Origin of the sequence: Cohnella abietis (genome assembly GCF_004295585.1) — a bacterium.
GTDB lineage: Bacteria > Bacillota > Bacilli > Paenibacillales > Paenibacillaceae > Cohnella > Cohnella abietis.
Map to the genome: position 1 here is coordinate 6,884,558 of NZ_AP019400.1, position 115,343 is coordinate 6,999,900.

Sequence of the window (115,343 nt, forward strand, 5' to 3'; positions counted from 1 at the left end):
ACGGAATCATTCCCCGAGGTCTGGGCCAAGGTTTCAAAGTACCACATTGGATACATGAATTTATCTCCACCGCCAAAAGAAATAGGTGCAATCCCATTCTCATTAAAGACCTTCGAAACGGCTGTAAGCTCTTCAAAGGTAGTTGGTACCTTCAAATTATATTTCTCGAAAAGAGCTTTATTGTAATACATAGCGCTTGTTGTAGCGCCGCTCCAAGGCAATGCGTAGAGCTTTCCACCGTAAGTATAAGTATCTAAAGCGCTTTGGTTAAAGCGGTCTGCCGGTGCTGTAATATCATTCGTTATATCAGCTATTAAGCCTTTAGAGTAGAAATTACGAATGAATTGTCCGTTTGTAAATAACACATCTATGGATTCATTGCCTTGAGCTGAAATCGTAAACTTCTGTAAAAAGTCACTGGATTTAATCGAGACGATTTGCAGATCGACATTATTTTCTTTTTTGAAATCACCGAACAGCTGATTAGCTTTCGTTTCATCGCCGAACACATTCTGATCATCCTGTGCGTATACAATTAATGTTTGTTTCTTACCGGTGGCTGGTGCTGTTGTTCCCGCGGTTTCTGATGTTGCTTTATCCCCACTTCCACAAGCTGTTAATGCCATCACACATACGCCCAACATTATAATCATTCCATTGCGCTTTACTAATTTAAACATGGATTGACCCCCAGTGATGTTTTTTTGTTATAAGCGCTTACATTGCGGCTTACGTGTTTATCTTACTCGTAAAATCGCGATTTGGAAATTAACTATACTGCCGACTAATTACAGTTATCTTGCTATTCCCCGTTGTAGGATGAAATACAATCAAAGTCTTAAGTAGTTAAAGTTTTTACCTTTCTTTACCTCGACACAAAAAAACCACAGCCGAAAATCTCCGTGTGGTTTATGATAAAAAATATAAGGCTTACTCGTCTTGGGGCTCCCAGTTGAAAGGAAGATGCAAAATGAATGACTTCGATCCTATTCGCCTACTTAAAAATTTGTTTTTCACCTCCATCCACATCTACCATTATCGAGCCAACGCTGACAATGTGTTGAGCAAGAAAACACTCCATACCTATGCGCTATGTAGTGTGACCAATGGCAATGGTGTGATTTCAATAAACGGAGTTGTTTACCAAGCTGGGCAAGGGGACTTATTTTTGCTGCTTCCAGGGATGATCGTAGAGGGCAAATCATATTCTGCAGACCCTATTCAATACACCGTTATCCTATTTTCCTGTATTCAGTTAGACAAGCAATTAACAGGGTGGCGGGCCATCCCTCCCCTTTTTCCTACCATAGGTAAACCAACCCTTACTTCCGGCACCTCTTCCATTAAGGAACTGATAGATCCGCTATTAGATCTCAATAAGAATAAGCGAGTACACGATAAAATCACGCTGAAGTATACACTCTCCAGATTGTTGCTCATCGTCATGAAGGACTGGAATACCCACGAATATAAGCCTGAAGAAGTCGGAATGGAGCATACCCTTGCTTATATGAACGAAAATTACATGAAAGATATTAAGATTGCTCAATTAGCCAAGATGGCTGGCTTTAGCAAAAATCATTTTACAAAAAGATTTAAATCTCAGATGAACATGACGCCCACCGAATATTTTCTAATGCAACGTATGGCAAAAGCCAAGCAGCTATTGTTTTCCTCTGACAAAATCAAGGAAGTCGCTCAACAAGTGGGCTATAAGGATGAACATTATTTCAGCCGGGTTTTCAAAAAATCCGAGGGCGTAGCACCCACTTTTTATATGAAAGATAAATGCCATCGTATTGCTACCTTATACTACGGACTAGACGATCATTTAATTACCCTGGGTCTAGAGCCTATTGCCGCCCTTTCCTATGCCGAGAGGGTATCACATACTTACCCTATACCCGATCTTAGCGAGCATAGTCGACAAGATTTGAAGTTCGACGGTCTAACCCGAAATTATTATGATAAGCTGATCAAAATAAAACCAGATCTCATCATTACAAGCGACCGTATGGTACCTGATGACACCTTAAATCAAATTGCACCTACTGCCGTACTTAAGCATTCCAACCACTACGGTCACACTCTGGAGCATTTGGCGAAAATATTGGGTAGAGAGCAGCAAGCGACAATGTGGATGAACAAGTATGCGGAGTGCAAGGAAACGCTGAAGAAGAAAATTAATAGGCGTTGGGGGAAGCAAACTGCCTATTTTATCAGAGTCAGTCCGAGCTTTTACCGAGTATATGGAAGAATGAATCAAACAGGCTATCTCCTTTATGATGATCTTGGCTTAAGCCTCCCAAGGGATTATCCTACGAATCAGTGGGCTGTGGATATTCAACTCGAGGACTTACTACTATATAATGCGGATCACATTTTTCTAATGGCCGATCCAACGAAAGGTTCAAGACAACGGCTGCAAGATCTACTGCACTCTGAACAATGGGCTACATTAAATGCAGTTCGAGACCATCATGTCTATGACGCAAGCGATCTATTATTCAAAACGTTGGGCTCAACGGGGAGAATGTAGGCAATGAATCATGTTGCCAAACAGCTGGGGATATAGCATGGGGTAATTATCCACCAGAAAAGAAGGGAATAATCCATTGCTAAGCGAATCACGTTTCTCTATCATTAATTGATGAGAATGATTATTATTCTTATCATTATAGAGAAAAGAGGAATCATACAGATGTTTAAGAACCGAGGAATAGTATTCCTATTCACTACCATCATGCTGCTTATCTTGGTAGCTTGCGGCGACAAAAAAGAACAAACGACACAACCAGCACCAACCCAATCAGGAAGTACCCAAGAAACCAATGAACCCGCCAATGCAACAACACGAGAAATCACCCATCTACAAGGCGTGGCTACCGTTCCTGTAAAAATTGAAAGAATCGTCGTCCTATCGGCTGCATATATTGATCATCTGCTTACCATTGGCGAAAAACCATTTGGAGTAAACGTAGAAGTACGGTATGGTAGCGATTATATTCCCTATTTAGTGAACGAACTGGAAGGTGTTCATCTTGTAGGGTCTGCGGACAGCCCAAATCTTGAAGCCATCGCGCAGCTTGATCCGGATGCCATTCTCGTCGAGAGTCGAACAGCAGAAAAGACCTACGCCGAGCTGTCGAAGATTGCGCCGACGATTGTACTTGGCAAAGAATGGCTTGAATACGGAGACGATACGACTGCTTGGACCCAGGATTTATTAACGGTTGCAGAGCTGTATGACAAAGTAGACTTAGCGAAAGCAAAAATCGCTGAATTGGAATTGAAGACAGCCGAAGCGAAAGCAAAAATCACAGCTTTACCCGATAATCGTCTTGCCTACATACGGGTAAGAGATAAAGCTCTTCAGATTTATGCAAAAAAAGGGCATCCAACGAACTCACTGCTATATAATGATCTTGGATTTACCCCAACAGCACTCACTCCCGAGGAACAGCGGGCTGATCTATCCTTAGAGGTTGCCCCCGATCTAAATGCAGATTATATCGTAATGGAAGTTGATTCTAATGGCCACGACAATCTGAAGATGATCAATGAAAGTACACTGTGGAATTCAGTTGCTGCCGTGAAGAACAAGCAGGTCTTCGAGACGGATTCTTTCTGGTTATTTAAAGGCTGGGGTGTTATTGGGCGTGGACAAATTATAGATGATAAGATGATATATTGAAAATTATTCAGTAGGCGCGAATCTAGTAATGATGATTAATAAGGCTACGACTACTTCCTATTTGCTTCAAAATTTTTGTATTTCCCTCCGAGAGCCTGAGGATTTGCCCTATCCTTATGCTATTGAAGAGTTAATGGGCAAGACTTCGCATTTGCCCATTATCGACCTACAGTCATCTCAATTAGGTAATCCGGAGTGGAGCGTTGTTGGCACATTATTTGCAAAACGCTATTCCGTATTTTCTATGGGATTGTTCTCGGCAGCTAGTCTCTTTGATTATCAGTTAGCTTCTTCCCCCGGCATTGTGCGCTTTCGTGTGACACATGCTGCGGCGATGGAGTACCAGACGCAGCTTGCTGTTTCCAATCTATTATCAACAGTAGATTTAGAACAGCGCAGAGAACAGTTGATTGCTTATGCAAAGCATCTGCTGCAACAGCTGGAACAGATTTTTCAATCGGTATCCGCACATACAGGAGCAAGTATTCCCGTCATGTGGTCATTGACCTCGAACAATCTGCAAAACATGTATGCTCGACTCATCGTTAATCGGAGTGCCTGGCAGACAGAGGAACGTCTGCGACTTATCATGGCTGATCATGCTGCGTTGTTTGAACCGTGGAGTGGAAATAAGATAGCGATGAAGCTTAAACCCTTTCAGCATCCACAGGTTCAAGGGGGTTTCTTTTATTTACGCAGACATTGCTGCTTAGCTTACAAGATAAAGTATGCAGGAATGCCCGCTCAAGAAGACTACTGCAGCACCTGCCCCAAATTGAGCCAATCAGAAAGGTTAGTAATACTTTCTCAGGAAAGTGGCCTATGACTGGCTTTTGGATAACAAGCTTGATAACCGCAAGTAGGGCTGTCCCAATGGGGCAGCCCCTTCTTTTTGGGACAGAATTAGTCGGTACCTCCGCTTAACTCTGTCCCTTTCTCATAAGCCACCCTAATTAGCTTGCGGAGTGGGTCGCAATAGTCGGTTTTTTCTACTATGGGAGGAGTCTTTGCTTTCTCCTTCCGACCGCCGCTATCAACACCAGTTGCTCGAAAAATTCGAACATCTCTCTTACTAATCCATTTCGAGGCCATTTTCTCGTAAAACCGCACTTATGATCAAACTATTAGCTTTTTTTCCACAATCAGCAACCCATACAACGAGTGACTTGTCTAATAATGAGGAATCAAAGTAGCTTCTAAATGTTTCATCCATACTACTGTTGTCCTCATGACATAGCAATATCTTCCGAAATTTAATTAACTGTGGTATATCGGTTGTAATAACAGCACGATTGACTTCCCTCCTGTTCAAAAATACAAATTTTCAAATATTAAATGGCACCCTATTCAATGGGTGCCATTAAGTCATGCTCATACGGTTTAGCTGGAGGCTTAATGCCCCCGACGCTTTTCTTTTGCTTTTTCCACCTTTAATTTCCTTATATAGGCCCTTTTTTCTTCTTCATGTTGCTTTGAATATGCATGCTTTTGTAGCTTACGCTTTTCATACTCCAGCTTAAGGGCGGCCTGTGCGAAAGAAGAAGTCCCTTTACTGCTCAATTCAAACGCTACTTGCCTGGCCAGTCGTTTCGGACTAACCTTCCTCTCACCTGGATGTTTGATCTCAACCTCTTCAGTGAGCCTGCTTAGAAGCTCTAAAATTTTACATCTTATAAATTCTAGAACTTCCTCATTTTTCGGTTCTGTGCCAAAAATAAATCTGGCAGCTTTTAATTTCCCTTGATTCTGCTCTTCAACAACTCCAACCCAATACTGACCATCATGAAATACTGTTAACTTCATTCTGACTCCCCCTCTTAATAAAACAAAACGATGGACATCCCGAGGGGGGAAGGTTACTGACATAGCTATCTTGCAATAGCCCATGCGCCTGGACTACCAACCAGACTGTGTTTTTTCGTTTCATGTAAAAGTATAAATCCAAGAAGATAAATCTTCAAGTTAAATCCAAACTTGCCATTACTTGTTGCGTGTTTTCCATTCTAAACCTCTCACAATCGGCTCGATTTAAAGTTCCGGATCTTGGATCACTCTTTATCTTACTTAGCGAATGCCTGTCCCTTTAGTAATGAAATCTTTGTAGGCTGCAATTTTGTCTTTCAGCACCTTCTCTGTGGCTGTTAAGTTTCTGATTTGACTCTGAACAGAGATTCTATGATCTTCGAGAAGATTCAAACGGGCTTGGGCCGTATGCTCTCCTTCTAAATATAAATGCGCATATTCTCTGATTTGTGAGATCGGCATTTGGGTTTGTTTCAACCTCATCACAAATCGCAGCCATGCAAGATTGGAGTCATCATATACTCGTTCTCCATTCGCATTACGTATCGGAGCAATAATCTTTTCCTTTTCATAATATCTCAGTGTGTGTGCAGTTATCCCCAATAATTTGGCTACATCGCTGATCGTATACATACAAGCCCCCGAATCTATCTTAATTTTAAGAGTCCCCCATAATAATAATAATAATAATAATAAACATTTGACTTAGAGTAAACTCTAACCTGTATAATCAAATCGTAGTTGGTACACCATACATTCTCGTAGAAAATGGAGGAAATCAGATGAAATATACTGTAGTTACAGGCGCCAGTTCAGGTATAGGTTATGAAACCGCTCTAGCTTTTGCTGCTCGCGGCAAAAACCTAATTATTGCAGCCCGCAGAAAGGAACAGCTGGAGGAATTAAAGTCTGAAATCACTCGTATCTCCCCCGATGTAGATGTCGTCATTCGAACGACTGACTTATCCGTTTCCGAGAATGCTTATAAGCTTTATGAAGGTCTACAAGGGTTCCAAATCGAAACTTGGATCAACAATGCGGGATTTGGCAACTTTGCTTCAGCCGCCCAGCAAGATTTAGATAAAATATCTGCAATGCTGCATCTGAACATTGAATCGTTGACGATACTTTCCTCTCTTTTCGTTCGTGATTACTCCAATGTTGAAGGAACACAATTAATCAACGTTTCATCCGGTGGCGGCTATACGATTGTGGGAAATGCCATTACGTATTGCGCAACTAAGTTCTATGTGAGTGCCTTTACTGAAGGACTCTCTCATGAATTGAACAGTCAAAGCGCACATATGCGGGTTAAAGTGTTGGCACCTGCCGCAACAGAAACAGAATTCGCGAAGCGATCTTTCGATATCTCGGAATTCGAATATCTCGGTACTGTGCCGAAGTTCCATACCGCGAAGGAAATGGCTGGATTCATGCTTGACCTATATGACAGCGACCGCGTTGTAGGAATCGTGAATGGTTTAACGTACGAGTTTCAATTGAGAGATACCATTTTTAATTATGTGGCGAGCACGCGATAGGAATGGCACGTTACGAAACATGGCCATTCTTCAAAGAATGGCCATCCTCCCCCCGATTTTCCCGACATATCGGTATATCTATTGCGCCAATTGCTCCAGATCCGGCTGCAGTTTATTCCGTAGTACATAGAGCATAACCGCCCCGACAAGGAAAGCAACAGCATCCGCTATGACGAGCGACCAGACAACACCATGGAAGCCATTCATGCGATTCGCGAGATACAGGACAGGGATAAGCGTCATCCCTTGCACGATTGACATAACGAAAGCGGCTGTTCCTTGACCCGTCGCTTGGAAAATTCCTGTGAAGAGCGTTGTCGTCCCCGAAATGAACAGGGATAAGAATGTGACATGCAGAATATAGCTACCTAGTTCAATCAATTGAGGATCATTCGTGAAGAAACCAATCAAATGATCCGAAGTTAAATACACGATGTCACTACGCCGGGATATAAAAAAGAGAAAGTGCCTTTAGAGAAGCACTTCCTCTTTTGACAGAGCATATTAGTTTGCTTTAATACTTTTCCCCGGCGTGATCGTGTAGTGGGTCAGTTGTGATATAACCCAATAAGTAACTCCTCTTATCCGGCACCGGGTCTAGTTCCGTTGATATTGAACATATGGAATCTATAAGGAGAAACGTTACTCACGTTTCTATATTCGAGCAACAACGTTGTCCATGCAATCATGTGGTAAACACATCATTTATTCAACCTCTACCCACGCTAGATCTTCTTCTTAATAACCACAAAGCGACGACAATAAATACCGCTCCTGCAACATAAAATAAAGTTTTACTTTCCTCACCCGTTTTAGGAAGGACTTTTATTTCTACCTTTTCGATTGTCGGTTCAATTGGCGTTGGTGTTGGCTCTTCTACCAGTTCTGGTTCTTCTATTGGTGTCGGTGTTGGCTCTTCTACCAGTTCTAGTTCTTCTGTTGGCGTCGGTGTTGGCTCTTCTACCAGTTCTGGTTCTTCTGTTGGCGTTGGTGTCGGTGTTGGCGTCGGTGTTGGCGTCGGTGTTGGCTGCACGGGATTATTAAATTTCAATAGCACATTTCTTTGCACATCCAATACATTGACTGCGACCGCGCCTAAATCTTGAATATCAGCGACATATCTTGCTGACGAAGTGATGAACACATCGTTGACAGATTGACGCAGCATAAATTGGAGTCCAATATCTACATCCGAAGCCGTATCATCATAATCGCCATTAGCGATTGTTATCGTGAACGCCCTACTGTCAAGACTTACATTGGTGTATGTTGATTCAACTACAGACGCATTTGGATATCTAGCCTTCGTAGCACTATCAAGCTGGACTGATGGTACAATGACAGTTCCATCATAGTTCTTTTCTTTTGCTTTATAGGATACCGATACAACAAGGTTATCATTCGCATCAAGTGATAATTGCTGATCAAATACATCCACATCCGTTTCTGTATACGTTGGCCCTATAGGATTTAAACTGATGTAGTAATTAAACAAATCCTCTCCCGCTGGTGTTGGGGGATAATGCTGATTACGCCAGTTATCCAAATCCGCTCCATTAGTGTAATGCCAAAGTTACTACTTAGGTCGTGCTAAATCGGAATTGTCCGCGGAGTGCAGATACGAGCGAAGCATGTAGGGGAAGTTGCTGTTTTAGAAGTGTGGAAATAAACCCGCGTATGCTGGCAAAGCGTTGTCCGCCTTCGTTGGTACGGAAGCAGCCGGATATTTTTTGCTTCACCTTGGACATGCGGATGTCGCGTTCAGCCTGGTTGTTGTCAAACGGTATTCGGGCATCTCGAAGAAAGCGAAGAATCGACACCTTGTGCTGTTCGAATCGCTGTCCCTGATTGGCTGCTTTGCTTTTGCATTTTCGCCCTTTTGGCCCCGTTTTGGCGCGAACGGCATCTTTTACCCACTCGGTTTTCCCAAGTGCCAGAATGGCGTCGTAGCGCACATCGATTTCGGTGAGGACTTCTTCCGTCAAAGCGACGCCAGCCGCGCGAGACTCTTTAGCCAGCACCCAGCTTCGTTGGAGTAACTCCTTCATCTGGGTCGCCCATCTGTGGCGGTCGTGCTCCGCAATGCCTTGGCACTCTCGAAGCAAATGCGCGTTGCACAGTGCGTGAGAAAACTTAAACACCGGTTTGAAGTACGCCAAGCAGCAATCATGCACGAGCACGCCATCATAAACAGGAAGTACGCCCATGTCTACCAAAGTCTGCCCGCACCGTTTCTCCGTCAATGAGAGTAGCGTCCATTGGTCATCGGAGAGTGTGTGGAGCCATTGTTTTTTGCCGGTTGTACGCATCCCCGTTTCATCGGCGTGCAAAACCGGTTGCTTCACCAATTGTTCACGAATGGCAGGCTCCATTCGCAACGCAACGTCCGCCATCGTGCTCAATTGCGTGATCAAACTCATTTCGCTAGGACGCTGTCCTGTCAAATCAGCAAACAACCGCGAAATGCGATCTAACGGCAAGAGCTGGTACACGTTCAAATACGCCGTCCAAGCCGTAAAACTATCTCCGTACTGAACGGGCGCGTTGACGCGTGTCGGAAAAGCTGCAGATTGACGCGTCCGGCATGTAGGGCAACATTTCTCTTCCGCACGATGTTCAGTAACAACCAAACGAGGTAGCGGTAAATCGAATACTTGCCGTTTAATATAGCGCGTAGCCGGCACGGACGCTAATGAGGAAGCGCAATTCGAACAAGAGGAAACCGAATGGACGACAATCTCATCTGGGTCGGCGCTAAAGCGAAGCGTATGTCCGTCATGCCCTTTAGGCGCCCCCTTTTTACCGCCGGGTTGACGTAGATTGGTCGGTTTTCGGAATCCATCGCTCGAAGGCGGTTTACTACTGTTGTTACTATTCTGACCGAGTTGGCGTTCTAATTCATGAACCCGTTTCTCGAGTTTCTCAATTTGTTTTTCTTGCTTATCTATCACGGTGAGAAGCGCGTTGAAGTAACCCGCAATCTCCTGATCTCCTTTGCAAATCGTGTTCACTTGTTGCGGCGTTAGCATCTTGGTCACGCTCCTCCTTGTTGAAGATGGCATAATAATGAATTCTACACGGACGGAAGAAATCCTTTAAAGGGACGAAAAAAACTCCCACAATATGTGGGAGTCCTAAGTAGTAACTAAACAGTTTCACTATTGTGATGAATACTATGATCCTAACAAGAATGAGGTCACTTATGGTAAGTTTCAGCATAACGGGTCTATCGGCGCAAAATGCTAAAGGAGCGACCGCGGACCTACTCCTTCGTTGATGTTCTTATGAATATCTGTTTTCATGATCTGCACGACAGCCTGACGATTCGGTGCCAGGCTCTTCGAAAAGTCCACTTTGTCTATTGATTAGCCTTACAGAGTTGACCGGCCTTCAGGTCGATTAGCGAAATTTGGGATATACAAATAACAACAGAACGAAAATCATAATCGGGAGATACAGATGAACAAGCAGATTAATTTATAATCCGAATTGCTGATAAACGATCTGCCTCGGTTATTCCCCTCGATGTTTACGGCTAGTGGGATACGAATTATGATTACCGATCATTTAACTGATTGCCTGTAAACTAATCCAAAGTGGAACAAACCACCTATAAACTCATTTACAATAATCAAAAGCTGCCTACACTGCTATATACTTTTATACTTACCCATGTCAGACGAAAGGTGACTCCAATAATTTCGCCCTATTTGTAGTACGGTTCACCGCGTTTTCTATAACGGCATGTTGCTTTTGAGCATTAAGAATAAACATCAATGCATCTTATCCCATTAATATTTTAATTCCGGTATAGAAGTTTTGAATTGAATATTCTTATACCTAATCTTCATCAGTATGTCGGTTAACTCATCTTAATGAAATCCGTTATGAACGATATCTGAAACGATATTTTCATTTTTATACAAACCTACGATAAGCAAATATCCTCTTTAATGAGAACATCTGGTAATCTTAACAACACAAATTGATAATCAATATGAAGTAGAGCCTGAGCCATAATAATTTAGTAAATCCGATAAACCTTCCTTATCAAAATCAAAGTATTAATGTATCTGCATTCTGGTTTGATTAATCGTGTTTGGTAAAAATCGATAGCATCCTTCACGAATGGCATCTGATGATTCCTTGGCGATTTCGATTCTTTCTGGAGTATCGTATATGTTCGCTTAAACACCTACGAGTCCTTACGCCCTCTGTTGGAAAGTTCGCCTCTTCTGCTGACCAAACAGCAGAAGGGGCTTTTTCTTTTTCCGATAATAAAACCTCATTAATAATAAAGTTTTAGACAGCAGCTGGTTTATTCACTCCTTATGTCACAACTATCATTTACAGATCTTGCATTGACACCCCCTCTAAAGAAAGATATAGTTATTGAGGTTGATAATCATTATCATTTAATGAAAAGGGGATACATATGAACACAAACCGTAAGTTCACACTAATAACATTATTAATCTCGGCTATGCTAATAATAGCGCTAGTAGGTTGTTCTAGTAAGGAATCAACTCCGACAACGTCTCCAGCTGCGACTGAATCGTCGGCAAATACTGAAACACCGGCCCCCCAAGATGAAAATACTGAATATCCGATCGTAATCAAGCATGCTTTTGGTGAAACTGTAATTAAGAGCAAGCCAGAACGTGTGGCTACCGTTCAATGGGCCAATCACGATGTTGTTCTAGCACTTGGCGTTGTTCCTGTAGGATTCTCAGCAGCGAATTTCGGCGTTCAAGATGGCAGTGGACTTTTGCCTTGGACAGCTAAAAAGCTCGAGGAACTTGGCGTAAAGAACCCAAATGTTTTCAAAGATACAGACGGTCTTGATTTTGAAGCTATTTCAGATTCTAACCCCGATGTTATTCTTGCAGCTTACTCTGGTATAACTCAGGAAGACTACAATCTTCTTAGTAAAATCGCTCCAGTGATAGCCTATCCGAATGCTCCTTGGGCTACTACATGGCGTGAACAAGTTCTGCTGAATGCAACGGGAATGGGCATGAAAGCAGAAGGCGAACAACTTATTAAGGACACAGAGAGCTTGGTTAACGACAAGCTAAGCCAATATCCGCAGATTAAAGGCAAAAAAGTGGTTTGGGTGAACTTCTCGGGTAAAGATATGTCTAAATTACACATTTATACCCCTGTAGACTCTCGCGTCTCTTTCCTGTTTGAACTGGGGATGGTTTATCCTGAAAGTATTTCGAAGCAGATTACGGATCCTACCAGCTACTCATTGAATTTAAGCGCCGAGAATGCTGCAGACCTTTATGATGCAGATCTCATTATTGGATATGGTAATGAAGAGCTGTATCAAGCCGTTAAAGCCGATTCCTTGCTTGGCAAAATTCCTGCGATCCAAAGAGGATCTGTTGTGTTTATTGATAGCGATACGCCTCTAGTAGCTGCTGGAACCCCAAATCCACTTTCCATTTCTTATACCATCGACGAATACCTGAAATTAATCGGTGGAGCTATTAACAAAATAAATGAATAGTACATCGGTTTCGAATAAAAATACGTTAAACTTGCACATCCCTAAAAATTTCACCTTGGTTCTGATCATTTGCTTGATCTTACTAGGCATATGCGTGATTGCCTCACTGGTCTTCGGTTCTCGGCCAGTGAGTTTTCATGAACTAATAGATGGTTTATTTCACCCGGACGTAGAATCCTACGGTGCGAACGTGGTTCGTAAGAGGGTTTCCCGAACCATTTTCAGTTTGCTGTGTGGGGCAGGACTTGGCGTTTCCGGAGCACTTATGCAGGCCGTCACTCGCAACCCCATTGCCGACCCGAGCATACTGGGAGTGAACACAGGTGCATCATTATTTGTGGTTTGCGGCATTGCGTTCTTGAACATCAGCACCGCGAATCAATATATATGGTTAGCTTTAGCCGGGGCTGCGATTACTGCAGTGTTCGTATTCGGAGTCGGCTCAATGGGACGTGGCGGAGCCACGCCCATTAAGCTTGTTTTGGCCGGAGCCGCTACAAGCGCTGCTCTTTCTTCTGTCGTCACCGCCATAATGATTCCACGCTCTTATGTCATGGATCAGTTCCGGTTTTGGCAAGTAGGAAGCGTCGGCTCGGCAACTTGGAGTGCTATTACTACGTTCATTCCATTTCTGGTCATCGGAATGCTAATCGCTTTTATTACTGCTCCGGCACTAAACGCGCTGGCACTAGGAGACGATGTTGCCACGGGACTGGGCGTTCGAACAGGAACACTGCGGCTTATTGCGGCTCTTGCAGGTGTTCTATTGTGCGGCGCTACTACTGCCCTGGCTGGACCTATTGGCTTTGTCGGATTGTTAGCCACTCACGTCATACGCCTTATTATTGGACCTGATCTACGTTTTGTTATACCCATGTCAGCTATTACTGGAGCTATCATTCTGACGATATCAGATGTAGGCGGTAGGCTCATCCTTAGTCCTGGAGAGCTTGAAGTCGGTGTAGTTACAGCGTTCATTGGAGCTCCAATACTAATAATATTAGCTATGCGATCGAAAGTGCGTTCATTATGAGAAATCAATCTATTGAATTTATTATGGCGGGAAGACGTCAAAGACGCCGCCGATGGATACTTGTCACTAGTCTCCTTGCAGCACTTGCATTCACTCTTTGCTGCGCCATGCTTTTACTCGGAAACACCATCTATCCCGTTAAAGATGTCATTCGAGCACTTTCGGGAGAACAGCTCAAAGGCGTCTCTTTTGCCGTTAATACAATACGTCTACCGAGAATGCTAGCGGGTCTCTTTGCCGGGTTTGCTTTTGGTCTTGCAGGTCACACCTTCCAGACCATGCTGCGCAATCCCCTTGCGAACCCAAATGTCATTGGTGTTACGTCCGGCTCAAGCGTGGTAGCTGTTTATTGCATAGTTGTCCTTCATACAAGCGCAGCTATGGTTTCCATTGCTTCAGTGATTGCTGGTCTTGCCACGGTTATATTTATTTATATACTTTCCAGAGGAAAGACATTTTCAATCGGGCGATTAATCCTTGTAGGGATAGGCATACAGGCAATGCTTGACGCTGTAATCTCCTATCTTCTACTGGTTAGCGCCCAACAAGATGTTCCCTCTGCTCTTAGATGGCTGACTGGCAGTCTTAACGGCTCTCAAATGCATCAGCTGCCGCCTCTTGTCATCATCGTGATTATCTGTTCGCCTATCGTAATCTTACTGGGCAAGCATCTAAGTATATTGGAGCTTGGAGAACAATCGGCTTCTTCACTAGGCGTGAACACGGACAAAACAAGAATTGTTCTTATTGTGAGCTCCGTATTCATGGTTGCTATTGCTACCGCTACCACGGGTCCGATCGCCTTTGTATCCTTCCTTTCGGGACCAATCGCGAAAAGACTCGTCGGTGCAGGCTCCTCGAACATAATTCCGGCAGGCCTTGTTGGCATTAATTTGGTCCTGGCAGCAGATCTAATTGGACAATTTGCTTTTGAGTACAGATTCCCCGTAGGCATCATTACTGGATTACTCGGAGCACCTTATCTAATCTTCTTGTTAATCCGAATGAATCGAAAGGGAGAATTATAATGAAACCGACGCATATTTTTCAAGCCGAGCAAGTAATAGCAGGCTATGAAAATAAAACGGTTATCCACGGTGTAGACCTTGTTATTCCTAGCAATAAAATAAGCGTTATTATTGGATCAAACGGCTGCGGGAAGTCTACGCTTCTTAAAACAATGGCTAGACTTATAAAACCCGCAGCTGGCAGCATCACTCTAGACGGCAGGTCAATTTCTAAAATACCACCCAAACCATTGGCTCGAGTGATAGGATTGCTACCACAGTCCCCTATTGTTCCGGAAGGAATTTCTGTTGCAGATTTGGTCGGACGAGGAAGGTTTCCGCATCAATCCTTGCTCAGTGGATGGACAAAAAAGGATTATGAAGCCGTTGCCGATGCTATGGAAATTATGGATATAACCGAGTTTGCCAATCATAATATTGACGAGCTGTCAGGAGGTCAGCGACAGCGCGTCTGGATTGCAATGGCTCTGGCGCAACAAACCGATATCTTATTTCTCGATGAACCGACAACCTTTTTAGATATCACCTATCAAGTCGAGATTCTTGACCTGCTCACAGACCTTAACCGAAAACACGGAACTACGATTGTAATGGTGCTTCATGATATCAACTTGTCCGCGCGTTATGCAGATCATATTTTTGCGCTTCATCAAGGAAAGCTTGTCGCTGAGGGAGAACCCGCAAAGGTTATTACAAGCACACTAGTTAAAGATATTTTCGGACTTAACTGTATTGTGATAGACGATCCCATTTCGGGATCTCCTTTGGTGGTACCAAAAGGACGATATCATGTTCAAGATGCTTAAATTAAAAGAAGAACCTCTCCTGACTCAAGGAGTGGTTCTTCGAAAATGGTTCCCTGATTGATCAATTCTTTTCAAACCCCTTAATCAATTCCTCGGATTTATTCATCGCTTCGTCTCTATACCTTCAATAAATGATACCAGTCCTCGGGGAATCCAATAAGTCCTTTGTCTACTTCGGTATACTCATCTATAAGCGCTCTTAGTCGCTCGACCCAGCTGTTCCAATATGTTTTGTCATTGATCATATATTTAACTACATACACCGGAGTAAATACCTTGTAGTTATCTTTGATAACCTTATGATCACGAACAAATAACTTCGGAGGGATAGAGAAGTTCCTATTATAAGTGCGTCCATAATGGGCACATATATTTCTAAGATTACTTAGTGCATGAAGCCAACTTGCCAAATAATCACCATTAACTCTAGCGTAATATTTTCTTCCTAGTTCGTTCTTATCCTGCTTCTTCATATTTTTAAACATTTTCGAAAGCACGCCAAGAGTTATTACTTCGTTTACAACCCATATTGGAAATTCTCCATCATACTTATAAAAATAGTGCTTAACAAAAACATCCTTAGATTGCTTTAATAATTGATCTAAGTCTGCAATAAACTTTGCATGTTTAGATGCATCATCAAAGTTTTCGCTATCTATATATCCCATACCATCATACTTATCAGCTAATACTAGAGCGATATAAGTTCTCATCGACACTTCTACAACTTCAATGATTTCCAATAATAATAACCTGAACTTTAAGTCAAAATCGTATAATCTAAATATCTGCTTAAAAGTAACTCCAGCATGAAATACGTCATCCGTCTTTAGCGATAATGTGTATGCTGTAAACCTATAATAGCTTACTCGCTTCAGAATTCCTTTAGCCCATAGTTCATCCTCTATAATTAGTCCCCTGGATTTGAATATATCCAATTGTTCATCAATTGTCTTTGAGGGTTTAAACGAGTGCGAAATTCGGATCATTGGATATCTCCATATAAAAAAATGTCTCGCCCTGGTGCGCAACCTTTACAGGTATGCGTGGCGAGATCTGTTACGAATATCATATGTCAGCAGTTAATATTTGTCAATAAAATTATCTGACAGAAAATCATCTGAGCTTGATAGTGCTCGGCTTTAATGCCAAGACTACGGTGCTTGTGCGCAATCTGTTTCACAACCGGTAAAATCGTCTCCAACTTATCGATATTCTGAGCAGCTTTGGATGGCTGGTAAACAGCAACTGATAGAATCGTTTAGCTGAATATCAGACTAAAAGTCGATCCAATCCAATTGCACTGATTAATAATCGCTCCTTCTTAGCTCCGAGCATTTTTTGTGTCCAGTCTACAAAGCCTCCATCACCAATGTAATACTCTTTACCCTCGATAACTGTCTTTATTGTGAATTGCAGACCCTTATAGTACTGATTTTCCTTTTGAGGAGAGCCTAATCGAATGACCACCTCATTTAATTCTAAACTCTCCCCGTATTCAATGATTCTTGATACTAAACCGGCGCTGTCTTTATAACCATCTCGCTCACTAAAGATAACCTCGATCTTAGAATTGAAGAGTGATTTGAAAATCGTCCGGTAAACTTCTATGTGCTCCCACAATGATTTTTTTTCGAAATCGTATGATCCTTGGTCAACTCCAGCGGTCACCATACAGAATAAGTGAAAATGAGCGAGCATTCCTGGAGTATCACCAAAATACTGTGCTCGTACATGTCTATGGGTACTACAAAATCGCATAGAACCCACTCTACTAGGTTTATGATTTTTAATCAGATCAGCGATATGTAACGCGATAAGATTCGTCGCATCTGAAACAACCTCGGTCCCCCGAAGTGCGGAAATGACCTTATTTTGATCGACTGTGCCTACTACTGAGGTACTGCCCAATGGGGCAACAGGTGACAACTGGAGTGGGGATACTCCCTGATTCACAGCTATTTTCAGAATATCCATTTCCAATTGTTTGAGCTGAAGCGGTTCTACACTCGCTGGATGAACAAACCGATTTTCTGTGTATCTCTTAAGCAGGTCATTTGGAGAAGATTTTCTAACCTTCTCATTAAATACCTTCAAAAGAAGCGTATTTAGATCGCTGCCCGAAATCTGTTCCGTAAGGAGAGTTATCAAATCAGATTTCTCAAGTCTCTTCAGTATTCTTTCAAGGTCAGCTGAAAGTGTGGGTTTCAAATTACCTACTCCTTCTCTCGTCTAGAGAGACACATTTTATTAGAGATTTATGGAATATCTCTAGTGAGAAGATTAGATGACTAGCTTTATTATCGTTCCTCTCAATATAGTATAGGAAACTATAGGGTGCAACGTGTGTTATTCCAAATTCATACAAATGAAAGGCTAGCCCAGTATGTCATTAAGTTGACATACTGGGCCAGCCTGTATCAACGTTCTATCGTGTTACTGAAGAACTTTCCAAAGCCGTAGAAGTACGACGGTAGCTTCAGCTCTTGTCGTTACTCCGTCCGGCACGAATTGATTGCATGCTCGTCCAACTAGAATCCCACGCTCGCAGGCTGCTTTAACATAAGCTCTAGCCCAGGCTGGAATGCTTGACTCGTCAGAGAAAGCTAGGCTTTTCGTTCCGTCAGCCTTCCATTTCAATGCCTTGGAGACCATCGCAGCTATCTCTGTCCGCTTCACCGTCTGCATAGGCCTTAATGTCCCTTCGGAATATCCATCGAGAATTCCCTTGGCTACTGCTGTCTGGGTGGCAAGGCGCGCCCACTCCGGAATACTACTCTTGTCGCTGAAGGGAAGATCGCTCGCTTCGTTAATTATATCGATTCGAAGGGCTCGCAACAGCATAATAGCAAATTCCGTCCGTGTTACGTAACCATTGGGCATGAAGGTGTCGGCATTCACTCCCACCACGATTCCCAGCTCTGCCGCTTCGCAAATCTCTGCCTCAGCCCAGTGACTCTGGACATCTGTAAATGTACATGCCTTAGGAACGTTATTGTTAGTACCAGCATTACGATGAATCGTTACGGTATACGTCTTAATGGTTCCATCCTCAGCTTGAACTGTAATCACCAGCACGTTGGTCCCCACTGTCAGAGGAACGGTCGTCGTCTCCCCTATACGTTTACCCCGCAGTTTAATAATTGCCTTAGAATGAGCAGGGCCCAATTGCAGCTCGACCTGCTCCGCATCTGTCTCTACTTTATAGTCTGTAGTCTTAGGTGTGAATGCAGGCGATAGTCCCAGTTCCTTGCTTGAAGTACTAACGTTCAATTTAACTAGTTCGGCATCGCTAGAGATAGCAACTGTTGAAGGCGGCTCGGCACTTACTGTCACCGTAGAAGCTTGGCCTGTAACCTCCACTCCATTTAGATACACTGTGAAAATATGATTTTTCACGGTTTGAGCCGTATTGTATGGAAGAGTAACGGTTGCAACCGCGCTCGTGTCACTGCTGACAGTTGCTGTGGCGGCTTCGACTCCGTCAACATACACCTTAAGACTTTGCCCGGTCAGATTGGCGCCTGTTATAGTGGCCGTTGCAATGCCTCCGGCAGATGGCAAGCTTACTGAACTAGCAGAAATACTAGCCACCACAGGCACAGCTACGATAAAGCTTGCATTTGCCACATCAAGTGTATTTTGATTCGCGTTCTTAACCACATTCCCAGCAACGTCAACCTCGTATACGCCATCATCCAGAGTGCCGTTAAAGCTTAAGGTAAACGTCTGAGAAGGCTCGTCATAGATTGGCGTATAAGCGGAAAAGCCTACCCCATCCTTCTTCATGCTGATCAATGGCAGCGCATTTGCCGCCGTGAGCTGAGCTCCTCCAGCGATCCAGTATACGGCTTCGCTGACTGAAACGGAGACTTCTGTTGGCGGTGTAGCGAATTGCTGATGATTAATGAAGCCACCAAAGTTAACAACTGGCTTCGTCTTATCGTACAGCAGGCTTAATGTATTGGATGCTGTATTAAAAATTCCTGTTGCATCAGCTGCTGCCGCTGCGCCAACCACTACCGTCACAGCCTGCCCATTCGTTATTGGCGTAATGGTCGCCGTGTAGGTAGCCGGGTTTACGGAAACGAAATTGGAAGCTGTACCGTTTACGACCACAAGGTCATCCGAGGTGAAACCATTTACTCCTTCGCTGAAGGTTATCGTTGCCTGAAATGCTGCGTTTACCGTACCACTTGCTGAGCTGGATATGGTTACTGTCGGTGGGCTAGTCTGATCTAGTAAAAAGGGCTTCGAAACCACATTGGCAACGTTGCCTACCTTGTCTGTTGCTCGGATGTGTAAGTACCAGTTGCCATTCCCACTAGTCTGACGTAACGTATCCAAGTCGCTAAAGGTCAACCAGCCGCTTGTCGGAACGGCTGTACTTTGCGTCCACACATATTGCAGTGAAGCAGCATCCACACCGCTTTGCGTATCGCTGACCGTTACATTGCTTGCTGCAGTTTTCGCCGCTACTACACGGCCATTCGTACCAAACTGCACATTCGGAGGTGTTGAATCGATCGCCAGAGTAATTGTATACGTTTGACCGGGAAGCAAATAGGGCTCGACGCGAACAGGGATGACAGTGTCCTTGATTGCTCCCGCTATGTTGATCGTCTTCGTACTGCCGTTCGACAGCAGCTCATTGTTCACATACATGACTGTCTGATTCGTGCTCGCAAGCGTCGGCGTTACTTTTACACTCGACAGAGAGTGTCCGTTATAATAATACGTATATGACGTGACTGAAGGGTTAAAGGGTTCCGTGAAGTTCCCTTCCTGCAAAGTCAAGCCGCTCAGCTTGGCATTGCCCGGTACGTTCAGTTGACCACTATCGTTGAGTCCCCATCCGACGATCGTACCATCTGATTTCAGTGCAAGTGAATGGTACCACCCCGCGGTGATAGACACGACCCCGTTCAGACCGGCAGGCACGGATCTTTGACCATGATAGTTGCTTCCCCATGCGACGACGGTACCGTCTGATTTCAGCGCGAGCGAATAGGTCGCTCCCGCGGCGATCGCCACTATATCTTTCAGCCCATCCGGCACGCTTACTTGACCATCAGCATTTTTTCCCCATGCGACGACAGTGCCATCCGATTTCAACGCCATCGAATGGTGCCTCCCTGCGGAAATCGACACCACATCTTTCAACCCACTCGGCACGCTTAATTGATCATCAGTATTGTTTCCCCATGCGACGACGGTACCATCTGATTTCAGCGCGAGTGAATGATAATCTCCCACGGCGATCGCCACCACTCCAGTTAGTCCTACAGGAACGGTAATTTGACCACCGAAATCTTTTCCCCATGCGACAACAGTACCATCCGATTTCAACGCCATCGAATGGTAAGTTCCCGCGGCGATCGACACCACGTCCTTCAGCCCATCCGGCACCATCACTGCTTGACCATCTCCATCGATTCCCCAAGCAGCTACGGTTCCGTCCGATTTCAACGCCAGCGAATAGGCAAATCCAGCGGCGATCTGTTTACCTTTGATAGGCGAAGCAAGACTCGCAGGTACGATCGTTTTACCTTTCCTAATGTCTCCCCATGCGACGACGGTACCGTCCGATTTCAACGCCAGCGAATGATTCCATCCTGTGGAAATCGACATTACACCGCTCAGGTCCACTGGCATGTTTAATTGACCGTCAGCATTGGCTCCCCATCCGATAACGGTACCATCCGATTTCAACGCCAGCGAATGTTTATCTCCTGCGGAAATCGATACCACATCTTTGAGGTCTACCGGCACTTCCAATTGATGATCATTATTGGATCCCCATGCGATGACGGTACCATCCGATTTCAGCGCAAGTGAATGGTAAGTTCCCGCGGAAATCGACACCACATTCTTCAGGCCCACCGGTATTTTCAATTGATTAAGATTATTAGACCCCCATGCGACGACAGTACCGTCCGTTTTCAAAGCTAGCGAATGTTGCCGCCCCGCCGATATCGACACCACATCTTTCAGACCCGTCGGCACGCTCACTTGACCATCATCATTACTTCCCCATGCGACGACGGTACCGTCCGTTTTCAACGCCAGCGAATGTTGCCGCCCCGCGGAAATTGACACCACATCTTTCAGACCCACCGGTACGTCTACTTGACCTTTAATATTTTCCCCCCATGCGACAACGGTGCCATTAGATTTCAACACCATCGAATGTTTCCATCCTGCGGAAATCGACACCACATCTTTCAGGCCCACTGGTACTTTTATTTGACCGTCATCATTGCTTCCCCAAGCGACGACCGTGCCATCTGCTTTTAATGCAAGTGAATGAAATTCTCCTGCTGAGACACGTACACCCTCCCAGCTTCCAACTCCCTTGTGCGCTGCGTAAACCGATCGAATATCGAATGGAACGATTGTGCTGAACAATAATACCAAGCCCAGAACAAGGCAAACGACCCTTCTCCAATTAAACGATAACAATATGTACCCTCTCCTTTATTCCAATTTATTAGACAATAATCTTTGACCTTTTTCATTCGGCTCTTGTTAGAATCGTAGCTTTGTTGAGAGCACTGCTTTTAACTCTGATCCGAGAGCTATCACTCCCTATGCATATTAGCAGAGTGCTATGAAAGAATTATGAAAGAAACTTAAATGTGACAGGACCCGAATTTGAAAACCTTGATTCGTCCCGAAGCCTACTGCATAAACCTGTTTCTGACCAAACTCACTCCCCAGACAGAAGAAAAAAAAAGATCAGAACCAGCAGTGATATCCGCTGTCTCTGATCTATTTCAAAATTTTTTCCGTTACTTGTGGTACATTCCTATTTACCGATCGCCTACTATTCCAAATAAAGCTCAAGAATCCGCTCCCGCTTCTCCGCGGTGATACCGAGCTCTTGTTCAAAGTAATCTTCCCAGCTTGGATAAGCGCTTCCGATTGCCTCCAAAGCAGCGTTCAAGTAGTCCGCGGACGCGATGAAAGTGTCTTGCAAATGCTCGCGCTGCAGAGGGGTTAGCTGCTCGTCGAGTTGCTCCAAGATAAGATCGGCCTTAGGACCTAACGTCTCGTTCGTGAGTAAATAGTCTTCCATGATGACTGAATCGGATACGCCTAGAAGCTTCAGCATCAATGCAGCACCAACTCCCGTCCGATCTTTACCTCCAGCACAATGATGCAGAAGACCCGGCCTTTCAGTGTCGAGGTTTGCCATCGTTTCGAATAGAAATCGATAGGCCGGGTTGGCAAAGGCACCAGTTGTCCGTTGAGTTTGAGGCCATCTCTGTCTCACGATCTCGATAATGCAATGGCGCAATTTTATACTTGAATCTTATCATTCCTTATATTAAAATACCTTCGCTGATATGAATAAAGGAGTTGATGTTATGAACGAAAAAGAAAAATCGCATGCTGGTATGTTATACCAACCTGGCGATCCTGAGCTTGTTGCAGACCGTGCTGATACCGTGAAAAAGCTATATGAATATAACAATATACACCCGCTGGACCGCGAAGCACGGCAGGTCGCCATTCGCGGGATTCTGGGAAAGACCGGGGATAATTGCGTTGTGGAGCAGCCGCTTTTCTGCACTTATGGGTACAATACCACGGTAGGAGACAACTTTTTTCTCAATGTTAACTGCAAGCTCATGGACAGCGGGAAAATTACAATTGGTAACAACGTATTTATTGCGCCCAACGTCTGCCTTATAACGGAAGAACATGCTATGGACGTAGAGCAACGGTTAGAGGGATTGGAATACACATATCCAGTCAATATTGGTGATAATGTATGGATCAGTGCAGGCGCTATAGTCCTGCCTGGAGTGACGATCGGAGCGAACAGCGTGATTGGGGCCGGCAGTGTCGTTACGAAGGACATTCCGCCAGATAGTTTGGCTGTCGGCAATCCGTGCAAGGTTATCCGCTCTTTGAAAACCTAGCGATATCCGATGGCCAGAATGGCCTCCTCGGGTAGTTCCGCCTTGATGATGTTCGCAGAGGTTCGGCTCCTCGCCACAGTTAATCTTTTGGATTTTTGGAGGATTTCATGATATTACACAAAGGTGAGACCTTATTTCGGCAAGGAGATTCAGGACAGCTATTTCATCTGAGAAGCGGTTTACTAAAGATTGTCCGGGTCCGTCCTGACGGATCACAAATATTAGTCAATATCATTGTACCCGATGAAATAATTCCACATCATTCCCTGATTAGCCCCAAGCCATATTTCGGCACAGCAGTAGCTCTCGTGACCTGCGAGGTCGATGTCCTGTCGGAATCGGACTGGTATCAACAATTGGAGCAAGACCCGGATAAATTTCGATCAGTCGCTCTTAGACTTCAGGATAAATTACGACTGATGCAGCAGCGATTTGACCAGCTAACCGAAGTATCACCCTCGGCGAAGCTCCGGAAATTGCAAGCCTGGTTCCAAAATTACATTGCACCGGCCACTTTGACGGATGTGTTGACCCAGGACGAAATTGGCCAATTCATCGGGCTACGACGTGAGACGATTAATCGGCTGCTGCGCAGCCAATCTGATACTGAGCAAAAGTCCTAACTTTAACGTTACGGGACAACTACTTCCACTTGGGCACCATCAGTCTCTTCCAAACTACCAGACGGCCCGAAAAATTCATAATGTATATCCGCGGCAGCAACATTCCATTCTTTTAGTGAGCTGTACAACGTTTTCATAAATTGGACAGGACCGCAGAAGTAGAAGCTTGCCTCTTTTGTCGGAATTATTTTCTGGAGCCAAGGCAAATCTATATAACCCTCTATATCGTAAGCTTTCTTCTCTCTATCACGATCCGTCGGCTTATCATAGCACCAATAGACGGATACTTGCCGAGAGCGGTTAGCAACCTTTTCTACTTGTTGTCTTAAGGCATGAACATCTCCATTCTGAGCGGCATGAATAAATGTCACATGACGTTCAGGTTGAGAATCAGCCACTGTTTCAAGCATGCTGACTAGTGGCGTTAATCCAACTCCTCCACTAATAAATACGATCGGCCTTATGTCCTGCTGGTCCAAAATAAACTCACCGGCAGGGGCCGATAGCCAAAGGGTGTCCCCCTGATTGATATGCTCGTGCATGTATACCGACACTTTGCCCTCAGGCTTGCTTAGAACCGCATCCTCTCGTTTAACGGAGATGCGATAATGTGGTTTACCCGGTGCATCGGATAAGCTGTATTGTCGTATATACGTATTGGCTTCACCCGGTATTTCCATCTTTACGCTCACATACTGTCCCGGTTCGAACGAAGCTATCGCCCCTCCGTCCTCCGGTACAAGATAAAATGATGTGATTACGTCACTCTCTTTAACTTTATTCTTCACTCGGAATCCTCTAAATCCGGTCCATCCGCCCTTTTGCCGCTCGGATTGTTGATACATCTCCGCTTCTACTCCAATAAATACATTTGCTATTACTCCATAGGCCTCAGCCCATGCCTGCAGGATTTCCTCTGTTGCCGCGTCACCGAGCACATCCTTGATTGCAGCAAGCAGATTTTGTCCAACGATCGGATAATGCTCGGCTTTAATGCCCAGACTACGGTGTTTGTGCGCAATCTGTTTCACAACCGGTAAAATCGTCTCCAACTTATCGATATTCTGAGCAGCTGCGTATACGGCATTGGCAAGAGCAGTCTGCTGTTTTCCTTGGCTCTGATTCGCATGATTAAAAATATTCAGAAGCTCCGGATGGCTAGTAAACAGTAACTGATAGAATCGTTTCGTAATATCAGTTCCGTGCTTCTCTAACACCGGAACAGTCGATTTTATTATTTTAATAGTTTGATCATTAAGCATGAATTTCTCCTCGCTTTCATTCACTTGGGATGAATCAAGTATATAAGCGAGGATACTCTGACTTGGGTGATTGTAATCACATCAAATTCTAATGTTCTGTGAAGAGCGGCGGTGTTATCTGAAGGAATGAATATGCAATCAGAATCGCTTCGTCACCGCTAATATAATGTTGATAAGTACACCTACATGCATAATATCAAAAATGATAACAATACGACGGATAAGCACACGGGTTGCGTCATCAACACCTGTACCTTTGTCCTGAGCAGCCTTGACCTGCATGCCAATACGTCCCATTCGCGGTCCGATGATTAGGAAGAAGATGAGCAGAATAAGTAAGAAGATATATTGCTTAACCCCCACCCATGACCAATCGAGGATGCCGTAACCGTTCATGAGCGTCATGATGAGTCCTGTTACAAATATTACCACTACTGACGTTAGGAAGAATGCTGCCGTACCTAACATAAGCTTGATCATTGGTATCTCTAATTCCGTACCCTTCGCCCTCTTAACACCACCAACAATGAAGAACCGCTCATACATTGCTCCACCCAACCAACAACAAACCGCAAGGATATGCAAGATTAATAAGATTTCGAACACTAAACAACTCCCCCTTCATAAGATTATTCATAATGTATTCCGCGAGAAAACTTAATTAAATAATTGCCAACGACCTTGCCCTAAGTAACCTCCACCCACTCTGTCTGCAAGCGAACCCTCCCCATGGTCGTCAAAAATTAAAGTTTCCCTCCATTCCCTGCTCCCTCTCGTAATGAAGGTATGTTCTGTAAGTTTTGGCATCTCTTACATAGTATTAATTTTATCATCTATAATAAGGACTTTTCTTAATGAAGTCTTAATGGATCAATCAAATTCGGGTACACTTTCATTCTCCTCACAGACGAAAAAGAAGACAAGCTCTCTCCTAAGAGAAAACTTGTCTAATTCCAACAGATACGGACAACGGATCTACCTGCGAAAAAACCAGTGAGACGAAACACTCTACCCCCCCTCCCAGACAATATTAGACAAATTATTGAAATGTTTATGATACTTCGATATTATAGTTGTTTGTAACTTTCATATTGATTGAGGAGAGAAGAGAATGAAAAGAGCATGGGTCTTAGTCATTATTATCGTTTTACTGGCGACAGGATGTTCAAGTAAAAATGGAGAAGAGAGCAGTAACACAGGGGCGAACAACAACGTGGAGGCAAGTAATAGCCCTGAAACAAGCGGCTCCACAGGCGAGGACGAAGTGGATCTCGTCTTTCCGGCTTCCCTTAACTCAAGTGGGGACGTAGAAGGCATGACGAGCGAAGTAAAAGAAGCAGGCGCTACTAACGTTGTAGAAAATAGTGACGGCAGTGCAACTGTAACAATATCTCGGGCAAATCTTGATAAACTGCTCGAAAAATATCATTCAGAAATATTGACCGTGATCAAGGACTTACATACGGACAATAGCTCAACTCCTATCAAAGACCTGACCTACGACGAAGGTACGTTTCAGGAATTCAGCCTCACAGTTGACAAGGCCGCTTACGAGTCCGCGGAAAGCACGGCTGGACTAATCGTCTTTGGACTTGCCATGCAAAGCTTGATGTACCAGGTCTATTCGGGAGTAGCAGAAGCAGACATCAAAGTCACTTTCAAATTAATTGACGAAAGCACCGGCGAGGTTTTCGATACTATTGTTCTGCCTGAAGCAACACCGGCTCAATAACAGCTTATCTTTGCCGCAGAGGCCCGCGCTCCCTAACGGAAGACGCGGGTTTTTGCTCTGTCTTGAAATTATGATTGGTATAGCCCACAAGGTAATGACCTCTCTGTGAAGCCTGATGCAGCGTTCGCTTCGGTAAATTAAATTCTCGCGAAAAACTTAGGATCTATTTACCTGCTTCAACTCATAAATATGGACGAATAGTCACTTATGCTGATCACTAATTTGACTTAGTATTACCGTAGAAGATTGAAAAGGCTGTGATTCCAATGTCGATCAAAAGAGACAAATGGCTGCAATATAGCATCCTTTGCAAGGGGTCCTCTCTCGACGGACGGTTGCCAGAAACACGGTTGCTTAAGAAGGACGCTTTATCGAAGATGCTGCTTCAATATCAAAGCGTCGTACTGAAACCTCGCAACGGGAGTTACGGAAGGGATATCGTGTTCATCAAACGGAACGGACCGAATGCCTATCGTATTCATAACGAACAGAATGCGGTCACCATGAGAGACACCGATAAGTTACTCAAATGGCTCCGTAGAAAAAACAGAAGTGGTGGATATATTGTCCAAAGGCGTCTGCAGCTTACTCAAATTCAACACAAGCCGTTCGACATTCGGATAATGGTTCAGCGAAAAAAAGGCTCTTCATCTACTTGGAACGTGACAGGCTCATATGCGAAAGTGGCGGCGCAAGGATATCTAGTCACAAATGTGACTAGCCGCACCATTCCAGTGCTTGAGGCGCTGAGATTAGCCCGAATCGGAGATCGGGGCTTGCTTGTCAAAGCGGAACGGATCGCGCGATTGGCTGCCCAACGACTGGGAGAGCGTTACCCCAAGCTTAGAACAGTCGGTTTCGATATAGGCATCGACAGGAAACGTCGGATTTGGATCATCGAAGGCAATTATCAACCGGACTTGCGCCCTTTCCGGCTCCTGAGAGATTCCTCGATGTATCGCAGAATATTATGGTACAAGAATATTAAGGCGAAAAAAGACGGCTAGCCTTTTATCTTGGCTGTCGTCTTTTTCCGTTTGTTACCTCATCATGATATTGCCCGTTTTAGGATTTCACTTGCGTTTCTTGGCACTTACAACACGCGTCACCTGGAACTGATTTACACCTACCTGTATAATGGCGAACTTGCTGAAAGAAGTGCCGGAAGACGTATAAGGGGTAGCTTCAATATTTCCACTTGGCGTTTTGACGGTTGCGGTGATTCGAGTCAGCAAACAGACTCCACGGCTAGAAGCTGTCCAAGTCTCGTCACGCTGAACCGAATAATTGTCGTCACTGCAAAAGATCGATGCATATTCAACTTTTCCAAACGCATTAAAGGATGTAGAGTTAAAAATCTGAACGGGGTCGTAACCATTAGGACCTCTATTTCCCATACCTAAAACCTCCCTTGTTATTGATACTGTTCAGTAAATGCAATTAAATCGTTTTGGTTAGGTATAAATGTGGACAAGGGGAAAAAAGTACGTTTATCCAGTGGTCGCGAGGGTACAGCAGCTTATGATACTGTACCACAAACAAAAAGAACCACCCTCGTAGTTAAACAGGTGGTTCGAGAAATATAGGTCTAATACAGCAACCTCATCTGGGGGGTCTACATGAATTCCAAATCATCCACGGACTGCCCGCCCTTAGCAATACGATGAATCACTACATTACACCAATTGGACTGTACATGAAGCGCTGCGGTTTCTGCAAATACGTGATCCGTCCTCCACATATTCCTGACTGTTTACTTTCTCGCTCCTCACCCACCGTTAATCCGCCATGTGGCGCTTGTTGAATCCGTTGGATAGACTGGTTGATGATGAGAATACAATTATTATCTTCACCAGTGATCATGGGGAAATGATCGGGGATCATTACCTTTTCCGCAAAAGTGTACCCTATGAAGGTCCGCGCGAATTCCCTTACTGATTACCGCTCCGGAACGCTTCAGGATTAAAAAAGGCAGGTAATCGGGCAGACGGCTGTCTTGGAGAATATCATGCCTACAATTCTGGATATGATCGGATTAGATATTCCGGCTACGGTTAATGGTCGTAGCTTATTTCCGTTAGTGCAGGGAGAGCTTAAACATCCGTAAGGGGTCAATGGCGACACGACCATTGTCCAAACAGTAGTTTGCTTTGAATTCGTCATATACGAAAAAGAATTCCATCAACTCGTTAATCAGGCGCAGCATGTTATCTTTGGGCTCGATGAGATCGTACAGTGCCGTAAAAGACTAAACGTAAAAGAATTGTAACGTTGTAGCAACGGGAGTCTCCCTTTCGCCATGATGCTTTAAATATACAGAAACAAGGCACAGCTCCTCAAAGAAAATGAGAATCTGTGCCTTTTTATTAAACATGGACTTTTCAGTGGGCTCCTTCCTGAGTGGCGGGGGCTTTTTGCATCCAGACTAAACAAGCACAGGAACATGAAAGAGTCGAGATGATCATCTAAAATTATTAAATCGCTTATATTTTATTTTTATCTCATTTGGGACATTTGTCGTATCTTGTGTGCTTTGTGTATTTGAATAACGGCTACAAAATTCATAAAAGACGCACTCGCAAAATTTGCGAAGCGCCCCTTCTACTTAGACGGTTTCCTTTTTTAATTCTTGTAATTTGTCAACTAACTCTTTATTTAAGCTTATTCTTTTTGTTGTCTCTGTATCACTAATATCTTCTACAACTTCTTCAATAACAGCAGTCAGTTCTTTGAATATATCAAGTAGGTTACCGTTATATAAAATTTTATTAATTTCATCGGAATATTTATTTATTTTTTTCGAATTGAACTGAGGTACTTTTTCATTATTCGTATAATTTTTAAGCATCATTAGTATGTGATATTTAAACTTCCGGTATTTAGAATCTAGGTTTTTATTTCTAAAATAAAATTCTAATTTATATAAAGCATAAGAGCTAGTGTAGTATGGTAAAAGTTCATGGTCTTCTAAAAAAGCTATATCTCTAAGCTCTTCTAACAATTGACCATAAAACCTACTAGCTAGATGAGGTTTATCGAGAAACATTGACGCGAAACTTCTAACCTGTGAGGATATAGTAACAATTCTGACTCTTTCTATTCCAGGATCAGCATCATATTGCTTTGATCTTCTTTCGTAAAACAAACGCTTTTTGGGATCATCAATAGTATTGTAAAAAAGCTCAAGATTTTTTTGAAAATCACTCAGCGCCATTAACTCTTCTTTTTTCACTTCTGTTTGACTATTATTAGCAATAATAATGTCGTTTATCACTTCGTCATTCGCTGGGACAATTATTTTGATTGGTAAAGAGACATCTTGATCTACAATATCTCTATTATTATAAATCACATGAGATGTTTGGCATCCATTTACAATCTGATAGTCTTCTAAAGAAAAATCATTTCTAGCTACTGTCAAAGTTTTTGTAACTATTGTAATTCCATTGTTAAGAACCGCTAGTCTTCCAGATTTACTAGAACGCAATGTTTTTTCAATACTCAAATTAACGTCATTTTCCCCTTGAAAGTCTCTCACATTATCATAAAAAATTCCTCTTTTTATATTGCCTAAATCATCGATAATTAAATTCAAAAATTCTTTTAATTCCAAAGTTCCAATATACGATTCTTGAACCCCATCAATGTCCGGAATCAATACCTTATTTTGAAATTTTATTGTTGCACTGACCCTTTCCTGTGTTTCCCTATAGTATTTTTGAATTTCTTTAGCTCCTAGTGGAGAAAAGCTAATTTCTTTAAATAAGCTTAAATTCTCAACAGCCTCCTTTATTTTCGAAATCCTTGACAATAAGTTTTGATCATCTAACCATTTACCAGTTGTAACGTAAAACATCTTACATGTTATTTTTTTTACTTTTGCAGCTATGCTGATAATTTTTTCTACTAATAATGCCTTCTTCTGAATAAAATCATTTCTTACTAGCGTTGGACTTTCCGAAAAAAAGTCGACTACACCATCTCCGAAGGTTCTCATTTCTCCACCATCAAAAGAAGCAGAAGTCTTTGATTGTACTAAAATAATATTGACTTCAGATATAATACCTGAACGTTCTAGTATATCATCAATCTCTTCTAGTGTATTTACTAAAACGCCACTAAAAATGATTGCTAGTCCATCTATTCCACAGTCTCCACCTTCACCTCCAACTACATCATCAAGTTCAAATTTTTCACTATGATGCTTAGATAAGATTGAATAGGTGGAGAACATTTCAAATAATTTACTTTGATCTTTTGTTTCCAATTCCATTACTTTAGAGAAATCATCTATCAAACTCTTGGTTATTCTATCCACTTTCTTCCCCCACAAACCCATTTTTAACTAAATTATACTTCGTTAGAAATGTCAAGTCTACTAAACCTCATTATAAATACTTGATACTTCCTTTTTCGCCGTTACTTTTAGTAAGGTTCAGCTTAACGGGTCTATCGGAGAAAAACGAAAGGAACGGCCTCGACCCTGAACCAAAAGAAACCTCCGCGGAGGAGGTTTCTTTCCATGGCAACACTATAGACGAACGAATTTACAATAAAAGAGATCTTATACTTCCTTAAATAATTCCCTAAATAATACCTAACAAGGATGCCACGGACGGATTAATCATTTTCTAGTTCTGCTGCGCTTACTTTATAGAAATTATGATAAAAAAGATTTTGTGCTTGATCTGCCTTTTCGAGCAACGCTGCCTTTTTAAATTGGATGGCTTCCTTCTTCAGCTCTGGATCGCCGATCACCAGATCTATCAGGTGGAGAGACAATTGAACCTGGCCGTTGGCCCTCAGTTCGTTCGCTCTATCAAGAACAGCCCGGGTGTCTCCAATCAATCCTGCAATCTCTCTCCGCACATCCTCCGACGGAGCCGGTGCCAAATGGGTGGGATTGCCGTTGTACCAGCCGGTGTAACGGCGGTATATGCCACGGATGACAAATTCGCGTGTTCCATATACTTGGGTCAGGAAAGGACTATTCAACAGGTGTTCTGGGAGTTCAATCTCGGCAACCGCCTGTTCCTCAGCCGCTCCCTTGTTAATATATTCGATGGTTCGCTCATGCAGCAGCTTCAGCACCTCGATATTGTGCGACAATGCTGTCTGAATCTGTTCAGGGTCTAAGAGCGCTGGTCCATGGCCGGTCGCAATAGCCTTGGGATTCCATGATTGTATCCGCTCCAGCGTCTGATACCATTCCTTTTCATAACGGATGACTTTATTCGGATTGCCGATATTGGGGAAAGTCCAAATAATTAAATCTCCCACATAGGCCACCCGGTCTTCCGGAATATATATCACTGTAGCGTCATCGGTTTCGCCCCTTCCATGGACCAGGCGAAAGGTCTTTCCTCCCAACTCGAAGGTATACTCCTGATCGTAGGTGATATCTGGATAAACAAATGTGGGCTCTAATGTGAACAGGTTCTTTCTGAACTGAAGTCCGTTAATCGCTATGTGATGGGACCAGAGCTTGATATAGCGATCAAATCGACGAACGACATTCCGATGACCGATAACAATTGCTCCCTCCCTCTTGAATACGGATGCCCCGCTCACATGATCGGCGTGACCATGAGTATAAATTAAATAGCGGATTGGAAGGCTGGTCAGCCTGCGGATTTCGGCCAGAACTGCTTCCCCTCCCTCCAGAGACACAGTTGAATCTATCACTACCACACCCTCATTTGTAATGATAAATCCAATATTGCCAAAACCAAAGTTCTCCCCTGAGTAGTAACCCTCCGCCAGCTGATAAAGCTTGGAATCGTTCCCCGGATTCCAATTTACTTCCCCTTTTTCTGTTCTGTCCTTGGTCTTCTGTTGCTTATCCTGAATAAATGTCATTATCGTCACTCCTTGTTTTGGTTTTGCGCTAAGATTGTGCGTCAAAACCTTACCCTTTAAAGCTATCCTGCCATTTCAGCAATCGCCGCTCCAATAGGCGGACGAGCGAGTCTGTCAGTTTGCCTACAGCCGCAAAGAGGAGGATGCCGATGAAAACGACTTCCGTTCGCAAATAGGAGCGCGCATCCTGGATCAAATACCCGACGCCGCGGTCCGAGCCCATCAGCTCCGCCACGACTAGGACGAGCCATGCGACGCTGATTGACAGCCGTAGCCCTAACAAGACATTCGGCATGGCTGCAGGTAGAACTAGCCGGATCATTTGTTTGAACCGTCCAAATTCCAACACTCTCGCAACGTCGAACAGCTTGGAATCTACGTTGCGAACGCCTAGAAACGTGTTGACGTAAAGGGGGAAAAAGGAGCCCATTGCAATCATCAGCACTTTGGACGTCTCCCCGAATCCGAACCAGAGGATGAACAGCGGTGTAATCGCCAACAACGGAATCGTCCGGATCATCTGGACCGTCGGGTCCAGCAGCTCTTCCGCACGGTTGAACATGCCGACCGTCATGCCGAGCAGAAGCCCCGCTCCCCCTCCTAGCAAAAAGCCGAAAACCGCCCGCAGCACGCTGATTTCCAAATTATCAATCAACTCGCCGGACAAAATCATTTCGTAGAACGTACTCGCAATGGCGGTAGGCGCGGGAAACAGCATCGGATCAACCAGTTCCCTTGCGCTTATATATTGCCATATTGCCAGTACGAGTATGGGCAACGCGCTTCCCAAAGCGGCTTTGCGCCAGATAGTTCTGCTTTTCTTCCCGGATGGACGAGTTCTCGGCAACGTCCCGACAGCCTTCTGCTTTACGCCGCCTACGCCCAAATCGGGCTTTGAGTCGGCTTTGACTAATGACATGCGATCACCCCCTGCACTAAAGATGGACTTATATGTCGTAGCTTTCCTTCTCCGGCTCGATATGCTCCAACGCCCGAAGAACGTAGGTACGAATTTCTTGAAAGGAAGTGGACGAACGTTTGCGCGGGTGCGGCAAATCGACGGGTACAATCACCTTTATGCGGCCCGGCCGCGCATCCAGTACAACGATCCTATGAGACAGGAATACCGCCTCGTCGATATCGTGCGTGACGAACAGCATCGTCGTCCGGTTTTCCTTCCAAATGTCGAGCAGCGCTTCCTGCATATGACTTCGTGTGAAAGCATCGAGCGCGCCGAACGGCTCGTCGAGCAGCAAAACCTTCGGATTGCGCAGAAGCGCCCGGGCGATCGCCACCCGTTGAGACATGCCGCCTGACAATTGCTTCGGATACGCTTGCTCGAAGCCTTGCAGCTTGACTAGCGCAATCAACGCATTCACGCGGCGTCTGACCTCCGAATCGCGCAAAGAGAGGTCGGCCGCAATATTGCGTTCCACCGTCAACCAGGGAAATAGCCGGTGCTCCTGAAAAATAAACCCTTTCTCCTTGGACGGCTTCTCCACCTTTTGCCCATCCAACAAAACTTCGCCGCCGATATCGACGTCGAGTCCCGCCACGATCTTCAACAAAGTGCTTTTTCCGCAGCCGCTCGGGCCGATGATCGACACGATCTCCCCTTCGTTCACGCTGAGCTGCAAGCGGTCAAGCACCGCCGTATCTCCTGTCGAAGATCGGAAGCTTTTACTTACTTCATGAATTTCCAGCCTGGCAGTCGACATGTTCGGCACTCCCTCGAACAGAATGAAGGAAGAGGACGGCTACACCACCTCTTCCCTGATCAGCAGAAAACGATATATTATTTCAATTTCAATACCTTTTTAACGAAAGTGTTGTCCACAGAATCAGCGTATTTCACCTTTTTCTTCAGGAACTTCTCTTTAAATAGCACGTCCGCGGAAGCTTGCTGTGTCGCGATCGCTTCCTTTGTCACCGGACTCAACGTGCTGTCTTGGTTCAGTATGACTTGCTTGACTATCGGTGCGGGAATCTGCTTCAGCTCGGCATAAATCTGTGCGGCATCATCCACATGAGATTCCTGCCAGGCCAGTGCTTCTTTATAAGCGCTAAGGAAAGCTGTAACGAGCTCCGGATGGTCTTTAGCGAACGCTGTGCGCGCAATAAGGGTTACCGGAGCTTGAATGCCTTGATCCGCTCCTGCCAGCACCGTTCCCTTCTCTTGAATCGTCAACTGCGTCGTATAAGGATCAATCGTCACCCATGCGTCGACTTTGCCGGCCACGAATGCTGGCAGTGCGTCCGCCAATTGCAAGTTCACGATTTTAAGGTCTTTTTCCGTCAAACCGTTTTTGGCTAACGCTTTGATCAAAAATACGTGGGGAGTCGTTCCTTTCGTAACCGCGACTGATTTGCCCTTGAGATCTTTAATGCTCTTGATCTTGCTTTCGGGCTGAACAAGAATGGAATTCAATTTTCTTCCTTCGCTTACGAGTCCAATGCTACGGAACGGCAGGCCTGCCGACAAGCCTTGCAAAGCCGCGCCGTCACCGAGCAGAGAAATGTCTACGCGTTTGGAAGCCAACGATTCCAAAAGCGGGGGACCGCTTGGAAATTCACTCCAGGAGACGGTGGCATTATACTTTTTGAAGGCGGCCTCCAGCGTACCTTTTTGCTTCAACAGGGCGAAAATATTCAATCCTCCGTTAATTGCTACGTTTACCGTAACCGGTTTGGCAGCCGCTTGCACGGGAGCCGTATTGCCGCTCAACAAGGTTGCAAAGACGATCGCTACAGTAAGGATGACGAAGTTCGATTTGGCAAATAGACGTGAGATGCTCATTAGGGGATCCTCTCCTTAACGTAATTTGTAATTAGGTTGATTAGGCTTCAAGCGGCGCCTTGGAATGAGTAAAGCTCGGTTTTCCTTCCACGCCGACCGGGACTTCGCCCGCCAGCGTCACCCTACGCACGACTCGGTGCTGATCGCCGTAATCGTTGACCGCAATGTGCTGCGTCGCGCGATTGTCCCAGATAACGACGTCACCGACCGACCAGCGCCAACGGATCGTATTTTCTAGCTTCGTAACGTGGGTTTGGAAAATCTCTAACAAATGCGCAGACTCCGAGGGGGATACGCCCAATATTTTTTTGACAAAACCGCCGAGTAAAAGCGATTTTTCACCGGTAACGGGATGAACGCGAACGACGGGATGCTCGGTTTCATAGACGGTTGAAGCAAACTGCTTCCGATAAGCTTGAATTTCTTCTTTCGAACGGTCAGGCCGTCTCGCCGCATAATCTTGATCGTTCGTGTGGATGGCCCACAGGCTGTCCGCTAATGCTTGAAGCTCAGCCGGCAAGCTATTGTAGGCTGCAGCCGTATTCGACCAGACGGTGTCTCCGCCTGTTGCCGGAATCACGACTGAACGCAAAATCGAAGCACTCGGATAAGCATCAACGAACGTAATATCCGTATGCCATGCGTTCGCGCGTCCGCCGTGGTGGGAATCAAGCTCCAGAATGCTGCTCGTGCCCGCCTTCGTGGGAACCGTCGGGTGGCTGTACAGCTCGCCGAGCTGCTTGGCGAACGCTTCGTGCTCCGCGTCGTCCAGATGCTGTTGACCCCGGAAAAACAAAACCTTATGCTCAGCCAGCGCTTGTTTGATACTTGAGATTTCGGTTTCACCAAGTTGACCGGACAACCGGATTCCTTGTACCTCGGCTCCGACTTTGCCGCCGATCGGCACGATTTCCAATGCGCCTGTCGGCGCACTCTCGATTTGTGTACTCATTTGCTTCTCCTCCTCGTAATCTCTTTTCTAAATATGATGATTCTTTTCATTGCTGCCCGCTCAACGGGCGCTCACGACAAAATAAATTTGAAGGTTAACATCGACGGGTAGCGAATCGAGCCATTTCCTCATCCCCTTAATTCAATGTTTTTTCATAGGAATAGTTGGTTTAAAGTTCGAAAAAAAAGGCTCGGAACATCGCGGAAAATGAAAAAGATTCAACGGAATTAGCATCGCTGCTAACGCTACCGTTGAATCTCCGGATGTCCAGTTGATTCGACTTCTTCCCCAATGATTCTACAGAATGATTTTAAAGTCATTCTGTATCTCGTGATACATATACTACCGGGGGACGCACGATCTGTCAACCCTTTTTTACCTTCTTTATCCATCGGAATACATATTTATTTCTACGTAGCTTAGGTTCGAATTAGGGGCGAAGCATCTTCAGCAAATAATTCCAGGCAGAATCGATATCTGGCGCTCCAAAGCCGCGAATGTCCCATAGCCCTATACCAGAGAAAAAGCTTAAACAATACATCGCGATTTGCGTGGAATCGCCCTCCATGATCGTTTTGTCCCGTTGTCCCTGTTCAATAATTTCCGTAAGGAGCGTGAGATTAACGAACATGCGCTCGAGGATTTGAGATTTGACCGCATCGGACAATACATTCGTCGCTTGCGCCTGTAGAACGATCCAGTACGCTTTGCCCGAATCGGTAAGCAACAAAAGAAAATCCGAAATCCGCTTGATTTTGTCGAGCGCCGAAATCGGCATTGCGATCGTTTCGATTAATAAATTACCGTAGGCTTCTTGGGATTGCTGCACAATCGTCTCTAGCAATTCTTCCTTCGAGGCGAAGAAATTATAGACGTGCCCGTGGCTTAACCCTGCGTGGGAAGCAATATCGCTTATTTTGCAAGCTGCCACTCCGCGCTGGGTGAACATCTGAAGCGCTGCCGAAATGATCTGGTGTCTTCTCTCTTCTCTTTGCAGACGATCCCGTTCGGGGTTGCGGGGCATAATCGGGTGACCTCCGGATTGAGTTTTTTCCCTCATTCTATCAAAAAGCGCCACTGCCGTCATTTTCGGCGAAACGGTGGTCGGCCACGAATTGAGCCCAGCATTCGATAGGCAATGCGACTCAAGTTTTTGGCCCCCCTAAAAAATACCCAATTGAAATAAAAATCGCACACCAGCACAGGGCTCCCAAGCCCGAGTAGAGTATATATTTCCGTGGGTTCATGCCGCTTATCCCTGCCAGATAACAAGTCAGATGGCGGAGCCCTGGAATATAGTAGCCGAGGCATATGGCCCAGGGGCCGTAACGCTCGAACCAGCTCTCTGTTTTCTCTATCCTTTTGTTCGTTAGCCTAACCCATTTTCCATACTTCCACAGCAATGGCTTGCCGAATTTCCGCCCAAGGGCGTAACTGCACAGCATGCCACTCATAGCCCCGAGGACGCTGATCACAAGGGCTACTGGGAAATAAAGCAGCCCAATTGAAGAAAGATAGCCAACAATCGTCATGAGAACCTCATCAGGCACAGGCAAACCAATAATACCAAGCACAAGGCATAAGAAGATGCCAATATAACCGTACTGGATAACGATATCTTGTATGAAAGCGATGATGTCCACACTCCAGTTCTAATGGCTTTGGGCAAGGAAGACTGTCATATGCTCCACCGGAAAATCCACTCTCCATCGCCCTTGCACGTATCTTAATGCCTCCCTTGTCAATAAACCTAGTGCCGAATTGTCACATGACGCTTTCAAAGTGGCTCGATGTCATGGATGACGAAATGCAACTTGTTGGTGTGACAGCTCCTTTGCCATACTGGGCTCAGCCGATTGTTAAGCGGCAAATCTAATGGTCAAGGAGAAATCATTATGAAGAAATGGACTCGCACGAAACTCGCATTTCTACTATTAACTGTTCTGCTATTAACTGTTCTGCTATTAACTGCTACGGTCATTACCGCTATTACTGCTAGTTTGGGATCAGGGAACGCATCCAATATCCCACAGGCTCCCGCACCAGTTGCATCTGAGGAGGCCAGCCTGGAGGGGCCGCGAGAGGTCAAGGAACTGGAGGCTTTTGCAGATAGTATTTTTGCGGACGCGATGAAGAAGTTTAATACGGTTGGTTCTAATTTTGCGGTCATATCGAATGGGAAAGTGCTGTTAAGCAAAGGTTACGGTTATGCCGACAGGGAAAATAAAATTCCGGTAGATAGTAGCACCGTTTTCCAAATCGGTTCTGTGACGAAGCAATTCACGGCATTGGCAGCTATGCAGCTGGTCGATAAGGGAAAGATTGATTTGCATCACGATATCCAGGAATACCTGGGAGGGATGAAGGTACCGAATACAACAGGGAAAAAACTGACTATGTACGATCTGCTTACGTATACCAGCGGCTTTGACAAGCCGGATATCCTCTCGGGTTCGGAACCGGAATATGTGAATCAATATTTCCCGATGAAGGATTCTCTCGAATCGAATATGCCGACTGTTGTCAGACCTCCGGGGGAAGCATACACCTACGATAATTTTGGGTTCACACTGGCGGGGTATGCGGTAGGAGAAGTAACGGGCATGTCATTCGCCCAGTATATGGAGGAAAATATTTTCAAACCGTTAGGCATGAACTCAACGAATGTGCGGTTTACCCCCGAACTGCTCAGCAGAATGGCTGCCCACTATGGGCCCAAAGGCGAGCTGATCGCTCTGGAGGGATTCAAACCAACTGATCGGCCTAGCGGCGGCATGGTCTCAACTTCAGATGACATGGTGAAGTACCTTATGATGCATCTGAACAAAGGAACGTATGAAGGTAAAGAAATCTTAAGTTCCAAGAGCATCGAGCAAATGCACACCTACCAGGTGTTCCCTGACAAAGAGTTCCCTGTCACAACGATCGGATTCGAAGGCTACTTCAAAGAGAAGATGAATGGTCATCATGTGGTTATTAAAGGGGGAAATGTAACCGGTCATTCTTCCTTAATTGTTATTTTGCCGGAGGAAAACACAGCGTTCTACATGTCCTACAATAACGACTCCATGATGAGTCTCGACGTGTATGAGGCATTTATGAATCATTATTATCCGAGAAAAGAAGAGGCTCCACAGCCATCCTACTCGCCAATCCGTGAACAGCAGGCCAAGGACTACGTGGGATTGTACCAAAACACGCGTCTAGGATCCATAAGAACCCAAGTTTCCTATTCAGACGAAAAATTGGTTATGGAGACAGGAGATCTGGGCAAGAGTACACTGAAAATGATCCACCCTTTACTCTTTGAGGATGAATCCGGCAATAAAGTGGCCTTTCAAAAAAATGGGGCAGGCCAAATCACCTATTTCTATTACATGCAGCTTCCGCACTACGTGGGTTATGCACAAAAAATAGATATAGATGCGCCATTCACTGATGTACCGGCGGACAGCAAGTATGCGTCTTATATTCATAATCTTCATGCTTTGAAGGTTATGGACGGAAAATCGGCCACCCTCTTCGATCCGAATGGAACGATAACTCAGGGTGAATTCTCGGAGTTACTACTGCGCGCCCACGGTTGGCAAACCATGCCTTATACGGTTGAACCAAACAAGAAGCAGATGATGTCCGGATTGCCTGATTATCAGCCTGATTCTCCTGTCACCAGACAGATGGCGGCAGTTATGATCCAAAATCTGAGGCAAGCTGAGCCTGGATCCAAGGTTAACTTGAGTGGCGAAACGGATGCCTGGGCAATTGAAGCCATCACAACCCTTGTATCCCAAGGCATCATGGACCCAGATACCAAGATTAATTCGAACGGCTCCATCAACTTCCGTTCCAAGCAGCTGCTGAAGCGGCAGGAAGCGAGTGCCTTATTGGATCTGGCATTTGATTACTACACATTGCCAATCCTTAATGAACTGAAACCATAATTCTGAAAAAAGTAAAAAACGACCTTTAAAAATCAAAATGGCGGGTGTTCGATCATACGAAGTAAAATCACTCCGTAAGTCGGCATCCGCCACCATGATAAATAACTTGGGGTTATTCCAGAAGCCCAGCCTCTCTGGCTTTTTCCACCGCTTCCTCCCGGTTGCGGACCCCCAGCTTCAAATAAGCCGATGACGCATAGTTTCGAACCGTACCATCGGATAAATACAATTTAGAAGCGATGCTTTTATATCGCAGCCCTTTGGACACGAGCTGTAAAATTTCAAGCTCCCGCGGCGTTAACTCATAGGCCGATGACTCTTTGATTAGCGAAGGATCATCCGAGCTATTGTCCGCTTCCAATTGGGCAAACAATTTGTGCGTCATGCCCTGATCGATCAGCGTGCCCCCGCGGTAGACGGTGCGTATCGTTTCGGCCAGCTCTAACGGCTGCATGGACTTTAACAAGTATCCGTCCACCCCGCTTCGCATCGCCTCCAAAGCCTGTCTGGGATCCTCGAACGTGGTAAGAATCAGAATGCGGATGTGGGGCCACGTTTCTTTTATCTTACGGGATGCGGAGATGCCATCCACATTCGGCATTTCCAAATCCATAAGCACCAGCTGCGGCTGAACCTGCCTGCACAGCTCGATCGCTTGCTCGCCATCCTCTGCCGTTCCGACAACCTGCAAGTCCTGATGCTCCTCCAGCAGAGCCCGCAGGCTTTCACGGATAAAGGGCTGGTCATCGACGACCAACAGGCGAATGACTTCATCCTTAAGCTCCGTTTGTCTAGGCAGCGTACAGGTAACAAGAGTGCCTTCTCCCGGCTCCGTATAGACGGCTACATGACCTTGCAAATTCATCGCCCGTTCCTTCATGGCGCTCAAGCCGAAGCCCTCCTTCCCATGCTCCATCCCGCGGCCGTTATCTTGAATTTCCAGTCTCGTCTGCTGCGGCTCGAATTGCACGGAAACTTTAATCTCGGTCGCGTGTCCATGACGCACGGCATTCGTCAACGACTCTTGCAGGCAGCGATAGAGTGCTGTCTTCGCCTGCTTCATTACAGGGTATTCCTCCCCGTAGGCATGGAAACGAACCGTCACCTTGGCATGCTCCTGAAACTCCTCCGCCAGCTTCCTCAAAGACTGAAGCAGCGGGAGCACCTCATGCGGCGATTCGATTTGATGCACGTAGCCTCTGACCTGCTCCATATTTTGGCGGGCCAGGTTCAATAGAGAATCGAGACTTTCCGTTCCTGTATCCGTTGCCAGCTCCGGACGCAACGTTTCCAATCCCATAATGAGCGAAGTGTAGGCATGACCGACGGTATCATGAAGCTCTTTGGACAGCCGGCTCCGCTCTTCGGCAAGCGTAATGCGCTCGATTTGGGACAGGTACTGCTCCAGCACCGCATTTTGATCGCGGATAATTTCGCCTTGACGATGATTGAGCACGAGTAAATGGAAGGAAAATCCGAAGACATACGCCAACCCAATGTGAACGGCCATGACCCAGTATTCACTCTGCTCTGCAAGCAGCTTAATTATGGCGGGCAGGAGCAATATGGATACAGGTCCTGTCCAGAGATAGGCCCTTTGCGCGCTGTGGGCAGCAATTAAAAAGGCATACAGCAGGAATGAGAAGTAGGCCTGTGGAAAAAATGAAGCCAGATACAAGCACAACCCGCCCGAGATCACGATTTCGGTAAACAGGTAGTATTTATAATCGAGCTGCAAGCAAAACCATGGTAAGGAAAAAGCAATCAGCTGCCACAGCATAAGAACCACAATCGGCAGCGAGAAATATTCTTGCTGCCCTATGGTCGTAAACACGAGAGAAATGCTGCATACCAAGCGAATTATGAACATGAGCCAGTCGTACCAGAACCATTGCTTGACCATATCGAACAAAACCATCAACCCCTAAAAACCTTCAGTATGACATTACGTAACTAGTATTGAGTAAACGGCTATAGAGTAAACTATACCATCGTACGACTACGAGGCGAAGCCGACCAAGGCGTCTACCTATTCACATGCTTGATCATCAGACGCGTGTAGCCGCCTATCAAGCGCGCCAAGCGGCCCGCAAGCCTAGAGCTCACCATCATTAATAAGACCCCTGTGGCCGACACCATCACGGCTTTGGCAACCGTATCTACTGACACCCCCATAAAGGAAAGGTTGATAAACGGATAGAGGAACGGGACCGCAATCAATACAAGCGGCGCCGCGTAGAGCAATGTCGCACTGATCAGACTTAAAATCCCTATCGGAAATTTCAACAACAGCCAGCCAATTGCGATCCAGTTGCGTAGGTTCATCAGTTCCTTCTTTGCTTGAAGCCAGTTGGACACATCGGAGTTGACGGATTTAACGCAAGGCTCGGTGGTAATGTCCGTATAAATCTTGGTCTGTACTCGTTCAAATTGCAGGAAGGCGGTCGTCGTCCGCAAAACCTGAGTCAGGAGAGGAACCCCCGCGACGGTAAACGAAAGGCTCAAGCCCAAAGTAAGAGCGACCAGATAAAAGCTAAAGTAAAACAATCCGGTGAAGAAAGTAAGCAGCAGGAAATAGCCGCTTTGAACAAAGCTAACGACGGTTCTGGCCATCAAGGAGCCACATCCTTTCCAAGTAGTAGATGTATTCTACGGATCTTGATGTCAAAACCGCCAGTGTCATAATGTCATATGACACAAAATGAACGAGCTACCAGCAGCAACAAGCGGGATAAGTTGTTCGAGGGAAACGGCGTCGACGACGATCATCTGCGCTTATGCCTGTCATAACGGGCTAACTTATTTCCATGATATAATGATAAAAACTTGTATTTACATATATAGAAGGAAATTCAGCTCGGAGTGTGATGAAATGCTGAGAGGAAATAATACAGTAAAAGATATGAAAGAATTCAAGCCACAATTTCAGTCGAGTCTTAGGATAATAGCCAATGCGATACGATCTTAAGAGCGCAAGAGAGTTGGCTATTCGCGTCTGTGTTGCTGCTGGTGCGAGTAAAGCGGTGGCAATCTCTCTGGCTGAAGCAACTGTCGCTGCGGAATGTTCCGGTCGGAGTTCGGTTGGATTTGCTCATCTTCCCGACTATCTGGAAGGCTTTTTGTGTGGTCGCATTAATGGCATAGAAGAGCCAGCGATCTTCTTTCCAGCACCTGCTCTCATTCAGGTCGATGCCAAGGGGGGGATCGCCCAACTTGGTTTTGATCGTGCATTCGAAGAATTGCTAACACGGGCAAACGCTTATGGTGTAACCGTATTTTCGTTACAAAACAGCTATACGGCTGGAGAGTTGGGCTATTACGTAAGGCGGCTTGCCCGTAAAGGATTGGTAGCGCTGGCTGCGACCAATGGATCTGCTTTAATGGCTGCGGGACAGAGCAGCGAGGCTGTTTATGGCACTAACCCGCTCGCATTCGCTGCACCTGTCGACAACAGAGCACCCTTGGTTATCGACCAGGCATCTAGCGCCACGGCGTTTGTCAATATTCGGCAGGCAGCAGAGCGGGGGGAGATGATCCCCGAAGGCTGGGCCATCGATCGGAAGGGACAAAACACAATGGATTCGCGTGAAGCGATCAAGGGGGCTTTAGTTGCTTTCGGAGGTACTCGTGGTGCTAATATCGCACTCATGATTGAAATACTTGCCGCAGGTACGACAGGCGCGAACTGGTCACTGGATGCTCCATCCTTTGATGATGGGAGTCACTCGCCTGGTGTAGGTCTGTTCATTGTAGCCCTAAATCCCGAACTACTCGCTCCCGGTTTTTCCGCTCGAATGGCGTCACAGATCGAACGATTGTCCTCCAAAGGCATTCATGTCCCCGGAGGCAGCTGTACTGAAGATAAAATGGAGATCGACCTTCCTTCTTCACTTGTTGCGACCCTTGAGGAATATTGTTTGCCTTAATGAAGCATTTTTCTAAACAAACCCCTTCCGCCAAAACGGCTTAGGGGGCTATTGCTTTTTCACCAACGTAGTGCAGAAAGCCCGTTTTCTCTGAACAGCATTTTAAATCGTAAGTTGCGTTACTACGAAAAAAAAGGCGGCCACGTGGGCCGCCGATGCAATTCGCGCGAGCTCTTCTTTGCATTCCGTAACCCTTTAAGGCATTAGAACGCTCCGCGTCCTCCACCGCCGCCTCCACCACCGCCTCCGGAAGAGAACCCTCCACCGGACTCGGAAGAGCCGCCGCTAGTCAAATAACTCGATTCCCATACCGCTTCATTAAACAGCTTATTCAGTTGGTCGAATTCATTAACGGCCGTCGAATAGTAAAGGCTGGAATCGTCATAACTTGTGTTTGTCTCGTACAGGATTGTGACCTTGGTGTCCTTGATCATCCCCTTAGCTACTCCGAGTGGAATCGCAAATACGAAGTAATGATCCCATAAGTGGACGGCCATCGCATCACGCTTCTCGATTCGGCTATACGCGCGAAGGAAACGACCGAACGCCTTCCATTTTAAGTATTCGGTCTGTCCGGCACTCGTTCTCTGAACGCTTTTCGGCTTGAAGAAGAGAAGCGGAAGCGATGAGAACATCAACCATTTCCAATCGGTTGGCGCAAAGATAAAGAAGCCAATGAACTGCACGAAGGAAGAGAGAATAACCCATCTGTAAATGCCGGAGTTTATTCTAAAATGATCCCGTGCCATGGCCGTTTCCTTGACCTTCCCCTTCCAATCCGACCATTTTACCGGAAAATCGGATCGCAAGGACGCTTCAAAGTGGATTTCCGACAAAGCCACCTTATCACCATCACCTATCTTGTCGAAGAACCATTCGAGCAACATCTTTTCGTGCGGCAGCAAGCCCTCGGTATTCTTGTTTCGCCATATGAAAGAATAGTCGTGCTTCCCCTTTCCAACCTTTGGCGAATCAAGTCTCTCCATGTCGATGTATTTCCTTCTCACTAAGTCTAGCATAGTCGCCATCAGATCCCTGGGTTTGACTTGGGTATCGAGTAAATAACCGACGACGGCAGGCGACGCGTCAGAAGGTAGCTCGCGATAATCGTCGCCCTTCCAATCCGACTTGGCGGCTTTGCGATATCGGAAGTAAATCGTATAGCCGGCCGCGAGGTTGGCAAGCAACAAGAGCAGCGCGTAGGGTTCCGTGTAGTCATTCGAACTTTCCGGGTTCTCATCTTCCGCCTTCCAGTTCCTCTCCTTCTCCATAATCTTATCGAGCATCGGCTCGTCACTTATTTTTTTGCTGCCCAGAACATAGTCCACGGGGAACAGAACTCGCGCCTCGAGCATCTGATTGGCCGGCAATGAATTCACCTGGAAGAGGACCGTCCCATTGTCTTGGACATTAGTGGTTCCGTCTAACGGGCCATGGCCGAATGCCGTGACCTCGCCCTTCGCGATTCCTTCCGGCAGCTCGATCACGATATTCACCGTCCCCAGCGCGTTAGCATTCGTCTCATCGAAGAACTTCCAGTACAATTCCGCGGTGTCTGCATAGATTTGCACGACATTCTTGACGGTATAAGAAATCCGGAACACCTTCGTTGTATCGGCGGACTCGGAATAAACCTTGTATCGGAGCGCGTTTCCGTCGCCTGATTGCTCGAATCTAAGCTGAACATCGCCTTTGTCCGATACCTCGTAGGCCGTGAATTTCTCGATACCGTCCGAGCCGGCCGTATTCAAGTCGACGAGAATTCCGTTAAAGACGCCATCAAATCGATAGGTATCCCTCTCGGTTATTTGCATGTTTCCATCGGCGTCGATGACGGCATGAATATCGACCTTGCTGATCTCGAACGAACGTTCCTCCGCGCTCGCGGGCGAGACGGACAGAAGGAGAAATAGGGATAAAACAAGACCAACGACTTTAGACCTAAAGTGCATCCACATAGTTCCTTTCCGACACAGTAATATAATCTCTCGCAGTTGTTTTCGCTTGAAGAAATGATTGAAAGATAGTTCTAACGACTTATATCGACAGAAAAAAGCAATATATTAATGGTTTTCGCAATATCGGCTGTTCGACTTATGGAAAGGTTCTCCGTATGATCTGTATCGAAAAGTTTTTTAAAGTGTTTTATCCTTTGATATGATCAAGGTGAATTATTATAATTTATTTACGATTACGATTCATCAACCTTTGAATAATGAGGCGAAAGAAATGATTAGAATTACAACTGAATTGGTATGTCAATTAATTCATAGCCAATTTCCCGAGTGGAGTCACTTAGCGATAGTACCCGTAGAAAAAAGTGGACATGATAACCGCACCTATCGGCTGGGAAGCGAGCTAACGGTTCGTCTACCGAGTCATGAACATTATGCATCAGCGGTTGAGAAAGAACTGGCCTGGCTCCCTATTTTTAAGCCTCATCTGTCCTTGCCCATTCCAGTTCCCATTGCACAAGGTAAGCCGACGAACGAATATCCCCTTCCATGGTCCGTCAACCGATGGATTGAAGGCGATACCGTCACACATGCCAACGTAGTCGATTTAAACAAATTTGCCGAAGACCTCGCGGACTTTTTGAAAGAATTAGAAGCGATTGATGCAAGCCACGGCATACCATCAGGCATACAAAACTTTCATCGCGGGGGAAACTTGGCAGTTTACGATCAAGATACTAGGTCCGTCATTGATAAGCTATCCGACCAATATGATCAAAAGCTCTTAACAGAAATATGGGAGCTTGCCCTTGCGACGAAATATCAGTCGGCACCACTGTGGCTGCATGGTGATGTAGCAGTAGGCAATCTACTTGTGCGAAATGGTAGGCTTTGCGGCGTCATTGATTTCGGTACTATAGGCGTTGGTGATCCCTCAAGCGATCTTGTGATGGCTTGGAATTATTTTGATAATGAAAGTCGCGGCATATTCTTGGACCGCATGAACTTTGACCAGGATACCATTAATCGCGCACGCGGTTGGGCTATGTGGAAAGCACTCATCACCTACGCTTGGATTGAACCAAGCTCGGAAGCCTCGAATTGGGGAAAGCATGTGATCGATGTCATTATTCAAGACTATAAATGCCTATAGAGCGAAAAAAGCTTGCGACTTAGATAAAGTCGCAAGCTTTTTGATACTATACTGGAGCCAAGCCGGAAATGGAATGAAGGTTGTAATTTATAGCAGCTTAATCAGCTCATCTAGCTCCTCAACCAATACTTTTGCAAGTTCAAAATCAGTATTTTTTAAAGCCAATTCTATTTTCATTTCAACTGATTTTTTCTTTTGTTCAGTTTCTAAATAGTCTCTATCAAAATGACTAGCATAAATCATCTGTCTAAATTTTCTCATGCTCATTTTTCTAATCGTCTTATCGTCAATGATTAAAACATAATCCATACCATTTACAACAGAATAGAAATCATGAGAAATCATGAGAATCGCACCTTTATAGTCTTCGATGGCTTTCTCCAGTGCTATTTGTGTATAGGTGTCTAAATGGCTTGTCGGTTCATCAAGAAGCAGTACGTTTGCTTTACTGGCAGAAACTTTAGCCAATTGAAGCATGTTTTTTTCTCCACCAGATAAAGATTCTATCTTCTGATTAACGATTTCTCCTTCAAAGCCATAGTTTGAAATATACGATCTAATCTCATCATAAGTTTTAAACCCGGCATCAATGAATTCTTCTAGTATTGTATTAGAATCCGTTAGCATTTCGCCTTGAAGTTGAGATAAATAAGCCACTTTAACATCAGCATTTATGTCAATTGAATCATGATTATTTTTAAAGATATCTCGGAGTAAAGTCGTTTTCCCAGTACCGTTTGAACCGATAATGGCTACTTTATCAGTAGATTTTATCTCAAAGTTAACATTGTCTAAAAGCAACTCATCAAAGGTAACACTATAATTATTAACATTTACAACAATGGTGTCTTCAATTTCATTATCAATACCAAAGCTTATTTTCGGTTGCTTAATATCAACAAATGGCGCTTTAATTCTACGCGCTTCCAATCTTTCTTGAAACCTAACTCTAGCTTTTAACGCTCTTCCTCTAGACGCTTCTGCATTATAAGTTGCAATAACTCTAAGATTATTGATTATGTTCTCGTTTCTCTCAATTTCTTCATCTTCGGCGATTGCGATTTCTTGTAACTCAATTTTTGTCTGAAGTAATGAGAAATTATACTCAATATACCGCCCATCAAACTCTTGGATCTCCATGTTTTCAAGGTGAATAATTTTGTTGAAACAATGATTCAATAGATATCGGTTGTGAGTAACAACGAGCAGCATTCCTTTGTGGGAATTAATAAGGTTTTTAAGCGCATTTAGGTTTTCAAAGTCTAAAAATACATCTGGTTCGTCCATAATCATTAAGTCTGGACTATTAAGCATTTCCTTCATCACTTGAATAAGCTTGAATTCCCCACCACTCACGTCGGATACCCTAATATCTTTTAGCTTCATGAGATTTGCTAGATTTAGTTTCTTATTAATGTTGCTTTCAAAATCATCGCCACCAATTGAATCAAAAGCGTCTAGAGCTAATTGATACTTTTCTAATAACGGATCAATATCCGATGATGTTTCCATTTCAGTACAAATAGATGTTATTTCATTTTGTATCTTAATATATTGTTCTCCTATATATTCAAAAACGGTTGTTTCTTTCGTTTTGTCTGGTTGTGAGAACTGACTCACATAACCAATTGTACATGTTGGATCCATCTCTAACTTGCCATCGAACATATATTTTTCTGGATCCATCAGTATATCTATCAGTGTACTTTTCCCACTACCACTTGTCCCTATAAAAGCGCAATGTTGTGCCTCTTCAAACGTAAATGAAATGTTTTTATATAGTTCTTTTTGCGGAAATGCGAAGGATAAGTTATCAACTTTTATCATAGTGTTACCTTCTTTATAACTAGAATAGTGAATATTCATAGATGTATTGCAGACATAGATTTTGAGTTTGCCGTTGTAAGAGTAACACTGTTTATAACCAACTGCAATCTATCTGTAGCTCTTACCTTCACTTCGAAAGTCCAAACTTCACTGGAATGACGCCGAGTCTTATGTTTAATTTGACTTAAAGTCCACTTTAAACCTTATCATTATATTGAAGAAATACAGTCTCAATGCTCAGGAGATATTAATATCATTCAATTTGGTTGAGAGGGGATTCGTAAAATGGAACAAAACGATAAGATTGTCATTATTGGGGTAACTGGTTACATCGGCGCATGGATTGCTAAACGGTTAACAGATATGGGTTATAACCATATTATCGGAACATACCGAAATGAAGCAAAAGCACAACAGCTTCAAACGTTATTGCCAAATGTGAATTTTTACAAAGCAAACCTAGGTGAACCAGAAAATTGGCATGATGTTTTAAGTGAAGCAAAGTGGATTTTTAATCAGGGGAGTGCCTCCAGCCCAAACGACAAAACGTTTAAAGATAGAGGCCGAACAAAGCAAAAAGGTATTCGCATGCTCTTACAAATGGCTGTTGATTCGGGTAGTGTCAAAAAGATCGTACATACCACGGCAGAGTCAACCATTGCTTACGGCAATGAAGATCCATCAAAAACGACTTTTACCGAGGATGACTGGACTAATGAAGATAGGGAAGGCTTGTTCGACCACAATATGGTTTCAAAAACGATGGAAGAAAAAGCAGCCTGGTCGTTTATCCAATCCCCTGAAAATGCATCAAACATAATCATGACAACGATCCACCCTACGCATGTTATGGGACCAAGCTTTGTGCCTTGGCACAATGATATGATATATGCCATGCTTCGCGGCGATAGGGCTATGGCAGATTCGCAGCTATATGGGGTTGATGTGCGCGACGCAGCGGCAATGAATATTGCGTTGATGAGATCAACTGCAGCAAATGGAAAGCGTCATTTCGCCTCAGCTTTTAAATCAACATACTCTACTCTCTTAAATTTGATTAAAGAACAATTTACAGACGAGCAGATTAAATCCGTGTTAGGCCATGCTGCTCAAATCATTCCTGGAGATCAAGCGGCGGATATATTGAGCCATTGTCATGCAACTTCATATTATCAAGATATGGTACCTCGCATGTTAAACCGCGTAGTGTACAAGACGAACTATCCTGAAGCGTATGCATATGAGTATACAGAACCGAATACTACAGTCATACAAGCCATGGAAAAAATGTTGAAGGATAAAAACAAAGGATAAAAATAAAGGATAAAATCGAGGTCCAACAAAACTGAACCCTCGATTTTATCCTTTGTGCATACTGTTCACCTTGACTTAATGGCGATGTCTCCGTTGCCTTAAAACTCTGCTTAATTTTCCTTTATTCGCCTGTTTGCGCCAACATTTTCAACAGCACGGTTACTGACTCTGCTCTTGTCGCTTTATCGCCCGGAGCAAATGTATTTGCGCCTTTGCCTTTAATAATACTCTGCTTTCTCATGGCCACAACTGCACCTTTCGCCCAGTCCGGAATGTCTTTGTCGTCCGCGAAGCCTGTTGCCGTTGCAGCTTCAACTGACTGCCCCAGCGCTTTTGCGATCATCACTGCCATTTCCAGACGCGTAATTTCGGCATCCGGTCGGAATGTGCCATCTTTATAACCCGTAAGGATACCCGCTTGTACCGCTTTCGCAACCGATTTCTGCGCCCATGTTGCGATCTTTCCTTTATCAGTAAACGTCAGTTCGGCTCCATCCCCTTGCGGCTTGAGCGTATTCATCAGCATAACCGCAAATTCCGCACGCGTTACGGTACGGTTCGGATTGAACGTACCGTCTGGATAACCGCTGACGATTCCGAAGCTTACCGCTTGCTTGATGCTCGCCTCGGCCCAGTGTCCGGAAATATCGCTGAAGTTGACCGGCGTGACTGTCGCTGGATCTTCTCCTTGGCCTGCTGCGAGTACCGCATACTTCGTAAAGTGGTTCACTTTTATGGTGATGGTATTTCCTTTTACCTCGCCGCCGACTTCCACCCATACCTTCTTTATTTCGTCGTAGTAAAATACGGAAGGTTTTTGATTGCCCTTTAATTTATTCGGATCGAAGGTAAAGGTCAGAGTGATCTCCTTGTTGAAGTTTTCTGGAAAGTTTTTTAGAATTTCGAAAACCGGACTGACCGGAACATCCTTACTTGTAAGCAGCCTTTGCGTGTCTGCCACTTTTTCTATCGTTATTTTCAATTCTTTGTCTGACGCACCGGCAGAAATCATAATTTTGACATCATCGCCCAGGCTGACCTCGCCGGCTCTACCAATCGGAAGCGTTAGCGTACCGTCTGTAGAGATCACTGTATGGTTTGAGGACGTTACTGGTGGGATGCCGCCATTGCTAGAAGGGCCGTCTGTGTTGTTGGCCGTCCATTTTGCGTGCAAGGTCATATTTACCGTGATCGGAGTGCTGGTGAAATCGAACGGTGTCTCCAGCCCGCTGTCACTGTACCACCCGCCGAACGTGTACCCGCTTCTTGTCGGATCCGTCGGTTTTGTCGCCTTACTGTTATCGTTCACAGTTTGGCTGCCCACCGCCGAACCACCATTGCTATTGAAGGTAACCGTATGAGTATTGGCCGTCCATTTTGCGTACAAGGTCTTACTTGCCGTAATCGGAGTGTTGGTGAAATCGAACGGTGTCTCCAGCCCGCTGTCGCTGTACCACCCGCCGAACGTGTACCCGCTTCTCGTCGGATCCGTCGGTTTTGTGGCCGTACTGTTATAGTCTACTGGCTGGTCGCTCTTCGCCGAACCGCCGTTACTATTAAAGCTAACCGTATACGTGTTGATCGTCCACATTGCGTATAGCGTCACGTTGGACGCCCCCATAGTGAAAGTCTCCTCTGTTGCATAGCTCATTCCGCTACCGCCCGACGCTGTATTCCAGCCGTCGAACGTGTAGCCCGTCTTCACCAGATACCCGGTATTCCCGTAAACCGTAACTCTATCACCTTGCGCATATGAGCCACTGTAGGTCGGCGCGGTGCCAGATGTAGCACCGTTGCCGTTATACGTTACCGAATATGTCGGTATCACCATGCTCAGCGTGTGAACAGGGGTCATCCCGCTCTTCGCCGATTCGCCGGCCGCATTGAACGCGCTCACCGTAAACGTATAGGAGGTGTTCGGTGTCAGTCCGCTCACCGTATGGGTAGTGCCGGTCACATTGGCAATCGCCGTGTTACCCCCATTCTCGTAGAGATAATAGCCGGTCGCTCCGGTTACGGCATCCCATGACAGCGTAGTCGAATCGAACGTGGTGCTGCCAGCCTGCAGATTCGCAGGCGTTCCGGGAGCGGTTAACTGTACGACACCGTTCACTCCCGCTGCGTATAGCGTTCCACCGATTTCCAGCAGCGCATGTAGTTGGCTCGGCGATCCGCTTACTTGTTCCCATGTGCCATTGCTGTACGACCATACGTCGTTGCTGCCGTTATCAGTCCCCGCGTATAGCTTACCATTGACGATAAGCAAAGCATTCACATCATTCGGCGCATTGCTGGTCGTCATTTGCGTCCATTCGGGTGTAGTCGCGCTAGTGTCGTAGGTCCATACGTCATTGCCGCCGTTAAAAGTCCCCGCATAAAGCGTGCCATTGACCTCGAGCAAGGAAGTCACGGTACTCGGCGCATGGCTGGCCGTCATTTGCGTCCATTCGGGCGTAGTCGCGGAAGTATCGTAAGTCCATACGTCATTTTCATCGGGGGTAGCATTCCCCGCATAGATCGTGCCGTTCACATTAAGCAACGTATTCACGTAACCCGGCATATGGCTTGCCGTCATCTGCGTCCATTCGGGCGAAGTCGCGGTAGTATCATATGTCCAAATATCATTGCTGCCGTTATTCGTCCCCGCATACAGCGTACCATCGACATTGAGCAAGGAATATACGTTACTTGGCGCATTGCTGGTCGTCATCTGCGTCCATTCGGGTGTAGTCGCGGTCGTGTCATAAGTCCATACGTCATTGTCATCGTCGTCATTACTAGTCCCCGCGTACAGCGTGCCGTTCACATCGATCAAGGCATACACATAGCCCGGCGAGCCGCTCATCTGCGTCCATCCGCCTCTAGTCGTATACGCCCAAACGGCATTAGTGTCTTTATTTAGCCCTGCATACAGTGTGCCATTGACACTGAACAAGGTGTTGGTATCGCCTGGAAAAACGCCCATCTGTGTCCACGTGCCGTTACTGTTCGTCCATACGTCGTTGCGTCCGGTCTGCGTCCCTGCATACAACGTCCCGTTGTCATCGAGCAAGGCATATACACTACCCGGTGCGCCGTTCATCTTCGCCCAACCTCCGAAAGTCGTGTACGTCCATACGTCGTCGAAACCGGAACCGGAGGCAGTCCCCGCATACAGCGTGCCGTTCACGAAGCGCAAGGTTTTCACTCTGGCCGGCGCACCGGTTATTGGCGTCCATGTACTATTGCTGTTATTGTACGTCCAAACGCTGCGGTTGTCTCCGTTTGGAGTCCCCGCCGCATACAGCATGCCGTTTACATTAACCAACGAAGCTACATATTTGGGATTGTTAACGCCATTGCTTATCTGCGTCCAGCTACCGTTACTGTTCGACCATACGCCGCTGCTTAGAGTCCCTGCATATAGCGTGCCATTTATATACGTCAAGGCTTGTGCATCGCCCGGCGAACCCATCATCTTCGTCCAACCGCCGACAGCCGTATACACCCATACCCCGTTGCTTCCAGTCCCTGCATAAATCGCGCCGTTTCCATCGATGATCAAGGAATACACGTCGCTCGGCGAGCCAATCATCTGCGTCCATCCACCACTAGCCGTGTACGTTGATACGTTGTTGCCGTCACCCCAAGCCCCAGCATACAGCGTGCCGTCCGCATCAACGAGCAAGCTTCGCACTCTGGCCGGCGAGCCGATCATCTGCGTCCAAGTGCCGTCGCGGTTCGACCATACGTCGTCGCTTCCGTTCCCTGTCCCCGCATACAACGTGCCACTCGCTTTGAGCAAGGTTTGCACGTTTGTCGGTTGTACGGTTTGTCCCACCGCTGGCCAAGTTGAAGAGGTCGCATAGACTGCCTTTCCTGCACCCATGAATGGGATGAGCATCAACGCGAGTAAGCATGCCAGAACGATCTTCCCTGATCGGGAAGACCACATCTTGAGTCTTGATGTAGATCGTTTCATAAATTCGTATACACCTCTTAATTTGTCATAATAATTGCAACTGGCGATGCTGCGACACAAGATTACTACAGACGACAAATCAAAGTATTTCTCCCCCGCCATTCCTGTCGAACATTGCCACTTTCGTCTTAATATAAGACGATTACAACGCAAAAAAAATCCCCCATCAAAGGGGGAGGGACGGTAATATATTGGGGGATATACATCATACCAATCCTTATTGTACAATGATGATTTTCCTCCATTGCGATAAATAGCTCTCACAACCATTTTAATTCTTTTCCTTGCTCCAGCGCCTGTTCTCTGCTGTTCACATGAAGTTTCCTATACATGCTTTTCAGATGGCTCTTGACCGTTTCGGCCGTGACTTGGAGTTGTTCGGCGATCTGTTTATTCGACAGACCCATGTTGATCATCCGTAATATTTTTAATTCCTGTTTCGTAATCGGGGCTGCCGCGCTTGCGGTCCCATTCGTATGATCCGATATCAGCAGAAGCAGTTCCCTGGCGTAGAGTACGCTCGCGGACTTACGGTTAGCGTTGATCTGTCTTTCCCGGAGATATTCACGCAGCAGCTCGGCCATGTTCGCCCCTTCATCCACGAAACTGCGGATGTATTTCCCCGGTTCCGCCAATCGGAGTGCCGCTTCCAGCTTCATTACAGCGTTCGTCTTATCCCCTTTTCGATAGAAAGCAATGCTTTGCAGGATGACCACCTTAACCTTATCCCAGGTCCGATCGGCCTGATCGGCAAGCAGGTACAGTTGTTCCAGCAGCTGCAAAGCTTCATCGACTTCCCCGCGCTCCATAAGCGCACTTGCCAAAATAAGATATTCTTTGATTGGGCCGAGCGGGATCGTATCGGTATGCTTAATGCCGCATTTTTGCAGCCAACCCTCATCGAAAGAACCGTTCGCAAGCAACAAATAGGCCTTCTCCGCCTCTATCCTCCGCATAAACATACTTCTGTCCACGGAATGGATCTTAGGTTTAACCTCCTCAAGCAAATCAAACGCTTTGGCCGAATCGCCCTTGGCCTGACAGATCCGCGCAGCATTGACGGTAGCGCTTAACAGGATAAGAGCATAAGGCTGCATGCAAGTTGACCTCAGTACCCTCTCCGCATAAGCTTCGGCCTCCTCCAAACGGTTCCATTCGTATAACAGCAAACTGTAGGTATTGTAGAAAAAACCGGCATAGGGGTAATTGTCTCTATCTTCCCATATTTTGATCCACTTATAGAAGAATCTCTCCGCATCATGCAAATCACTGAAAAAGCTCAACAACGTATCGAAATACATCGAGTACGAGTTCGCTTCGATCATCTGGACGTAGTTGCCCTCCGGCGTATCCCGGTCGAAAATCTCGAAATATTCATCCGATCGTCGAAAGTCTCTTCGGTAAAAAGAAACGGCCGCGGACAAAAAATGAACGTTTCCCGCATAAGGTTTCCATTCCGGATCCGACAGCTTGTCCTCCATTAGACTAAGCCTTGCTTGCGCCAGCTCCAATTCATTGGTTTCTACCATCACTTTAACATACAGAAACTGAATTCTCGGCTTTCCGGCAAAACAGGACTCCGGCAGATCGCGCAACCATCGATGAAGCACGCCCCTTTTCGCATGAAGGTTGGGCAGATGCTTCTCGATCAAAGCGCTTGCTTCGAGTTGAAGCCCGTCCATCAGCAATTGCTCGACCGCTTCTTCCAAAAATCTGTGCTCCTCCAGCCAAAGGGCTGCCTTGACATGCAACTCCTTCGATTGACCCGCATACCTTTGCCGGAAAAGCCTCCGTAAAAACTCGGAAAACAAGTGATGATAGCGATACCATTCTCGTCGATCATCCAATGAAACAATGAACAAATTATGCTGTTCCAGCATTTCCAGCAGTTCTTGACAATTCGCTTGTCCGGTAATCGTCTCGCACAATGAGCCGTTTATCCTGTCTACAATCGAAGTTTCCAATAGAAAGGACTGAATCTCGCTCGGCTGGAGACTAAAAACCTCCTGAAACAGATAGTCGGATATGTTGCGTTGTTCCCCGCTAAAGGCGCGGATAAAATCCGAATAATTGCCGCTTCTTTGCAGCGAAATGGCCGCAAGATACAGTCCGCTAACCCATCCCTCCGTGCGGTCGACGAGCACCGCTATCTTTTCTCCCGACAGCGACAATCCCATGCAATCCTGAAAGTAACGAATTCCCTCCGCAAGTTGAAATCTCAGTTCCTGAATCGTGATTTTTACCATTTGGCCAGTCGTCTGCAGCCTTGCCGTAGGAAAGGGCATTTCAGCCCGGCTTGTTACATAGAGGTGGATGTGAGCGGGCAAATACGCAAGAAAATAAGACACCGATGCATGAATGGAGGCAAGATTAATTGCGTGATAATCGTCCCAGATTATGACCAATTCATCAGAGTAGCCGTCAAGCTCGCGAAGCATGGCCGAGATGAACGCCTCGAACGCTCCCGACTTTAAGGACGACAAATACGGGGTGACCACTTCTGCAAAGTGGGGGTTCTTACTATTAACTGCAGCGATCGTATAACTCCAGAACTCAATCAGATCATTATCTTGTGACCCCAAGGAGATCCATACGGTAGGTATGGCGGTCTGCTGCAGCCACTGACTCAAAGCTGTTGTTTTGCCGTACCCCCCAGGAGCCGTTACGGATGTAAATTTGCTCTTTAATCCTTTATTTAATAGTTCGGTGATCGCCGCTCGCTCAACAAGGTCATCGCGCCGCGTTTGCGGGATATGAAGTTTGGTACTCAGAATCATGGATCGGCACCTCGGATTTGACTGTTAAATCTTTTCTATATTATATCTGAAGTCCAATCAAGACCGCTAGCAAAACGGCGTCCAATATGCCCTTACTAAATTTTTCGCCGTCACTTGTGGTAGGGTTCAGCTTAACGATTATTACGGCGAAAAATACCTCAGTGGTTAATGAGATTGTACGACCCGGAATCCGCAGTTGCCGGTAGAACTGTCCGGTGTATTTGAGCTTCTCGCTGCCACTCGGTAACGGTTGCAATATGAGCGGTGACACAGATAGGAACCGCCGCGCATAGATCTTCTGCCTGTGGGACGATCGAACCTTGGATTCATTGGTGAAGTCTCGACATGATAAGAAGGCGTAAACCAGTCGGCGCACCATTCCCACACGTTGCCTGACATGTTGTACAAGCCGTAGCCGTTCGGTTCGTAAGTATATACAGGAGCCGTTCCTTCGTATCCGTCACCCGCGCTGTTCTTAATGGGGAATTTGCCCTGCCAGATGTTACAGCGGTGCTTTCCATCCGGCTTAAGCAGGTCTCCCCAAGGGTAGGTCTTCAGCTTGAGACCGCCTCTGGCGGAGTACTCCCATTCCGCTTCGGTCGGCAGCCTCTGGCCGGACCACCGGCAGTAAGCGTCCGCGTCATTCCACGACACGTGGATGACCGGATGGTCCATCCGGTCATTGATATCGGAGTCAGGCCCTTCTGGCTTTGCCCAATATGCGCCGTTCAAGACGTACCACCAAGGAGTAGCTTGCGGTACGCTTTTCACCTGAAGCTTGACGGCTTCCGAGACGAACAGATGGAACACAAAGGACCAGTTGAAGCGTTCCGCTTCGGTCACGTATCCCGTGTCGGCTACGAAAGCTTGGAACTGGGCATTCGTAACTGCGTAGGCGGAGATGGAAAAAGCGTCGACATGCACCAAGCGAGGCGGGCCTTCCCCATCTGCGGGGAACCCCTCCTTCAAATCTGAACCCATAATAAATGATCCACCAGGGATGAAGACCATATTTTCCTGTAGTTCCGGCTTCGTGCTTCGCCCCTCCTTAAAGGTAGGAGATGCGAAGGATATCGGCTGGTGTTCCAGTTGATCGGCGGTTCTTCGAGCAGCGCAGCAAGGGCTTGTTTGTTGATCCAAGTTCAAAAACTCCTTTCGTGATCTATGATTATTAGGCGACCGGCTATCCATACAGCGCAATGCCGACAAGTCCGGATAGTATGATGACGGAGAACGGATGCTTGCGAAAATAAATTAAAGCGAACAAGGAACCTATGAAGATGAGGATCTGGCTCCAAGTAAACCAAGAAAGCTGTGCAATCATTCCGGCTTGCTGCGCAAATGTGATCGCCGCGTACACGATCATACCAGCAATGATCGGCCGGAGACCGTAGAATGACGACTTCACCAGCCAATTCTCTTGAAGGCGGAGGAAGAGTTTCCCGACCGCCAGAATCAAGAGGAGCGAAGGCAGGACAATCGCCAGAGAGGCGATGGAAGCCCCAAGCAAGCCGGCCTCCCGGTACCCGACAGCCACAGCAATATTGGTGGCGATAGGCCCGGGAGACATACCCGCGACTGCGACGATATCGGCAAGCTGACTGGCGTTCATCCACTGATGCCGGTTTACAACCTCTTCCTGGATCATGGGGATCATGGCATACCCGCCACCGAACGAGACGAGTCCGACGAGAAAGAAAGTAAGAAATAGATAGATGTGCATGTCCATTCTCCATTAGATGTTCAAATTATATCATGTAGTCGTAAACGACTTCTTTTTCCTCTTTCAGCTTGAAATCCTTACCTAACAAGACACGGATCTTCACGACGGCGATACCGGCTGCGGCTCCGAAGGCGATGACATAGACAGGATGAACATTGCCAAAGAATAACAACAGGGAGGCGATCACTGCGAGCGACCCTGTGGTGGAGTCAATGACGGCAGTGCGCCCGATCTTAAAGGCAGCGAACGCGATCAAGGCTACGACCGTTACTCGGATTGACAAGAATGCGGCTTCGATCTTCGGATTGTCTTTCATCTGGACATAAAAGATCGATAAGCCGATCATAAGGCAGCATGTTGGGAGTAAGATGCCGAGCAGCGCGGCTGTCGCCCCGCGGATTCCGGCGATTCTGTAGCCGATATACGTTGCCGAATTGACGGCTACCGCTCCTGGCACCGATCCGGCTACCGCGAATACATCGGCGATTTCCTGTGTTCGAAGCCAGCCTCTTCTATCGACGACTTCCCTTTCGATAACCGGGATCAAAGCGTACCCTCCACCGAATGTAATCGGCCCTATCTTCAGAAATGTAACAAAAATCGAAGACAGCAATTTCCATGTTGTATTCACTTGAATCTTCCTCCAGTCTAGCTCAAGATGAGAAAGTCGATTTAACATAAGAAGAACCCAGAGTCTGGGTTCTTCTACTATTCATTACTGGTACAGCTCTGCCTCCGACACCTTGCGCATTCAAGTAGATTGTGAAGTCGCCGGCTTGATTACCGGTTCTATCTCGCCTGCTGCGATCATTCTACGAATTAACCGACTGCGAAGCTCGTCGGATACTTCGCGGTGAGATTCCCAACCGACCAGATTGTTAAGCTCGTATGGGTCGGCCTGCAAATCATAGAGGAATTGCTCTTCGTATTCGGCGGAGAAGGAATCTTGTGTCGGATTTCTATCCTTTGCCACCACACTGTACTTCCATCGTTTCGTACGGATCGCACGCCCAACTTCGCTTTCGCTAATCTGTACGAACACTTCTTCAGGCCATTCTGCTGAAGTACGCTTCACTAGCGGCAGAATCGAACGTCCTTGCATGGATTCAGGCAATTGAATGCCAGCCGCATCCAGCAAGGTCGGCGGCATGTCCACTAAGCTGATTAGCTGCTCTAAACGCCCCCCGGCGGTAAAACCTGGTCCTGTTATGGCCATTGGAATTCGTATAGAGCTCTCATGACACGATCTCTTGTACTCCGCGTTCCTCGTCTTGAAGTGGCAGCCGTGATCAGACAGGAACAATATAATTGTGTCCTTAGTCATATCCAAGCTCTTCAAGGCATCTTGAACTCGGCCCAAGGCTTCATCCAAACGTTTCACCATACCGTAGTAGCCGCCTAGATGCTGGTGAGCCGTTCCACCAAGAGCAGCGAGATCTGGTGGAACCCACCTGGAATGATAAGCATCCGAATAGGCATCCGGAGCGGGATAATCATCTCGTTGATTCTGATGATGCGGCTCCAAATAAGATAGGAATAAGAAAAAAGGATGCTCTTGTTGCTTCTGTTCGTCAATATAACGAATGGCCGCATCGGTTAAAGCATCGACCCGATAGCCTGGCAGCTTAACCTGTTCATTATCATTATTGAACAGGACGGTATCATAGGCATCCGATGTAAATTCTAGTGTATCTGCGGCCAGCCAATACTCATAACCTCCGCGTTTCTCTACTGGAACCGGCATCGTTCCTGTGTTAGCCAAATGCCACTTGCCAATATATGCAGTATGGTAATTAGCTTCACGAAAGTAATGGGCTAATGTTTTCTTGTCCTCTGGCAGTGGAATCCCGTTCGTAAAGCACCCTGTTTGTGTCGCATATTCACCCGTTTGTAAGCAGGATCTAGCAGGACCGCATACCGGCTGGCAGGTGAAACCATAATCAATATGTGTGCCATGAATGGCCATTCGATCAAAATTCGGAGTCAATCGTAAGGGATTTCCATGAACACCTGTCGTGTCCCAGCGCTGCTGGTCCGTGAAGAAAACAATTACATTTGGTTTTTCAGGAGCTGGCTTCAAGCTGTGACCTCCATTTCATTGACGATGTTAATCTGCCACGAGCGATTAGCTCATAGCTCGCATAATGCTTCCAAATCCGTTTCGCAAAGCCAAAGATGACCTTGTTCTAACCAAAATACTCTTCGAGAATCTCCGATGCGATTTGTTTAATATTCCCGCTTGGTTCAGTCGAATAGGTGCCAGGGTTTTGTGTCCATTCGAGCTCCCATTGATACCAATCAACCGGATCCGGATCTATATGATAATCTAGTGACTGTTCTAACAACGCAATATACTTCTGCCATCTACGATAATAGAATCCGGATATAAGCCCCGACCATTCCCTGTGAGAATAATCGTGCAAGCTTTGAGCGGATTTTTCCGGTCCCCATAACGTGACTAGCGTGACCGCATTAAATTGAAACCGTTCCTTTTCTTCCGTTGTTCTGCCAAGAGACCTTGCCTGCTCAATCCAACGGCCTAACAGAAATTCTTTACGGGTACCGAGCAGCTGATCCTGAGACTTCACAAGGCTCAAAAACCGATTCGACCACATCTCGTATGCTTCTTTCTCCCCACTACGGTAAGCGGCAACGAAAGCATTGTAATAGTCCCGTGCAAGATCAGCCAGTCCCTGACGTGTGATATCGACTAGATCATAGAGGTAGCCTTCCGAATCCTTCAGCTCATCGAAGCATTCTAGCAATAGCCGCGCTGCCGCTTGAATTTTCGTTTGATCGTAATAGGATTGAGTCGGCCCCCACGTAGATACATTAGAAATATCCAGATGAGGCCTAGCGCAAATAATGGACTCTACCGCCCCTTGTTGAACGGTTGTGCAGTTATAGACACTATCCGCAAGCAAGAGCCAGGCCTGTAACGCCTGCGGCACAGCTTTACCGTAGCGTCGTTCGATATAGCCCTCCAACCACTCGGTCAATACCGGCGATTCCGTTCGCCAGATCATATCCGTCATCAGGTCGTATACGACCGGATTCGTCTCAATCCCTTCCATCGCCAGCCCGATGCCTGACATGCGGCCTGACCGGGGTTGCCCGACCGTGTTCACCGGTTCTTGCATGAGCAGCCGCAGGTTACCGAACAAGCCATTCTTGCCGCCATAATTCTGTATCATGCACCATACCCATGGCGTGCCGTCAAATGCATTTCGCTGAACCCATGCCGGCTGCGATTCGCACCATAAGTCAAGAACGAGGGCATGGTCTTTGTCTAGTCCGGCAAGCACTTCGCTATGCGGATTATCTTGCCATGCCTGAAGTACCCAGACCGCTTTGTCGTCATATTCCCGCATGATCGCTTGTACATCTTGGGCGTATGCCGTCAAGTCAATCCCTTCCGTTCTTCCTCCTTCGTGAAAAGGATCCGTACTGTAGTAATGAATGTCATTTCCAAACAGGCTTGTCTGCTCGGAATAGAAAGTAGAAGCAACCTTACGATACTTAGGGTCGCTAGGCAGCAGTAATGATGGCCTTTCGAATTCGCACCATTTTCCCTGAGCAACAGGCTCGGATTCGGGAAACTTCTGTTGGAAATCGTTCGGGACCATCCCGCTGTAGCCTTGCAGAACAGGCATAATGTCGAGGGATAACATGCGTTCATGTATTTTACGTGCAAGCTGCGCACGGTCCGTAAACCACCAATCGGGGAGAGGGCCGCCCCAACCGGTCATGTTCTGCATCCATTGCCAGGCGAAATATGCAGGTCCGCATAGAAATGCTTTACACTCGGCTTCCGTATAACCAAGCTTTAATAACGTTCGCCTCCATACTTCTTCTTGACCTACTAGGCTTAACACCAAGTTAATGCCGTTTAAGGCCATCCAGTCGATTTCCTCCTGCCAGCGGTCCCAGTCCCAGAAAGCCATGGAATAGGAGTGCGTGCAGTAGTTCAAGTAGTATCTGAACTTATAAGAGGTTACTTTCCTAACCGGGATCGATACTTGGGGAAACGGATAGGGAACATGAACACGACTACCGCACCAAGAGAGATGGGATTTGCAAACATGCTTCAAATACCAGTAAAATCCAGATGACGCCGCCACGCCGGATGATCCTCTGATGATGAGGTGATCGGGGCGGCTCTCGATTTCAAACACGTCATAACCGCTCTCCGCTTTAATCTGTTCAACGATTACCTTACTCGCAAGCTCCTCTCCGATCATTCGCTCGATTAAGCCTGTAACAGACTGCTTATTCAAATTTTTGTTTATTCCGAAATCCAAAATCTTTTCCTCCGATCTCCCTTACCCTAATGACGATGTTTCATGGAATGTGACGGACGGCTCTCTAACACCGTGAAGATCAAACAATACAATCTCATTAAGGTCTTGGCGCAGCAGCGGCGCCGGAACATACAATCTGCGTTGCGGACCGACGCTCCAATACCGACCTAGATTAAAGCCATTGATAAATGCGACGCCTTTCGACCAACCTTCTAAATCGAGGAAGGTATCTGCTGCCTCGGTAACTTGAAAGGTTCCTCTGTAAAAGGCCGGCATCATTATTGAATGGTCCTGTGAATGAAACTGCAGCTCGCTTAAATCATTCATGGGCAACGAACGGATATCCCAATCGAAGAGGAACTGATTGCACCAGCCCAAGCTTTGCAAGCGAACACTGCCGGTAATCCCTTTGGTATCCTTAATATATGGCCCGTAGTTTACCCGTCCCATATTTTCAACGAGAATTTGAATTCGAGCGCCTTCCGGCGGAATCTCAATCATCAATTGCGTCGGTTTCCACCGTTCCAGCACACCTGCTTCGGTCCCGTTCACGAACACAATGGCACGGTCTCGGATATCCTCGATGATCAATTCGCAATTTTTTTTCGGCCCGGACACAAACGTGGAATACAGGATGAACCCGTAATCCTGTCCCAATTTCTCCATAGGCTCGGGGGATATCCGGTGGATCGACTGAGATAAGCGAGGAAGACTGTCGAATAAATCCGCACGCTCCGATAACCGAACCTTGCCATACGCTTTTTTCTTAGAAGGCTCCGGTACCGGGACATCTCTTAAATCTGTATACTTGGACAACACCTCGCGAATGGCAAAGTATTTCGCCGTAGGGTCGCCTGCTTCGTTCAATGGAGCATCGTAGTCGTAACTGGTTACGATCGGCTCATAAACCCCGGTGTGGTTGTTCGCTCCGTTGTAAAATCCGAAATTCGTTCCTCCATGAAACATATAGAAGTTAACGGAAGCTCCCATCCTCAGCATCCGGTCAAAAACGTCGGCGGTATCCTTCGACTCCCTTGTGATATGGTTTTTTCCCCAATGGTCGAACCACCCATTCCAGTACTCCATGCACATGAGCGGCTGATTGGGTTGATATTCCTGCAATTTGGCAAATGCCGTTTCCGGATCCGATCCGAAGTTTACAGTTCCGAGCACTCCGGGTATCATTCCGCTCTGAAGGCAAATATCCTCGGGACCATCGGATGTAACTAGCAATACGTCTATTCCACGTTTCGTAATGGAGTCCCGCAAATACTGAAGATAGCTTAAATCATTTCCGAAGCTGCCATATTCGTTCTCGATCTGCATCGCAATAATCGGACCGCCGTTCGTACATAATAGCGGCTTTAATAGAGGGATAAGAACATCGTAGTAATCGTCAACATGAGCCAGATAGGATGGATGCGCGCAACGAAGGGGGGTGTCCGAATCGGCTAACAGCCACGAGGGAAGTCCTCCAAACTCCCACTCGGCGCATATATAAGGGCTCGGCCGAATAATAACATGCAAATCAAGTTCAGCCGCTGTTTCGATGAATCGAACAACATCGGCGATACCTTCGAAATGAAACCGTCCCTTTTGAGGCTCATGCAGATTCCATGGAATATAGGTTTCAACCGTATTAAAGCCGCAAGCTTTCAGCTTGTTAAGCCTGTCGAACCAGTAGTCAGGTACAACTCTGAAATAATGGATCGCGCCGGAGATGAGCCGGACCGGATTCCCGTCCATAATAAATCGGTTTCCATCCGTTTGAAAGACTGTCATTTACAATCACCTTGTCGTTTAGTATGGTATTACTCTTTGACAGATCCCAGCATAATGCCGTGTATAAAGTGCCGTTGAATAAATGGATAAACGGTTAGAATCGGAACTATGGCCACCACAAGCTTAGCCGCATTTAACGTTTGATTGGAAAGCTTGGACAATAGCTCTACTTGTGTTGAATCTATACTTTGCGTATTTAGTTGAACAACAAGCTGCTGAATGTAAGTTTGAAGCGGATAATGCTCCGGTGTACGCATGAATATAAGTCCGTCAAAGAAAGCGTTCCAATGTCCGACGACGCTAAAAAGAGTAATCGTTGCTAATGCGGGGGTTGATATTGGGATAAATATCTTAAATAGCATATACCAGGGGCCCGCACCATCTATATGACCGGCTTCCACTAAGTCCTTCGGAATGCTCCGGAAGAAGTTAACTAGCAAAATCACATTAAAAACAGGAACGGCACCAGGAAGAACCAACGCCCAGATCGAATTAAATAGCCCCAGAGATTTCATGAGTATATAGAGTGGTACAATTCCTCCGCTGAATAACATCGTGAAGACAAGAAACCACATATAAATGTTGCGGAACCGGAACTCTTGCGGTGATCGGGAAAGCGGATACGCCATTAAAACCGCCAATAGGAAGTTAATGCCTCCTCCGAGCAATACCCTCTTAACAGAAACAAAAAAGGAGTTAACGAACACGGGGTCAGCAAGAATTTGCTGATAAGCGATCGTATTAAACCCTTTCGGCCAAAAATCGACCATGCCGGCTGCAGCATACGATTTGTGGCTGAATGAAACGGCAACCGTATGCCAAATGGGGATGATACAAGTAAGCAAGACAAGGATCATAAAGATCACTAATGCATACTGAGCCAGTCGTGCCGAAAAAGTTCGATTCGTAACCATAAAAACACCTGCTTCTTAGAAGATGCGATAATTGGCAAACCGGGATGCCAGCGTATAAGATACAATAATCAATAGAAATGAAATGACCGATTTCATAAGACCGACAGCTGTAGCGAGTCCGAATTGAGCATTGATCAGACCGGCACGATAAACATAGGTGTCGATAATATCGCCCGATTCGTAGACTAACGGATTATATAGATTGAATACTTGATCGAAACCCGCATTCAAAACATTTCCGATACTTAATGTTGCAAGCAGGATAAATGTTGGAACGAGCAACGGCAACGTAATATATCGAATCTGTTGCGGTCGCGATGCTCCGTCGATGACTGCCGCCTCGTACAGGGAAGGATTGATTCCTGTTAGTGCAGCCAAGTAGATGATTGTTCCGAATCCGAATTCCTTCCAAATATCGCTGGAAATCAGAATAACGGGAAACCATTGATTGCTTGCCAGAAAGATAATAGGTTCTCCGCCAAACGCTTTTACGATTTGATTGACCAGACCATCTGTGGTGGTCATTTCAACAATGATTCCTGACAAAATAACCCACGACAAAAAATGAGGTACATAGACGACGGTCTGGACGAATCTCTTAAAAAAACGGCCCCTTAACTCGTTCAGAAGAATGGCGAATGTCAAGGGAACCAATAGATTTCCAATGATCTTGAACACCGCAATAAAAATAGTATTGTAGAAAATGACCCTGCTATCGGACAGTTCGAATAAGTATTTGAAGTTTTGCAAGCCAATCCAAGGGGATCTCCATATGCCGAGACCTATTTTGAAATCTTGAAAAGCCATGACAATCCCTGCCATCGGGATAATACTAAACACTACAAGGAGCAAGAGTCCCGGCAACAACATCATGTGGTAATGTGCTTGGTTAGACCGGTATTTCATCGTTTTCCACATCCAATCTGTTATACATATATGCTCTTCTTGTTATAACGAGGGACGCAATAGCATGCGTCCCTCGCTTCTCGGTTATTTTTGCAATTCCGCCTCGATCTCCGCAATAATCTGATCTCCGCCTTGCTTCTTCCAAGCTTCGACGAATTTGTCGAAGTCATCTACCGGCTTATCTCCTGCAACGATTTTGAAGAAAACTTCCTTTTCCATCTTCAAGAGATTCGCCCATTTTTGACTCATCGTTTTGGTCGTTGCCGTAAACGCATTGTATACTTCTTTATCCATTTTCTGCGTCAGAAGTCCGCCGCCGTACAAATATGCATAAGGAGCAGACCAATCTCCCGGTTCGGCCTTCGGATTTTTCAGATCCCTCTGCCAACGATCGTAATGCCCTTTCATTTCCGGCGTAAGCTCTTCCGGCGCGATCTGTCCATCCAAAGCTTTCTTCAGCACTTCATGCTTGCGCGCCACTGCGTCAGGGTAGTCGAATGTCGTATACAAAGGATAGAGATGCTGGAGCAAGCTGTAATCTAACAGTTGATCCTCCTCCGCCTTATCTCGCGCCCCGCTAACGCCCGTACCGTTACTCAAGTAGAAGTTGATATGTTTCACGAGCGCTTCCGGATACTTGAAGCCTTTCTTCACGACAAGGAATTGCGTCGTTGGCGGAACCATGTGCGTATTGTATTTACCTTGCGAATCCTGAATCAGGTACGGTTTCCAATCTGCGTTTTTGTCTACTTTAATGGAGTCGCCCAGCGGCCAAGGAGCCCACCAAGGCCCGAAGAACAGCCCTGCTTTACCGTTGTTGACGAGCTGGCTCGATTCTTTACGGATCATGAACTCTTTATCAATAAGTCCGTTGCTGTACATCTCCTTGAGCTTAGCCAAGGTCTGTTTCGTTTGCAGCGTTGTCGAGCCATATACAACCTTTCCGTTCTCATCCTTCAACCATAAGCCGGGATAGGAATCAAACGCATGGAAAATCGCGGTAAAATCATAGCTGCCTGTATAAGCGAATGAATATAGTTCTACATTGTTGCCTAACAAACCAACGGTATCTTTCTTATTGTTCCCGTCAGGATCTTGCTCGACAAAAGCCTTGGCGATCGTAGCGATATCGTCCACTGTTTTCGGCGCCGGAAGCTTTAACTTATCCAGCCAATCCTGTCTTACCCATGCCATACTGATCGAGTCGGCCAGCACGCTAATATTCGGCATGGCGTAAAGCTTTCCATCTATCGTTGCTTTCTCCAAAGGTAGATTGTTGGCAGCTCCGTACATTTCCTTAACTTTATCCGAGGCATATTTATTGTAATACTCGGTTAAATCTTCAACCTGCCCACCTTCAACCAAAGAACGAAACGTTGTCTCATCAACAGACATGATATCTGGCAAGTCGTTGCTAGCGATCGCTAATTTCTGCTTCTGGGTAAAATCGTCTCCCGTCGCGTACCATAGTACTTTAAAGCGAATATTCGTTTTATCCGCCAAGTATTTCGCAAAGTGATTGTCCTCGATGGACTCGCCTGGAGGCAGCTTAAGATCGGGAACGACAGATTTAATAATGGAGATTTCAACAGGCTCTGCCATCTTGAACGGATTTTCCTCCGAAGCACTTGTTGCCGAGGCAGTACCTTCAGCGCTTTGCGAAGCCGTTGGGCTCGCTCCCGAGTTTGATGCTTTCCCTTCATTGCTCTCATTTTTCGCGCATGCCGATAGCACCAAAGTTAAAGCGATTACAAACGCTAGCATCTTTCTGTTTCTCATTGAAATCCCCTCTCTTATGTAAAAGCTTATTTTTACTATAACGGCTATGAAGGTAGCCATGGGTTAAATGTATCTTTGATTAGTTTCTTATTATCTACAGTTAAGCAGCCCATTAGAGGATAAGAGAAAATAAGTGACTTTCCAGTAGACAAAAAGTGAATCATACAAGTACAAAAAAGAGACCGTCATTTCGACGATCTCCCCTCTATTTTTCGATAATGACTGGGCAAAAACCCTGTTGCCTCTCGAAAAATCCGACAAAAGTATTTCTCGTTCGGATATCCCGATTCTGATGCTATCCAGCGAATGGAACGATTCGATTGCATTAACAGCTGCTTTGCCTTTTCAATCCTTAACCCCCGAACATAATCGTTGAAGTTTGTGCCGGCAATGTCTTTGAAGCAACGACTAAAGTAACTCCGGCTTATGCCTACTTTCGCCGCTACGGCAGGGAGATGAAGGTCATGATGAATTTCGCTTTTAATATATTCCATCGCTTTAATGACAGCGTTTCTTACTTCCTCCGAATAGCCGTTGTGGTGTAGCGACATTTGCGTTTGATCCCGAACGCCGTCTGTAATCGACTGACTCGTCTCGTCCGCGGGTTTCGTTTGATCCCGTGTTTTCTCTAAGATACGTTGAGAGATCCTCTCCAAGACACTGTCCATTTGCTCGTTTTCCAGCTCTAATTTTGTAATATAGTCAACAGCTCCGAGACGCAATGATTCTTGAATATACTCGAACTCCTGATGAAACGTAAGAACGACAATATGAAGGGAAGGATACAATTTCCTCACTTCTCGCATTAGCTCCATGCCCGACATCATCGGCATTAACAAATCGACGATAAGCAAGTCGATGGAATGTTCTTGCAGAAACTCTAATGCCTTGAGCCCATTCGATGCCTCCCCGACGACTTCCATCCCATGCAGGCTCCAAGGCATCATCGATATGAATCCGCGTCTTACAAGATGATCGTCATCCACCACCAGCACTTTAATCATCGGTGTCACCCCCATATTCCATAAGGCTGTTTGGCAGCTGTTCCATAATTGGTATACGAAGCTTGATCAACGTTCCTTTTCCGTCATTGCTCTCGATCGTCAAATCCGCTTCCTCGCCGTACTTGAACTTTAACATCCGGTATACATAATTCAAACCGATCCCCAAACCCATGTTATCTTGATCACCGTTGTCTGTGCCCGTTAAACGGCGAATCTGTTTGTCGGACATCCCTTGTCCATTATCGGATACAAATAAATTGACATGTCTTTCCCCATCTCTCTCCACTCTAACTTGAATGGAGCCGTTATCCTCAAGCCCGTGGTAGAGTGAATTTTCAACTAACGGCTGCAATAAAAATCTGGGGATCGGGAGCTCAAGTATGTCATCGGACACGAAAATTTTAACATCAAAATCAAAATTATATCGAATCCCTTGCAATTTCACATAATTGTGCAATGCTTCAATCTCTTGGCGAATGACTGCAGGACCGCCTTTACCAAGGTTATAGTGCAATACTTTATTAAGGGTGGATACTAAAGTATCAATCTCAGCTTGTCCGTTCGCACGTGCCAGCCATCTTATCGTATCCAGCGTATTGTAAAGGAAATGCGGATTAATCTGATGGGTTAGCTTTTCGATTTCGAGAAGAGCTTTCTTCTTTTCTTTATCACGAACCTCGTTTATCAATTCCCCAATTCGTTTTCTCATCATTTCCAACTCATCCCCAATGAGATCAAACTCTACGATTTGGGTAGCGGGGACCGAATAGATCAGCTTATTGTTTTTAATAAATTCTATCGATTTGGATAAAATTTGAAGCGGCTTATAAATACTGCGCCATAAGATCCAGGCAATCAGAAAGCTTAGCAACAGAGAGCATATCGCAAATATCATAAATTGCTTCACCCAGCTGCTAATTTCCTGTGTATAAACTTTATTATCGATGGTAGAAATAACCTTCCATTGTTGATTGCTTACATCTTCAAACGTCAAATATTTTTTTTGCGATTCGGTTTTCTTATCGTTTTGAAAGTATTTAGTATGTAGCGGAAAGTCCTTCTGATTTTCACTATAAACAATAGTGCCCGTTCGATCAGCGATCAAATACTGTACAGATAAGTCATTCTTTATGATGCTCTCGGCAAATTTGTAGTTGGTTTCAATATAGACATATATATTTCCTTTCGAAGGCAGGTTTACTTTCCGAATGACGGACAAAACAACGTTATCCCCATTTAGGGAGTTAAATGACTTATGAGGGCCATAATAGTTTATTCCCGTGAATTGGGACAGCAAAGGCAGAGCTTCAGGGTTAAAATTGCTAACGGAATAGTTCTCAAAGAAGTGCTCCAATGTATCTGCCGAATAATAGAACATAAGTCCGAGCGAAGGATTAGTGAAATGGATTAAATTGACTTGACTTTGAATTTCTTCTTGCCGTTCTCTCCTCTCGAATTGCTCAGACTGGAGATAGACATCCAAGCTTTGACCGACACGTCCATCAAAGGCGAGAAGCTGCGAGGCATGATTCAACTGGGAGAAAGTATTCTCGAACGTAAGTCTGACCTGCTGAAGATTCGCACGAACAGCCCGTTCTGCCTTGTTTGAAAGGATGGAGTGCATCGAATAGTAAGAAATACCGCCAATTACGATGAGCGGGGACAAAGAGCATATAAGTAGTAAAATGACTAGACGTTTTTTAAGTGAACCGGGCAAAAGAAAATCATTCAGAAATTTCATCAACATACGGATCACAAGCCCCCAAGAATAACGTTAAAACGGTCCCTATTACGGCTGAAATTTGTACGAACTTATTCCGTACAGCCTTCCGCTCTTCGTAAAGCTCCCGCTATGCTCATTCTTCACTAATTCGTCAAAAAGCGACTTTTTCAATTATTTGGATTGTGACACACAAGTGCGGCAACTTGCAAGACTTATAGAACTGGTATTATTAATTTTGAGAAACATCAAAAGGCTCTTAACAGCCGCTTAAAGCACTGTTCGAGCCTTATGATTTAAAGTTATACCTTCGTCACTGCATACGCATCGATATAGAACGGATTCTATGCTCCCGACACTCGTGGCATCCACATCGGTTCCTTGCCAAGCTCCGCCCAGATGTACCGGAGCATCAGCTTCGACTTCAGCTCCGCTGCCCGCGGATCGTTCCATAGGTTGCGCAGCTCCCCCGGATCCTCTTGGAGGTCGAACAGCTCGCCATACTCCCTGTTGTAGTAAACAGTCAGCTTGTAGCGGTCGTCCACGTACGTTTTCAAATGAATCAATGTCGGCTCATGATGGTTCTCGCACAGAATATGGTCCCGGATGCGTTCCATCTCGCCTAGCCACACCGCACTCTGGTCGATTCCCGTCATCGAGCGCGGAATCGGCAATTCCGCAAGTCCAAGGAACGTCGGCGCGCAGTCGACAAGCGACTGCAATGCATCCGATACCTGTCCTCTTACCTTCTGCTCCGGATGTCGTACGATCATCGGCACCCGGAGCAAGTCCTCGTAGTGGAATGGGCCCTTTGCGATAAGGCCATGATGGCCGAACGCATGCCCGTGATCGGATGTAAACATGACGACAGTGTCGTCCGCGAGCCCAAGCCGATCCAGTTGGTCGAGAATCTTGCCGATGTACTTGTCCATGAGACTGATCATGCCATAGTAGACGGCAATATCCTTACGCAGCTCCTGCTCGTCGTGAACGTGGGAGTGCATGCCAATCATACCCTTGCCCGTTTCGCCGAACGCCGAGAAATCCGGGTTGGTCTGCTGCGTCAGCCCGAAGTGAGGCGGATTGGCGTCATGCTCGCCTTTGGTAACTGTAGGCAGCGTAAGCTTGTCTGGATCGTACATCGTATCCCAAGGCTCCGACACGAGGTAAGGCGGATGCGGATCGAAGAAGCTCGACCAGAGGAAGAACGGCTCATCGTTGTCCACGTATTCTGCCAGCAACGCGTTCGTGCGCTCGGCGATCCAGGCGTCATAATGGAACCGCTCCGGGATACGCCACTTATGCCGTTCCGCCGGATCCATGGAGCCAGCCGGCTTCATGTAGTAGTCGCGCCAATTGTCGCAGCCGTTCTCCTCCAGCCAAACCCCATAATGCTGTCCAGCATGGCCTTCGTTCGTATGGTTCCGCGTTAGCTCGATGTGCTGGAAGCCGTAGAACGGGCCATTGAACTTCCGCCAGAAATCGAGATCTTGCAAGATTGGGTACGATTCGTAGGACACGTATTCCTCCGTGGAAGCGAGCGGTTGAAAATGTGCCTTTCCGATGAGCGCCGTCCGATAGCCCGCCGCCGTGAAATCTTCGCCGACCGTACGCTGATCTTCGGACAGCTTCGTCCCGAGCGACCAAGCTCCGTGCTGGCTCGGATATTGGCCAGTAATAATGGAAGAACGGGTCGGTGTACACGTCGGATTCGGGCAATAAGCCCGGTTATAAGTCGTCCCCTGCGCCGCGAGACGATCCAGATTCGGCGTCGATATTTCTGGATTGCGGAATCCCAGGGTATTCCAGTGCTGCTGATCGCTCGTGATGAGTAAAATATTTTTACGTTTACGTGGCACGGTTCGCGCACTTCCTTCCGTCATTTCAGTAGAGCTGATCGTTTACGGGAGGTTACGGGTTCAGCTTCGCATATTAGGCTTCGGCTTCGTATTCCACGATAAATTAGTCCTCGCTTTGTTTACGCCATTGCTCTTCAGCTTTGTTCCAGCCCCTCCGCCAATTGGCGGTCTGGAAACTCCACCCAATCAACATGGACATTGTATCAGAGTACAAGTGGGTTGAGAAGCTATCTGGCGTTATTAGTTACCAAGTTGACACCAACTATCTTGCCATCAGTCAAGACGTTTAGAACTTAGAGCTGCTGAATACTTGTCCGGTTAACGGTTAGAACAGAAAAAAGAGGCTTCTCCGAAGATTTCTCTTTGAAGATAACCTCTTGATCGATCTACTTATTCAATTGTTTCAGCAATTTCAGGATAACAGATACTGCCTCTGCTCTTGTCGTAGATTGCTGCGGGTAGAATTTGTTTCCGCTTTTCCCCTGTACAATATCTGCTTGTTGTACGATCGCAATACTGCCCTTCGCCCAAGCTGGAATGGCCTTATCATCTGCGAAGCTAGTTGTGGCATTCTCTTCGATAGGTTGTTCCAAAGCGTTGGCGATCATCACTGCCATCTCCGCACGGGTAACCTCATTTTTCGGACGGAAGCTTCCGTCTTTATTGCCTTTAATTATGCCAGCTTGTACCGCTTGAGCAATAGCTATCTGCGACCATATTCCGATTTTCGCATTATCTGTGAAAGTTAGCTCCGCTCCTTTACCTTGCGGCTTCAACGCATTCATCAGCATTACTGCGAATTCTTCACGGGTAACCGTTGAATTCGGCCTAAATGTTCCGTCCGTATATCCTTTGACTATGCCACTGATTACCGCTTGCTTGATACTGGCTTCTGCCCAGTGTTTCGCGATATCGCTAAATTTAACTTCAGTCGTCGGATTGGTTGTCGTGTCGGTGGATTGCTCTAGTACTGGCAAGCCTGTTTTCTCATCTACGACAAGTACGGCAAACTTCGTGAAGTGATTAACCTCTGCACTGATGCGGTCTTTACTGATCTTACCGCCTTCCACCTTCACCCATGTTTTCTTCACTTCATCATAGTAGAATATCGCAACTGTTTGGCCGCTCTTCAATTTCAATGGATCGAACAGCATTGTGATCGTGACCGATTTATCGAAGTTTTCCGTGAAATTCTTCAGAATCTCAAATACCGAGCTCGCTAGAATCTCCCTATTGCTCAGTAAACCTTGCGTGTTCAATACTTTCTCGATCGTAAGTTCCAGATGTTTCTTGGAAGCATTGGCTGGAATAGTAATTTCAATCTCATTATTCAGGCTCACTTCTCCTGCTCTGCCGACTGGAACTGTGATCTTCCCATCCTTCGATCTAACTACGCTCGGAGCACCGCCACTACCGTCACCACCTGGAGGAGGTGTAGTCTGTGCAGCAGCACGAGTAACCGTTACCGTGTAAGTCGTTCCGCTACCATCCAGAGCCAAGACGACAATTTCAATTTTATTCGTACCTACGTGAAGTGGAATTTCGCTGCTCATTACTCCACTTGCTAAGTCGATCGGACCCAGCACAAGTGTATCTGAGCTATTGTACACGTTCGCTGTCACACTGCGGTAGTCAGCCTCTTGCACTGTAGCTGTAACAGCAGTACTCGATACCTTGTTTGGTACGCTCGCCGTATATGAATATACGCTTCCGCTCACCGATAACGTAATCCCACTTAAGCTTAGTGCACTCAAGCTCGCATGAGAGCCTAGCGTCGAAAAGGCAACATCTTGTCCGTAATTAACTCTACCCTCACTAATCGCATAAGCCCGAGCATGGTGGGTTTTATTGGATTGAAGTCCAACCAGATTAACCGTAAAGGCTCCTACTCCTCCTATATCCGCTGGTATTTTAGTATCATTAATCGTCGGATTAGCATTTAAGGAATATACGATTCCTCGTTCCGCGACTGTAGCAATGCCATCAGTAATCACGCTTCCTCCGACAGTTGCTGTCATTGAGGTTATCGCATTTACGGTTGTATCGGTATTGACAGTGACCGATTGATCTCCGCTTGGAGGATCACGAGTTACATTTACCGTGTAAGTCGTTTCGCTGCCATCTATGGCTATGACGACAATTTCAATTTTATTCGTACCTACGTGAAGTGGAATTTCGCTGCTCATTACTCCACTTGCCAGGTCGATCGGACCCCACACAAGTGTATCTGAGCTATTGTACACGTTCGCTGTCACACTGCGGTAGTCAGCATCTTGCACTGTAGCTGTAATAGCAGTACTCGATAACGTGTTCGGCACACTCGCCGTATAGGAATATACATTACCACTCACCAATTGAATCCCACTTAAGCTTAGCGCACTTAAGCTCGCAGGAGAGCCATGAGAGCCTAACGTTGTAAAAGTGACATCTTGTCCGTAGAAAATGTAATCCCCACTAATCGCATACGCTCGAGCATAGTAGGTTGTATTAGATTGAAGCCCAGCAAGATCAACCGTAAAGGCTCCTGATCCACCAAGGGCGGCTGCTACTTTAGTATTACTACTGTATGACGGATTTGCATTCTTGGAATATACGATTCCCCGCTCCGCAACGGTAGCGGCTCCATACACAGTCACATTGCCTCCTGCAGTCGCTGTCATAGACGTAATCGAGCTTACATCAGCGGTAACGATGGATGTTGATGGGTTAGATGAGGGTACTATGAACTGATAGGTATTTGAGTAGCTATAACCAGTATTATGATCAATATCATTAACAGCATTAATAGAAACGACTTTCCAGTAATACACCCCTTCTTTCCATCCACTCTGGGTATGGGATGTAGACCCAATGTATTGATCTGGTTTCAATTTCACTCGCGAGTTGGCTGAAAAGCTAGGATCCGTTGCCAGAAGCAAATCGTAGTAAGCTGCTCCACTCGTGTTTTTCCATTTAAATTGCACTCTAGAAGTCGAAATGGATCCGTCCGCCGGACTTACAATCGTCGAAGGAGCGGGATAATCAGCAGAAACCAATAACATAGGATCATAGTCGGCTTTTTTAGTCACAACATAGCTTGTCGGCCCATTAGGAGTAAAGCGGATCGCTCGCTTTTCGCTCAAGATTCCCAAATACGAAGATTCCCAATATTCATCATCATCATGAGTACTCTCGCTCACAACATAAGTACTAGCAGTTGTATATCCTATTTCGGGGGCTAAGAGTAAAGGATATTGAAATTGAATGAATTTATTAGATTCGTAAAATATAACTTGTACAGTTCCTAGGGATACGTCATCCAAATATCTATTCGTATATTGAATCACAATTTTCCGATTCGGAGCTTCTCCAAGAGTCGCATATAGGACTGTTCTTTGATTGTCAAATACCCCTTGTCCAATTTCATTATTATAATTCTCATCGTTAAACCTCAAATATCCATCATTACCGATTTCCACCTGACTATAATCCCTATTGTAAACGTTAACCTTAAACGGCAGATCAAAAGTTACAGTGGAAGAATCGGTAAAATCGAGTTCCTGACCTTGAACCAGTGTTTCCACAGGCTGGTTCAGTGGCAATACTTTTTCGAAAGGTACCTTGAAACGATATGTGTTCGAATAAGTTAAGTAACCCGCATCGTTTACAGCAACAACTTTCCAATAATATGTCGTCCCTTCGTCCAAACCTATGATGTCAAAGGATGTTTGCCCAATTCCGCTCTCATCCTGAACAATCCTCTCAAGATTGGCATCCTCGGCGATAAGCAACCGATAAGAAGTGGCACCGATTGCATTGCTCCATTGGAAGGTATGATTTGAAGCTGCATAGGAGCCATCCACGGGACTAACCGCCACAGAACTACCTGGGAAAACATCAATACTTAATAAAATAGGTTCATAAACAACCCTCTCATCATAGGCTGCAAATTCATTATCTATATTACTTACCAGTACATACTCATTCGGATCACTAGGCGTAAACCGAATCGCTTGTTTTTCCGTTATGCTCTTGGTCATTTGAGAATATGTTACATTTCTTGGTTCAATTCCGGTCGGACCCTGTATTCCGATTAATGCATTTGCTCCAAATGCATTTTCCAAGTATTCGTAGCCGACAAGCTGCGGATACTGAAATTGAATTTCATTGTTTTCTTCATATAGGATGACTTGAAAGGTTCCAAAAGGGGTTGGGGTATCATAGAAAGCCATATTCGTATATTGAATAACGAACTTTCTTTTACCTATTTCTCCTACCGTCTTATAGAGGACTTTACTAATTGGGAGAAGCTCATAATCCGCGAAATAGGGAGCGATATAGTGATCAAGTGTCTCCAATGGCAAACTATCATAGCTTCGATATTCGATAACTGGATCCTCGAACATAAGGTAACCATTGGTTGCAGCATATACATGATCAAATGGCTTGCCGTAAAAATCAAAATCGAATCCAATCGGAATTTCTTCGGAAACCCCATCATCAAGGGCTTCCCCATCATCATCAAAAAAAACAACTTCCGTCCCTCCGACGACCTGCTCCACCGGCTGTCCCATAGGTAGTAAAGCCGAACTGGCAGCCGAAGCCTTAGACGGGCTATACACAGATCCCCAGCTTACGATTAAAGCAAAACATAAAAACAATAATAAACTCTTTTTCAAGCTATTTGTTCCTCGCAATATTATTTCCCCTTTTTTATTCAATTAAGCCTAAATACCGCCAATTGTAGTACTATTCGATTGGAGGGAACTATGATGAAAACACTCTTTTCGCGCTATATTAACAGTATCATCTAACTTTCGCGCATTCTATTATACGAACGTAGCAAAACAGTCGAATTTGGGTATACTTTCGTTCTCCTCACAGAAAAAAAAAGACAAACTCTCTCCTAAGAGAAAACTTGTCTGATCTGACCTTGGGGCAGGGGAATCCGGGTTATCAGTTCTACAAAACAAGGCTGCTTTGAATTTGACTTCAAAACAGCCTTGGTCTAGATTCTTTACTTGCTTTTTTGTTCCAGCATTTTTAAGAGCACCGTTACCGCCTCTGCTCTTGTCGTTTTATCTCCAGGAGCGAATTGGTTCGCGCCTTTGCCTTCAATAATACCTAGATTTTTTATCGTGGCCACAGCGTCTTTCGCCCAGTTCGGAATGTCTTTATCATCTGCAAAGCCAGGTGCCTCAGTTGTTCCGCCAGTCAGGCCCAAGGCCTTTGCAACCATCTTAGCCATTTCTGCACGAGTGATTTCCGCATTCGGACGGAAGGAGCCGTCCTCATAACCACTAATAATACCCGCGTACACGGCCTGCGCGATGGATTTCTGCGCCCAGGAGCCAATCATCGCCTTGTCGGTGAACGTCAGGGCGGCTCCATCTCCTTGCGGTTTGAGCGCATTCATCAGCATGACCGCAAATTCCGCGCGCGTCACGGTGCGACCCGGCTTGAACGTATTGTCCGGATAACCCTTAACGATGCCCGCGCTTACCGCTTGCTTAATACTGGCTTCCGCCCAATGTGCGGCAATATCGCTGAAGCTCACTTTCGTTAATCCATCCGTTGCCGGCAGGGTAGCATCGGCTACCGCCAATACGGCGTATTTCGTGAAGTGATTAACATCTACGGAAATGATATTGCCGCTCACTGTGCCGCCGACTTTCACCCATTCCTTCTTCATTTCGTCATAGTAGAAGACGACCGGCTTCTCATTGCTCTTCAAGCGAGCTGGATCAAACTTGAAAGAGAGCGTGACAGGTTTGTCGAAGTTCTCCGTGAAGTTTTTCAGAACTTCGAATACCGAGCTGAGTAGAACGTCCTTACCCGTAATCAGCGTCTGTATGTCCGCGACTTTGTCGATCGTTAATTTCAGCTCTTTGAAGCTAGCATGAGTTGGAATGACGATCTTGATCGCATCGCCGAGGCTAACCTCTCCCGCTTTGCCTGCGGGAAGTGTTAAATGACCATCTGTAGAGGTGACCTTGGGATCACTCGTTGGCGGAGTTGGCGTGTATGAGCCACCATCGCCGTTCGTTGAGACCGTCACGCTTTCGCTAACATTCGAAATATTACCCAGCATATCGACGGCTTTAGCTGTATAAGTATAGGTCTTCGAAGCGGAAAGTCCGGCATCGACGTACGTACTTCCAGCCGTTTCTGCAATAAGCGTCCCGTCGCGATAAATCATATATTTAGCCACGCCTGAATCATCGTTCGCGGCGAGGTGAAGCGTGATCGAGTTTGTCGTTTTTGCGCCCGATGTGATTGTTACCTGGTCTGGTGCGGTTGTATCCGCAAGCACTCCGTATGTGGAGAAATGGCTGACTGTCGTCTCGATGCCGTTGTCCGTTACTTGAGAAGCATGATATTCCCACTTACCCGTTGTCACGTTGTAATAATAAATAGCGATTTTACTCCGGTCCGAACTCTCGTCATACCCTAGTGTAATCTTTACAGGTTGAGTAATGGTCATGTCTACAAATTGGAAATCAATAACTTGTCCTGCTCTAGCCAGTTTAATCTCCTCGGACGGCACGGCGTTCGAATCTTGTACCGTCAATGTCGCCCCTTCGGGAATCGCCAGTCCGTCAGGCAGCTTAATTACGAGCCCGCCCGGGTACGTAAGCGTACGAACCGAAGGGTCTAATTGCATCGGCTCTCCTTTGATACCTTCTCGGGCAATTGTGACCACGTATGTCGTGTTTGAGCCGTCTTGCGCCGTCACGGTAATCCGAATAGGGTTATGTCCGAAGAACAAGCTTGATGCACTGTAGCCATATACATTTCCCGTTACCGAATTGTAATTCGCCCCCGTAACCGTTAGAGATTGGTTAGGATCCCCTTTACTCAGAAAAAGGTTAAGATTCGAAACCGAATTCTCAACTTCTACAGTATAATTCGTCTGCGTTGGTGAAAAATGAAGCGTCCCCTGATCCAATGACAAGCCGGACAATAATGTGTTCGCTATAGGGGTCAATATCCATTTTGCATATAGTGTCACAACGGACGAGCCCATGCTGAATGCAGCATCTGGAGCATAATCTGTCCCGGTTCCATCCGCTTGCGTATTCCAACCTGCAAACGTATAGTGAGTCTTCTCCAGATTTTCGTTGTTCCCGGATACCGACACCGTATCGCCCTGCTCATACGAGCCACTGTCCGTCGGTACGCTTCCTCCCGTACTGCCGTTGCCGTTATACGTCACTTTGAATGTAGGGGTCAATATCCATTTTGCATATAACGTCACATCGGACAAGCCCATGCTGAATGAAGCGCCTAAAGCATAATCTGTTCCGGTTCCATCCGCCTGCGTATTCCAACCTGCAAACGTATAGTGAGTCTTGAGTAAAGTTATCGTATTGCTATAAACGTTGACTGTTTCGCCCTGCGAATACGACTTGCTGTCAGTCGGCACATTCCCGGCTGTGTTTCCGTTCCCGTCATAAGTCACAAACTTTTGTATGGCCTGCAAATAGGGATATCCGTTATTGCGCGATGGACTTATCCCCCAAATGCTTGTGAAATCCCAATTTGAATCTGCATAAGTGCTTTGCGTCTTCATCTCCGTGGTCGATCGGCCAACGCCTTTGCCTGTATCCGATTGACCTGTTGTACCAGAGTCGTAGAAGCTGTAGCTGATCTCTCCACTACCATTGTTGCCAATCAAACCGCCTACTTTGGTGCCGCTTCCCGTTACACTTCCTGCTGCATAGCTGTAGCTGATCGTTCCACTGTTGGTGCCAATCAAACCGCCTACATTGTTGCCGGTTCCTGTTACGTTTCCTGCTGCATAACCGTAGCTGACTTCTCCGAAATTGGATCCAACCAAACCGCCTACATTGGTGCTGCCTCCTGTTACATTTGCTTTTGCGAAGCTGTTACTAACCGTTCCATAGTAATTGTAGCCAATCAAACCGCCTACAAATCCGCTTGTTCCTGTTACACTCCCTGATACATAGCTGTTGCTTATCTCACCGCCATCGATACGGCCTACCAAGCCGCCTACATATTGTTTACCTGTAACATTTACATTTTCCAGAATCATATTGGAAACACTTGCATCATAGTCTATATACCCAAACAACCCTGAAAAATTATCATTAGGTCTATTAATCGTCAGGCCTGTGATCTTGTGTCCATTGCCGTCCATATGCCCCTGAAATCGGCCGCTAGAACCCCCGATCGGCAACCATCCTTGGCCATAGCTGCTCAAATCAATATCCGCCGTCAGCTTGAAATACAGATCCGAACCCAAATAATTCCTGACCGTATCCAGCTCCTCACCGGTTGTAATCCGATAAGGATCACTTGCAATACCCGTTCCAACGTCTAAAGTCTTACTCCATTTCGCGTACAGCGTCACATCGGACGTGATCACGCCTTCAACGTTTGCTTTATAATCCACTCCATGTCCATCCGCCCGCGTGTTCCAGCCTGCGAAAGTGTAGCCTGTCTTCACCAGATTTCCGTTGTTGCCAGAAACCGACACCTTAATGCCATTATATGAGCCGCTGTTAGCGGGCACCTCTCCTCCAGTGCTGCCATTGCCGCTATACGCCACGGTATATCTAGGGTGTACGGTAAACGTAGTGGTCGCTTCGCTTGCGGCATGGGCGTCGTCCCCTGGAAAGGCAGCGGTAATGGCGTGCGTACCGATCGCCAGAGCGGATGTCTTAAAGCTGGCGCTGGACGAAGCGCTTAGGAGCTCTCCCCATCCCACCGTAATTGTCATGTTATCTTGACCCCAGAAGGTGAAAGTCTGAGCAGTAGCATCCATCGTAATGTTCGATAAATAACGCGCTCCTGCCTTTTCCAGCTGGTTAACCATATTGCCGGAAGCGTCGTAAGTAATAATGTTCAGCGCAATGCGATTATCCCCAAAACTATAAGCCCGGAAGGTGTATGCCCCCCATTGAATAATGGGACATGATGAGCCACAGTTCGTTCTCGTAATTACTGGTTCAGCCGTAGTTAATCCAACTGTCATAAGGTCCTGATTGCCATCCCTGAAGGTGACTGTCCCGCTAGGGGTCGTTCCGCCGACTACAGGATCGAGTGCAGTGACGTTAAAGGTTACATCCTCCCCATAAGTTGAATCCATGGAAATTGTTGAAATCTTCAATGTGGCCGTACCCTGAGCTTTAGCGACTCCCGAAAAAACGTTGATGAATACTGCTAAAGCGAGGATTACTGTAAATATCTTTTTCTGTTTTACCATTTCCAAAATATTATGCACTCCTGTCTCTCCTTTGTTATAAATAATAGAAAATAATAATTAATAGAATTCCAATATTTAAATAGATCTGATGCTTTCGTCCTCCGCAATCATTATGTGCCCGTCAGATATAATAGGGGTACTATGCGAATAGTATCAGCTTCAGTTTAAGAGTAGATTAAGAGATACAAAAAAGAGACTGCGTAAAGCTCGCAGTCTCTTTCGACTATTGAAAAGGAAGTTTTAATAATATTCTATCTGCTCATTGCTCAGCATCGCACTCGCAATCGTCAGAAAGACTTCAACTCGGGGTTTACTGAATCTAAATTGTATTTTGCCCGAGCTGCGCTCTTAATAATGGTCAGTTTATTACTGCTTAATTTGCTCGAAAATTCGTTTTACTTTTGGCGCCACGTAGCGGCTGCCCCCGCGACCCTGTACGTTCTCGATCATCATAGAGATTAGCAGTTGCGGGTCATCCGCGTCAAAACCGACGAACCAGCCGTTTTCCTGGCCTTCTGTGCCCTTGCTCGCTTTCAGCTCCGCGGTGCCCGTCTTGCCGGCGATCGAAGCCCCGGCAATATAGGCGCCATGCCCGACGCCTTCCGGACTCGCTACTGCCTTCACGAGATCGGCCTTGACTCGTTCCGCCGTATCCACCGACATCGCTTGCTCCTTCCACAGTTTTCCTGCAAAAGCCGAATCGGCCTCCGACAGCTGCGGATAGGCGATATTTCCGCCATTGACAAGCGCGGAGTAGGAGAAGGCGACATGCAGCGTCGTCATCGCCACCTGTCCTTGCCCGTAGCCGGAGTCGGCAAGCTGAATATCGCCGGACGGCGCACCTCCGCCCCTGGCCAGCTGCGAAGCGCTGAGCGGATAGGCGAGTGGAAGCGGTTCGCCTATCCCGAATCGTGCCGCGCCTGCGACGAATTGCTTTTTGCCGATTGCCAGTGCCGTCTGAGCGAAGTAGATATTGTCAGAATAGATTAATGCCTGCGACAGATCGACCGGATTCATGTCGTGCACCCGCTTCACGTAATACTTGCCCCAGGAACTGTCTTTCTTCCAGGTCAATCCGGGAATCTCCTTCGCCTCGTCCGGATCAAGCGCGCCGCTGTCGAGTCCGATCGCTGCCGTTATGACCTTAAAGGACGAGCCAGGCGCATACGCCTGGGAGAAACGGTTCAGGAACGGATGACGCGGATCTTCATTCCATTGTCGGTATTGTTCCTTGGACACGCCCTGTACGAAAGCGTTCGGATCGTACGACGGGCTGCTGAGCAGCGCCAGCACTTCGCCAGTCTCGGGTCGGATTGCCGCAACTGAAGCTTCATCGGCCTTTACTTCCTCGTAGATCGCTTGCTGCAATACCGTATCGATCGTCAACTTGTACTTCACACCGTTACTGGCAGCCTGCCCCGCGACCACGGATTTTCGCACACCTGTCCTATCAACAATAACAGCTGCTTTACCTGAAGTACCGTGCAATTGCGTCTCAAGCATAAGCTCCAGCCCCGTCTTGCCGATCATATCGCCCGCCTTGTAGCCCTCAGCTTCGCGCGTCTTCAGCTCATCGGCGTTGATCTCCCCGATATAACCGATCAGATGAGCAGCCGCTTCGCCGAGTGGATAGCGCCGCACCATAACCTTCTGAGCAGCAACCCCCGGAAGCGCGACGAGTTCTTCCCTCACCGCATCATCGACCACTACAGCGATCGGAACGAACAGATTTGGCTTCACCCACGACGCACTAAGCTTGCGGTCGATATCCTGTACGGCCATGCCCAGCTTCTTTGCCATCGTTGCTTTAACCGTATCGGCAGAATCCCCAAGCTTGCTTGGCACAATGCCGAGTTGCGCCGCCTCGATGTTGACCGCTAGCGGATTGCCGTTGCGATCGACAATTTCGCCACGTACCGCCGGAGTCTTCTCGATTCGCACCGTATCCCCTTCTTCCATGCCGGGGAAAATATACGAAGGATTCCAATCGATCAACCAGGAAGTTACACCGTCCTCCACCGTCTTTCTAACCCGGCCCTTATTGTTGAATGAGATGGGTCCTTCCGCCGTATCCATAGTGGCGTGATACGCGAATCCTTTGACAGCGGTTCCGGCCCCCGTCACCGCCGTACCTTCCGTACTTGCTCCGTCTAACGTCTGATGTTCGGCCGGAAGCGCCGTTACGACCAGATTGGACACCTTAAGCGCATCGTAGATCGTCTGATACCGCTTGACGAACTGCTCTTCCGTCAGATCGTTCTTCACGAAAGGCGAAAGTAGCGCATACATCCCCGCATAATCAAGCCGTTCCCACGCTGACAAATACGCGGTTACGCCCCCCGACGAATCCGGCGCTGTCGAAGGGTCCGAAGAAGGAGCACCCGTGGACGTTTCCGAAGCTGAAGGTTCCGGAGACGATTTGCCGAACAAATCGGAACAGCCTCCGAGCAGGAATGGGAGCAGCAAAACGATAATCGCCGCCAAGCGAACGCTGGACTGTCTTTTCATCTGGATTGACCTCCTTGATATATCAACATCACCGACTTGTAAACACAATGCTTATTGTTTATACCGCGATCATGGTTCGATGTTTCTATTGCCCGGAAATTTTGTGCTGCAATTTCCACTGTCGACGTTATGTACTCTCACCATCGAAATCGAAACTTTGCTTGCAGAGCAAGCAATCAAATAAAGCCTCTATTCCATTGTCGGAATAAAGGCTTTATCTTTGCCCAAAGGAGAATCGTTATGACTCATTTCCAAATAGGTAGAGAAAAACAGGTAGACTAGTTACATAGACGTCAAATTTTTGCATAGGAGTGTAGTCCATCACCCAGTATCCATTGTATGGAAAAGGGTTTAGATAAACAGTATACTAACGATAACTGTTTTTTGTTGAGGTGAATCTAATGGATGAAATCAATGATTCAAAAGAAATTGTATTACAAATTGGCGTTGCCTTGAAAAAGTACAGAAAAGAAAAAAACATGAGCTTAGACGACTTATCGGAACTAACGGGCGTAAGCAAACTTACTCTGGGGAATATCGAACGTGGCGAGACAAATCCAACTTTGGCAATTATATGGAAAATTTCAAAAGGTATATCTTTACCGCTATTGGCTTTGTTCAAATCAGAAGACTCTGCTAGTTTGTATCGAGCAGGTGAAGGACTGCGGTTTTCTAATGATCAAAACAATTGGATCATTGAACCAATCTTTAAAAGTAACGATATTGAAATGTGTCGGGCTTACTTACAGCCAAATAGCTCGTATCAACCTGAAGGTCATCATGTCAATACAACTGAAATTGCGACAGTCATGACTGGTTCCATTGAAATTCAAGTCAATGGAGAGATTTACACATTGAATCAATATGATACAATCAGTTTTCGTGCAGATTGTCCTCACTCTTATACCAATCATACGAATAGCGAAACAGTGCTCCATATAGCCTTAAAGTATGGTTTCTAAAAGTTGAAAATTCCACTTATTAAATACAACTCCGAATCCCATGAGGGGAATTCAGAGTTGTATTTTTAATTTTTAGACGGTTTTTAGTTTACTATAAAATACTTATTGTCAATAAAAGTATACTGTACTATACTTTTATTATTCGCGCGGATATTATTTCATAGTTTTTCAATCAGCAGGAAGCAAATAATACGTATGAATTCAGGAAGGAGAAATGAAGAATGCCGAACAAACAAAATAATAAAGCCGTACCATCCTCTATAGGGCTGATCATTCTCGGCATTATTGTTATTGCAGCTAATTTACGTACTCCCTTAACATCAGTCAGTCCTTTAATGAGTCTAATAAGGGATGACGTTCATATTTCAAATACATTAGCAGGCCTGATCACAACGGTACCCTTGCTTGCCTTTGCTTTATTATCGCCTCTAGTACCAAAGTTAGGACGAAGGTATGGGGTGGAACGTATCATTTTGATTGCTCTAATCTTTCTGACTGTAGGTATTGTAATACGTTCTTCATCTGGCGCAGCTAATCTGTTTATTGGGACTGCAATTCTTGGATTCGCAATTGCCGTATGTAATGTATTATTGCCAAGTTTAATCAAAAGGGATTTCCCAAATAAAATGGGCTCCATGACAGGTGTTTACTCCATTTCAATGAGTTTATGTGGAGCAATCGCATCGGGAATCAGTGTGCCTCTAGCCGTAAACGCAGGTCTAAAATGGCAGGGAGCATTGGGAATATGGGGGATTCTAAGTTTTGTATCGATCCTCTGTTGGTTACCCCAATTAAGAAATCCAACGAAGCAAACAACCACGACGAGTCAACAAATGGCCAGCAACGATGTGAATGTTTGGAAATCCCTCATTGCCTGGCAAGTAACCTTGTTTATGGGTATACAGTCCATGGTTTTCTATGTGTTGATCGCATGGTTGCCTGAAATTTTAAAGCAGCAAGGAATTGATCCAAACCAATCAGGATGGTACCTCTCGATCATGCAGCTAGTTATGCTTCCATTTGCCTTTATTGTCCCCGTTATTGCTGGGCGCATGTCTAGCCAACGGTTGTTAGTGGTCATTACAACCATTTTGCTTATGACGGGAACGATTGGACTTCTTTACGGAAGCTCCAATATCATTCTGTTGTGGATCATCATGCTCGGAATTGGTGGAGGCTTCGCCTTTAGTTTGTCCATGATGTTTTTCGGGTTACGTACTGAAAATGCGCATCAAGCAGCGAAACTGTCTGGCATGGCACAATCGATCGGATATCTTTTTGCCGCAGTCGGTCCTGCTCTTATAGGATATCTGCATGATGCGACAAATAGTTGGAACCTGCCACTTTTCATTCTGCTTGGCGCTTCGGTTCTACTCTTTTTAGTCGGTATAGGAGCAGCAAGAAACCGTTTTGTAGGCAGCCCAACATGACTACGTAATTTGCACAAAACGAATTCCATTTTGATCCGCATATGAGATACTTTCAATAATATATCAAGATTCTGATAGGTCAGAGCCCCCTTTCACGAGGGGGCTTTTTACTTTCTTCAAGAGGGGTTTTAAATGCGAAACATCAATCAGCTAGAGACGACTTTTCCGACGAGCGTTGCAGCCCCAATCCCATACGGAATAAGGCATCTTTCCAAGTCCGCTGCGGATTTTCCGATAGTAATCAATGCCGCAACCTACTTATCATCCAATTTTTCGCCGTCACTTATGGTACCGTTCACCGCGCTGTCTGTCACGACAAGTTTCCCTAAACTCTCCCGGCGGCAGTCCGGTCCATTTCTTAAAAGCGCTCTGGAAAGCACTCGGCTCTGAGAATTGAAGCAAATAGGCGATTTCAGCAACTGCAAGCCGCGTTTTCTTCAGGTAGTGCACGGCAAATTCCTTTCGCGCCTTGTTGAACAAGCTGTTGTACGTCGTTTCCTCTTGTCTCAATTTGACTTGTAACATTCGAACGCTGACATTGAAGTTTTGTGCGGCTTCTTTCACATCCGGAAACCTGGAGGGCATACATCCCGCAATCCATTTGTACACCTGATCCGCAAAGGAACGGCCATACAACAACTGCTTTCTCGTTTCTTCCGCATAAGCCTCAAACGTGCTTAGCAACTCCTGATTCGAAAAAAGGATGGGGTACTGCATAACCTCGCTATCCAGACTCAGGAGATTACTTTCTCCGCCAAATTCGGGACGAATACCGAAGATGCTCATGTATGTGTCACGCTCTTCTTCCGAGGCATCATACGCCAGTTGCAGCTTGCCAAGAGCAATGTTGCGACAGCCCAGTTTAAGAAGAATGGTATATAAGGAGCTAATCATACCGTCAACCGCTTGTCTGGAAGCTTGCCTAGCAGGATCACTAACTCTAAATGCGATGGTCGTCTCTCTATGATTCGTCCTCGGCTCCACATCGATTCCGCTGCACAGAATAATATTATAGGTTCGATAAGCAGCCAGCGCTTCTCCAATCGTGTTGCAATTCAGGAGTACATAACCAAGAATGCCGAGATTGGACAACTCGATTGATTGTCCTAAATGCAGACCAAAGCAGCTGTCATCTGTAAAAGCAGCAGCAGCAACCAGCAGTCGGTCGTATTCCTCTTCCGAGATTCGAGCCTCTGCTTCTTGAAGGATTCTTGTATCCAATGAAGCGAAGCGGCAGAACGATTCCGAATCATAGCCTTGCCTTACCAAGAAACTCAGAATTGGGGAAATTAGCGCGACAGATAAGCCATGGCCCATATCTATACTCCTTCTCTTCGCCACAGAATAACTTTATTGCGTTATTCATCATAGGACTCAGATGCTTTCACACCTATGATGATTATATCAAAATAAATATTGTAAGGAGTGTAAAATGTTGAGCCGTTACGAAATGCGAATGGTGGGGATACTGCTTTTGCTCATGCCGCTTTTTATTGTCATCTCATGGTCGGGACTTATTAGCCGTTTCGATTACCCCGACATTTTGAGGGAGCCGACCTCCGTCATCCTGCAACAATATGACGAAGGCGGAATCACGTTAAAGCTTTATTGGGCAGGAATGGTCTTATCGAGCCTGCTTATCATTCCGGTCGTTCTCTCGCTTTACCGACTTACAAACCAGGCCAATCGAAGCTTGAGCCTTACTGCGGCTGGAATTGGCATTACCAGCGCTGTCTTCCATGTGCTTGGTTTCTCGAGATGGTTGTTCACCGTTAATTATTTGGCTGGTCAATATGTCGCAACTGATCGTCTGACAGCGGATCAACAATGGGTGATTGAGACTAGCTTTAATATGCTTCATATGTATCTGGGTGTAACAATTGGAGAAACGCTTGGCTTTCTAACCATGGGAGTATGGGCGATCCTGACAGCCGTTGCATTATACCGTTCCCGCTATATCAATGCTGCGGTAGCCGTTCTTTCCATAGGCTGCGGGATTGGCATTTTGACAGGTATCTTGGAATGGGCTGGATGGTCCTATGCCGTAGAGATCAATGCGATTGCTTACCAATTATGGATTCTGATCATTGCCTATTTGGGGATTACCTTCATTGTGAAAAAAAGTTGATCCAGAGCCAATCGTTATCTTCACCATTCGCTCGATCAGCTTGGTATATAAATGGTCGTCTTTATGTCATATGTTTTGTCATTAGGGTCGGAATATAACTATATACAAATACTGTTAGTTGTAATTGAACGCAAAAAAACTGGCGACTGTTGAATGCAGGCGCCAGCAACTTTTTTACATATATCCAAGCTTACCGAGCAGACGGCTCAGCATAATCACCATTTCTGCGCGGGTTGCGGTTTGGTGCGGTCTAAAATTGCCAGCATTGTCGCCTATCACGATGCCGCTGGAAAGCATTTGCTGTACAGCTCCGACAGCCCAATTCGATACCTCGCCCGAATCGTTCAGCAATTCCAATCCACCCTCGTCTGCGTTGAAGACGGTGCCGCTATCGTATGCGATCGCCCTCGCAAAGATGACTGCCAGTTCCTCCCTTGTGACAATATCATTCGGTCGAAGGTGATTTCGTCTATCAAACCGTTCCGATAAAAGTGTTAGATAATGTGGTTTCTGTAAGTTCTGGTGGGAGAAACACTGCTGCGATCAAGACTGATGGCTCCCTCTGGATGTGGGGGGAGAACTACAACGGGCAGCTGGGTAACGGCTCCAAAAAGGATTCTTTAGTCCCTGTTAAGGTGATGGACAAAGTCGCTGCTGTTAGTCTCGGAGGAAGTTCTCTCACTTCTGGCTATACTGCCGCTATCAAAACGGATGGTTCCCTCTGGATGTGGGGAGCTAATGACTACGGACAGTTAGGCAAGGGGAAACCTGGAGATTCTGCAGTTCCAATCAAGGTGATGGACAATGTGGCTTCCGTTAGTCTCAGCGGATTCCGCCACGTTGCCGCCATCAAGACTGATGGCACTCTGTGGATGTGGGGACGTAACGGACAAGGACAGTTGGGTAACGGCTCCTTAAAGGATTCCTCAGTCCCTATTAAGGTGTTGGACAATGTGACCACCGTTAGCTTAGGCTCAATTCACACCGCCGTTGTTAAGACAGATGGCACTCTGTGGACGTGGGGAGATAACAGAGTAGGGGAGTTAGGTAACGGCTCCTTAGAGATAAAGGAATCCTCAGTCCCTATTAAGGTAATGGACAATGTGGCCACCGTTAGCTTAGGCGGAAGTCACACCGCCGCCGTCAAGACAGACGGCTCCCTGTGGTTGTTCGGAGACAATCAAAACGGACAGTTAGGCAACGGTTACACCGGAGACCGGACAAGAAATCAGGGTTATGGGGATTTTCCAGTGCAGACCATTCCTATCAAATTGATGGATGGCGTGGCATCCATTAGCAGTGGCAGCCTCCATACCATTATCGTCAAAACGGATGGCTCCGTCTGGTTGGGTGGCCGTAGCAGCTACGGCAACTTGGGAACAGTGACAGGCAACGGTGTGGATATATTTAACTTTGCCATGCAGACCATCCCTGTGAAGCTTTCCAACTTGACGGCAAGGTTGAAACCTCCCACCGCTTTTTATGACGTTGCCGCCAACGCTTACTATACCATCTCCATAATATGGGCAATCAAAGAAGGCATTACCACCGGCACCAGCGCAACCACATTTTCCCCGAACCAAGTAAGCACTACGGGGGAAATACTGACGTTGCTCTGGAAAGCCCAGAACTCTCCTGAGCCTACAATCAGCAATCCTTTTTCTGATGTTAGGGAAAGTAATTACTATTATAAGGCTGCACTGTGGGCCTATGAAAAGGGTCTTGTCTCTGGTTCCACGTTTAGGGCAAATGCTCCCTCTACCCGAAGCATGACTGTGACCTACTTATGGAAGCTTGCGGGTAAGCCCGACGCTGGGACAAGCGAATTTGCCGATGTACCCAGTAGTGCGGAGTATGCACAAGCTGTGACCTGGGCAGTCAGCAAGGAGATCACCAGCGGCACGGACAGCAATACATTTTCCCCAAATATGACTTGTACACGTGGACAAATCGTAACATTCCTCTATAGGAATTTTGCCCAATAATTCTCATTCCATAGATGATACGGTTCACCTGAGCACCACAAAAGCGAAAGAACTCTTCATGAGAAATAGCATGAAGAGTTCTTTCTATAGAATTGACCATATAAGAATCAGGCTTTGCATGATTAGCAGATGCACGCCTTACTAGCGTCAAACTTATACAAATGGATGTGGAATATATAGTTCTTCTAACCGGGTAATTTCTTCAGAAGTCAATCTAACCGACAACGCCGGAACCGCATCTTCCAGATGGCTGATTTTGGTCGATCCGATAATCGGGGCTGTTACCTCTTCTTTTTGCAGCAACCATGCAAGAGCAACCTGTGTGCGTGGAATTCCTCGGTTAGCGGCAACTTAGAAACACGACGAGGCTTAGTGTGGTCAAGTCCCTGAACGAGTTACGATACCAAAGCTTACATCAGGGACTTGGCAGCTATTCTAGCTTTTACTTTAACGTTACAGTAAACCAAAAAGAATGCTCATTTCCTTTTGATAACAACCCTGCCTTTCCGCCTTGCTGCTCTATAATTTCCTTCACTAAAGATAACCCTAATCCTGATCCTCCCGAATCCCTGCTGCGGGAAGAATCTAACCGATAGAATCTCTCGAATATTAGAGATTGATCTTCTTCTGGAATCGGCTGACCTAGATTCTTAACGATAACTTCGTAGTCAGACTTGTTCTGCTTCCCTGTAATCTCGACCCAGCCACCCTGGTCATATTGCAGCACATTGGTCATAAGATTATGAAGTACTTGTTTTAACCCGTCCTCATCCCCTACTACTTTCGCTGCTTCCGTATTGAGATCAATAGTGACCCCTCTATTCTTAAACTCCAATGTAAAATGATCTATACAGGATTCAATCATCTTTTCTATTGAGAGTACATTCACTTTATTTTCATTGGAAATTTTCTTTCCTTGCCATACATTCAATTGGTGCAACTGCTCAACTAAACGGGTAATGCGTATCGATTCTTCGTGAAGGGATTGGTAAAGCTCTTTATTACCCTGAATTATCCCCGTACTTAAAGCTTCCAAATATCCGTTTATATTCGTTAATGGTGTCCGCAGTTCATGTGCGATATCAGACAGCATTTTTTTTCTTAAATCCTCTACTTGTTTCAATTTCAGACTTAAATGATTAAAATCAGCCGTTAACTGGCCAATTTCATCTTGAACATGAATCGGAAGTGGGTTTGGCATTTCCCCTTGAGCCATTTGTTGCGTTGCATGACCCAATTGTTTAAGCGGAAGAAGCAGCTTTTTAACAAAAAAGTAATGGAGGATCGCTGCAATCAACACAGCCGTCAGACTGGCTTTAATTAAAAAGGCTTGCATCGTTTGTGTAAAAATGGCACTCTCTTCTGGAGTCACAGACGGAGAACTAGAAAACAACATACAGGCATAGTCTTTTACCGAAACTCCTGCGACCCAAATAGCAATACCAATAACCGCTACATTGATCAATGTAACTTTCCACATGATGTTGATTCGTAATGGATTATTTTTGAAAAGCAACAAAGCGATACCCCATTCCTCGGATAGTTTCAATTAGTTCGCTGTCCCCATCCCACATCAGTTTCTCTCTCAAGCGTCCAATATGAACATCGATCGACCTTTCTGTTACTGCCTTTTCATTATTGGGATACAGTTCATCAATGATCTGTTCCCTAGTTAAAATTTGATTTGGATGTATCATCAGAAAATACAAAAGACGGAACTCATGCTGTGTGAGTTGTATGGTTTCCCCTCTAAAATGCACTTCACCACGTAACGTCTTAATAGTAACTCCGCGGTACGTAAGTTTGCTGCACCGCTGGCCCGTCCTCCGCAAAATGGATTCTACCCGTGCAACCAGTTCACCCGGACTAAACGGTTTCGTTACATAATCATCGGCCCCCGATTTTAATCCTTCAATCCGGCTTTGTTCCTCTACTTTAGCCGTTAGCATAATAATAGGAATTTCTTCCTTCAAATCTGCTCGAATGCTCTTGCAGACTTCTTCACCACTTATTTTCGGAAGCATTAAATCTAGAATAACAAGGCACGGATCATATTTTTTCAGGGCAGCTAGAGCTCCCTCCCCATCTCCAGCCTCATAGGTTTCATACCCTTCCTTCTCCAGGTACAGGACAATCAATTTTCGGATTTTCACATCATCTTCTACAACTAAAATCCCGGTCCCCTTGACAGTCATTCTATAGACCTCCAAATTTACTTAGCGAATTTTTGAAACCATTTTTTCCATCATTTCATGATTCATTGGACCTGTAACTTTTTGCTGAATAACGCCCTTCGAATCAATGATAAAGCTTGTAGGAAGTGCGTATACTTGGTAAATGTCACCTACTTTATTTTGCTCATCCAATAAAACGGGGAATGTAATTCCAAATTCATTTATAAACTTGGAAATACGATCTATACTCTTCTCTGAAGTTGTCATATTTATAGCAATAACAGTAGTATTTTCATCTTTGTGCTTTTCATAAAATTTTTGCATATCCGGCATTTCAGCTCTACACGGTGGACACCAGGTTGCCCACATATTGACGATTACCTTCTGTCCTCTGAAGTCAGAAAGCTTATAACTGTCCCCATCCAGTGTATTTAACTCAAAGTCTGGTGCAACGTTGCCTTGATTAATACCAATGGTTTGTGAGGAGATATCGATTCCCTCAATAGCTTGTTCGCTTCCAGCTAAGCTTGCTTGTCGATCATCATTTTTCTTAATTGTATCGTTAATCCCCCACGCAACCAAAGCAAGCAGCATAACAACCACGATAATATTTTTTTTCATAGAGAAAATCATCCTTTCTTATTAGAAGCTTGGTCCGAAGGAAGCGAGCCATGCACTTAATTTTTGCAGTTGCCCCATAAATAACAGCAATCCCATCGCGATCAAAATCCAACCGTTCAGTAGAGACAAACGGGGTAACCATTTATTTATTTTTTTCATGATGCCCTTAGATTTCGTAATCAAGAACGATAACAATAGAAACGGAATGCCTAGGCCCATCGAATAAAATAACAATAAAAAGATTCCACTATACATCGTTTCAGAAGATCCAGCCAGCAGCAAAATCGAAGATAAAGCCAGACCGACGCAAGGTGTCCAGCCCGTTCCAAAAGCAACCCCAACGACAAATGAATACCAACCGCTTCTGTTCTTTGGAGCTTTGGTTTCCCACTGTTTTTGAAACATGAGAATACGAAAATTTAAAACTCCTGCGATCTGTAGACCAAATATAATAATAAGCAGCCCGCTAATTTTTTCTAGCAGCCCTCGATTCGCAGTGAAAACTTGTCCGATCATACTCGCGGAAGCACCCATAAGCATGAAAACCGCAGTAAAACCAAGAATGAAGAGAATCGAACGATTCATCATAGTTCTAATGGAAACACTTTTATGCTTACCACTCTCATAAGAGCCTGTGAGATTAGCAAGATAAGCAGGTAAAAGCGGAAAAATACAGGGTGAAAAAAAGGATAGCATCCCTGCCGTTACAGCAAATAAAATTGATATATTGTCCATTTATAATTCCTCCAGCAAAGTATTCCTATCTAAGAACACTGGCGTCGAATAACTTATAAAAAAGTAACCGAAAAGATGAGCTGGAACAAAGAATAGACCAATTTATAGGAAAACAAGCCTACCACCAACACCGCCGCATACAACCAAAAGGTGATTTTGCGCTTATTGCATTGAACAAATAAGAAAATAAGGACTACAATTGCCGCTAGCAAGATCCCACGATCGCCTCCGGTAAAATAAAGAATATAGTACGGATTATTCAAAACAGCGACGGGATTAAAAATAATGACACTAAACTTCCAAATCATAAATGCCCATAAACAAACACCGGTTATATCTTCTAGAATAGGCTTGCTTACATCACCCTTACCTTTCAACCAATATTTCATGGCTGCATAAGCTGCCAGTGCAGAAAAGGCAATCGCGATCCAATTATATTTAATAATCAGCGGCCCCCAAACGATAGCATCTTGCATCATGTTTCCTCCTCCTTTAACCCTTACATTAAAGCCTTATTGTTAAGATTCGTTTAACTAGAAAAAACCTACTATTAGGCATCTAGCCTAATAGTAGGTTTATTTTTGAAAGAAACGATGAGGTTGAACTTTCTTACTTACTATTAATCATACATCATAACTTCTACAGGAGTCGCTGGAGTATAGTACGGATTCTGTGATAAGTCCTTTACGCCAGCCCCGATTGTAATCGTTGATGAATCCAAGTAAACAATAGGATGACTATCTATACTTTCGACAGTTAACTTAATCCTGCTTGTCCCTGAACCTGATATTCCCGTAATCCGATAGCCGGTTGCCAAGCCCGGTCCACCATTATGGCTGATCGGCCCAGCCGTAAAGTCATTCATGCTAGCCGTTACCTTTTCTGTAAAGTTGAGCACAATTTGTGTCAAGCCGCCACCCAAATTGAAGTAGGCATTATCAACCATAGGTGGTTTGATATCTTTAGAAGAGATTAATAAGACATTATCTGAATAATAACCATATAAATCATCAATTTGTTGTGCATATACGGAATCTTCAAACGTCACATTTCTCGCACCTGCCGTGATCGTCAATACCTTAACTTCATTGTCCCATGCGTACGTAAGACCAGCGTTTTGGGGCGCACCGTTTGTTATAGCTTGTTCAACAACAAGTTTCCCATTATTCTCCTGTAACGTTTCAGAAAAAGTCAATTGGACTGATGTTCCTGCCTCAATCGTAAAGGATTCTGCCTCGTTGCCTAGCGGTGTGACCGTTGGGGTCGATCTATCTAAGCTCAAAGCTTCGATATAAATGTAACCCCCATTTGCGGACAAATCTGTAAGTCCACTAACAGTAATAACAGCTGAATCTCGTTTACCAATAGCTATAGGTGCATTACTGCCCTTCACCTTCAATGTAAGAATACTCGTACCCGAGTCTAAAACTTCCTCGATCACTAAATTGCCAGCTGCGGAAGGTACTCTGTTATAATTTCTGTAATGACGCAAGTCCTGTACCGTAAAATTCGATTTCTCAGCAAATACCGGTTCGTTGAATGTAAGTGTAATCTCAGTTGCACTTATAAATGCGGCAGAAACAAGTTTTGGGTTGACGTTATCAAATTTCGTAATTGGTAGGGAAAGATTAGCTTCAAGCGCCTTTCCTGTTAAATCTTCGATCCCTGAGCTCACACTCATCACTGCTGTATCTCCACCAACCAATGGCGCAAGTCCATTTCCTAACGTACCCTCCACGGTTAACGTAATAACCGATGTACCCGATCCCGCCATTCCCAAGATTGTGAAGCCAGTTGCGGTTCCGACTCCTTTGTAATGAGTGACTGCCCCAGGCGTGAAATAAGTCAACTGCGTAACCGTGACAGGCTCGCTAAACGTCACTTCAAGCGTCGTTGCCGACGTGAAGTTGGCCCAAAGTGCCATTGGCGAACGATTACTTGAAGTTTGAATCAATGGAAAGTCTTGAGAAACATTACCAAATTTATCTTCAACACTTACAATCACATCATTCATGAAGTGCGTATCAACAGAAGCAGAGATGGTAAGCTCATGATAAGGTTCATCTGTAACTTCATCGTATAGGTATTCCCATTCGTAGGATAACGAGTGGTCTGCATTTGCGGATATCACTTTTTCTACTTTTTTTATTGATGAATCTGAAAGTACATCGCTGAATTTAAGCAAAATTGATCCGTTTGCCAGTATTGTGAATTCCTCATAAATATTCCCAAGTGCAATGACGGATGGCGGCGTGTTGTCGTATCTAGCGATGAATTGGTTAGCCACACTTTCCATTACGTTGCCCGCGAGGTCAACCACATCATGGATGGCAATAACACTCGTGGATCCGCCATTCGGACCATAATAATGATTATACAAAGTCAAGGTTATCTGATTAGTCCCAGTTCCTGACGATTTAGTAATCGTAGAATCCCCGCGACCATCAGAGATGGTGATGAACTCAGAGAAATTGCTACTCGTCGCAATGATCGGTTCGCTGAAAGTAATAACGAGTGTCGTTCTATTTGTAAAAGCTGCGCTAACAACCGTTGGCTTTGTTGTGTCCGGCGTTGGTGTTGGCGACGGTGTTGACGTTGGTGTTGGTGTTGGTGTTGGTGTTGGTGTTGGTGTTGGTGTTGGTGTTGGTGTTGGTGTTGGTGTTGGTGTTGGTGTTGGTGTTGGTGTTGGTGTTGGTGTTGGTGTTGGTGTTGGTGTTGGTGTTGGTGTTGGTGTTGGTGTTGGTGTTGGTGTTGGTGTTGGTGACGGTGTTGACGTTGGCGACGGCGTGACGGCAGACCCGCCTCCTCCGGAGGACGGTGGTGCAGTAGGTGTTTTGATCGTAAGTGGAGGTGTTTCAAAAGTTGAGCCCGGTAGGTTAATCACGGCTACAACAATCGTACCTTTGCCCAACCACTTCACGATCGCATCTAAAATAAGCTCGTTTATTTTAGAATTTTCAGGTACAGTTACTTGGATATTCTGTGCTTTCACATTGACTGTCTCGAATGCCCCTATTAACGTTACTTTGGCTTGCGCCGGAAGAGAAGCGCTTAGATTTACATTTCCGAAACCAGTACCAGTGGCGTTGCTTTCCTGAAGCGTTACCGAGGAATTAACGACAACGAGTGCAATCGTTGTTGTGCCTTCTGATACGATACGCACAATTCCATTGCCGGTTTTTTTATCGATAATAATCTCACTAAGCACGGAATTCTTAAAATGTATACTGTTCTCGCCCCCGCCTTGCACAGTGACTTTCCCTGTGACCTTGACGTTCTCTAAGAAAGCATCACCTTCTCCAATACCTTCACCTAGTAATAAGTCCCCGTTAATGACCAAGTTGCGCAAGGTTACGCCTGCTGCGTTGATCGCAACATTCTTATTAATCGTTCTAACTCCAGTCGCTGGGCCATGCGTGCCCGCTGCGTTGTAAATGTCGGCTTGATCCCCTCTGTATGCAACCGCACGGTCCAAAGCTACTACTGCCTCTGCGCGGGTAATCGAGTTCAATGGCATAAAGCTATTGTTCTCATAACCTTTCAGGATGCCATTAGCTGCCGCTGCATTCACAGCCCCCTTGGCCCATGATGCGATGGAAGAAGCGTCTGCAAAACTCGCCGCTGTGTTCTCGGCTTGTGACAGGCCTAACAGCTTGTCCACGACAACAGTTACTTCTTGTCTGCTAATCTCTTTACTAGCGCCGATCGTTCCGTCATCATAGCCTTTGATGTACCCTGCTTTAACTGCCTTCGCCACTTCAGCATAAGCCCAGTTATCTGCGGCTATATCACGAAATGCGATCTGATCTTGCTCCGTGAATCCAAACGCACGATTGACCAGAACGATGAATTCCGCTCTTGTAATCGGATTTTCCGGCTTAAAGCTGCCATCTTTGTAGCCTTTAATAAAGCCTTTGTCAACCCAAGCAGATATTTGACTTTCCGCCCAATGTCCTTTGATGTCTGATGTAATAGCTGGTGATGCACCCATAGCTACACCAAACGTTGAAAATAGTAAGCATGCAATAACCATAGATAATACTAAATTCTTAATAAATTTGTTTTTCACGCATAGGCCTCCTGATCGTTTCTAATACTTCCGTTCATCATTCTAACACCCCCCAATGACAGTTAAATGACAAACTTCAACAGGGCCCTATCCATCGGGGCCCCTAGTCTCATATTTCCATATCTCATAATTTCAGCTTCGATTACCCTACTCCAATCTCTTACCTTACCGCTACGCCCTTCCACGCGAAAATTTTAGCCGTCACTTATGATAAGGCTCTCCGTAACATCTGCTTACAGATCCCAACGCAGTTCCGTAAGCTCCAGGCGTTGTGCTCATATATATGTTATATCCTGCAGCTGCAGTGACGGGATTCCATTCAATGGTTACCTGTCCATCGCCACCGATTGCCGATTGGATAACCGGTGCGGAGGGTGCATTCATAGCTGCAATGGTGACCCTTACGGAATACTGCTGCGTGCTGTTGTCTGCTGCCATTACCGTGTACGTTACCGGGTTTGTGAAATCCTTAGCTGCACCGCTAGAAGGCGACACGCTCGCACCGGTATGTGTAATTGTCGGCACCAGTGCGGTTACATTTGTCCCGTATGGAACCGTCAACGCTATCGTCTTCGCACTCTCATTTACCGCCCCCGTCACAGCTGGCGTCAGGCCGTTAAATGCAAAGCCTGTAATCGCCTTCGCCGGATTCGCTGCCACTGTTACCGTCACCACGTACTGCTGCGTGCTATTGTCTGCTGCCGTTACCGTGTAGGTCACCGGATTCGTAAAATCCTTAGCTGCACCGCTAGAAGGCGACACACTCGCGCCCGTATGTGTAATCGTCGGCACCAGCGTGGTCACGTCCGTTCCGTACGGCACCGTCAATGCCACTGTTTTGGCTATCTCATCGACTGTCCCCGTCACCACCGGTGACAGGTCACCAAACGTGAAGCCTGTGATGGCCTTCGCCGCAAGTACGACATTGACCAATGCCTTCAATTGTAACGACGGTTTGCTTGCGGATGCAATCGTAACGGTAAGTGTAACATTTGCAGTTCCGCTGCTAGGCAAAGAGAGTAATATGCCATTGTTGCCAATGTAGTTTGTATTGCTGCTTTCGGTTATTTCATAGGTAATTCCTGCGGTAGTCGGAAGTGTAAGCACAGGTACGCCCGTGTGCGTCGTATTCGTTATATTCGGTACGAAACGATTCTTGGCATCCAATACCTTTGGCTGTTCAATACTATCTAGAGATTTCACGCTAAAGGTTTTATAGGCGGAAAAAAATTTTTCTGCAGTATTGTTTGCGGGATTATAGGCTGAAGCCGCTGTGACTTTAAGTGTATACTGGCCCTCGGGCAGGCTCTGTATCGTTCTCCAGTAATACTCATAATCTTGATAATACTTTTGTGTCATTCCCTCATATATACGGGTACCCGTCCCGAAATTGCCGCTGAATGTGCTATCAACGGAAAGTACGTCCAACATGCCGATGTACTCATTGTTTATATCATAGATTTTCAAGAGAATAGCATTAACATTAGAAGCCGTAAGTTTAAAGCTAATATCAATAGGACGAGTGGTATCTTCTCCATCCACAATGATAGAAGGGTTCGATAACGTCAATTCTTGCAGCCCTAATCCATTGTCAGGCAGTTCATCGCCGACATGAATGCTGAAAGGCAGATGGAGCGAAGGCAACCCGTTGCTTGTAAGCACAACATCTCCTTCGTAGACGCCTTTTGCCGTATCCACGGTCGGCGTAACGCTCAATGAGAACCCTTTGGCGGAATTCGCATTAACGTTAATGGTGCCTGCGTCGGTTTCGCCTAGTTCGACACCGATTTTGCTTATATCCGATGTGTTATTGCCGGTTACGCTTGGATGCATCCGAACCGAAGCCTGATATTGTACAGGATTGTCGGAGGTATTTTTGAGCTGAAGCTGTTTGGTTTTGGTTTCCCCGTTCCGTATCGTACCGAAGCTCGTATTATCCCCGTAATTCGTAACGGCTTGCGGATTCATATCTTTGTCCAAGATTGTAATCTCTTCAACCGATTGAAGAAGCGCGGGCGTTAATAACGCATTCTTGACATTAACCCGGCCGGCACCTTGCGAATAAACGTCATACAAAGTACCCGTTTCATCGCTAATCTGATCGGCTGTATTGCCTAACGCGGCGCGAATATCGAATGGCGTCCATTCGGGATGCGCTTGCTTTAACAGCAAGGCTAATCCAGTAATGTGCGGGGTAGCCATGCTCGTGCCGTCTAAGCGGGCATATGCTGCGCTGTAATCTCTCCCGTACGCCGGGAATGTCGAGAGAACGTTTACGCCAGGCGCAACGAAGTCCGGTTTAATGCTCAGATTCCCATCGGAGCTTGGCCCCCTGGAACTGAAGTCAGCGACGCGATCACCCGGATTAATTTTCTCCTGATAATCGGAATCAAATGTAAATGTCAGCTTAGCGCTCGGGTTAGCCAACAGTGCACTAGCTAGTTCGCGCCCTTCCTTACCTTTCATATCCATGATCGGAATATAGTCAAAAGCTCCATAGAATTCAGTGCCGAAGCCACCGATGTAGTCGTCTTTTCCCGCAATAGAGGTTGAGAGGTCGGGAGTAAATGGGGCATTGATTTTATTATTGCCATTGAAGATGATGACGGCCTTGGCGCCATGTTTTTTGGCGGAAGCGAATTTTTCGAGGAATGTCTGGTAGCCTCGCGATACGATCGCTATTTTGCCAGTAACATCGACATTGTTATAATCTGATTCCAAACCAAGACGAACGTACACAGCATCCACGGGATCCGTGCCGAATAGGGATGCAAAGTCATCATTACCGAGTGTCCATCCCCTAATAGGGAGTTGATATGTTTGACCCGTTATAGTGCTTGTTGCAGTAGCCGTATAATTGGAAGACGGACTGGAAACCGCGCCGACAGATATCGATAGCGAGGAAGAAGCCGGCGCTCCCATGGAATAATACGATGGACCTGCGTTACCGTTAGCGATGACCACAACAGTGCCATGTAAAACCGCGTTGTTCAATGCAATGGAATCCGGTGAATCCGAATCCTTGACGTCATCGGAGCCAAGCGACAAATTAATAACGTCCATGCCGTCCTTAACCGCATGCTCAATGCCATCAATAACTTGTGCAGTAGTTCCTGAAGTCCCGCCTGTGCTTGCATTGTAACCTAACACTTTATAAGCATACAGACCAGCCTCATAGGCGATTCCCTTCTGAGCAAATTTGGATGTGGTATTCGCGGCAGTACCTACGATCGTACCCGCTACATGAGTGCCGTGGGAAGTTCCGGGATTTGAGCCTAAGGGCTTCTCTTCGTAGGGATCTTCTGTTTGAAGGAAGGAGTTATAGCCCCCTTTATAGGCATTCGCTAAGTCGGGATGCAAATAATCCACTCCCGTGTCGATAACGCCGACCTTCAGACCTTTACCAGTTAAACCTTGGCTCCATGCATAATCAACGCCTATTTGCCAAAGCGGCTGCGTTTCATAATAGGGATGATCAGCGTCTGTAGCCGATGAGTTGCTATCCGATATCGCATAGAAGGTTCGATTTTCATGGATGGCTTTGACACCCGGGAGCTCCGCCAATTTTGGGATTTGGTCAGCCGGAAGGGTCACTTCCATCCCATTGAAGACCGTATTGTATTCATAGTTTTTCCGTAGACGAAGTCCCTGCTTGCTTGCCTTAAGGAGCACATCGGATTGTTCTTTCTTAATGGATGCTTCAGTAGATACTTTAAAAGATCGACGGCCCATCTTAGCAGCATTCTTACTGACCGCAACAGGCTCGCTTTCCATTTGAACGATTACGTTTACAGGCTCCGAAGAAGAAGTGTCTATCTCCGAAGAAATGGTAGCGATGCTAGGTACTTTCCCGATAGAATCGTTTGTACTTGCTAGAGCAAGACCGTTCTGAAATATAAAGCTTGTTGATACAATCAATGAGAGCACAAGAGCCAGTACGGCACTACGATTAAGCAGCTTTCTTAACAATAGATTCTCCTCGTTTCCAATTGTCGATTCACACAAAAAAACCTATTATTCGATCCTATGTAGGATTATAGAGCGAATAATAGGAGAAAGAGTCATACTAAAGTAGTACACTATGAAAAAAGTTCAACATAAAGAGCAAAGCGTCCTTCATACAAGCATAAACGGCTGACGCTGTCCTTTGCCGGCGTTCAACGTTTATGTCGGAGACCTATCAGAAAATTATCGAAAATTCTATACTTTCTGGTCGGTTAACAAAAACGCCATCGGCGCAAAAAAGATCGCTTATCGCGCGAAGCGATAAACGATCTTTTTCTTCAACCGATTCTATTGTTCTTCTAGCCTGACACGATTACGGATTCGTCGACCAAAGCCCGGCGTGCTTCAGCACGACGCGAGGATGAAGCTTGAGCTGAGCGACAATGAAGTCCGCCAAGTCCTCCGGCTGCATGACCTTGTCCGGATTGCCGTCGGTCAACTTCAGCTCGACCGCCATATCGGTCGCGATCGTGCTCGGGGTCAGCGTCGATACGCGAATGTTATTCTTGCGAACCTCTAGCATGAGCGACTCGCTCAGGCCGATGACCGCCGCTTTGGATGCCGTATACGCGCTTGTGAGAGGAGCTCCCCGCTGGCCTGCGGTCGACGAGATGTTGATGATGTCTCCCGCGTTGCGCTCCATCATCTCCGGCAGCACCGCGCGCGTCGTGTAATATACTCCCTTGACGTTGACGTCAATGATCTTTGTCCATTCATCCGGCGTAAGCTCCATGAAGCCGCCGAATTTGGAAATTCCTGCGTTGTTGACCAAGATATCGATAGCTCCGAGCTCTCCGCGAATCTTTTTCACGGCCGCGGTGATCGAATCGAGATCCGCTACATCCGCTGCCGCCGTTGCTACTTTCACGTCATACGTCTTGAGCTCATCCGCTACCTTCTGCAAATTTCCCAGCGTACGACCGACGAGTCCGACATTGACTCCTTCTCGCGCCAGCGCGAAGGCCGTAGCGCGTCCGATGCCGCGACCCGCTCCCGTAATCAATGCTACTTTCCCTGCGATTGCTTGCATATGTTTCTCTCCTTCAGATGTCCGTCCCCGGCATGCCGATTCTGGTACAATATGCTCGTGTTCATGACTCATTCTTATGATAACCCATCCTGTTTAGGAATTCTGTTTCCTCGAAAATTTTTCACCATTATTTGTGGTAAGGTTCAGCGTAATTTATCTTCATATTTCCCATTGTTTATTCGCTTTCCAATCCTTTCATATTTCTTCCAACATTAAACCTTCATTGTATTTATCAAGGGAATCCAAATTAATCCATGCTCCCTCAGCAATTCTATATACATGGAAACGTACAACGCATTCGTCTCCATCAAATGATAAGATTAGATGGAAAGGGGCGTCAGGGTATTCCCTCTTTAGTTCTGTTCCCCATATCCTCATTACATCTAATCCAACGTGCAGTAATTGGTACGGTTCATTAGTCGAAATGAAATCATTAATGTGTAGGTGATTCTCGGATGCTTCAAATCCTGTCCTGTCATGGATGATGCTATCAGCAACAAATTCTTGTGGTAAGTCATTTTTTTCCCCCATATCTAACAAAATGCAATCATTCCACTCCATAAATCTAGGATTGAACAAGATTGATGAATTGGATTGAGGTTTGACGGATGTTCTAACTATTTCGTCAATATATCTCTGCATCGCTTTATTTACCTTCTAGAATAAAACATCTTTTCTGATAAGATCGTTCTTTCATTCGTATTCCACGCTACAACCCCAAGAAGGATACTGCTTATTCAAATCATCCAATAGTTCTTGCATTATTTGAGCGTCATCAGGAAGATTGTTTTTCAAATTATTCCACCCTATAAGTCTTAAATTTTTAGGCATCTCTATAAGTCCTGTTATCGCATCCCAAAATGCGTTCCAATTCATGCCATAGAAATCGGGAAATTGAAGTTGCTTTTTAAGCAGTAAATGGAGTTCTTTGTAGGTTTCAATATCTGAAACATCTATTAGCACGAGTTCGTTTCTTTCATCTTCCATACGTTTCCCCCCATTAACCAAGGTGAACATGAACGTATAATTGATCTGGCTGTCTGGGAGAAAGCCAAATCAATGAATGAAATGAAATCTCACAAGCCAACAAAGACCTTTCACGGTCACTTCCCGCTTACGACCCTATTGCGTTGTCCAATGTGCGGACAAGGTATGATTGGACACAGAACTAAAAACTCAACAGGTGAATATATCAGTTATTATCAATGTGCGGCATTACGCTCTAAAGGCTCTGCTGTGTGTAAGACCAACTTGGTAAAGGCAGATGAAACAATAGCCTTCGTCTTTAAGAGAATCGAACAGATAACATCCAATCCTGATCTCTTAGGGAAAATTGTAGATAATGTAAACGGTAAGGTCAAAACACTAAAACAACCCCGGCAAGATCAGCTTGATTATATTCAGGGGCAACTTCTTAATATTGAGAAAAACATTAAGAGGTTAATTGACGTGATTGTGACCACAGACAATCCCCCTTCATCTGTAGTAGAGAAGTTGGGTTCGGAAAATGAAAAGAAAATGCTGATTGAAAAGAAGAAGGATACAGAGTATGAACTCAATAAACCAATTATAAAAGAGGTTTCCTTTAAGCAGATACACCAAGTTTTAACGGGCTTCTCAACGGTAATAACAAAGGTTGAACCAGTGAAACAAAAAGATTTGCTTCACTCTATTATAAACAAGATCACTGTAAATGTTGGAAACAATCCCGATGAGAGAAGCGTCAAGGACATTGAACTGTTCTTTGACGCTTCAATTAAAGATGACTTTGTGCTTACTTATGATACGGTTCAGCTTAACGGGTCTATCGGCGAAAAATGTTCTGCCGTGTATCATAGTCAAGATTCTACACCCGATTGACGAACTGCCATTAAGCCTTAACATGAATAATATGCCACCGAAGTAATCGGCAACCTAATTTCATTAATTCAGCTGTCGTTCACCATAGTCTGCTTTCAACTATTCAGATCGTTCTTCGCTAACTCCAATGCTACGGCTATTTTAATCTGATTCGTTTTACTACGCCCTCTAAGCAAATTCTCTATTGGATACACATCTACTATCGGAGCTATTTTATCATCGTAACGATCTAATTCAATTTTGATAACTGAATGCGTATCCACAAGAAAACTGATAATATCTTCCCCCTGTTCAGGCGTCCAGTATAAAATGTACGCTGTCTTCATTGCTGGAAAGCTATCTTGGATAATGTCCAAAAACCTTCGCATAGATATATCGTCGAAAAGACGAACTCTTGATGCTTGTAATTCTCTTCTGTACGCTTGTTCTGTAATAGTCCCTCTAAGCTTCACCGCTTACCCTCCTACCTCCACAAAACCGTTGATGCTACTGACATCTTTTAAACTTGATTAATTGTATCAGCTCGTACCTAAGTGTGCCGCGCGGCGGCATTCCGGGCTTCCAAGAGACTTGCGTTTTGTAGTTCAGATCTGCAACGTCGAGCTTACCGAACTAATGCCAGAAAACAAGAAAACCGAAGCAGCGGGGCTAGTCTCCATAATCTCTTACTAACCGTTCACCGAAGTCAAGTTTGAAACTATCCCGCTCCTCCTCTATGCTTTACTCGAATCCGAACTTATACAAGATGCTCCCTTTGATTTGTCCCCAAACAAACCGTAACAAGCTCGCCTGCGCAACGTTCTTTCCCCTGGGTGGCACACCCCCCACCTTCTCTCGGAGGCATCATTCCACGCCCAGCAAGCGGTTAATTTGAAAAATTTAGCCGTCACTTATGGCACTGTTCCCCCAATTAATCTAATTGCCCGATACACTGCTACAGCAGAGCACATGCATCAGTTGGTGCGGATAACTCCCTATCGTCACGTAAGCGACCGCGATGCGTTGGTTTGACTGTACAGATAGGAAATAATAAATCAATTTTATTCCGGTATCACTGGCCCTAATTTTCTGAGAACTATAAGGAGACTGTCCTTTTTTATTTATTACTACTTCTGTAAGTTCCAAATAAATAGTGCCATTTGGAACTTTCAATGTGAAATCAAAATTATTCTCTTCATTTTGTATAACTTCATTAATGTTTGCACCAGACTTAATCATCTGATAGCAGAATCGATGACAAGAGTACCATTCTATCTCTTCTTTATTGGATGATAAAGATACTTCGTTGAATTCTGACTTTACTTCTTCGCCATTACTGGAGATTCGAGTGAACCCAAAATATCCAGATGGTTTTTTATATTTCAGTTATGTTCCCTTCTTTCACCGTGATTATTTCACATAACGCATTATTCACGAACTTCGTAAATACCCCTGTTTTACTTTCATTCCTAAAATCGCAATAATCCCTAGTCAATTTATGATATCATATCATGGAAATATATGGATCAATATTTCTCCCTTTCCAAAGCAAAAAACCCCTTAACCCAAAGGTCGTAGAGGTTAAAACTCACTTTATTCCACAATCCCACCAACATTCCTCGGCATACCAACAACCAATTTTTCGCCGTCACTTATGGTAAGGTTCACCGTGCTGTCTATAACGGCATGTTTTATCCCTATTAATAAACCTCTTACTCCGAATCTATGACTTCAATTAATCCTAAGTCCAGTAAAATTACACATAATAGACTTAAGAGCCTATAATTCTGATAAAGTATGTACTTTTCTTCTTGTGTATTGAAAATAAATAAATTTGTGTCTGAAAAATGATCTAGATTGTACTCGGTTACACCTACTTGTTTCAATGCATAATCCATTTCTATAACTGCTGATTTAATAGATTCCTCTGTAATCTTACATTGGTTTATCTTTTGATCATTTAAATATCTTTTAAGTTCATCACCTGTTCCAAATGATAAATTAAAGGTATTTTCAATGAAATTAGAAGCAACAAAACTTTCTACACTCGGATAGCTTAGTAATAATAAGCCCTGTCTGTTAAACCCATTATTTTCTCTTGAACTACTCAAAGACCTTAATAAGTCTCTTATTAATACAGTGTCAGTATTTGAATTAACATCTCTATCAAATATATAAAAAATTGCAGCACGGTCAACTGGAAATTGATATTCTTCAATTAGTTTCTCAAACATAGACTCCAAAAACTCGTCGGTATCTTTAATAAATGAGATTGCAGATTCTTTAGTATTTATAACAAATACTGAAGATTGAATTCCTTCTTGTTCGTTGAACTTTCCATACTTAAGCATACGATCTAGCTTTTCAAATTGATAATTGAAAATCCGAGTAAATATTCTATGCAGTAAGTAAAACTCAGTACTCAAACCTTCTACAATTAGCAACACTTTCCCTATGTTTTTATCCCTATTGACTTTAATCAACTGCATCATCTCTGTAATCTGGAATTCCTCCAAATACCCCGCTCGTGTACATCTTCTCAAGATTTTGGGCCACTCGTGGCTGTTCAGTTGAAAATCTTTTTAGTGTACTACCTTCAATACCATTAAAACTTACAGCATATATCTGATCTGGTCTTAAAAGTGTATTAGAAAGTAAATTCGTAGAATGAGACACTATGAAGAGTTGAGAGTTCTTTGAGTTCTTCATAAAGTACTTGATAAGTAGTTCTTCTAAAAAATTATGAAGACCACTGCTGAACTCGTCAACAATTAACATTCCTCCATTTTTAACCACATGAAAGAAGGCTGGCAATAATCGTAACAACTTCTGATTCCCTAGCGATTCCAAAGGAAATGGTATAGGTTCTCCAACCCCTTCGCGTTTGAAAAATATATCCTTTTCCTCAAGAGACTCTATCTTTGTTATGTTACCTGAACTTGAATTTGAATATTCAATTCTTTGATTAAAATTAAATTGTTTAAAGAAGCTATTAATTTCGTCTGCTCCTTGGCTTTCTAGGTATTCTTCAATATCTAAGTCTAATTTTCCTGGAGAAAAGATAGTCTCCCTATACCCATCCATGTAAACCGAATTCATTAGGAAATCAAACCATTCCTTTAATACATCCTGATTTCTAAACTTAGTATTGAAATATATTTCACGTAGAAGCAATGTATTTGCATCAATATCATCATACAACTTGTTTTCTGTTATTTCTGATTTAGCGCTCTGTCCAATTCGATTTAAGACAACCTCATCTTGAATAGATAAGGTTTCTACAAAACTTTTCTTATCCGCCGTATACTCAATATAGTACTTAATCGCAGTGTTGGAAAATTCAAATTCATACTCTAAGCTAAATGATGCTTCAGATGAAAATAGACATCTTTGCATTCCCACGTTCACTTTTCTTTCAGCAAATAGTAGGTCAAATAACACTTTTAACGCAATAATTGTATTTGTTTTACCTGATGCATTAGCACCTACAAAGAAAGTTCCTTTCACTGTATTATTATATACATTTGTGTTTGATAATACTTTGTATCCTGTTGCAGTTAGGTCAACTGTAGTCTTCGTTTTAAATGAGCGAAAATTGTTCATAGTTATTCTTCGTAACATCAAAGGTCACTCCCCTCTCTAATTTATTTTACACTATTCAGTAAAAAATATGCATTTCCTTTTTGTGTAGTCGTCATTTTTTTACTGTTAGATTAAACTTGCCGCTACTTATGGTAAGGTTCACCGTATCATCTATATAGCGAAATCGAGGACACCCAATTGGGTGTCCTCTGTGAATTGTTTCCTATTCTTAGGAACCGCTTAGTTTAGATCAAATCTTACTTGTTCTTTAGCGCCAGTATGTTCAACAGAATCGCCACAGCCTCGGCTCTTGTTGCATGATCTTGCGGCGCGAAGCGGTTACCGCCATTCCCGTTTACGATTCCCGCTTTTTTCAGGTAAGCCACGCTGCCCCTGGCCCACGGGGCGATATCCCGCTCGTCGGCGAAGCCGGTTGCAGCGTTCGCGTCGCCCGATTTACCCAGCGCTTTAGCGATCATGACCGCCATCTCCGCTCGGGTAATCTCTGTGTTCGGACGGAAGCTCCCATCATGATAACCAATGATGATGCCCTTATCCACCGCTAACGAGACGGCTTTCCGTGCCCATGCGCCGATCTTGTTTGAATCCGCGAAAGTTAACTGCGCTCCATTTCCTTGAAGCTTTAACGCGTTCGCCAGCATAACGACGAATTCGGCTAGCGTAATGGAATGATTCGGCTTGAATGTGCCGTCGGGATAACCAGTGACGATCCCTTCGTCCAATGCTTTCTTAATATGGGCTTCTGCCCAGTGACCGGAAATATCACTGATTTTCAAGCCCGTATCGGTCGTTGGTGCTTCCGGGGTCCCCCTGACGGCGAACACTGCGTATTTCGTAAAATGATTTACATTCACGACGATTTGTGCGCCGTCTACTACGCCGCCAACTTCTACCCATACTTTTTTCGTCTCGTCATAATAGAATACCACTGGCTTCTGGTCGCCGATCAAGCTTGACGGATCGAACGCGAAGGTTAACGTTACCGGCCGATTGAAATTTTCCGAGAAGCTTTTCAAAATTTCGAAGATCGGACTGACTAGAACTTCTTTAGAGCTAAGCAGATTTTGAGTATCCAACAGTTTCTCTATCGTAATATTAAAATCTTTGGCGGAAGAATCCGCGGGTATAATGACCTTGACTTCATTCCGCAAGCTTACCTCGCCTGCCTGACCTTTCGGAATCGATAACTGACCATTATCCGATGTAACAGGCTTGAAGCTTGGCCCGACGGAGCCGTCATCGCCCGGTAGTCCTGTCTGTGCATCGCGCGTCACGGTAACCCGATACGTCTTGCTCGTGCCGTCCTCTGCCGTCACGACGATAGGAATGACGTTGGAACCTACGGTAAGACCGATCGCTTCGCTTGGCTGATCGCTCGTTACTGCACTTCCGTTAATCGTGACAGTAGCTTTTGTGCTGGACAGCACAGGTGTCACATTCAAGCTGTTCACACTGTTTGCGACCATAACCGTGTAGTTGGTAATCAGAGGCGTGAAGGTCGGACTCAGCGTACCGCTGGAGAGTATCAAACCCGATAAAGTATCGTCACCGCTGGGCACCGGTGGTGTATATACGTTTGCCGCCCTTGTTACATGGACTGTGTATGTATTTGTCGCCCCGTTCTGCGCTGTCACAACGACGTCAATCGGATTATCACCAATTTGGAGCGTGACTGCTTGGCTTGGTTGGCCGCTCGTTGCTGCACTTCCGTTAATTGTGACAGTAGCTTTTGTGTTGTATAGCACAGGTGTCGCGGTTAGGCTGTCCACACTGTTGTTAACGCTAGCCGTATAGCTGGTAATCATAGGCTCGAAGCTCGGGCTCAGTGTGCCGCTGGAAAGCAGCAGGCTTAACAAACTGTTGTCACTCTGTGACAAATAATTAATCTCCAGACTTCCACTTAATAAGTCATTAGAATCAAAGTTACTCCCGTAGATAATAAATCCAAATTCATCTCCTTGATTTACACTTAAAGAAGAATTGCCGCTGACGTCAAAACCTCCACTCACATCGGCAGGACGATAAAGATTAGTAGAGTCTGTAGAACCATCCGCATGAGTAACAAATGCGGTTAATTTCGCCTGTGTCATATACCAGGCATGCATGCCGGAATAATGCCAATCGAATTCAAATGTATTTGATTCAGTTGCTATCGAGCTTATCGTCCATGATTGACCGTACCATACGGATTGATCCTGCAAATTGTATTTGAACAAGAAACCATTATTATCATGATTGGGAATAATGCTTGTTGTTCCAGGACCCGCCACGTTCCAAGCCGTTGACCACCCCGAGGCCAAAGCAGTTCTCTGAGTTCCCTGCAGCATCATGAATACCAGCAAAAAAATCGTGATCCATATCATTGCAATCCTATTTGCTCTCATTTCATTCACTCCTTGTATAAAGAAAGAAACGGGGGAATTTTTATCCATCACCTAATATTCTACAAAATTCTTGTATTTCCTTCTTAAAGGAGTTCTTTTCCATGTGCTAAATAGTACGTTTATGTATAATTTCGATGAAAAAACCGGAGGGTAGTCTAGTTAATCAGTACAGGGTTCCTCTTCTTTATTCATTTCTACCTCAGCGGATGCGATCTGTTGAGAGGAAGAGGTGCCCTCTCCCAATTCTTTATTATATCTTCACGTGTAGCACTTGGCTTGATCAAATCATACTTAACGTTAAAATCGTGTTTGCAAGCCCAACAACATGGCTCTCCCCAGTCAATCCCCCTCCTATCAAGCCACTCCATCCAATGTTCAAAAATCTGTGCTTTTGTCGGCATAGTCATTGTATAGTTCTCCTTAGCCATTGTGATCCTTTGTCTCCAATTCCTCCTTTAACGGGCGAGGGCTGAATAGTCAATGTATGCATATAGTGCTGTGAAGTAACCATCTGCTTCGAGTAATTGGGCGGTTATATGAGACTAAATAGTCAAACTGTATCTATCAAAAGCAAAGCAAAAATTAAAATTGGTAAAAACAATATAGAGATAATTTCAATTAATAACTTGGTTAAGGGCTTACACTTTGATTTCCCAATGAACAGTCCATGTATCATTATTATTCCAAAAGTAAATCCATAAAACAGGCCCTTACTTAACTTATACTCAGTAGGTATGCTTGCAATAGCCCCAGGTGAAAGATTTTCGATATGATCATGAATATTCCTATGCCATTGAGTATCATGGATCAGCCAAAATAGCCAACCAGCATGCAAAAGAATAATTAGTGATAAGTATATATATTTGTTCAAAAAAGCATGACCCCCAAAGTATTTTCTACTTTCTACTCTTTAATGGCCTATTGATTTACCGGAGTTTTCGGATAACATAAGTTCGTTAAAAGTCCACAACGTTTGTGATTGCGAACCTTTCCCCGCACCTCAATCATACCAATATCTCTATAGCATCTTTCTCCACTATTCAAACAGTTCCCTTGCCGTTAGCGTAATGAAGGTGAATGCCCCGATGTGTGAATATGGTGTTAGGTAATGTCGATATCTATCATGTGACATGGTGAAAGAGTTAGAAGAACATCTAAACGTTGTTTCGTGCGTTTTGGAAAATACGTGATTAAACGTGCAGCAACCTGAGAAGAATTTTTCGGTCTTTATAAGTGAAGGGTCTTCAAACGGACACTGAGGGGAGGAACAGTGTGAGCGACGAGTACATAATAAACCTATATTGGGAGCGTTCGGAGAAGGCAATCTATGAGACTACCCTTGTATATGGGAGGTACTGCCATAAAATCGCGATGAATGTTCTCGCAAGTAAAGAGGACTCGGACGAGTGCGTCAACGACACCTATGCTCGCGCTTGGAAAGCAATCCCTCCTAACCGCCCCAATAAGTCTGGTTTATAGTGAATAAAGAAGTTTCTAGCATCTATAAATGGTTTAATTACACTCCATCCATGCTCTCCTACATAACTCTTACCAATGGTCATCTGCAGAAACCAATCAACTTTATCGATTGTGCTTAAAGATGTTATTATTGCATTAACCTTAGTTCCTGAAAAATCGTATTTCAGCATTAACTCATCATGATAAAAATCATTTAGCATATTTTCAAAAATTGAAACCGCCTGATACAAATACATTTCCATAAAAGCATCATCACACTGATTAAGTACCAGTTTGAACTCACCAATTTCTTTCGCTACATCGTTTACACCAATAAAAATATCATTATCATAATCAAAATCTGGTCGATATTCTTTCCAAAGTTCAAAAAATTTCTTCATTCCTAAATCTGGATCTTCTATAAATAAATCATCAATTCCAAATGACATAATAAAGCTTGATATAAGTGAAATCCTCAGTTCATATTCCATTGCTTCAAGTTCTTTTTTATTTTCAATTGTTTTTTTCATCTCGATACCACCTAGTAGAATATACATCTCTCAAATAAATTAGTTTCAGCTTCGTCTTGCCGGTAACTACTTCTATGTGAATTATCTTTCATCACAACGGCCAGGAACAGGGCGAATGTATGGCGAAGCGAACTTTTTCACTTAATTTTTCGCCGTCACTTATGGTAAGGTTCCCCCCGATTAATCTTAAAAGCCCGGTAAACCTGCTCAAGAAGAAGAACCCGCATCAGCTGGTGCGGGTAGGTCATGCGACCGAAGCTAAGCTTCTTGTCGGCACGCGCGAGTACGGCGGACGATAAGCCGAGTGACCCGCCGATGACGAAGGAGATGGAGCCGCCTCCATAGGTGGCTTGGCGTTCCATGTTCGCCGCGAGCTGCTCGCTTGTCCATGTCTCACCATCAATTGCGAGAGCAACAACATGGGCATCCGGTTTCAGTGCTGCAAGGATGCGCTCGCCTTCGCGAGCTTTTACTTGCTCTTCTTCTGCTGGGCTCATGGAGTCCGGTGTCTTCTCATCAGGCAACTCTCGGATATCAAGTCGTGCATAGGAACCGAGACGCTTGGAGTATTCCTCGATTGCCCCTACCCAATACTTCTCCTTAAGCTTACCCACGCAGACGATCTGAATCTGCATTAGACAGTTCCCCCACTAACAATGTTCTGAACTCGACCAACTTGTCCATCCTGCAGTCTAACCTTTATTCCGTGCGGATGCTGAGGTGAATTGGTCAATAAATCCTTCACGATTCCACGAGTTGTTTTACCCGTTCGTTGATCCTGCTTTAATACAATATCGACTTCAAGCCCTGGCTTAACGTCGCTGCGAATTTTTCCGTTGCCTGCCATTACATCATTCAGCTCCTGCTTCATCTCATCTTGTTAAGCTTATCGTACCACAACCCCAACCTAACCAAAAACCCGACAAACGACTTGTCCTCTCTAAAAAATCAAAAAGTCTCCAAGCCCGCTAGCTTCCTCGGGAACTTGGAGACTTTTCTATCTAATAGTGCCTACTATACGAGCCAAGGCACCACCTACACTTAGCTAGCTTGTTTATCTACTGCGAGATGAGCCGCGTCCTCCGCGTCCGCCACCGCCGGATGGTCCCTTAGACCCTTTAAACCCGCCGCTGCTTCCGCCAAAACCACCACTCTTAGGTCCAGACGACCGTCCACCGCCGAAGCTGCTTCCGCCGCTACGTTGTTCCGGCTTCCTGCCAGCACCTGCGCCTCCGCTAGTGCTCGACCGTCCACCGTAA

The 115,343-nt window shown here is 45.4% G+C and carries 86 protein-coding genes and 3 pseudogenes (2 of these 89 running past the window's edge); 22 read left to right on the top strand and 67 right to left on the bottom strand.

The genetic code is table 11. The annotated features are described in order from the left end of the window. Positions 1–680 carry the 5' portion of an ABC transporter substrate-binding protein gene (locus KCTCHS21_RS29985; protein ID WP_130616146.1) on the bottom strand. It extends 658 nt beyond the left edge of the window, so the window shows 680 of its 1,338 coding nt (coding positions 1–680); the start codon lies at positions 678–680; its stop codon lies beyond the left edge, outside the window. 290 nt (positions 681–970) lie between these two features. Between KCTCHS21_RS29985 and KCTCHS21_RS29990 the strand changes: the two genes are divergently transcribed. From KCTCHS21_RS29990 to KCTCHS21_RS30000, 3 genes are all read left to right on the top strand, one after another. Then, positions 971–2,539, top strand: coding sequence for an AraC family transcriptional regulator (locus tag KCTCHS21_RS29990; protein ID WP_130616147.1), 1,569 nt, complete (start codon positions 971–973; stop codon positions 2,537–2,539). Between the two features lie 162 nt (positions 2,540–2,701). Then, positions 2,702–3,694: an ABC transporter substrate-binding protein gene (locus tag KCTCHS21_RS29995; protein ID WP_232058007.1), complete on the top strand. Its 993-nt coding sequence runs from the start codon at positions 2,702–2,704 to the stop codon at positions 3,692–3,694. A gap of 28 nt (positions 3,695–3,722) precedes the next feature. Continuing rightward, positions 3,723–4,520, top strand: a complete 798-nt coding sequence (locus KCTCHS21_RS30000; RefSeq protein WP_130616148.1) for a (2Fe-2S)-binding protein — start codon at positions 3,723–3,725, stop codon at positions 4,518–4,520. Positions 4,521–4,597: 77 nt separating this feature from the next. On the opposite strand, the gene KCTCHS21_RS31310 is transcribed toward KCTCHS21_RS30000, so the two are convergent. From KCTCHS21_RS31310 to KCTCHS21_RS30015, 3 genes are all read right to left on the bottom strand, one after another. Beyond that, a complete protein-coding gene (locus KCTCHS21_RS31310) occupies positions 4,598–4,786 on the bottom strand; it encodes a hypothetical protein (protein ID WP_130616149.1) in 189 nt (62 codons plus the stop codon). A 300-nt stretch (positions 4,787–5,086) separates the two neighbouring features. Next, the gene (locus KCTCHS21_RS30010) at positions 5,087–5,497 is read right to left on the bottom strand and encodes a YjdF family protein (protein WP_130616150.1); all 411 of its coding nucleotides are present in this window, start codon (positions 5,495–5,497) and stop codon (positions 5,087–5,089) included. A gap of 261 nt (positions 5,498–5,758) precedes the next feature. Next, positions 5,759–6,130 carry a MerR family transcriptional regulator gene (locus KCTCHS21_RS30015; protein WP_130616151.1) on the bottom strand — a complete coding sequence of 124 codons (372 nt, stop codon included), beginning with the start codon at positions 6,128–6,130 and terminating at the stop codon, positions 5,759–5,761. A gap of 149 nt (positions 6,131–6,279) precedes the next feature. Here KCTCHS21_RS30015 and KCTCHS21_RS30020 point away from each other — a divergent pair, with 149 nt between their 5' ends. Next, positions 6,280–7,038 (top strand): SDR family NAD(P)-dependent oxidoreductase, encoded by a 759-nt coding sequence (locus KCTCHS21_RS30020; protein ID WP_130616152.1) that lies wholly within the window; start codon positions 6,280–6,282, stop codon positions 7,036–7,038. Positions 7,039–7,116: 78 nt separating this feature from the next. On the opposite strand, the pseudogene KCTCHS21_RS30025 reads toward KCTCHS21_RS30020, so the two are convergent. The 3 genes and pseudogenes from KCTCHS21_RS30025 to tnpC form a co-directional block, all read right to left on the bottom strand. Then, positions 7,117–7,473, bottom strand: a pseudogene (locus tag KCTCHS21_RS30025) (MATE family efflux transporter); the annotation flags it as partial. Positions 7,474–7,747: 274 nt separating this feature from the next. Next, a complete protein-coding gene (locus KCTCHS21_RS30030; RefSeq protein ID WP_130616153.1) occupies positions 7,748–8,584 on the bottom strand; it encodes an LPXTG cell wall anchor domain-containing protein in 837 nt (278 codons plus the stop codon). A gap of 34 nt (positions 8,585–8,618) precedes the next feature. Then, complete coding sequence (gene tnpC, locus KCTCHS21_RS30035) at positions 8,619–10,067, bottom strand: IS66 family transposase (RefSeq protein ID WP_157994157.1); 1,449 nt, start codon at positions 10,065–10,067, stop codon at positions 8,619–8,621. A gap of 1,406 nt (positions 10,068–11,473) precedes the next feature. Between tnpC and KCTCHS21_RS30045 the strand changes: the two genes are divergently transcribed. Genes KCTCHS21_RS30045 through KCTCHS21_RS30060 form a run of 4 tightly spaced genes read left to right on the top strand, consistent with a single transcriptional unit; the run spans position 11,474 to position 15,420 of the window. Further along, positions 11,474–12,553, top strand: a complete 1,080-nt coding sequence (locus tag KCTCHS21_RS30045) for an iron-siderophore ABC transporter substrate-binding protein (RefSeq protein ID WP_130616155.1) — start codon at positions 11,474–11,476, stop codon at positions 12,551–12,553. Further along, positions 12,546–13,586 (top strand): FecCD family ABC transporter permease, encoded by a 1,041-nt coding sequence (locus KCTCHS21_RS30050; RefSeq protein WP_130616156.1) that lies wholly within the window; start codon positions 12,546–12,548, stop codon positions 13,584–13,586. Before KCTCHS21_RS30045 ends, KCTCHS21_RS30050 begins: the two co-directional genes overlap by 8 nt. Further along, positions 13,583–14,614, top strand: a complete 1,032-nt coding sequence (locus KCTCHS21_RS30055; RefSeq protein ID WP_130616157.1) for a FecCD family ABC transporter permease — start codon at positions 13,583–13,585, stop codon at positions 14,612–14,614. Before KCTCHS21_RS30050 ends, KCTCHS21_RS30055 begins: the two co-directional genes overlap by 4 nt. Then, positions 14,614–15,420: an ABC transporter ATP-binding protein gene (locus KCTCHS21_RS30060; protein WP_130616158.1), complete on the top strand. Its 807-nt coding sequence runs from the start codon at positions 14,614–14,616 to the stop codon at positions 15,418–15,420. Before KCTCHS21_RS30055 ends, KCTCHS21_RS30060 begins: the two co-directional genes overlap by 1 nt. A gap of 116 nt (positions 15,421–15,536) precedes the next feature. On the opposite strand, the gene KCTCHS21_RS30065 is transcribed toward KCTCHS21_RS30060, so the two are convergent. The 4 genes from KCTCHS21_RS30065 to KCTCHS21_RS30080 all read right to left on the bottom strand — a co-directional run bounded on the left by KCTCHS21_RS30065 (position 15,537) and on the right by KCTCHS21_RS30080 (position 22,696). Then, positions 15,537–16,409: an Abi family protein gene (locus tag KCTCHS21_RS30065; protein WP_130616159.1), complete on the bottom strand. Its 873-nt coding sequence runs from the start codon at positions 16,407–16,409 to the stop codon at positions 15,537–15,539. Positions 16,410–16,692: 283 nt separating this feature from the next. Further along, entirely contained in the window at positions 16,693–17,631 is a 939-nt protein-coding gene (locus KCTCHS21_RS30070; RefSeq protein ID WP_130616160.1) for a hypothetical protein, read from the bottom strand. A gap of 225 nt (positions 17,632–17,856) precedes the next feature. Then, a complete protein-coding gene (locus tag KCTCHS21_RS30075) occupies positions 17,857–21,882 on the bottom strand; it encodes an S-layer homology domain-containing protein (protein WP_130616161.1) in 4,026 nt (1,341 codons plus the stop codon). 364 nt (positions 21,883–22,246) lie between these two features. Further along, a complete protein-coding gene (locus KCTCHS21_RS30080; protein WP_130616162.1) occupies positions 22,247–22,696 on the bottom strand; it encodes a tyrosine-protein phosphatase in 450 nt (149 codons plus the stop codon). 94 nt (positions 22,697–22,790) lie between these two features. Between KCTCHS21_RS30080 and KCTCHS21_RS30085 the strand changes: the two genes are divergently transcribed. Both KCTCHS21_RS30085 and KCTCHS21_RS30090 read left to right on the top strand, forming a co-directional pair. Beyond that, on the top strand, positions 22,791–23,348 hold the full coding sequence (locus KCTCHS21_RS30085) for a sugar O-acetyltransferase (RefSeq protein WP_130616163.1): 558 nt from the start codon (positions 22,791–22,793) through the stop codon (positions 23,346–23,348). A 107-nt stretch (positions 23,349–23,455) separates the two neighbouring features. Beyond that, complete coding sequence (locus KCTCHS21_RS30090) at positions 23,456–23,971, top strand: Crp/Fnr family transcriptional regulator (RefSeq protein ID WP_130616164.1); 516 nt, start codon at positions 23,456–23,458, stop codon at positions 23,969–23,971. Between the two features lie 8 nt (positions 23,972–23,979). Here the strand turns inward: KCTCHS21_RS30090 and hmpA are convergent, their stop codons facing one another. Both hmpA and KCTCHS21_RS30100 read right to left on the bottom strand, forming a co-directional pair. After that, the gene (gene hmpA, locus KCTCHS21_RS30095) at positions 23,980–25,233 is read right to left on the bottom strand and encodes an NO-inducible flavohemoprotein (protein ID WP_130616165.1); all 1,254 of its coding nucleotides are present in this window, start codon (positions 25,231–25,233) and stop codon (positions 23,980–23,982) included. 138 nt (positions 25,234–25,371) lie between these two features. Further along, positions 25,372–25,839 (bottom strand): DUF2269 family protein, encoded by a 468-nt coding sequence (locus KCTCHS21_RS30100; RefSeq protein ID WP_130616166.1) that lies wholly within the window; start codon positions 25,837–25,839, stop codon positions 25,372–25,374. Positions 25,840–26,344: 505 nt separating this feature from the next. Between KCTCHS21_RS30100 and KCTCHS21_RS30105 the strand changes: the two genes are divergently transcribed. After that, positions 26,345–26,965: a hypothetical protein gene (locus tag KCTCHS21_RS30105; RefSeq protein ID WP_130616167.1), complete on the top strand. Its 621-nt coding sequence runs from the start codon at positions 26,345–26,347 to the stop codon at positions 26,963–26,965. A gap of 266 nt (positions 26,966–27,231) precedes the next feature. After that, a complete protein-coding gene (locus KCTCHS21_RS30110; protein WP_130616168.1) occupies positions 27,232–27,972 on the top strand; it encodes a YheC/YheD family protein in 741 nt (246 codons plus the stop codon). Positions 27,973–28,038: 66 nt separating this feature from the next. Here the strand turns inward: KCTCHS21_RS30110 and KCTCHS21_RS30115 are convergent, their stop codons facing one another. Together KCTCHS21_RS30115 and KCTCHS21_RS31315 are read right to left on the bottom strand one after the other, a co-directional pair. Beyond that, complete coding sequence (locus KCTCHS21_RS30115; protein ID WP_130616169.1) at positions 28,039–28,362, bottom strand: hypothetical protein; 324 nt, start codon at positions 28,360–28,362, stop codon at positions 28,039–28,041. Between the two features lie 274 nt (positions 28,363–28,636). Then, a complete protein-coding gene (locus KCTCHS21_RS31315) occupies positions 28,637–28,828 on the bottom strand; it encodes a hypothetical protein (protein WP_162309234.1) in 192 nt (63 codons plus the stop codon). Between KCTCHS21_RS31315 and KCTCHS21_RS30120 the strand changes: the two genes are divergently transcribed. Further along, a complete protein-coding gene (locus tag KCTCHS21_RS30120; protein ID WP_162309410.1) occupies positions 28,775–28,903 on the top strand; it encodes a hypothetical protein in 129 nt (42 codons plus the stop codon). The genes KCTCHS21_RS31315 and KCTCHS21_RS30120 overlap by 54 nt on opposite strands. Before the next feature lie 145 nt (positions 28,904–29,048). Here KCTCHS21_RS30120 and KCTCHS21_RS32160 read toward each other — a convergent pair. From KCTCHS21_RS32160 to KCTCHS21_RS30160, 9 genes and pseudogenes are all read right to left on the bottom strand, one after another. Further along, positions 29,049–29,201: pseudogene (locus KCTCHS21_RS32160) on the bottom strand (IS5/IS1182 family transposase); the annotation flags it as partial. 369 nt (positions 29,202–29,570) lie between these two features. Beyond that, the gene (locus KCTCHS21_RS30125) at positions 29,571–31,283 is read right to left on the bottom strand and encodes an AIPR family protein (protein ID WP_157994159.1); all 1,713 of its coding nucleotides are present in this window, start codon (positions 31,281–31,283) and stop codon (positions 29,571–29,573) included. 302 nt (positions 31,284–31,585) lie between these two features. Further along, the gene (locus tag KCTCHS21_RS30130; RefSeq protein WP_130616172.1) at positions 31,586–32,824 is read right to left on the bottom strand and encodes an alkyl sulfatase dimerization domain-containing protein; all 1,239 of its coding nucleotides are present in this window, start codon (positions 32,822–32,824) and stop codon (positions 31,586–31,588) included. Positions 32,825–32,873: 49 nt separating this feature from the next. Beyond that, positions 32,874–33,743 carry an ABC transporter permease gene (locus KCTCHS21_RS30135; RefSeq protein WP_130616173.1) on the bottom strand — a complete coding sequence of 290 codons (870 nt, stop codon included), beginning with the start codon at positions 33,741–33,743 and terminating at the stop codon, positions 32,874–32,876. A gap of 28 nt (positions 33,744–33,771) precedes the next feature. Further along, on the bottom strand, positions 33,772–34,542 hold the full coding sequence (locus tag KCTCHS21_RS30140) for an ABC transporter ATP-binding protein (RefSeq protein WP_130616174.1): 771 nt from the start codon (positions 34,540–34,542) through the stop codon (positions 33,772–33,774). A 77-nt stretch (positions 34,543–34,619) separates the two neighbouring features. Further along, positions 34,620–35,621 carry an aliphatic sulfonate ABC transporter substrate-binding protein gene (locus tag KCTCHS21_RS30145; RefSeq protein WP_130616175.1) on the bottom strand — a complete coding sequence of 334 codons (1,002 nt, stop codon included), beginning with the start codon at positions 35,619–35,621 and terminating at the stop codon, positions 34,620–34,622. Between the two features lie 40 nt (positions 35,622–35,661). Next, the gene (locus KCTCHS21_RS30150; RefSeq protein WP_130616176.1) at positions 35,662–36,573 is read right to left on the bottom strand and encodes a TauD/TfdA dioxygenase family protein; all 912 of its coding nucleotides are present in this window, start codon (positions 36,571–36,573) and stop codon (positions 35,662–35,664) included. A 430-nt stretch (positions 36,574–37,003) separates the two neighbouring features. Continuing rightward, a complete protein-coding gene (locus KCTCHS21_RS30155) occupies positions 37,004–37,633 on the bottom strand; it encodes a TetR/AcrR family transcriptional regulator (protein WP_162309411.1) in 630 nt (209 codons plus the stop codon). Between the two features lie 85 nt (positions 37,634–37,718). Continuing rightward, the gene (locus tag KCTCHS21_RS30160) at positions 37,719–38,207 is read right to left on the bottom strand and encodes a DedA family protein (RefSeq protein WP_130616809.1); all 489 of its coding nucleotides are present in this window, start codon (positions 38,205–38,207) and stop codon (positions 37,719–37,721) included. 261 nt (positions 38,208–38,468) lie between these two features. Between KCTCHS21_RS30160 and KCTCHS21_RS30165 the strand changes: the two genes are divergently transcribed. Beyond that, positions 38,469–40,514, top strand: a complete 2,046-nt coding sequence (locus KCTCHS21_RS30165; RefSeq protein WP_130616178.1) for a serine hydrolase domain-containing protein — start codon at positions 38,469–38,471, stop codon at positions 40,512–40,514. Positions 40,515–40,626: 112 nt separating this feature from the next. Here KCTCHS21_RS30165 and KCTCHS21_RS30170 read toward each other — a convergent pair whose 3' ends face one another. After that, positions 40,627–42,417: a helix-turn-helix transcriptional regulator gene (locus KCTCHS21_RS30170; protein ID WP_170211448.1), complete on the bottom strand. Its 1,791-nt coding sequence runs from the start codon at positions 42,415–42,417 to the stop codon at positions 40,627–40,629. Between the two features lie 122 nt (positions 42,418–42,539). After that, positions 42,540–43,127 carry a sensor domain-containing protein gene (locus tag KCTCHS21_RS30175; RefSeq protein WP_130616179.1) on the bottom strand — a complete coding sequence of 196 codons (588 nt, stop codon included), beginning with the start codon at positions 43,125–43,127 and terminating at the stop codon, positions 42,540–42,542. 338 nt (positions 43,128–43,465) lie between these two features. On the opposite strand from KCTCHS21_RS30175, the gene KCTCHS21_RS30180 reads away from it, so the two are divergent. Then, entirely contained in the window at positions 43,466–44,440 is a 975-nt protein-coding gene (locus KCTCHS21_RS30180; RefSeq protein ID WP_130616180.1) for an Ldh family oxidoreductase, read from the top strand. Positions 44,441–44,643: 203 nt separating this feature from the next. Here the strand turns inward: KCTCHS21_RS30180 and KCTCHS21_RS30185 are convergent, their stop codons facing one another. Further along, complete coding sequence (locus KCTCHS21_RS30185; protein WP_157994161.1) at positions 44,644–46,392, bottom strand: DUF2207 domain-containing protein; 1,749 nt, start codon at positions 46,390–46,392, stop codon at positions 44,644–44,646. A gap of 277 nt (positions 46,393–46,669) precedes the next feature. Between KCTCHS21_RS30185 and KCTCHS21_RS30190 the strand changes: the two genes are divergently transcribed. Next, positions 46,670–47,548: an aminoglycoside phosphotransferase family protein gene (locus KCTCHS21_RS30190; protein WP_130616813.1), complete on the top strand. Its 879-nt coding sequence runs from the start codon at positions 46,670–46,672 to the stop codon at positions 47,546–47,548. An 87-nt stretch (positions 47,549–47,635) separates the two neighbouring features. On the opposite strand, the gene KCTCHS21_RS30195 is transcribed toward KCTCHS21_RS30190, so the two are convergent. After that, positions 47,636–49,375 (bottom strand): ABC-F family ATP-binding cassette domain-containing protein, encoded by a 1,740-nt coding sequence (locus KCTCHS21_RS30195; RefSeq protein WP_130616182.1) that lies wholly within the window; start codon positions 49,373–49,375, stop codon positions 47,636–47,638. 285 nt (positions 49,376–49,660) lie between these two features. Here KCTCHS21_RS30195 and KCTCHS21_RS30200 point away from each other — a divergent pair, with 285 nt between their 5' ends. Continuing rightward, positions 49,661–50,689, top strand: coding sequence for an NAD-dependent epimerase/dehydratase family protein (locus tag KCTCHS21_RS30200; protein ID WP_130616183.1), 1,029 nt, complete (start codon positions 49,661–49,663; stop codon positions 50,687–50,689). Positions 50,690–50,810: 121 nt separating this feature from the next. Here KCTCHS21_RS30200 and KCTCHS21_RS30205 read toward each other — a convergent pair whose 3' ends face one another. The 17 genes from KCTCHS21_RS30205 to KCTCHS21_RS30285 form a co-directional block, all read right to left on the bottom strand. Then, positions 50,811–54,650, bottom strand: a complete 3,840-nt coding sequence (locus tag KCTCHS21_RS30205; RefSeq protein ID WP_162309412.1) for an InlB B-repeat-containing protein — start codon at positions 54,648–54,650, stop codon at positions 50,811–50,813. A gap of 260 nt (positions 54,651–54,910) precedes the next feature. Further along, positions 54,911–57,427: a winged helix-turn-helix domain-containing protein gene (locus tag KCTCHS21_RS30210; RefSeq protein WP_130616185.1), complete on the bottom strand. Its 2,517-nt coding sequence runs from the start codon at positions 57,425–57,427 to the stop codon at positions 54,911–54,913. Positions 57,428–57,592: 165 nt separating this feature from the next. After that, a complete protein-coding gene (locus KCTCHS21_RS30215; RefSeq protein ID WP_331871578.1) occupies positions 57,593–58,567 on the bottom strand; it encodes a formylglycine-generating enzyme family protein in 975 nt (324 codons plus the stop codon). A gap of 43 nt (positions 58,568–58,610) precedes the next feature. Further along, on the bottom strand, positions 58,611–59,150 hold the full coding sequence (locus KCTCHS21_RS30220; RefSeq protein WP_130616187.1) for a chromate transporter: 540 nt from the start codon (positions 59,148–59,150) through the stop codon (positions 58,611–58,613). Positions 59,151–59,175: 25 nt separating this feature from the next. After that, positions 59,176–59,781: a chromate transporter gene (locus KCTCHS21_RS30225; RefSeq protein ID WP_232058008.1), complete on the bottom strand. Its 606-nt coding sequence runs from the start codon at positions 59,779–59,781 to the stop codon at positions 59,176–59,178. 120 nt (positions 59,782–59,901) lie between these two features. Beyond that, positions 59,902–61,230: a sulfatase family protein gene (locus KCTCHS21_RS30230; RefSeq protein ID WP_130616189.1), complete on the bottom strand. Its 1,329-nt coding sequence runs from the start codon at positions 61,228–61,230 to the stop codon at positions 59,902–59,904. Positions 61,231–61,336: 106 nt separating this feature from the next. Next, positions 61,337–63,451 carry an alpha-N-acetylglucosaminidase gene (locus KCTCHS21_RS30235; protein ID WP_130616190.1) on the bottom strand — a complete coding sequence of 705 codons (2,115 nt, stop codon included), beginning with the start codon at positions 63,449–63,451 and terminating at the stop codon, positions 61,337–61,339. A 21-nt stretch (positions 63,452–63,472) separates the two neighbouring features. Beyond that, positions 63,473–65,233: a glycoside hydrolase family 35 protein gene (locus KCTCHS21_RS30240; RefSeq protein ID WP_130616191.1), complete on the bottom strand. Its 1,761-nt coding sequence runs from the start codon at positions 65,231–65,233 to the stop codon at positions 63,473–63,475. Positions 65,234–65,262: 29 nt separating this feature from the next. After that, positions 65,263–66,147 (bottom strand): carbohydrate ABC transporter permease, encoded by an 885-nt coding sequence (locus KCTCHS21_RS30245; RefSeq protein WP_130616192.1) that lies wholly within the window; start codon positions 66,145–66,147, stop codon positions 65,263–65,265. A gap of 15 nt (positions 66,148–66,162) precedes the next feature. Continuing rightward, the gene (locus tag KCTCHS21_RS30250; protein WP_130616193.1) at positions 66,163–67,053 is read right to left on the bottom strand and encodes an ABC transporter permease; all 891 of its coding nucleotides are present in this window, start codon (positions 67,051–67,053) and stop codon (positions 66,163–66,165) included. Between the two features lie 84 nt (positions 67,054–67,137). Continuing rightward, on the bottom strand, positions 67,138–68,832 hold the full coding sequence (locus KCTCHS21_RS30255; protein WP_157994162.1) for an extracellular solute-binding protein: 1,695 nt from the start codon (positions 68,830–68,832) through the stop codon (positions 67,138–67,140). A gap of 185 nt (positions 68,833–69,017) precedes the next feature. Next, positions 69,018–69,836 carry a response regulator transcription factor gene (locus KCTCHS21_RS30260; protein ID WP_130616195.1) on the bottom strand — a complete coding sequence of 273 codons (819 nt, stop codon included), beginning with the start codon at positions 69,834–69,836 and terminating at the stop codon, positions 69,018–69,020. Further along, entirely contained in the window at positions 69,829–71,583 is a 1,755-nt protein-coding gene (locus KCTCHS21_RS30265; protein ID WP_130616196.1) for a sensor histidine kinase, read from the bottom strand. Before KCTCHS21_RS30265 ends, KCTCHS21_RS30260 begins: the two co-directional genes overlap by 8 nt. 317 nt (positions 71,584–71,900) lie before the next feature. Next, positions 71,901–73,415 carry a sulfatase family protein gene (locus tag KCTCHS21_RS30270; RefSeq protein WP_232058009.1) on the bottom strand — a complete coding sequence of 505 codons (1,515 nt, stop codon included), beginning with the start codon at positions 73,413–73,415 and terminating at the stop codon, positions 71,901–71,903. 386 nt (positions 73,416–73,801) lie between these two features. Beyond that, on the bottom strand, positions 73,802–78,073 hold the full coding sequence (locus KCTCHS21_RS30275; protein ID WP_130616198.1) for an S-layer homology domain-containing protein: 4,272 nt from the start codon (positions 78,071–78,073) through the stop codon (positions 73,802–73,804). Positions 78,074–78,411: 338 nt separating this feature from the next. Next, positions 78,412–82,641 (bottom strand): S-layer homology domain-containing protein, encoded by a 4,230-nt coding sequence (locus KCTCHS21_RS30280; RefSeq protein ID WP_130616199.1) that lies wholly within the window; start codon positions 82,639–82,641, stop codon positions 78,412–78,414. Between the two features lie 348 nt (positions 82,642–82,989). Beyond that, positions 82,990–85,131: a penicillin-binding transpeptidase domain-containing protein gene (locus tag KCTCHS21_RS30285; RefSeq protein ID WP_130616200.1), complete on the bottom strand. Its 2,142-nt coding sequence runs from the start codon at positions 85,129–85,131 to the stop codon at positions 82,990–82,992. A 401-nt stretch (positions 85,132–85,532) separates the two neighbouring features. Between KCTCHS21_RS30285 and KCTCHS21_RS30290 the strand changes: the two genes are divergently transcribed. Together KCTCHS21_RS30290 and KCTCHS21_RS30295 are read left to right on the top strand one after the other, a co-directional pair. Further along, positions 85,533–86,093 (top strand): helix-turn-helix domain-containing protein, encoded by a 561-nt coding sequence (locus tag KCTCHS21_RS30290; RefSeq protein ID WP_130616201.1) that lies wholly within the window; start codon positions 85,533–85,535, stop codon positions 86,091–86,093. A 221-nt stretch (positions 86,094–86,314) separates the two neighbouring features. Continuing rightward, positions 86,315–87,523, top strand: a complete 1,209-nt coding sequence (locus KCTCHS21_RS30295; RefSeq protein WP_130616202.1) for a CynX/NimT family MFS transporter — start codon at positions 86,315–86,317, stop codon at positions 87,521–87,523. 279 nt (positions 87,524–87,802) lie between these two features. Here the strand turns inward: KCTCHS21_RS30295 and KCTCHS21_RS30300 are convergent, their stop codons facing one another. Beyond that, positions 87,803–88,840, bottom strand: coding sequence for an AraC family transcriptional regulator (locus KCTCHS21_RS30300; RefSeq protein WP_145989003.1), 1,038 nt, complete (start codon positions 88,838–88,840; stop codon positions 87,803–87,805). A 115-nt stretch (positions 88,841–88,955) separates the two neighbouring features. On the opposite strand from KCTCHS21_RS30300, the gene KCTCHS21_RS30305 reads away from it, so the two are divergent. After that, positions 88,956–89,651: a DUF4386 domain-containing protein gene (locus tag KCTCHS21_RS30305; RefSeq protein WP_130616204.1), complete on the top strand. Its 696-nt coding sequence runs from the start codon at positions 88,956–88,958 to the stop codon at positions 89,649–89,651. Between the two features lie 174 nt (positions 89,652–89,825). Here the strand turns inward: KCTCHS21_RS30305 and KCTCHS21_RS30310 are convergent, their stop codons facing one another. Further along, the gene (locus KCTCHS21_RS30310; protein WP_157994163.1) at positions 89,826–90,002 is read right to left on the bottom strand and encodes an S-layer homology domain-containing protein; all 177 of its coding nucleotides are present in this window, start codon (positions 90,000–90,002) and stop codon (positions 89,826–89,828) included. Positions 90,003–90,142: 140 nt separating this feature from the next. Here KCTCHS21_RS30310 and KCTCHS21_RS30315 point away from each other — a divergent pair, with 140 nt between their 5' ends. Next, on the top strand, positions 90,143–91,636 hold the full coding sequence (locus KCTCHS21_RS30315) for an RCC1 domain-containing protein (RefSeq protein ID WP_130616206.1): 1,494 nt from the start codon (positions 90,143–90,145) through the stop codon (positions 91,634–91,636). A 153-nt stretch (positions 91,637–91,789) separates the two neighbouring features. On the opposite strand, the pseudogene KCTCHS21_RS30320 reads toward KCTCHS21_RS30315, so the two are convergent. From KCTCHS21_RS30320 to KCTCHS21_RS30370, 11 genes and pseudogenes are all read right to left on the bottom strand, one after another. Continuing rightward, positions 91,790–91,987, bottom strand: a pseudogene (locus KCTCHS21_RS30320) (aldo/keto reductase); the annotation flags it as partial. Between the two features lie 91 nt (positions 91,988–92,078). After that, positions 92,079–93,155 carry a sensor histidine kinase gene (locus KCTCHS21_RS30325; RefSeq protein WP_232058010.1) on the bottom strand — a complete coding sequence of 359 codons (1,077 nt, stop codon included), beginning with the start codon at positions 93,153–93,155 and terminating at the stop codon, positions 92,079–92,081. Then, positions 93,136–93,831 carry a response regulator transcription factor gene (locus tag KCTCHS21_RS30330; RefSeq protein WP_130616208.1) on the bottom strand — a complete coding sequence of 232 codons (696 nt, stop codon included), beginning with the start codon at positions 93,829–93,831 and terminating at the stop codon, positions 93,136–93,138. The genes KCTCHS21_RS30325 and KCTCHS21_RS30330 overlap by 20 nt, the downstream gene beginning before the upstream one ends. Positions 93,832–93,852: 21 nt before the next feature. Continuing rightward, on the bottom strand, positions 93,853–94,431 hold the full coding sequence (locus tag KCTCHS21_RS30335; protein WP_130616209.1) for a peroxiredoxin family protein: 579 nt from the start codon (positions 94,429–94,431) through the stop codon (positions 93,853–93,855). A gap of 21 nt (positions 94,432–94,452) precedes the next feature. After that, the gene (locus tag KCTCHS21_RS30340; RefSeq protein ID WP_130616210.1) at positions 94,453–95,166 is read right to left on the bottom strand and encodes a cytochrome c biogenesis CcdA family protein; all 714 of its coding nucleotides are present in this window, start codon (positions 95,164–95,166) and stop codon (positions 94,453–94,455) included. A gap of 53 nt (positions 95,167–95,219) precedes the next feature. After that, a complete protein-coding gene (locus KCTCHS21_RS30345; protein ID WP_130616211.1) occupies positions 95,220–95,645 on the bottom strand; it encodes a hypothetical protein in 426 nt (141 codons plus the stop codon). Between the two features lie 140 nt (positions 95,646–95,785). Next, positions 95,786–99,235, bottom strand: coding sequence for an S-layer homology domain-containing protein (locus KCTCHS21_RS30350; RefSeq protein WP_130616212.1), 3,450 nt, complete (start codon positions 99,233–99,235; stop codon positions 95,786–95,788). Positions 99,236–99,436: 201 nt separating this feature from the next. After that, on the bottom strand, positions 99,437–103,204 hold the full coding sequence (locus KCTCHS21_RS32005; RefSeq protein WP_130616213.1) for a S8 family serine peptidase: 3,768 nt from the start codon (positions 103,202–103,204) through the stop codon (positions 99,437–99,439). A 349-nt stretch (positions 103,205–103,553) separates the two neighbouring features. Continuing rightward, entirely contained in the window at positions 103,554–104,270 is a 717-nt protein-coding gene (locus KCTCHS21_RS30360; RefSeq protein ID WP_130616214.1) for a 3-ketoacyl-ACP reductase, read from the bottom strand. Positions 104,271–104,465: 195 nt separating this feature from the next. After that, positions 104,466–104,912 carry a hypothetical protein gene (locus KCTCHS21_RS30365; RefSeq protein ID WP_130616215.1) on the bottom strand — a complete coding sequence of 149 codons (447 nt, stop codon included), beginning with the start codon at positions 104,910–104,912 and terminating at the stop codon, positions 104,466–104,468. A 51-nt stretch (positions 104,913–104,963) separates the two neighbouring features. After that, complete coding sequence (locus tag KCTCHS21_RS30370) at positions 104,964–105,257, bottom strand: barstar family protein (RefSeq protein ID WP_130616216.1); 294 nt, start codon at positions 105,255–105,257, stop codon at positions 104,964–104,966. Positions 105,258–105,329: 72 nt separating this feature from the next. Here KCTCHS21_RS30370 and KCTCHS21_RS30375 point away from each other — a divergent pair, with 72 nt between their 5' ends. Next, positions 105,330–106,130, top strand: coding sequence for a recombinase zinc ribbon domain-containing protein (locus KCTCHS21_RS30375; RefSeq protein WP_130616217.1), 801 nt, complete (start codon positions 105,330–105,332; stop codon positions 106,128–106,130). A gap of 95 nt (positions 106,131–106,225) precedes the next feature. Here KCTCHS21_RS30375 and KCTCHS21_RS30380 read toward each other — a convergent pair whose 3' ends face one another. From KCTCHS21_RS30380 to KCTCHS21_RS30425, 9 genes are all read right to left on the bottom strand, one after another. Then, positions 106,226–106,582, bottom strand: coding sequence for a hypothetical protein (locus KCTCHS21_RS30380; protein ID WP_130616218.1), 357 nt, complete (start codon positions 106,580–106,582; stop codon positions 106,226–106,228). A gap of 1,239 nt (positions 106,583–107,821) precedes the next feature. After that, positions 107,822–108,592, bottom strand: coding sequence for a hypothetical protein (locus KCTCHS21_RS30385; protein ID WP_145989005.1), 771 nt, complete (start codon positions 108,590–108,592; stop codon positions 107,822–107,824). Then, complete coding sequence (locus KCTCHS21_RS30390; protein ID WP_232058011.1) at positions 108,585–109,712, bottom strand: AAA family ATPase; 1,128 nt, start codon at positions 109,710–109,712, stop codon at positions 108,585–108,587. Before KCTCHS21_RS30390 ends, KCTCHS21_RS30385 begins: the two co-directional genes overlap by 8 nt. Positions 109,713–109,948: 236 nt before the next feature. Beyond that, positions 109,949–112,096, bottom strand: a complete 2,148-nt coding sequence (locus KCTCHS21_RS30395; protein ID WP_162309414.1) for an S-layer homology domain-containing protein — start codon at positions 112,094–112,096, stop codon at positions 109,949–109,951. A gap of 550 nt (positions 112,097–112,646) precedes the next feature. Then, the gene (locus tag KCTCHS21_RS30400) at positions 112,647–112,967 is read right to left on the bottom strand and encodes a hypothetical protein (RefSeq protein ID WP_130616222.1); all 321 of its coding nucleotides are present in this window, start codon (positions 112,965–112,967) and stop codon (positions 112,647–112,649) included. A gap of 550 nt (positions 112,968–113,517) precedes the next feature. Next, the gene (locus KCTCHS21_RS30410) at positions 113,518–114,084 is read right to left on the bottom strand and encodes a hypothetical protein (protein ID WP_130616224.1); all 567 of its coding nucleotides are present in this window, start codon (positions 114,082–114,084) and stop codon (positions 113,518–113,520) included. A 155-nt stretch (positions 114,085–114,239) separates the two neighbouring features. Then, on the bottom strand, positions 114,240–114,719 hold the full coding sequence (gene rlmH, locus KCTCHS21_RS30415) for a 23S rRNA (pseudouridine(1915)-N(3))-methyltransferase RlmH (protein WP_130616225.1): 480 nt from the start codon (positions 114,717–114,719) through the stop codon (positions 114,240–114,242). After that, positions 114,719–114,931 carry a YwbE family protein gene (locus KCTCHS21_RS30420; protein ID WP_130616815.1) on the bottom strand — a complete coding sequence of 71 codons (213 nt, stop codon included), beginning with the start codon at positions 114,929–114,931 and terminating at the stop codon, positions 114,719–114,721. Before KCTCHS21_RS30420 ends, rlmH begins: the two co-directional genes overlap by 1 nt. Before the next feature lie 207 nt (positions 114,932–115,138). Then, on the bottom strand, positions 115,139–115,343 hold the 3' end of the coding sequence (locus KCTCHS21_RS30425) for a DEAD/DEAH box helicase (protein WP_130616817.1). It continues 1,739 nt past the right edge of the window; the window shows 205 of its 1,944 coding nt (coding positions 1,740–1,944); its start codon lies beyond the right edge, outside the window — the gene reads right to left on this strand; its stop codon occupies positions 115,139–115,141.

What these genes read in the sequence shown, in the direction of transcription:
- KCTCHS21_RS30180 (WP_130616180.1), top strand. Translation starts at nt 43,466, where the DNA reads ATGCGATACGATCTTAAGAGCGCAAGAGAGTTGGCTATTCGCGTCTGT.
- hmpA (WP_130616165.1), bottom strand. Translation starts at nt 25,233, where the DNA reads ATGCTTAATGATCAAACTATTAAAATAATAAAATCGACTGTTCCGGTG.
- KCTCHS21_RS30170 (WP_170211448.1), bottom strand. Translation starts at nt 42,417, where the DNA reads ATGGTCAAGCAATGGTTCTGGTACGACTGGCTCATGTTCATAATTCGC.
- KCTCHS21_RS30245 (WP_130616192.1), bottom strand. Translation starts at nt 66,147, where the DNA reads ATGGTTACGAATCGAACTTTTTCGGCACGACTGGCTCAGTATGCATTA.
- KCTCHS21_RS30255 (WP_157994162.1), bottom strand. Translation starts at nt 68,832, where the DNA reads ATGAGAAACAGAAAGATGCTAGCGTTTGTAATCGCTTTAACTTTGGTG.
- KCTCHS21_RS30330 (WP_130616208.1), bottom strand. Translation starts at nt 93,831, where the DNA reads ATGACTGTCAAGGGGACCGGGATTTTAGTTGTAGAAGATGATGTGAAA.
- KCTCHS21_RS30165 (WP_130616178.1), top strand. Translation starts at nt 38,469, where the DNA reads ATGAAGAAATGGACTCGCACGAAACTCGCATTTCTACTATTAACTGTT.
- KCTCHS21_RS30295 (WP_130616202.1), top strand. Translation starts at nt 86,315, where the DNA reads ATGCCGAACAAACAAAATAATAAAGCCGTACCATCCTCTATAGGGCTG.
- KCTCHS21_RS30205 (WP_162309412.1), bottom strand. Translation starts at nt 54,650, where the DNA reads ATGAAACGATCTACATCAAGACTCAAGATGTGGTCTTCCCGATCAGGG.
- KCTCHS21_RS30190 (WP_130616813.1), top strand. Translation starts at nt 46,670, where the DNA reads ATGATTAGAATTACAACTGAATTGGTATGTCAATTAATTCATAGCCAA.
- KCTCHS21_RS30420 (WP_130616815.1), bottom strand. Translation starts at nt 114,931, where the DNA reads ATGGCAGGCAACGGAAAAATTCGCAGCGACGTTAAGCCAGGGCTTGAA.
- KCTCHS21_RS30365 (WP_130616215.1), bottom strand. Translation starts at nt 104,912, where the DNA reads ATGCAGAGATATATTGACGAAATAGTTAGAACATCCGTCAAACCTCAA.
- KCTCHS21_RS30340 (WP_130616210.1), bottom strand. Translation starts at nt 95,166, where the DNA reads ATGGACAATATATCAATTTTATTTGCTGTAACGGCAGGGATGCTATCC.
- KCTCHS21_RS30115 (WP_130616169.1), bottom strand. Translation starts at nt 28,362, where the DNA reads ATGGGAAATAGAGGTCCTAATGGTTACGACCCCGTTCAGATTTTTAAC.
- KCTCHS21_RS30135 (WP_130616173.1), bottom strand. Translation starts at nt 33,743, where the DNA reads ATGTCATTAGTCAAAGCCGACTCAAAGCCCGATTTGGGCGTAGGCGGC.
- KCTCHS21_RS30250 (WP_130616193.1), bottom strand. Translation starts at nt 67,053, where the DNA reads ATGAAATACCGGTCTAACCAAGCACATTACCACATGATGTTGTTGCCG.
- KCTCHS21_RS30360 (WP_130616214.1), bottom strand. Translation starts at nt 104,270, where the DNA reads ATGCAAGCAATCGCAGGGAAAGTAGCATTGATTACGGGAGCGGGTCGC.
- KCTCHS21_RS30290 (WP_130616201.1), top strand. Translation starts at nt 85,533, where the DNA reads ATGGATGAAATCAATGATTCAAAAGAAATTGTATTACAAATTGGCGTT.
- KCTCHS21_RS30050 (WP_130616156.1), top strand. Translation starts at nt 12,546, where the DNA reads ATGAATAGTACATCGGTTTCGAATAAAAATACGTTAAACTTGCACATC.
- KCTCHS21_RS30065 (WP_130616159.1), bottom strand. Translation starts at nt 16,409, where the DNA reads ATGATCCGAATTTCGCACTCGTTTAAACCCTCAAAGACAATTGATGAA.
- KCTCHS21_RS31315 (WP_162309234.1), bottom strand. Translation starts at nt 28,828, where the DNA reads ATGATCACTGGTGAAGATAATAATTGTATTCTCATCATCAACCAGTCT.
- KCTCHS21_RS30015 (WP_130616151.1), bottom strand. Translation starts at nt 6,130, where the DNA reads ATGTATACGATCAGCGATGTAGCCAAATTATTGGGGATAACTGCACAC.
- KCTCHS21_RS29990 (WP_130616147.1), top strand. Translation starts at nt 971, where the DNA reads ATGAATGACTTCGATCCTATTCGCCTACTTAAAAATTTGTTTTTCACC.
- KCTCHS21_RS30085 (WP_130616163.1), top strand. Translation starts at nt 22,791, where the DNA reads ATGAACGAAAAAGAAAAATCGCATGCTGGTATGTTATACCAACCTGGC.
- KCTCHS21_RS30370 (WP_130616216.1), bottom strand. Translation starts at nt 105,257, where the DNA reads ATGGAAGATGAAAGAAACGAACTCGTGCTAATAGATGTTTCAGATATT.
- KCTCHS21_RS29995 (WP_232058007.1), top strand. Translation starts at nt 2,702, where the DNA reads ATGTTTAAGAACCGAGGAATAGTATTCCTATTCACTACCATCATGCTG.
- KCTCHS21_RS30045 (WP_130616155.1), top strand. Translation starts at nt 11,474, where the DNA reads ATGAACACAAACCGTAAGTTCACACTAATAACATTATTAATCTCGGCT.
- KCTCHS21_RS30145 (WP_130616175.1), bottom strand. Translation starts at nt 35,621, where the DNA reads ATGAGCATCTCACGTCTATTTGCCAAATCGAACTTCGTCATCCTTACT.
- KCTCHS21_RS30150 (WP_130616176.1), bottom strand. Translation starts at nt 36,573, where the DNA reads ATGAGTACACAAATCGAGAGTGCGCCGACAGGCGCATTGGAAATCGTG.
- tnpC (WP_157994157.1), bottom strand. Translation starts at nt 10,067, where the DNA reads ATGCTAACGCCGCAACAAGTGAACACGATTTGCAAAGGAGATCAGGAG.
- KCTCHS21_RS30130 (WP_130616172.1), bottom strand. Translation starts at nt 32,824, where the DNA reads ATGACATTTATTCAGGATAAGCAACAGAAGACCAAGGACAGAACAGAA.
- KCTCHS21_RS30210 (WP_130616185.1), bottom strand. Translation starts at nt 57,427, where the DNA reads ATGATTCTGAGTACCAAACTTCATATCCCGCAAACGCGGCGCGATGAC.
- KCTCHS21_RS30300 (WP_145989003.1), bottom strand. Translation starts at nt 88,840, where the DNA reads ATGGGCCATGGCTTATCTGTCGCGCTAATTTCCCCAATTCTGAGTTTC.
- KCTCHS21_RS30200 (WP_130616183.1), top strand. Translation starts at nt 49,661, where the DNA reads ATGGAACAAAACGATAAGATTGTCATTATTGGGGTAACTGGTTACATC.
- KCTCHS21_RS30175 (WP_130616179.1), bottom strand. Translation starts at nt 43,127, where the DNA reads ATGGCCAGAACCGTCGTTAGCTTTGTTCAAAGCGGCTATTTCCTGCTG.
- KCTCHS21_RS30155 (WP_162309411.1), bottom strand. Translation starts at nt 37,633, where the DNA reads ATGAGGGAAAAAACTCAATCCGGAGGTCACCCGATTATGCCCCGCAAC.
- KCTCHS21_RS30185 (WP_157994161.1), bottom strand. Translation starts at nt 46,392, where the DNA reads ATGCACTTTAGGTCTAAAGTCGTTGGTCTTGTTTTATCCCTATTTCTC.
- KCTCHS21_RS30110 (WP_130616168.1), top strand. Translation starts at nt 27,232, where the DNA reads ATGTCGATCAAAAGAGACAAATGGCTGCAATATAGCATCCTTTGCAAG.
- KCTCHS21_RS30335 (WP_130616209.1), bottom strand. Translation starts at nt 94,431, where the DNA reads ATGAAAAAAAATATTATCGTGGTTGTTATGCTGCTTGCTTTGGTTGCG.
- KCTCHS21_RS30265 (WP_130616196.1), bottom strand. Translation starts at nt 71,583, where the DNA reads ATGTTGATGAAATTTCTGAATGATTTTCTTTTGCCCGGTTCACTTAAA.
- KCTCHS21_RS30195 (WP_130616182.1), bottom strand. Translation starts at nt 49,375, where the DNA reads ATGATAAAAGTTGATAACTTATCCTTCGCATTTCCGCAAAAAGAACTA.
- KCTCHS21_RS30020 (WP_130616152.1), top strand. Translation starts at nt 6,280, where the DNA reads ATGAAATATACTGTAGTTACAGGCGCCAGTTCAGGTATAGGTTATGAA.
- KCTCHS21_RS30410 (WP_130616224.1), bottom strand. Translation starts at nt 114,084, where the DNA reads ATGAAAAAAACAATTGAAAATAAAAAAGAACTTGAAGCAATGGAATAT.
- rlmH (WP_130616225.1), bottom strand. Translation starts at nt 114,719, where the DNA reads ATGCAGATTCAGATCGTCTGCGTGGGTAAGCTTAAGGAGAAGTATTGG.
- KCTCHS21_RS30240 (WP_130616191.1), bottom strand. Translation starts at nt 65,233, where the DNA reads ATGACAGTCTTTCAAACGGATGGAAACCGATTTATTATGGACGGGAAT.
- KCTCHS21_RS30010 (WP_130616150.1), bottom strand. Translation starts at nt 5,497, where the DNA reads ATGAAGTTAACAGTATTTCATGATGGTCAGTATTGGGTTGGAGTTGTT.
- KCTCHS21_RS30375 (WP_130616217.1), top strand. Translation starts at nt 105,330, where the DNA reads ATGAATGAAATGAAATCTCACAAGCCAACAAAGACCTTTCACGGTCAC.
- KCTCHS21_RS30000 (WP_130616148.1), top strand. Translation starts at nt 3,723, where the DNA reads ATGATGATTAATAAGGCTACGACTACTTCCTATTTGCTTCAAAATTTT.
- KCTCHS21_RS30305 (WP_130616204.1), top strand. Translation starts at nt 88,956, where the DNA reads ATGTTGAGCCGTTACGAAATGCGAATGGTGGGGATACTGCTTTTGCTC.
- KCTCHS21_RS30220 (WP_130616187.1), bottom strand. Translation starts at nt 59,150, where the DNA reads ATGCACATCTATCTATTTCTTACTTTCTTTCTCGTCGGACTCGTCTCG.
- KCTCHS21_RS30285 (WP_130616200.1), bottom strand. Translation starts at nt 85,131, where the DNA reads ATGAAAAGACAGTCCAGCGTTCGCTTGGCGGCGATTATCGTTTTGCTG.
- KCTCHS21_RS30055 (WP_130616157.1), top strand. Translation starts at nt 13,583, where the DNA reads ATGAGAAATCAATCTATTGAATTTATTATGGCGGGAAGACGTCAAAGA.
- KCTCHS21_RS30140 (WP_130616174.1), bottom strand. Translation starts at nt 34,542, where the DNA reads ATGTCGACTGCCAGGCTGGAAATTCATGAAGTAAGTAAAAGCTTCCGA.
- KCTCHS21_RS30090 (WP_130616164.1), top strand. Translation starts at nt 23,456, where the DNA reads ATGATATTACACAAAGGTGAGACCTTATTTCGGCAAGGAGATTCAGGA.
- KCTCHS21_RS30105 (WP_130616167.1), top strand. Translation starts at nt 26,345, where the DNA reads ATGAAAAGAGCATGGGTCTTAGTCATTATTATCGTTTTACTGGCGACA.
- KCTCHS21_RS30390 (WP_232058011.1), bottom strand. Translation starts at nt 109,712, where the DNA reads ATGAACAATTTTCGCTCATTTAAAACGAAGACTACAGTTGACCTAACT.
- KCTCHS21_RS30345 (WP_130616211.1), bottom strand. Translation starts at nt 95,645, where the DNA reads ATGATGCAAGATGCTATCGTTTGGGGGCCGCTGATTATTAAATATAAT.
- KCTCHS21_RS30395 (WP_162309414.1), bottom strand. Translation starts at nt 112,096, where the DNA reads ATGAGAGCAAATAGGATTGCAATGATATGGATCACGATTTTTTTGCTG.
- KCTCHS21_RS31310 (WP_130616149.1), bottom strand. Translation starts at nt 4,786, where the DNA reads ATGGCCTCGAAATGGATTAGTAAGAGAGATGTTCGAATTTTTCGAGCA.
- KCTCHS21_RS30260 (WP_130616195.1), bottom strand. Translation starts at nt 69,836, where the DNA reads ATGATTAAAGTGCTGGTGGTGGATGACGATCATCTTGTAAGACGCGGA.
- KCTCHS21_RS30060 (WP_130616158.1), top strand. Translation starts at nt 14,614, where the DNA reads ATGAAACCGACGCATATTTTTCAAGCCGAGCAAGTAATAGCAGGCTAT.